Annotated in this window: 85 protein-coding genes and 1 other RNA gene; 36 read left to right on the top strand and 50 right to left on the bottom strand. The window is 69.0% G+C overall.

The window, feature by feature from the left end:
* The first annotated feature begins 265 nt into the window (after window positions 1-265).
* The gene (locus tag ABD154_RS09980) at window positions 266-1,390 is read left to right on the top strand and encodes an FUSC family protein (protein WP_198499305.1); all 1,125 of its coding nucleotides are present in this window, start codon (window positions 266-268) and stop codon (window positions 1,388-1,390) included.
* A 39-nt stretch (window positions 1,391-1,429) separates the two neighbouring features.
* On the opposite strand, the gene ABD154_RS09975 is transcribed toward ABD154_RS09980, so the two are convergent.
* The 7 genes from ABD154_RS09975 to nrdH all read right to left on the bottom strand — a co-directional run bounded on the left by ABD154_RS09975 (window position 1,430) and on the right by nrdH (window position 8,300).
* The gene (locus tag ABD154_RS09975; protein ID WP_198499306.1) at window positions 1,430-1,633 is read right to left on the bottom strand and encodes a hypothetical protein; all 204 of its coding nucleotides are present in this window, start codon (window positions 1,631-1,633) and stop codon (window positions 1,430-1,432) included.
* Window positions 1,634-1,750: 117 nt separating this feature from the next.
* The gene (locus tag ABD154_RS09970) at window positions 1,751-3,448 is read right to left on the bottom strand and encodes a multicopper oxidase family protein (RefSeq protein ID WP_332839530.1); all 1,698 of its coding nucleotides are present in this window, start codon (window positions 3,446-3,448) and stop codon (window positions 1,751-1,753) included.
* 236 nt (window positions 3,449-3,684) lie between these two features.
* Entirely contained in the window at window positions 3,685-4,236 is a 552-nt protein-coding gene (locus ABD154_RS09965; protein ID WP_198499307.1) for a hypothetical protein, read from the bottom strand.
* A 206-nt stretch (window positions 4,237-4,442) separates the two neighbouring features.
* Window positions 4,443-5,414: a class 1b ribonucleoside-diphosphate reductase subunit beta gene (gene nrdF / locus ABD154_RS09960; RefSeq protein WP_137826161.1), complete on the bottom strand. Its 972-nt coding sequence runs from the start codon at window positions 5,412-5,414 to the stop codon at window positions 4,443-4,445.
* Between the two features lie 90 nt (window positions 5,415-5,504).
* Window positions 5,505-7,631, bottom strand: a complete 2,127-nt coding sequence (nrdE, locus tag ABD154_RS09955) for a class 1b ribonucleoside-diphosphate reductase subunit alpha (protein ID WP_198501017.1) — start codon at window positions 7,629-7,631, stop codon at window positions 5,505-5,507.
* 5 nt (window positions 7,632-7,636) lie between these two features.
* Window positions 7,637-8,050, bottom strand: coding sequence for a class Ib ribonucleoside-diphosphate reductase assembly flavoprotein NrdI (gene nrdI, locus ABD154_RS09950; RefSeq protein WP_137826159.1), 414 nt, complete (start codon window positions 8,048-8,050; stop codon window positions 7,637-7,639).
* Between the two features lies 1 nt (window position 8,051).
* The gene (gene nrdH, locus ABD154_RS09945; protein WP_284710982.1) at window positions 8,052-8,300 is read right to left on the bottom strand and encodes a glutaredoxin-like protein NrdH; all 249 of its coding nucleotides are present in this window, start codon (window positions 8,298-8,300) and stop codon (window positions 8,052-8,054) included.
* A gap of 618 nt (window positions 8,301-8,918) precedes the next feature.
* Between nrdH and ABD154_RS09940 the strand changes: the two genes are divergently transcribed.
* From ABD154_RS09940 to ABD154_RS09910, 7 genes are read left to right on the top strand one after another with little or no spacing between them, the layout of a single operon-like run.
* Window positions 8,919-9,914 carry an AAA family ATPase gene (locus ABD154_RS09940; RefSeq protein ID WP_211978929.1) on the top strand — a complete coding sequence of 332 codons (996 nt, stop codon included), beginning with the start codon at window positions 8,919-8,921 and terminating at the stop codon, window positions 9,912-9,914.
* Window positions 9,915-9,926: 12 nt separating this feature from the next.
* Window positions 9,927-10,811 carry a DUF58 domain-containing protein gene (locus ABD154_RS09935; RefSeq protein ID WP_137826157.1) on the top strand — a complete coding sequence of 295 codons (885 nt, stop codon included), beginning with the start codon at window positions 9,927-9,929 and terminating at the stop codon, window positions 10,809-10,811.
* Window positions 10,798-11,250, top strand: coding sequence for a hypothetical protein (locus ABD154_RS09930; protein WP_249121033.1), 453 nt, complete (start codon window positions 10,798-10,800; stop codon window positions 11,248-11,250). Before ABD154_RS09935 ends, ABD154_RS09930 begins: the two co-directional genes overlap by 14 nt.
* Window positions 11,241-12,215, top strand: coding sequence for a vWA domain-containing protein (locus ABD154_RS09925; RefSeq protein ID WP_198499310.1), 975 nt, complete (start codon window positions 11,241-11,243; stop codon window positions 12,213-12,215). Before ABD154_RS09930 ends, ABD154_RS09925 begins: the two co-directional genes overlap by 10 nt.
* Window positions 12,212-13,423, top strand: a complete 1,212-nt coding sequence (locus ABD154_RS09920) for a vWA domain-containing protein (RefSeq protein ID WP_211978928.1) — start codon at window positions 12,212-12,214, stop codon at window positions 13,421-13,423. The genes ABD154_RS09925 and ABD154_RS09920 overlap by 4 nt, the downstream gene beginning before the upstream one ends.
* Window positions 13,420-14,226, top strand: a complete 807-nt coding sequence (locus tag ABD154_RS09915) for a tetratricopeptide repeat protein (protein ID WP_211978927.1) — start codon at window positions 13,420-13,422, stop codon at window positions 14,224-14,226. Before ABD154_RS09920 ends, ABD154_RS09915 begins: the two co-directional genes overlap by 4 nt.
* Window positions 14,227-14,246: 20 nt before the next feature.
* Window positions 14,247-15,356: a histidinol-phosphate transaminase gene (locus tag ABD154_RS09910; RefSeq protein WP_211978926.1), complete on the top strand. Its 1,110-nt coding sequence runs from the start codon at window positions 14,247-14,249 to the stop codon at window positions 15,354-15,356.
* A gap of 89 nt (window positions 15,357-15,445) precedes the next feature.
* Here ABD154_RS09910 and ABD154_RS09905 read toward each other — a convergent pair whose 3' ends face one another.
* Entirely contained in the window at window positions 15,446-16,855 is a 1,410-nt protein-coding gene (locus ABD154_RS09905) for a PucR family transcriptional regulator (protein WP_211978925.1), read from the bottom strand.
* A 150-nt stretch (window positions 16,856-17,005) separates the two neighbouring features.
* Between ABD154_RS09905 and speB the strand changes: the two genes are divergently transcribed.
* From speB to ABD154_RS09890, 3 genes are read left to right on the top strand one after another with little or no spacing between them, the layout of a single operon-like run.
* Window positions 17,006-18,016: an agmatinase gene (gene speB / locus ABD154_RS09900; RefSeq protein ID WP_211978924.1), complete on the top strand. Its 1,011-nt coding sequence runs from the start codon at window positions 17,006-17,008 to the stop codon at window positions 18,014-18,016.
* On the top strand, window positions 18,009-19,670 hold the full coding sequence (locus ABD154_RS09895) for a thiamine pyrophosphate-binding protein (RefSeq protein ID WP_344251179.1): 1,662 nt from the start codon (window positions 18,009-18,011) through the stop codon (window positions 19,668-19,670). Before speB ends, ABD154_RS09895 begins: the two co-directional genes overlap by 8 nt.
* A 42-nt stretch (window positions 19,671-19,712) precedes the next feature.
* A complete protein-coding gene (locus ABD154_RS09890) occupies window positions 19,713-21,212 on the top strand; it encodes a sodium:solute symporter family protein (RefSeq protein ID WP_249121032.1) in 1,500 nt (499 codons plus the stop codon).
* A gap of 16 nt (window positions 21,213-21,228) precedes the next feature.
* On the opposite strand, the gene ABD154_RS09885 is transcribed toward ABD154_RS09890, so the two are convergent.
* The 5 genes from ABD154_RS09885 to ABD154_RS09865 form a co-directional block, all read right to left on the bottom strand.
* The gene (locus ABD154_RS09885) at window positions 21,229-21,864 is read right to left on the bottom strand and encodes a signal peptidase I (RefSeq protein ID WP_211978922.1); all 636 of its coding nucleotides are present in this window, start codon (window positions 21,862-21,864) and stop codon (window positions 21,229-21,231) included.
* Window positions 21,861-22,808: a hypothetical protein gene (locus tag ABD154_RS09880; protein ID WP_211978921.1), complete on the bottom strand. Its 948-nt coding sequence runs from the start codon at window positions 22,806-22,808 to the stop codon at window positions 21,861-21,863. The genes ABD154_RS09885 and ABD154_RS09880 overlap by 4 nt, the downstream gene beginning before the upstream one ends.
* Window positions 22,805-23,947 (bottom strand): hypothetical protein, encoded by a 1,143-nt coding sequence (locus tag ABD154_RS09875; protein ID WP_211978920.1) that lies wholly within the window; start codon window positions 23,945-23,947, stop codon window positions 22,805-22,807. The genes ABD154_RS09880 and ABD154_RS09875 overlap by 4 nt, the downstream gene beginning before the upstream one ends.
* Window positions 23,948-23,955: 8 nt before the next feature.
* Window positions 23,956-24,471, bottom strand: coding sequence for a hypothetical protein (locus tag ABD154_RS09870; RefSeq protein ID WP_344251178.1), 516 nt, complete (start codon window positions 24,469-24,471; stop codon window positions 23,956-23,958).
* Between the two features lie 81 nt (window positions 24,472-24,552).
* Complete coding sequence (locus ABD154_RS09865) at window positions 24,553-25,140, bottom strand: alternate-type signal peptide domain-containing protein (RefSeq protein WP_211978918.1); 588 nt, start codon at window positions 25,138-25,140, stop codon at window positions 24,553-24,555.
* Window positions 25,141-25,878: 738 nt separating this feature from the next.
* Here ABD154_RS09865 and ABD154_RS09860 point away from each other — a divergent pair.
* Window positions 25,879-27,531, top strand: a complete 1,653-nt coding sequence (locus tag ABD154_RS09860; RefSeq protein ID WP_344251177.1) for a thiamine pyrophosphate-binding protein — start codon at window positions 25,879-25,881, stop codon at window positions 27,529-27,531.
* Between the two features lie 121 nt (window positions 27,532-27,652).
* On the opposite strand, the gene ssrA is transcribed toward ABD154_RS09860, so the two are convergent.
* From ssrA to prfB, 6 genes are all read right to left on the bottom strand, one after another.
* Window positions 27,653-28,030, bottom strand: a transfer-messenger RNA (tmRNA) gene (ssrA, locus tag ABD154_RS09855).
* Between the two features lie 130 nt (window positions 28,031-28,160).
* Entirely contained in the window at window positions 28,161-28,631 is a 471-nt protein-coding gene (gene smpB / locus ABD154_RS09850) for an SsrA-binding protein SmpB (RefSeq protein WP_211978916.1), read from the bottom strand.
* A gap of 163 nt (window positions 28,632-28,794) precedes the next feature.
* Window positions 28,795-30,024, bottom strand: coding sequence for a M23 family metallopeptidase (locus tag ABD154_RS09845; RefSeq protein ID WP_198499323.1), 1,230 nt, complete (start codon window positions 30,022-30,024; stop codon window positions 28,795-28,797).
* Window position 30,025: 1 nt separating this feature from the next.
* On the bottom strand, window positions 30,026-30,940 hold the full coding sequence (gene ftsX / locus ABD154_RS09840; RefSeq protein WP_198499324.1) for a permease-like cell division protein FtsX: 915 nt from the start codon (window positions 30,938-30,940) through the stop codon (window positions 30,026-30,028).
* Window positions 30,937-31,626 carry a cell division ATP-binding protein FtsE gene (ftsE, locus tag ABD154_RS09835; RefSeq protein WP_137826750.1) on the bottom strand — a complete coding sequence of 230 codons (690 nt, stop codon included), beginning with the start codon at window positions 31,624-31,626 and terminating at the stop codon, window positions 30,937-30,939. Before ftsE ends, ftsX begins: the two co-directional genes overlap by 4 nt.
* A gap of 189 nt (window positions 31,627-31,815) precedes the next feature.
* The gene (gene prfB / locus ABD154_RS09830) at window positions 31,816-32,934 is read right to left on the bottom strand and encodes a peptide chain release factor 2 (protein ID WP_137826753.1); all 1,119 of its coding nucleotides are present in this window, start codon (window positions 32,932-32,934) and stop codon (window positions 31,816-31,818) included.
* Between the two features lie 259 nt (window positions 32,935-33,193).
* On the opposite strand from prfB, the gene ABD154_RS09825 reads away from it, so the two are divergent.
* The 8 genes from ABD154_RS09825 (at window position 33,194) to ABD154_RS09790 (ending at window position 41,868) form a co-directional block, all read left to right on the top strand.
* Entirely contained in the window at window positions 33,194-34,417 is a 1,224-nt protein-coding gene (locus tag ABD154_RS09825) for a TadA family conjugal transfer-associated ATPase (RefSeq protein ID WP_211978915.1), read from the top strand.
* Complete coding sequence (locus tag ABD154_RS09820) at window positions 34,414-35,340, top strand: type II secretion system F family protein (RefSeq protein WP_211978914.1); 927 nt, start codon at window positions 34,414-34,416, stop codon at window positions 35,338-35,340. The genes ABD154_RS09825 and ABD154_RS09820 overlap by 4 nt, the downstream gene beginning before the upstream one ends.
* Window positions 35,340-36,269, top strand: a complete 930-nt coding sequence (locus ABD154_RS09815) for a type II secretion system F family protein (protein WP_211978913.1) — start codon at window positions 35,340-35,342, stop codon at window positions 36,267-36,269. Before ABD154_RS09820 ends, ABD154_RS09815 begins: the two co-directional genes overlap by 1 nt.
* A 109-nt stretch (window positions 36,270-36,378) precedes the next feature.
* Window positions 36,379-36,636 carry a hypothetical protein gene (locus tag ABD154_RS09810; protein ID WP_211979258.1) on the top strand — a complete coding sequence of 86 codons (258 nt, stop codon included), beginning with the start codon at window positions 36,379-36,381 and terminating at the stop codon, window positions 36,634-36,636.
* A complete protein-coding gene (locus tag ABD154_RS09805) occupies window positions 36,633-37,157 on the top strand; it encodes a TadE/TadG family type IV pilus assembly protein (protein WP_211978912.1) in 525 nt (174 codons plus the stop codon). The genes ABD154_RS09810 and ABD154_RS09805 overlap by 4 nt, the downstream gene beginning before the upstream one ends.
* Window positions 37,150-37,668, top strand: a complete 519-nt coding sequence (locus ABD154_RS09800; RefSeq protein WP_249121031.1) for a hypothetical protein — start codon at window positions 37,150-37,152, stop codon at window positions 37,666-37,668. The genes ABD154_RS09805 and ABD154_RS09800 overlap by 8 nt, the downstream gene beginning before the upstream one ends.
* Before the next feature lie 7 nt (window positions 37,669-37,675).
* Complete coding sequence (locus tag ABD154_RS09795) at window positions 37,676-38,131, top strand: pilus assembly protein TadG-related protein (RefSeq protein ID WP_211978911.1); 456 nt, start codon at window positions 37,676-37,678, stop codon at window positions 38,129-38,131.
* A gap of 143 nt (window positions 38,132-38,274) precedes the next feature.
* Window positions 38,275-41,868, top strand: coding sequence for an FtsK/SpoIIIE domain-containing protein (locus ABD154_RS09790; protein WP_211978910.1), 3,594 nt, complete (start codon window positions 38,275-38,277; stop codon window positions 41,866-41,868).
* Here ABD154_RS09790 and ABD154_RS09785 read toward each other — a convergent pair.
* The gene (locus tag ABD154_RS09785; protein WP_211978909.1) at window positions 41,829-42,857 is read right to left on the bottom strand and encodes a GNAT family N-acetyltransferase; all 1,029 of its coding nucleotides are present in this window, start codon (window positions 42,855-42,857) and stop codon (window positions 41,829-41,831) included. The genes ABD154_RS09790 and ABD154_RS09785 overlap by 40 nt on opposite strands.
* Window positions 42,858-42,903: 46 nt before the next feature.
* On the opposite strand from ABD154_RS09785, the gene ABD154_RS09780 reads away from it, so the two are divergent.
* Both ABD154_RS09780 and ABD154_RS09775 read left to right on the top strand, forming a co-directional pair.
* On the top strand, window positions 42,904-43,713 hold the full coding sequence (locus ABD154_RS09780) for a purine-nucleoside phosphorylase (RefSeq protein ID WP_211978908.1): 810 nt from the start codon (window positions 42,904-42,906) through the stop codon (window positions 43,711-43,713).
* Between the two features lie 17 nt (window positions 43,714-43,730).
* Entirely contained in the window at window positions 43,731-45,551 is a 1,821-nt protein-coding gene (locus tag ABD154_RS09775) for a phospho-sugar mutase (protein WP_211978907.1), read from the top strand.
* 244 nt (window positions 45,552-45,795) lie between these two features.
* Here the strand turns inward: ABD154_RS09775 and ABD154_RS09770 are convergent, their stop codons facing one another.
* The 9 genes from ABD154_RS09770 to ABD154_RS09730 form a co-directional block, all read right to left on the bottom strand.
* Complete coding sequence (locus ABD154_RS09770; protein WP_211978906.1) at window positions 45,796-46,197, bottom strand: type II toxin-antitoxin system VapC family toxin; 402 nt, start codon at window positions 46,195-46,197, stop codon at window positions 45,796-45,798.
* Between the two features lie 5 nt (window positions 46,198-46,202).
* Entirely contained in the window at window positions 46,203-46,433 is a 231-nt protein-coding gene (locus ABD154_RS09765) for a FitA-like ribbon-helix-helix domain-containing protein (RefSeq protein WP_211978905.1), read from the bottom strand.
* Between the two features lie 246 nt (window positions 46,434-46,679).
* The gene (gene deoC / locus ABD154_RS09760) at window positions 46,680-47,333 is read right to left on the bottom strand and encodes a deoxyribose-phosphate aldolase (protein ID WP_211978904.1); all 654 of its coding nucleotides are present in this window, start codon (window positions 47,331-47,333) and stop codon (window positions 46,680-46,682) included.
* A gap of 93 nt (window positions 47,334-47,426) precedes the next feature.
* On the bottom strand, window positions 47,427-48,716 hold the full coding sequence (locus ABD154_RS09755; protein ID WP_344251176.1) for a thymidine phosphorylase: 1,290 nt from the start codon (window positions 48,714-48,716) through the stop codon (window positions 47,427-47,429).
* Window positions 48,717-48,750: 34 nt separating this feature from the next.
* A complete protein-coding gene (locus ABD154_RS09750; protein ID WP_211978902.1) occupies window positions 48,751-49,251 on the bottom strand; it encodes a cytidine deaminase in 501 nt (166 codons plus the stop codon).
* Window positions 49,252-49,277: 26 nt separating this feature from the next.
* A complete protein-coding gene (locus ABD154_RS09745) occupies window positions 49,278-50,564 on the bottom strand; it encodes an ABC transporter permease (RefSeq protein ID WP_211978901.1) in 1,287 nt (428 codons plus the stop codon).
* A 1-nt stretch (window position 50,565) separates the two neighbouring features.
* Window positions 50,566-51,798 (bottom strand): ABC transporter permease, encoded by a 1,233-nt coding sequence (locus ABD154_RS09740; RefSeq protein ID WP_137826503.1) that lies wholly within the window; start codon window positions 51,796-51,798, stop codon window positions 50,566-50,568.
* Window positions 51,795-53,408 carry an ABC transporter ATP-binding protein gene (locus tag ABD154_RS09735; protein WP_211978900.1) on the bottom strand — a complete coding sequence of 538 codons (1,614 nt, stop codon included), beginning with the start codon at window positions 53,406-53,408 and terminating at the stop codon, window positions 51,795-51,797. Before ABD154_RS09735 ends, ABD154_RS09740 begins: the two co-directional genes overlap by 4 nt.
* A gap of 74 nt (window positions 53,409-53,482) precedes the next feature.
* Window positions 53,483-54,559 carry a BMP family lipoprotein gene (locus ABD154_RS09730; RefSeq protein WP_249121030.1) on the bottom strand — a complete coding sequence of 359 codons (1,077 nt, stop codon included), beginning with the start codon at window positions 54,557-54,559 and terminating at the stop codon, window positions 53,483-53,485.
* Between the two features lie 287 nt (window positions 54,560-54,846).
* On the opposite strand from ABD154_RS09730, the gene ABD154_RS09725 reads away from it, so the two are divergent.
* The 4 genes from ABD154_RS09725 to ABD154_RS09710 all read left to right on the top strand — a co-directional run bounded on the left by ABD154_RS09725 (window position 54,847) and on the right by ABD154_RS09710 (window position 58,577).
* A complete protein-coding gene (locus ABD154_RS09725; RefSeq protein WP_344251175.1) occupies window positions 54,847-56,661 on the top strand; it encodes an ABC-F family ATP-binding cassette domain-containing protein in 1,815 nt (604 codons plus the stop codon).
* On the top strand, window positions 56,661-57,008 hold the full coding sequence (locus ABD154_RS09720) for a TraR/DksA family transcriptional regulator (RefSeq protein ID WP_211978899.1): 348 nt from the start codon (window positions 56,661-56,663) through the stop codon (window positions 57,006-57,008). The genes ABD154_RS09725 and ABD154_RS09720 overlap by 1 nt, the downstream gene beginning before the upstream one ends.
* Window positions 57,009-57,011: 3 nt before the next feature.
* Window positions 57,012-57,323, top strand: coding sequence for a hypothetical protein (locus ABD154_RS09715; RefSeq protein WP_211978898.1), 312 nt, complete (start codon window positions 57,012-57,014; stop codon window positions 57,321-57,323).
* A 204-nt stretch (window positions 57,324-57,527) separates the two neighbouring features.
* The gene (locus ABD154_RS09710; RefSeq protein ID WP_211978897.1) at window positions 57,528-58,577 is read left to right on the top strand and encodes a homocysteine S-methyltransferase family protein; all 1,050 of its coding nucleotides are present in this window, start codon (window positions 57,528-57,530) and stop codon (window positions 58,575-58,577) included.
* 215 nt (window positions 58,578-58,792) lie between these two features.
* Here the strand turns inward: ABD154_RS09710 and ABD154_RS09705 are convergent, their stop codons facing one another.
* Both ABD154_RS09705 and gndA read right to left on the bottom strand, forming a co-directional pair.
* Window positions 58,793-59,968: a pyridoxal-phosphate-dependent aminotransferase family protein gene (locus ABD154_RS09705; protein WP_211978896.1), complete on the bottom strand. Its 1,176-nt coding sequence runs from the start codon at window positions 59,966-59,968 to the stop codon at window positions 58,793-58,795.
* Window positions 59,969-60,012: 44 nt separating this feature from the next.
* Window positions 60,013-61,464: an NADP-dependent phosphogluconate dehydrogenase gene (gndA, locus tag ABD154_RS09700; RefSeq protein ID WP_211978895.1), complete on the bottom strand. Its 1,452-nt coding sequence runs from the start codon at window positions 61,462-61,464 to the stop codon at window positions 60,013-60,015.
* A 123-nt stretch (window positions 61,465-61,587) separates the two neighbouring features.
* Here gndA and ABD154_RS09695 point away from each other — a divergent pair, with 123 nt between their 5' ends.
* Window positions 61,588-62,145: a gluconokinase gene (locus tag ABD154_RS09695; RefSeq protein WP_211978894.1), complete on the top strand. Its 558-nt coding sequence runs from the start codon at window positions 61,588-61,590 to the stop codon at window positions 62,143-62,145.
* Window positions 62,142-63,545: a GntP family permease gene (locus ABD154_RS09690; RefSeq protein ID WP_211978893.1), complete on the top strand. Its 1,404-nt coding sequence runs from the start codon at window positions 62,142-62,144 to the stop codon at window positions 63,543-63,545. Before ABD154_RS09695 ends, ABD154_RS09690 begins: the two co-directional genes overlap by 4 nt.
* 67 nt (window positions 63,546-63,612) lie before the next feature.
* Here the strand turns inward: ABD154_RS09690 and ABD154_RS09685 are convergent, their stop codons facing one another.
* The 3 genes from ABD154_RS09685 to rsmA are packed head-to-tail and all read right to left on the bottom strand — an operon-like array spanning window position 63,613 to window position 66,202.
* Entirely contained in the window at window positions 63,613-64,344 is a 732-nt protein-coding gene (locus ABD154_RS09685; protein ID WP_211978892.1) for a FadR/GntR family transcriptional regulator, read from the bottom strand.
* Entirely contained in the window at window positions 64,344-65,294 is a 951-nt protein-coding gene (locus ABD154_RS09680) for a 4-(cytidine 5'-diphospho)-2-C-methyl-D-erythritol kinase (protein WP_211978891.1), read from the bottom strand. The genes ABD154_RS09685 and ABD154_RS09680 overlap by 1 nt, the downstream gene beginning before the upstream one ends.
* The gene (gene rsmA / locus ABD154_RS09675; RefSeq protein WP_211978890.1) at window positions 65,291-66,202 is read right to left on the bottom strand and encodes a 16S rRNA (adenine(1518)-N(6)/adenine(1519)-N(6))-dimethyltransferase RsmA; all 912 of its coding nucleotides are present in this window, start codon (window positions 66,200-66,202) and stop codon (window positions 65,291-65,293) included. The genes ABD154_RS09680 and rsmA overlap by 4 nt, the downstream gene beginning before the upstream one ends.
* A 99-nt stretch (window positions 66,203-66,301) precedes the next feature.
* Between rsmA and ABD154_RS09670 the strand changes: the two genes are divergently transcribed.
* Complete coding sequence (locus ABD154_RS09670) at window positions 66,302-67,555, top strand: class I SAM-dependent methyltransferase (protein ID WP_211978889.1); 1,254 nt, start codon at window positions 66,302-66,304, stop codon at window positions 67,553-67,555.
* 61 nt (window positions 67,556-67,616) lie between these two features.
* On the top strand, window positions 67,617-68,450 hold the full coding sequence (locus ABD154_RS09665; RefSeq protein WP_211978888.1) for a sulfurtransferase: 834 nt from the start codon (window positions 67,617-67,619) through the stop codon (window positions 68,448-68,450).
* Here the strand turns inward: ABD154_RS09665 and ABD154_RS09660 are convergent.
* Together ABD154_RS09660 and ABD154_RS09655 are read right to left on the bottom strand one after the other, a co-directional pair.
* Window positions 68,387-69,598, bottom strand: a complete 1,212-nt coding sequence (locus tag ABD154_RS09660) for a sensor histidine kinase (protein WP_249121028.1) — start codon at window positions 69,596-69,598, stop codon at window positions 68,387-68,389. The genes ABD154_RS09665 and ABD154_RS09660 overlap by 64 nt on opposite strands.
* A complete protein-coding gene (locus tag ABD154_RS09655) occupies window positions 69,591-70,277 on the bottom strand; it encodes a response regulator transcription factor (protein ID WP_198499381.1) in 687 nt (228 codons plus the stop codon). The genes ABD154_RS09660 and ABD154_RS09655 overlap by 8 nt, the downstream gene beginning before the upstream one ends.
* A gap of 87 nt (window positions 70,278-70,364) precedes the next feature.
* Between ABD154_RS09655 and ABD154_RS09650 the strand changes: the two genes are divergently transcribed.
* The gene (locus ABD154_RS09650; protein ID WP_211978887.1) at window positions 70,365-70,988 is read left to right on the top strand and encodes a M15 family metallopeptidase; all 624 of its coding nucleotides are present in this window, start codon (window positions 70,365-70,367) and stop codon (window positions 70,986-70,988) included.
* Between the two features lie 129 nt (window positions 70,989-71,117).
* Window positions 71,118-72,164, top strand: coding sequence for an ABC transporter substrate-binding protein (locus tag ABD154_RS09645; protein WP_211978886.1), 1,047 nt, complete (start codon window positions 71,118-71,120; stop codon window positions 72,162-72,164).
* 1 nt (window position 72,165) lies between these two features.
* Here ABD154_RS09645 and ABD154_RS09640 read toward each other — a convergent pair whose 3' ends face one another.
* Window positions 72,166-73,791 (bottom strand): glycoside hydrolase family 3 N-terminal domain-containing protein, encoded by a 1,626-nt coding sequence (locus ABD154_RS09640; protein ID WP_211978885.1) that lies wholly within the window; start codon window positions 73,789-73,791, stop codon window positions 72,166-72,168.
* Between the two features lie 127 nt (window positions 73,792-73,918).
* On the opposite strand from ABD154_RS09640, the gene ABD154_RS09635 reads away from it, so the two are divergent.
* Window positions 73,919-75,046, top strand: coding sequence for a glutamate--cysteine ligase (locus ABD154_RS09635; protein WP_198499385.1), 1,128 nt, complete (start codon window positions 73,919-73,921; stop codon window positions 75,044-75,046).
* 48 nt (window positions 75,047-75,094) lie between these two features.
* Here the strand turns inward: ABD154_RS09635 and ABD154_RS09630 are convergent, their stop codons facing one another.
* From ABD154_RS09630 to ABD154_RS09615, 4 genes are read right to left on the bottom strand one after another with little or no spacing between them, the layout of a single operon-like run.
* The gene (locus ABD154_RS09630) at window positions 75,095-75,679 is read right to left on the bottom strand and encodes an NUDIX domain-containing protein (protein ID WP_198501026.1); all 585 of its coding nucleotides are present in this window, start codon (window positions 75,677-75,679) and stop codon (window positions 75,095-75,097) included.
* Window positions 75,666-76,745 (bottom strand): tRNA (adenosine(37)-N6)-threonylcarbamoyltransferase complex transferase subunit TsaD, encoded by a 1,080-nt coding sequence (gene tsaD, locus ABD154_RS09625; RefSeq protein ID WP_198499386.1) that lies wholly within the window; start codon window positions 76,743-76,745, stop codon window positions 75,666-75,668. Before tsaD ends, ABD154_RS09630 begins: the two co-directional genes overlap by 14 nt.
* The gene (locus ABD154_RS09620) at window positions 76,742-77,410 is read right to left on the bottom strand and encodes an SRPBCC family protein (protein WP_198499387.1); all 669 of its coding nucleotides are present in this window, start codon (window positions 77,408-77,410) and stop codon (window positions 76,742-76,744) included. The genes tsaD and ABD154_RS09620 overlap by 4 nt, the downstream gene beginning before the upstream one ends.
* Complete coding sequence (locus tag ABD154_RS09615) at window positions 77,407-78,354, bottom strand: aldo/keto reductase (RefSeq protein ID WP_232623662.1); 948 nt, start codon at window positions 78,352-78,354, stop codon at window positions 77,407-77,409. The genes ABD154_RS09620 and ABD154_RS09615 overlap by 4 nt, the downstream gene beginning before the upstream one ends.
* 130 nt (window positions 78,355-78,484) lie before the next feature.
* On the opposite strand from ABD154_RS09615, the gene ABD154_RS09610 reads away from it, so the two are divergent.
* Window positions 78,485-79,129: a biliverdin-producing heme oxygenase gene (locus tag ABD154_RS09610; protein ID WP_198499388.1), complete on the top strand. Its 645-nt coding sequence runs from the start codon at window positions 78,485-78,487 to the stop codon at window positions 79,127-79,129.
* 43 nt (window positions 79,130-79,172) lie between these two features.
* Here the strand turns inward: ABD154_RS09610 and ABD154_RS09605 are convergent, their stop codons facing one another.
* The 9 genes from ABD154_RS09605 to ABD154_RS09565 form a co-directional block, all read right to left on the bottom strand.
* Window positions 79,173-79,670, bottom strand: a complete 498-nt coding sequence (locus ABD154_RS09605; RefSeq protein ID WP_198499389.1) for a GNAT family N-acetyltransferase — start codon at window positions 79,668-79,670, stop codon at window positions 79,173-79,175.
* A gap of 6 nt (window positions 79,671-79,676) precedes the next feature.
* Window positions 79,677-80,405 carry a tRNA (adenosine(37)-N6)-threonylcarbamoyltransferase complex dimerization subunit type 1 TsaB gene (tsaB, locus tag ABD154_RS09600; RefSeq protein ID WP_198499390.1) on the bottom strand — a complete coding sequence of 243 codons (729 nt, stop codon included), beginning with the start codon at window positions 80,403-80,405 and terminating at the stop codon, window positions 79,677-79,679.
* Window positions 80,406-80,417: 12 nt separating this feature from the next.
* Window positions 80,418-81,050 (bottom strand): tRNA (adenosine(37)-N6)-threonylcarbamoyltransferase complex ATPase subunit type 1 TsaE, encoded by a 633-nt coding sequence (tsaE, locus tag ABD154_RS09595; RefSeq protein WP_198499391.1) that lies wholly within the window; start codon window positions 81,048-81,050, stop codon window positions 80,418-80,420.
* A complete protein-coding gene (alr, locus tag ABD154_RS09590) occupies window positions 81,047-82,285 on the bottom strand; it encodes an alanine racemase (RefSeq protein WP_198499392.1) in 1,239 nt (412 codons plus the stop codon). The genes tsaE and alr overlap by 4 nt, the downstream gene beginning before the upstream one ends.
* Complete coding sequence (locus ABD154_RS09585; RefSeq protein ID WP_198499393.1) at window positions 82,282-83,802, bottom strand: bifunctional ADP-dependent NAD(P)H-hydrate dehydratase/NAD(P)H-hydrate epimerase; 1,521 nt, start codon at window positions 83,800-83,802, stop codon at window positions 82,282-82,284. Before ABD154_RS09585 ends, alr begins: the two co-directional genes overlap by 4 nt.
* Before the next feature lie 7 nt (window positions 83,803-83,809).
* Entirely contained in the window at window positions 83,810-85,210 is a 1,401-nt protein-coding gene (locus ABD154_RS09580; RefSeq protein WP_232623663.1) for a M20 metallopeptidase family protein, read from the bottom strand.
* A gap of 177 nt (window positions 85,211-85,387) precedes the next feature.
* Window positions 85,388-85,810, bottom strand: a complete 423-nt coding sequence (locus ABD154_RS09575) for a holo-ACP synthase (RefSeq protein WP_198499394.1) — start codon at window positions 85,808-85,810, stop codon at window positions 85,388-85,390.
* A gap of 201 nt (window positions 85,811-86,011) precedes the next feature.
* Window positions 86,012-87,886: a glutamine--fructose-6-phosphate transaminase (isomerizing) gene (glmS, locus tag ABD154_RS09570; protein ID WP_198499395.1), complete on the bottom strand. Its 1,875-nt coding sequence runs from the start codon at window positions 87,884-87,886 to the stop codon at window positions 86,012-86,014.
* A gap of 36 nt (window positions 87,887-87,922) precedes the next feature.
* Window positions 87,923-88,138 carry a hypothetical protein gene (locus tag ABD154_RS09565; protein WP_198499396.1) on the bottom strand — a complete coding sequence of 72 codons (216 nt, stop codon included), beginning with the start codon at window positions 88,136-88,138 and terminating at the stop codon, window positions 87,923-87,925.
* 15 nt (window positions 88,139-88,153) lie between these two features.
* Here ABD154_RS09565 and coaA point away from each other — a divergent pair, with 15 nt between their 5' ends.
* Entirely contained in the window at window positions 88,154-89,191 is a 1,038-nt protein-coding gene (gene coaA / locus ABD154_RS09560; protein ID WP_137827057.1) for a type I pantothenate kinase, read from the top strand.
* A 169-nt stretch (window positions 89,192-89,360) separates the two neighbouring features.
* Window positions 89,361-91,223, top strand: coding sequence for an ABC transporter ATP-binding protein (locus ABD154_RS09555; RefSeq protein ID WP_198499397.1), 1,863 nt, complete (start codon window positions 89,361-89,363; stop codon window positions 91,221-91,223).
* Window positions 91,224-91,470 lie beyond the last annotated feature (247 nt).

Here is a 91,470-nt window from a genome sequence, read left to right as displayed (position 1 = left end):
CAAGCCGGGCGCTTCTGTCTGCTTGCGTTCCCGATTATAAGTAAGTTACCTTGTTTTCGGCGCATCCTCACGGCGGGCTTTCGCACGGTGCCGGAAGCCCGCCGAGGTGGACCGCAGCCGGCCCCGGCCCGTACCGCTGACCGCGGTGCTGACCGTGCAGCAGACCGCGGTGCTGACCGTGCAGCAGACCGCGGTGCTGACCAGCAGTGCTGGCCTGCGCTGCGCCGACCCCGAACACTGCGCGAAAGCGAGGCGGCCTCCGTTTATGACCTCACCTCCCAGCGGCATCATCGAGTTCTTCCGTCGGCCCGAGGTCGTCACCGATATGCTCCAGATCGCCAAGACGGTGATCGCTGCGACCCTCGGCTGGTGGCTGTCGGTGTGGGTGCTCGACTCGCAGATGCCGTTCCTCGCCCCGTGGGCGGCTCTGCTCACCGTCCATGCCACGATCCATCGGACACTCGCCCGTGGGGCGCAGACCATGGTCGCCTCCGTCGCCGGTGTCGCCCTGTCCTTCGTCGTCGGCCACTTCCTCGGCGTGAGCCTCTGGACCTTCGGCTTCGCAATGCTCGCCGGGGTCGTCCTCGCCCGCGTCCCGTGGATCAGGGATGAGGGCATCGCGATTGCGACGACGGCGATCTTCGTCCTCGGCAGCGGGTTCGGCAGTCAGCAGCCGTTCCTCGACGAACGCCTCATCGAGCTTGCACTGGGCGTCGGGGTGGGCGTGGCCGTCAATCTACTCATCGTCCCACCGCTGCGCGATGAGCAGGCGGCTATCCACATCGACGGCATCAACCGCCGGATCGGCGAGGTGCTGACGAACATGAGCGACGAGTTCTCGACCTCGTGGGACACCGACCGCGCGCACGTCTGGTTCGTCGAGACCGAAGCGATGAGCAGAGATCTCGACGCAGCGTGGCAGACGGTCAACCTGGCCAACGAGAGTCGCCAGGCCAACCCGCGTCCGCGGCTGCGATCCCTGCGCCGTGCGGTGCTCCGCAGTCGCGACGCAGACGCCGTCGAGGAGGAGCTCAGTCCCGAGAACATCCTCCGGCGCCTCGACGAAGGCGTCTCCCACCTGCGCCACCTCACCCGCACCTTGGAGGCGGCCACCTATGACGACAGCAGATGGGATGATCGGTTCCGCACCGAATGGGCGGACATCGTCCGTGCGGCCGGCACCGCGATCGCCGACCCGGACATCGGCGTGGACTCGATCCATGATCGCCTCGACGCGCTGTCGGTCGGGATCGCCGATGGCGACGACCTGCCGAAGACAGCGTGGCCGCTCTACGGCGCACTCATCACGAGCGTGCGCCACATCGCCGTCATCGTCGACGATGTCGCCACTGCGCGCGAGGTCCGCAGCACAGCCCGCCGAGGCGGGTGACCGCAGGCAGATGCGCGCCACCTGCCTGCGGTCAGCAGCTCAGGACTGCGGGTGGTCCTCGTCGTCGAAGCCGACGTCGATCGACTGCTCGGCCACATCGGCGATATCGGCCTCGACGACAGCAGGTGCCGACCCCGTCGGTTCGGCATCCTCACCGGTGAGGACCTCGGTGGACTCGATGTCCTCGGACTGCTCCTCCCGATCGGCTTCGGGCACTTCGCTCAGCGACGGATCCGTACTCACGATCTCCTCCTCGGTGCGGGGCCACGGCCGCGCCGCCGCAGAACGCAGCGACGGCGGGTACTCGTGATGGTAATCGTGTGGGTGCGCATGTCAAGGACGACCGCCCCCACTCAGCACTCACTCCTCGTAGGCGATGACGCTCATCATCCCGGCCTCACCGTGGTAGATGTTGTGGCAGTGCGTGAGCCACCGGCCCGGATTGTTCGCATCGAACTCCACGGTCAGCGTCTTTCCCGGCAGGACGATCGCCGTGTCCTTGCGCGGTCCCCCGCCGGTGAGCTGGAACGTGTGCCCGTGGAGGTGGAGGGGATGCCACATGTCCGTCTCGTTGACGAAGGAGAGGCGCACCCGCTCCCCCTCGGCGACCGCCTGCGCAGTGTCCATCGGCTTCTCGTGGTCATACGGCGTCTCGTCGAACGCCCAGTCGTAGGCGGCCATCGACCCGGTCAGCCGTAGGGTGAGCTCCCGGTCGGCGGACTTGGCCGGCAGGGCGACATCGCTGCGGGCTTTCAGCGCCTCGGCGGACAGAGGTGCGGCCGCAAGTTCCGCGACGTTCCCGTCGGTCGGCGGCGCCTCGCCGGACCCCGTGCGGACGACGGCGTGGACGCGCTCCTGCTTGCCCTCCGCCTCGGCGACAAGAGCGAACACGCCGTCGCCCAGCGTCACGACTGCGTCATAGCGCTCCCCCATGCCGAGGAGGAGCGACTGCGTCTCGGCGGCCTTCCCGTCGACGGGGAAGCCGTCGGTGTGGGTGACCGTGAGCGAGTGCCCGGTCAGGGCGAGGCGGAACGCGGTGTCGCCACCGGCGTTGATGATCCGCAGCCTCACCTTCGCGCCCGGCTTGGCCTCGAAGGTCGCTGGGTCGTCGGCGGGCCGACCGTTGATGAGGTACGTGGGGTAGTAGACGTCGCCGGCGTCGCCGCCGAGGACGTCCGAGGCGGCGCCCATGAGCATGTTGCCCATCCGCATCGGCCCGCCCATGCCGCTGTGGTCCATCCCGCCCATGCCGCTCATGTCGCCTGAGTCTGAGCCGCCCATGTTCCCGTGGTCCATGCCGCCCATGTCGCCCGAACTGGAGCTCGAACCGCCCATGCCCTGCCGGAGTTCGGTGAGCACCTCGGCGGGAGTCGCGGTCACTCCGTCGAGCCAGTCGTCGAGGATGATCACCCACTCGTCGTCGTACTCGAGCTGTTCGTCGGGGTCGTCGACGATGAGCGCGCCATAGAGGCCGCGGTCGATCTGCGCGCCGACGTGCGGGTGGAACCAGTACGTGCCCGGGTCGGGGGCGATGAAGTCGTAGGTGAACGACTGACCGGGGGCGACGGGGTCCTGGGTGAGCATCGGCACGCCGTCCATGTCGTTGCGCAGCGCGAGACCGTGCCAGTGGATCGTCGTGTCCTCGGTGAGGTCGTTGGTGAGTGTGGCTTTGAGCCGGTCTCCCCGGCTCATCCGGATGACCGGGGCGGGGATCTCCCCGTAGCTCCACGTCTGTGCGGTGGTCGTGCCGAGCTTGAGCGCCGAGGCGGCCGCCGTGAGGGCGACCTCCACTGTCTTTCCCGTCGTCTCACGGTCGTCCTCGACGTCGGCGACGCGTTGGGAGTCGGGCATGAGGAAGGCTCCTTCTCCCCGCGGGGTGCATGCGGCCAGGGCGAGCACGCTCAGCGATCCGACGAGGAAGCTGCGGCGGCCGGGACGGCGTGACGGGCGTGCGGGGTGGACGTGCTCGGGGGTTGTCGGGGTCGCTTCCGTGAGCGATGGACTGGTCGGCAGTCCGTCGAAGCGGCGTTCGGTGGTGTTCTCTGATGAGTGGTTCACGGTGTGTGCTCTGCTTTCGTTCGCAAGCCCATTCCGCGCATGCCTTCGTTCCAGGAAAGAGCGTCTGAGGGCGCTCAGGTCCGTGGTGCCCAGCGGGGCGCAGGTTGCGCGCGCTCAGGTCAGCCGTGGTCGCAGTCGTGTGCGATCACGGTTTCGGCTGGTCGGGGACTGGCGCGAATGGGCCGAGTTCATCGGTCGGCTGATGCATCGAGAAGCCTCGATGCGGGGACGCCGGCCTACGTGCGACTGATGCAGAGGTCGGTGATACTCGGCGCGCGGGCGTGCCCAGGTGCCGGGTTCGGTACGAAGGGGGTGGCGCAGTGCCACAGGCCGGCGCGGGGAAGCAGAATCGCGGTGCGCCGCAGCATCCGCAGGGCGATGATGAGCAGGACGACGCCGACGATGCACATCGTCGCGAGTGCGCAGACCATCACACTGTCACCGCATCCCGAACCGGTGCACTGGCCGGAGGCGGCGTCGTCATCGGCCGCCACGCCGGGGTCACTGTCGGGGGCCTCGCCCGCGGGCGGTTCACCGTGGGCAGGCATGGCGTCCATCGCCATCGAGTCCGCGCTGTGGCCCATCGCCGCAGGTGACTCAGTGCCATCCCCGTTCGTCGACGAAGCGCCCATCGGGGATGCATGCGACATGCCCATCGAGGCACTGGGTTCCATGCTCATCCCCATGCTGATGGGGAGCACGACGATGCCGATGACAGCGGCGACCGCGGCGACGAGGTTGAGGATCGCTCCGGCGAGCTGAGGTCGGGTGCGTCGACGATCCTGCATCGCGCCCTCCTCCCGCCGATTGCCTGAATACCCTCTGAGGGTATCGTCTCGGATTCCGCCGGGCAACGTCGGCACGCCGTAGCCGGGACGCCCTGTCGACGGTGCCCGGCGCGGTCCGCGCAGCGACGCACTCCCTCGTGTGAATGCGGCAGCGGCCCGCCGCGAGCAGAGTCGCTCGCCACGGGCCGCCGGTGATGATCAGAGACTCAGAAGTCCCAGTCCTCGTCCTGGGTGTTCTCGGCCTTGCCGATGACGTAGGACGAACCCGAGCCGGAGAAGAAGTCGTGGTTCTCGTCGCTGTTAGGCGAGAGCGCCGCGAGGATCGCCGGGTTGACGTCCGTGACCTCCTTGGGGAACATCGCCTCGTAGCCGAGGTTCATCAGCGCCTTGTTGGCGTTGTAGTGGAGGAACTTCTTGCAGTCCTCGGCCAGCCCCACCGAGTCGTAGAGCTCGTGGGTGTAGGAGACCTCGTTCTCGTAGAGCTCGAAGAGGAGGTTCATCGTGTAGTCCTTGAGCTCCTGACGGCGCTCAGCGGACTCCTGCTCGAGACCCTTCTGGTACTTGTAGCCGATGTAGTAGCCGTGCACGGCCTCGTCGCGGATGATGAGGCGGATGAGGTCGGCGGTGTTCGTCAGCTTCGCGTGCGAGGACCAGTACATCGGCAGGTAGAAGCCGGAGTAGAAGAGGAACGACTCGAGCAGCGTCGAGGCGACCTTCCGCTTGAGCGGATCATCCCCGCGGTAGTAGCTGAGGATGATGTCGGCCTTCTGCTGCAGGTACGTGTTCTCCCGCGACCAGCGGAACGCCTCGTCGATCTGCTTCGTCGAGGTCAGGGTCGAGAAGATCGACGAGTACGACTTCGCATGCACGCTCTCCATGAACGCGATGTTCGTCAGCACCGCCTCCTCGTGCGGGGTGACCGCATCGGGGATGAGCGAGATCGCACCGACGGTGCCCTGGATGGTGTCGAGCAGGGTGAGACCGGTGAAGACGCGCATCGTCAGCGTCTTCTCCTCCTCGGTCAGCGTCGCCCACGAGGGGACGTCATTGCTCAGCGGCACCTTCTCGGGCAGCCAGAAATTGCCGGTGAGGCGATCCCAGACATCGTCATCGACCGGGTCGACGACGCGGTTCCAGTTGATGGCATCGACGTGCGAGGCCAGGGTCAGGTTTTCCAACGCGATCTTCTCTCTGTCTTCGAAAGGTGGTGCGAGGTGCCGCGGAGTCGGCGTCAGCCGACCCGCGGCACACCAGCGGATGTCACACGGTCACAGCATGCAGGAGACGCAGCCGTCGACCTCGGTGCCCTGCAGCGCGAGCTGGCGGAGGCGGATGTAGTAGATCGTCTTGATCCCCTTGCGCCACGCGTAGATCTGCGCCTTGTTGATGTCGCGCGTCGTCGCCGTGTCCATGAAGAACAGCGTCAGCGACAGGCCCTGATCGACGTGCTTCGTCGCCTCGGCATACGTGTCGATGATCTTCTCGTAGCCGATCTCGTACGCGTCCTGGTAGTACTCGAGGTTGTCGTTGTCCATGAAGGGCGCCGGGTAGTACACCCGCCCGATCTTGCCCTCCTTGCGGATCTCGATCTTCGAGGCCACCGGGTGGATCGACGAGGTCGAGTTGTTGATGTAGGAGATCGATCCCGTCGGGGGCACGGCCTGGAGGTTCTGGTTGTAGATCCCGTGCTCGGCGACCGCGGCCTTGAGCTCGCGCCAGTCGTCCTGCGTGGGAATGTGGACGCCCGCCTCGGCGAAGAGCTCGGCGACCCGCGCGGTGCGCGGCTGCCAGACCTCCTCGGTGTACTTGTCGAAGTACTCGCCCGTCGCGTACTTCGAGCGCTCGAAGCCGGCGAACGTGCGTCCGCGCTCCTTCGCGATCTCCATCGACGCCCGCACGCAGTGGTAGGCGACGGTGTAGAAGTACATGTTCGTGAAGTCGAGCCCCTCGTCCGATCCGTAGTAGACGTGCTCACGGGCGAGGTAGCCGTGGAGGTTCATCTGCCCCAGCCCGATTGCATGCGACATGTCGTTGCCGCGGGCGATCGACGGCACCGACTGGATATCGGAGGTCTCGGCGACGGCGGTGAGGCCGCGGATCGCGGTCTCGACGGTCCGGCCGAAGTCGTCGGAGTCCATCGTCAGGGCGATGTTGAGCGAGCCGAGGTTGCACGAGATGTCCTTGCCGACGACGTCGTAGCCCAGGTCCTCGTCGTACTGGCTCGGTTCGGAGACCTGGAGGATCTCCGAGCAGAGGTTGGACATGATGATCTTGCCGTCGATCGGGTTCGCCCGGTTCACCGTGTCCTCGAACATGATGTACGGGTAGCCGGACTCGAACTGGATCTCCGCGAGCGTCTGGAAGAACTCACGCGCGTTGATCTTCTTCTTCCGGATCGACGCGTTGTCGACCATCTCCTCGTACTTGTCGGTGACGTCGATGTCGGAGAACGGCACCCCATAGACGCGTTCGACGTCGTAGGGGCTGAAGAGGTACATGTCCTCGTTGCGCTTCGCGAGTTCGAACGTGATGTCGGGGATGACGACGCCGAGCGAGAGGGTCTTGATGCGGATCTTCTCGTCCGCGTTCTCCCGCTTCGTGTCGAGGAAGCTGTAGATGTCGGGGTGGTGCGCGTGGATGTAGACGGCACCGGCGCCCTGACGCGCACCGAGCTGGTTGGCGTAGGAGAAGGAGTCCTCGAGGAGCTTCATCACGGGGATGACGCCCGAGGACTGGTTCTCGATCTTCTTGATCGGCGCACCGGACTCGCGGATGTTCGTCAGGCTGAAGGCCACGCCGCCGCCGCGCTTGGACAGCTGCAGGGCGGAGTTGATCGAGCGGCCGATCGACTCCATGTTGTCCTCGATGCGCAGGAGGAAGCACGAGACGAGTTCGCCGCGCTGCTTCTTCCCGGCGTTGAGGAACGTCGGGGTCGCCGGCTGGAAGCGGCCGGTGATGATCTCGTCGACGAGCTGTTCGGCGAGCGTCTCGTCCCCGCGGGCGAGGAAGAGCGCGACCATGACGACGCGGTCCTCGAAGCGCTCGAGGTAGCGCTTGCCGTCGAAGGTCTTGAGCGTGTACGAGGTGTAGAACTTGAACGCGCCGAGGAACGTCTGGAAGCGGAACTTCTGCGCATACGCGCGCTTCGACAGGGCTTCGATGAACTCGAACGAGTACTGCTCGAGGACCTCGGGCTCGTAGTAGTCCTTCTCGACGAGGTAGTCGAGCTTCTCCTTGAGGTCGTGGAAGAAGACGGTGTTGTTGTTGACGTGCTGGAGGAAGTACTGGCGAGCGGCCTGCTTGTCGCGCTCGAACTGGATCCGCCCATCCACGTCATAGAGGTTCAGCATGGCGTTGAGCGCATGGTAGTCGAGATCCGTCTCTTCGCGGATGATGTCCTCTACATTGCGGTCTTCAGCGAGCTCACGCACAGTTTGTCCAATCCTTGATTCACAGCTGCGACGTCCTCGGGGGTCCCGAGGAGTTCGACCCGATAGAGCACGGGCACTTGGCATTTCACGGCGATCTTGTGCGCCGCGCGGCAGTATTCTGCGCCGAAGTTCGTGTTTCCGGCGCCGATCACGCCGACGAGGTGCCGGCGATTCGATTCGATATTGAGGAACTTGACCACCTGCTTGGGGACGGCCCCGCGGTTGGGACCGGCCCCGTAGGTGGGGGTGACGAGCACGAACGGCTCATCGACCAGCAGCGTCTCGTCCTTCGTCAGCAGGGGCAGACGGCGGGCGGGATGATCGAGTTTTCCGACGAAGCGGTGGGTGTACTCGGAGCTGCTGGAGTAGTAGACCAGGAGCATCTCAGGCCACGACGGTCGCCGTCGTCTGCTGGCCGGCCAGGGCGGCGATCTTGTCCGGACGGAATCCCGACCAGTGGTCGTTGTCGGTGACGACGACCGGAGCCTGCATGTAGCCCATGGCCTTGACGACGTCGAGGGCGTTCTCATCGACGCTGAGATCGACCGAGGTGTACTTCAGGCCCTTGGCATCGAGCGCGCGGTAGGTGGCGTTGCACTGGACACAAGCGGGCTTGGTGTACACGGTGATCATGATGACTCCTCGATTCTGTGCTGCGGCTTGGGTTTCCCACGGTCGGCCACGCCGTTTCCGCGGCCTCCCGACGTGGGAGGGATCACGGTGAAGGGGACCGGCTGTGACCACTAGATGTTGTGTTCGGGTAAAACCCTACCCCTATATCCAGTGTTACACCAGTGTCATTTACACCATCCACAAGGTGTGTTCTCAGCCCTCCACAGTCGTCCACAGGGTGTGAACGACACCTGTGTAGTTCGGTCACCTGCGCGGACACGGGCGACACCGCGGATTCCGCCGAGATCCCGACCGCGCCGGCCCGAGGTTATCCACCGTCGTCCACAGGAAAAATTCCTCCCTGTGGGCATGTCGTTCGGCGTGTCGGATTCGACCGCGACGTGATCGGTTCCACCCCTCTGACCACCCCTTTCCGTGGTAGCCGACCACCGAGCCGACGGACCCTGCCAACCGGGCGACCGCCTCGGCGATTCCTCTGTTCCCACGTGTCCACACTATGTGTCGGTACTGACACGGATTCACCCAGTCACATGTCAGGGTCGGCCCATATCCTTGTGGAGACGGCCATCACAGCACCGGCCGCCGCACCACGACGACACCGAGAGGGCCTGAAGACGCATGACGGCAACGGCAACGGCCAACACGCAGGAGATCGCGCACGCCAAATCCCTCCTCAGCGGACTCGAGTCCTATCTTGACCACTTCGTCGTCGGCCAGCAGCGACTGCGCGAATCCCTCCTCATCGGTCTCCTCTCCGGCGGGCACCTCCTCCTCGAGAGCGTCCCCGGTCTCGCGAAGACGACCGCGGCGGCGGCTCTGGCCAACGCCGTGGACGGGAAGTTCTCCCGCATCCAGTGCACCCCCGACCTGCTGCCGGCCGACATCATCGGCTCGCAGATCTACAACGCCCGCGAAGGCTCGTTCAACACGGTGCTCGGACCGGTGCACGCCAACATCGTCCTCCTCGATGAGATCAACCGGTCCTCGGCGAAGACACAGTCGGCGATGCTCGAGGCGATGCAGGAGCGGCAGACGACGATCGGCGGGCAGCGCTTCGACCTGCCCAAGCCCTTCCTCGTCATGGCCACGCAGAACCCCATCGAGCAGGAGGGCACGTACCAGCTGCCCGAAGCGCAGCTCGACCGGTTCATGATCAAGGACCTCCTCACCCATCCCAGCCCCAACGAGGAGGTCGAGATCCTCTCCCGGCTCGACTCCGGAGTCTTCGACAAGGACTCGGTGCCCGCAGCGAGCTGCACGCTCGAGGACGTGATGACGATGCAGCGCTACGCCCGCACCATCTACATCGACCCGTCGATCACCCGTTACCTCGTCGAACTCGTCCACGCGACGCGGAACACGCAGAAGTACCTCGGCCGGCTCGCCCCCTACATCGAGTACGGTGCGAGCCCCCGCGCCTCGATCGCGTTCACCAACGCCGGCCGGGCGCTCGCGATGATCCGGGGCCGCAACTACGTCATCCCCGAGGACATCAAGGACCTCGCCCACCGCGTCCTCGCCCATCGCATCCAGCTCAACTTCGAAGCCGCGGCGGAGAACATCACGAGCGCCCAGGTCGTCGATGCCCTCCTCATGGCCGTGCCGACCCCGTGACCCGGTGACGACATGACGGCTCTGCTCAATCGGATCAAGGCGCGGATGACCATCCACGCCCACCGGCGCACGCGCAGACTCCTCGACGGCGACTACTCGTCGGTCTTCCACGGCCACAGCCTCGACTTCGACGACCTGCGCGACTACATCCCCGGCGATGAGATCCGCGACATCGACTGGAAGGCCACCGCCCGCCACGCCGATCCGCTCGTCAAGCGCTACGTCGCCCACCGCCGCCACATCCTCGCCCTCGTCGTCGACTCCTCGCGCGGTTTCGACGCGATCACCTCGGCGGGCGCGGACAAACGGCACCTCGCGATCCTCATGGCGGGGATGACCGGCTACCTCGCGGTGCGCCACGGCGACGACGTCATGCTCATCCACGGCAACGCCGAGCAGACCATCGCCTCGCCTCGCAAGGGCAGCGAGGCCCACCTCGAGAATCTCCTCCAGCAGATCCTCGCCGAGTCCGGCACCGCGGTCGACGGGTCGATCAACACCCAGCTCAAGTGGATCGCCGACCACATCACCCATCGCATGCTCGTCGTCGTCATCTCCGACCAGGCCCCGCTCGGACCTGAGGAGGAGGCGACGATCAAGCGCCTGCGCGCCCAGCACGAGATGCTGTGGATCACGATCACCGACGCCGATCTCGCGGAGCTCGCGACCGCCTCGGCGCCCTATGACGTCGCCCGCGCCGAGGTGGGGCTGCCGATCTCGGTGATGTCCGATCCGAAGGTGCGCGGGGAGTTCGTCGCCGCCGAGGCGGCCCGCCGGCGCCAGCGTCTCGACCTGCTCACGAAGCTCGGCATCTCCCACACCGAGGTCGCCGACCCCGAGCAGGCCCTCGGCAATCTGCACGCACTGCTCTGGAGGCATCGTCGTGGGTCCCGCTGAACTCATCGGTCCGCTGCAGATCTCGGTGTGGTGGTACGTCGCCGCCGCCGTCGTGCTGCTCGCGGCGCTCATCAACTTCTCCGCCCCGCTGCTGCGCGCGGCCTCCGGTGCCGGAGTCCAGAAGCCGTCGCGGATCCCCATCCCCGTGCGCAGCACGTACATGTCGCGGATCTCCGCCGTCGAATCCGACCTCGCCGCGGGCAGGACGGATGTGCGGGAGGGCGCGAAGGAGCTGGCGAAGATCGTCCGCGAGTTCGCCCGCGACGCGTGGGGCGTCAAAGCCGAGCACCTCACCTACCGTGACGCCGCGGTCGCCGGGCTCGACGACCTCGCCGATTCCCTCTGGGGCCTCTACGAAGCCGAGTTCGCCGAGGACGAGGCGACGGACCTCAGCCCGCAGATCGCCGAGGCGAGGAAGCTGGTGGCGCGATGGTCCTGATGCTCTGGTGGCTGGCGCTGGGCCTCCTCGTCCTCGCCGGCATCGCCGTCTTCGTCTTCCGCCGTCCACGGCGCACCGAGTCCTCCCTCGCCGTCGCCCACAGCGGCCGGATGACGCAGCTGCCCGGCTTCCGCCGGGCGATGCGCCGGAAGTTCCTCACCACGGCCGCGTTCCTCGGGGTCATCGCCATCACCGGACTCGGCGCGCTGGCCGGGGTGGCGCGTCCGGCGTGGGTCGAGACGGTCAACCCCGAGAAGAAGCTGCGCGACGTCATGCTCTGCCTCGACGTGTCCGGGTCGATGCTCGGCTATGACGCGGATCTGCTCGCCGCCTACCAGCAGCTCGTCGACCGCTTCGATGGCGAGCGCATCGGGATGACGGTGTTCAACGCGACCGCGGTCTCGGCGTTCCCGCTCACCGACGACTACGACATGGTGCAGAACTACCTCGAGGAGGCCGAAGAGGGCTTCCGGACCTGGGGATCGGAGGGCACCGACTACTCGTGGTCGACCTCGCCGCCGAACATCGGCGGATCCTCGCTCATCGGCGACGGCCTCGTGTCCTGCATCGACAACTTCGACCGCAAGGACGAGGACCGCTCCCGCTCGATCGTCTTCGCCACCGACAACATGCTCGCCGGCGAACCCCTCTTCGAACTCGACGAGGCGACGACGATCGCCATCGACGCCGGCGTTCGCGTCTACAGCCTCTCCCCGCCCTCGATCCTCGCGACGACCCAGACCCAGGAGCTGCGCTCGGTCTCCGACCGGACCGGCGGCGAGCAGTTCGAGATGGGCTCGGCGACGACGATCGACAGGATCGTCTCGGAGATCCAGAGCCAGGAGGCGGAGAACACGCCGGGACGCTCGTACACGATCGTCCACGACATGCCCGCCGTGCCGCTGGCGATCGCCGTGTTCGGGCTCATCGGCGTCTTCGTCCTCGCATGGAGGGTGCGCTCATGATCTTCGACCCGCTCTTCGGCTGGATCGGCGTCGGCGTCGTCGTCGCGATCCTCCTGGCCCTGTGCATCATCCCGCTCGTGCGCGGGGACGGTCCGCGGTGGAAGTGGGGCGCGCGCATCGGCGTCGTCGCCCTCCTCGGACTCGCCCTCGCCCGGCCCGGCTTCCCCGTCGAGTCGACGACCGAGGAGTACGAGGCCGCCGCCGACGCCTACTTCCTCGTCGACACGACGACGTCGATGGCAGCGGAGGACTACGACGGCGACGGCACCCGCCTCGACGGCGTCAAAGAGGACATGCTCGAACTCGCCGAGCAGCTGCCCGGTGCGCGCCTGAGCATCATCACCTTCGCCTCGACGGCCTCGACGGCGATGCCGCTGACCACCGACCATGCCGCGTTCGCCTCCGCCGTCGACGTCCTCTCCCCCGAGATGTCGCAGAACTCGAACGGGTCGTCGATCACGGAGGCCGGCGACGAGCTCGAGGAGCGGATGAGCGCGAACGCCGAGGACCGTCCCGACAACCAGACGCTCGTCTTCTACTTCGGCGACGGCGAGCAGACGGCGCAGGGCAGCCCCGATTCGTGGTCGTCCTTCGCCTCCCGCATCGACAGCGGCGCCGTGTTCGGCTACGGCACGAGCCAGGGCGGACGGATGAAGGAGACCCAGCCCTTCGGCTACGGGCCCGGCGGCAGCGGTCACGACGGCACGGGTCAGGGCGGCGACCAGGGCGGCACCGAGGAGTACATCCGCGACGCCCAGGGCAATCCGGGGATCTCGCGGATCGACGAGGGCAACCTCCAGCAGATCGCCTCCGACCTCGGCCTGCCCTACCACCTGCGCGACGCCTCGACACCGCTGGCCTCGGCCTACACCGCTCCGACCTACGATCAGCGGCTCGTGCAGAAGGACGGCCGCCTCACCGTCGACGAATACTTCTGGGTGCCGCTCATCCTCGTCTTCGCGTGGATCGCCGTCGAGATGGTCTTCGGTGTCCGCGAGCTCATCCGCGTCCGCTCGGTCATGCCCCCGCGCCGAGGCGGTCGCCGGGCGCACGCAGCACCGCCGCACCCGGGTGGTCCGGGACCCGGCGGCACCGGCTGGGGCGGTCCCGGTGGCGCGGGTCCTGGCGGCGCGGGTCCCGGCAATCCCGGTGCCGGAGGCGCACCTGCCCGCACTCAGCCTGAGCCGGCGAACGGAGGACGGTCATGAACAGGATCACGGGTCTGTGGACGCGACGGCGCCTGGTGACGAAGGTCAATCTCCTCATCGGCACCGTGCTCACCCTCGTCTTCGCCTATATCGCGACCATCGTCTACTTCGGGGCCTCCTCCCAGGTCCGGTACGACTCGAACGACTTTCCCGGGGCGGAGCGGGCCGCGACGACGTTCCTCGCCCTCAGTCCGCTCGAGCGTCACATCGGCTACTTCAACCGCGGCACCGCGAAGGCCGCGGTCGGCAGCTTCGAACCGGCGCAGGAGGATCTCGAGACCGCGCTCGACCTCACGCCGCCGCGCGACGAGTGCGCGGTGCGCATCAACCTGTCCTACGTCTACGAGAAGCTCGCCGACCAGGTCGTCGACCAGGACGAGAAGAAGTCCGGCGAACTCTACGACCAGGCCCTGCAGACGCTCGCCGACGCGCCCGCCGAATGCCGCCCCGACAACAGCGAATCGCAGCAGAAGAGCGACGAGGCCACCGAACGCGTCCAGGACAAGAAGGACGGCGGCCAGTCGCAGGATCAGAGCTCCGGCGGCGACGATTCGCAGGACTCGCAGGGCGATGACCAGCAGAACGAGGGTGACAGCTCGGACGGTCAGACCGACCAGGGCGATCAGGGTCAGAACGACCAGGACAGCGAGGACCAGTCGGAGAACAGCGACTCGGGCCAGCAGACCGAGGAGGAGCAGAAGCGCGACGAACTGCGGCAGCGCGGTGAGGATTCGAACCGCGAACAGCAGCAGCAGGGACCGTTCGGCAGCGGAGGACGGACGACGCCCGACAAGCCGTGGTGAGCGTGTGCCATCATGAGTCCATGACGACTCCCGAGCCCTCCGTCGAGCCTGCCCGCCTCCCGCATCTGCGAGCAGCCCTCGAGACCTTCCCGCCCTACATTCCCGGCCGCCAGCCGCAGGAGGTCCCGGGGCTCGCACCGCTCAAGCTCTCCTCGAACGAGAATCACCTCCCGCCGCTGCCGGCCGTCAGTCAGACCATCGCCGAGCACGTGTCCTCCCCCGCCTCCTACCCCGACGACGCGGCCACCGCACTGCGCACGGGCCTGGCCGACCGCCTCGGCGTGGGCGTCGACAACCTCATCGTCACCACCGGTGCCAGCGAACTCCTCGTGGCCCTCACGCAGATCACCTCCGATGCGACGACCGAGGCGATCTACCCGTGGCCGTCGTTCGAGATGTACCCGCAGACGACGGGGCTCGCCGGAGCCACCCGCGTCGAGGTGCCGCTGCGACCCGACGGCACCCACGACCTCGCGGCGATGGCGGAGGCGATCACCGAGGCGACGACGCTCATCATCCTCTGCTCCCCGAACAATCCGACCGGGCCCGCCCTGCGCGAGACCGAGGTCCGGGAGTTCCTCGCCCAGGTTCCCGATCGCGTGCTCGTCGCCCTCGACGAGGCGTACTGGGAGTTCGCGACCGCCGAGGGCGTCGTCGACGGGCTCGGCCTCGTCGCCGACTTCCCCAACGTCGTCCTGCTGCGCACCTTCTCCAAGGCCCACGGCCTCGCCGGGCTGCGGGTCGGATACGCTGTCGCCGCACCCGGCATCATCGCCGGTCTGCTCAAGGCCGTCATCCCGTTCGGCGTCACCGACCTCAGCCAGGCGGCGGCCCTCACCTCGCTGCAGCACTGGGACGAGGTGATGGCCCGCGCAGCCGAGATCGCCGAGCTCAGGGACTGGTTCGCCGCCGAGCTGCGGGGCCAGGGCTGGGACGTGCCGGAGGCGCAGGGCAACTTCGTCTGGCTGCCGCTCGGCGAGCTCTCCGACGCCTTCGAAGAGGCCAGCGTCGCCCGTGCGGTGGCCGTGCGCAACCTCGGCGACGGGGTGCGCATCAGCATCGGCGACCGCGCCGGTCTCGACCGGGTCCTCGAGATCACCGCGGACTTCCGCGCCGCGCACTTCGCCTGAGCGCTGCAGGTCCAGCGTCACGGGATCGCGGCGCGGCGACCTACCGGTATAGCGGGATCGCGGCGCCGCGAGCTACCGACGCTATGGGCTCACAGTTCCGCGAGTTCGAGGGCGATCGCGACGGCATGGACCGTGTCGGGACGGGAGAGGTCGCGGCCGAGGAGCCGTTCGATCCGCTGCAGCCGCGCCCGCACCGTGTGCCGGTGGATCCCGAGTTCGGCGGCCACGGCATCACGGACCCCGCCGGAGGCGATGAACGACCGCAGGGTGACCAGCAGGTCCTGACCGTCCTGCGAGGCCAGCAGAGCACCGAGGACCTCATCGACGAAGCGCACCGCCGCCGCCTCGTCGATCACCGACAGCAGGGCCCTGACATCGGAGTTCACCGTGTCGTTCTGGGTCCGCCACACCGTCCACGTGTGATGGACCTGCGTCAGCGGCAGCGACTTGACGAACAGCCGGTCGACCCCGGTCACCTCGGCGACCCGGGCGACGAGGGGATCGCCGGAGTGGAGGACGCCGATCATGGACCCGGCCCGGGCGGTGAGCGTGCCGCCCCCGAGATCGCCGAAGAGCTGCTCGGCGACGTCCCCGCGGACCCCGCCGACGATCGTGAACTCGGCACGCGAGAGCGCCGGGGTGCCGGTGCGCAGCACCCATTCGGCGCGCGCCTCGGATGCCGACAGGGTCGTCGAGAACAGCGTCGACTCCCCGCGGCGCAGCGGCTGGTCGATCACCGAGAGGCCGAGGAGCGCGGCGGCGGTCGCGAGCAGCAGTCCCCGGGTGCGCGAAGCCACCGCCGCGTCCCGCCCTGCGAGGATCCACCCGCTGACCCGGTCGTCGCCGATCGGCACCGCCTCGTAGCGACCGCCGGCGGCACGGAGCAACCGCGGGGCCAGTGACGTCCCGACCGCCTCGGCGATGAGTTCGGCACGGACATCGGCCGGCGCGTTCTGCCCGGTCAGCCCCCTGCCGGTGGGGGAGACGAAATGGACCTCGGAGCCCAGGGCGGCGGAGAGCTCGGCGACGAGCGCGGCCGGACCCTGCCGCGCGAGCGCCGTGGCGAACCGCCGGCCCGCGCTCCCGGCCCGGCTGACTTCACGGTTCGACTCCTCCTCCCGCATCCGCGTGAACGCGTCGACGACGGCGACGAACGGCACGGGTTCGGGCACGCCGAAGAGCGCGAGGTCGTGAGCGCGGGCGTGGTCGACGAGCGAGGGCGGCAGCTCCACCGACGGCAGGTCGCGCCCCAGGCCGATGCCGAGGGCATGGACGCCCACTCGCTTGAGTCTCGCGATGTAGTCGCCGGCGGAGTCCGCGGTGAGATCCTGGCCGACGCCGATCGTCAGGAGCACCTCTCCCCCGGCCAGCCATTCGTCGACCTCCGGCAGCTCGGAGGAGTGGACGATCGTGACCTCCCGGGACCGGGCTCCGACCGGGTCGACGGCGATCTCGAGGGCGAGTTCGCGCCGCGCCCACAGCTGTCCCAAGGTGACCATGACGCCCAGTCTATCCACTGTGGACATCCGAGGTGTCGCTTCTGTCCAAGCTGGATATCTGTGACCGGGATGACACGTCCTAGGCTGATGGCACATCAGTCCCGAACCGCGCCGGTCTCCCCGGCGTCGTGCCCGCTGCAAGGAGAGTCAATGCCGTCTCAGCCCCTCGGCCCCGCCGACTACAGCCAGACCCCGCGCTTCGCCGGACCCCCGACCTTCGGACTCCTGCCGCGCCTCGACGAGGTCGAAGCCCAGCGGCCGGGCGAGAAGATCGACGTCAAGGTCGTCGGCATCCCCTTCGACGCCGGAGTCAGCTACCGGCCCGGCGCCCGGTTCGGACCGGCCCATATCCGCCAGTCCTCGAAGCTGCTGCGCCCCTACAACCAGGCCACCGGCGTCCACCCGTTCACGTGGCAGCAGGTCGCCGACTGCGGTGACCTCGGCGTCAACCCCTTCGACATCGAAGAGGCGATCGCCACGGTCGAGGAGAACGCCGACGCCCTGCGCGCCGACGGCGCGAAGGTCCTCACCCTCGGCGGCGACCACACCCTGGCCCTGCCCAATCTGCGCTCGCTGCACAAGACCCACGGCAGGATCGCCGTCCTCCACTTCGATGCCCACCTCGACACGTGGGACACGTACTTCGGCGCCCCCTACACGCACGGCACCCCGTTCCGCCGCGCCAGCGAAGAGGGACTCATCGACCTCACCGCCTCGATGCACGTCGGCATCCGCGGGCCCCTCTACGGCAAGAAGGACCTCGAGGACGACGACGTGCTCGGCTTCCAGATCATCCGCAGCGACGACTACCAGTTCACCTCGGTCCAGGACGTCGTCGCCCGCATCCGACGCCGCCTCGGCGACGCCCCCGTCTACCTCTCGATCGACATCGACGTCCTCGACCCGGCGGCCGCCCCCGGCACCGGCACCCCCGAGGCCGGCGGCATGACGAGCCGTGAGCTGCTCAACACGATCCGCGGCCTGCAGGGGCTCAACGTCGTCGGGGCGGAGATCGTCGAGGTCGCTCCCGCCTACGACCATGCGGAGATCACCGGCATCGCCGCCGCCCATGCCGGCTACGAGATCCTCTCCCTGTGGGCGGCCGACGCCAACGGGATGACCGAGCCCTCGGGTCCGAGCGGAGGAGTCCACAGTGCCTGAGGCCGATCGCTTCCGCAACGGCGGCAGAGCCGTCGTCGCCGCACTCGCCGCCCACGATGTCGACACGATCTTCGGGATCCCCGGCACCCACAACCTCGAGTTCTACCGGCACTTGCCGGAGTTCGGGATCCGCGCGGTCACGCCCCGCCACGAGCAGGGCGCCGGCTACGGGGCCGACGGCTACTTCCTGCTCTCGGGCAAGCCCGGGGTCGTCATCACGACCTCGGGACCGGGGCTGACGAACGTCGTCACCGCGGCGGCGACGGCGTATGCGGAGTCCCGCCCGATGCTCATCCTCTCCCCCGGTGTGCCCACCGGGCTCGAACGCGCCGACATCGGAATGCTCCACGAGACGAAGGACTCCTCCGGGGCGCTGTCGCACCTGCTCGTGTCCTCCCAGCGCACCCGCACCGCCGAAGGTGCGGCCCAGGCCGTCGCCGAGGCGTTCGCGCTGTTCGCGTCATCCCGTCCCGGTCCCGTCCACATCGAGGTCCCCCTCGACGTGCTCGAGGGCGACTGGCACGGCAGTGTGCCCGCGCCGATCCCGGCGAGGCGACCCGAACTCGACCGCCAGGCCGTCACCCGTGCCGTCGACGCGATCCGCACCGCCGCCCGTCCCCTCATCGTCGCCGGCGGGGGTGCGCGCTCGGCTGCCGCTGAGGTCCAGGACCTCGCCGAGGCGATCGACGCTCCCGTCGTCACGACCGCCAACGGGAAGGGCATCGTCGCCGAGGACCATCCGCTCTCGCTCGGATCGAATGTCCGCTTCCCGAGCGTCCAGGCCGAGTCGGCTGCCGCCGATGTGCTCATCGTCGTCGGCTCCGAACTCGCCGACTCCGACCTGTGGGGCGGGGTGATCGGCGCGCAGACGGCTCCCGGGGTCCGCGACGACCGGGCTGAGCAGGTCGTCATCCGCTGTGACATCGACCCCGACCAGTTGGGGAAGAACCTCCGCGGGGACATCCTCGTGTGCGCCGACGCCGGGGAGTTCCTCTCGGCTCTCATCACCACGCTCGACGACGCTCCCGAGACCGAGTCGGGGACCGCCTCGGCGGGGGAATCCGGGGCCGAGCGCACGGCTGCGCTCAGAGAATCCGGGGCCGATGATTTCGATGCCGAGTCGATCGGGGCACGGGTGACCCGCCTCGTCGCCGACGGCGCAGGATCCGATGTCGTCATCGCCGGGGACTCGTCCCAGGTCACCTACGACGGGACGGTCCACGCGCTCGAAGCGCACACCCCCGACCAGCTCCTCTACATGCCGGGCTTCGCCACCCTCGGGTACGGGATTCCCGCCGCGATCGGGGCGAAGCTCGCCGCTCCGGACCGACCGGTCGTCTGCCTCCTCGGCGACGGGGCGGCGATGTTCTCCATCCAGGAGATCATGACGGCGACCGAACTCGGCCTCGGGATCCCCTTCGTCATCGTCGACAACGGCGGGTACGCCGAGATCGAGGCCCAGATGGTCGACCGGGACATGATGCCCTTCGCCGTCGAACTCGCCCGCCCCGACTTCGCGAAGCTCGGGGAGTCGATGGGCGGGGTCGGGGTGACGATGGCCGAGTCGCGGATGCCGGCCGAGCTGCCCGACGCCGTCGCCGCGGCACTGTCCCGCACCGTTCCCACGATCATCCACATCACCGTCGGCACCTGAGCCTGCGGCACCGAAGAACCCACACGGAAAGAAGGAGTCACCGTGGACTCACTCGTAGTCATCGTCTACCTGGCCGCAATGGTCGGCTTCGGCATCTGGGGCCGATTCAAGGCGAAGAACCAGGACGATTTCCTCGTCGCCGGCCGCCGGCTGGGCGGACTGCTCTACACGGGCACGATGTCCGCCGTCGTCCTCGGCGGGGCCTCGACGATCGGCGGGGTGGGCCTCGGCTACACCGCGGGCCTGTCGGGGATGTGGCTCGTCTTCAGCATCGGCCTCGGTATCATCCTGCTCTCGCTGCTCTTCGCCCCGAAGATCCAGAAGCTCGAGATCTACACGGTCTCGCAGATGCTCGAACTGCGCTACGGCAAGGGCTCACGGCTCGTGTCGGGGGCGATCATGACCGCGTACGGGCTGATGATCTCGACGACGTCGACGGTGGCGTACGCGACGATCTTCCACGCGCTCTTCGACCTCGACAGGTTCTGGTCGGTCATCATCGGCGGCGGCATCGTCATCACGTACTCGATGCTCGGCGGCATGTGGTCGATCACGCTCACCGACTTCGTCCAGTTCCTCATCCAGACCGTCGGCATCTTCCTCATCATGCTTCCGCTCGTCCTGCAGCGGGCCGGCGGCCTCGGCGAGCTGTTCTCCGTGCTCCCGCCCGAGCAGACGTCCCCGGTGGGCATCGGCTGGCAGGCGATCCTCGGCTACATCCTCATCTACACGCTCGGTCTCCTCATCGGCCAGGACATCTGGCAGCGCGTGTTCACCGCCCGCACACCGGCCGTCGCCCGCTGGGGCGGGCTGTCGGCAGGCGTGTACTGCCTGCTCTACGCCGTCGCCGGTGCGCTCATCGGCATGGCCGCACTGCGCATCGTGCCCGGCATCGCGGTGCCCGACGATGTCTTCGTCGCCGTCGTCGATGCCTCGATGTCCCCGGTCGTCGCCGGCTTCGTCCTCGCCGCGGCCCTCGCGGCGATGATGTCGACGGCATCGGGGTCGCTGCTGGCCGCGTCGACCGTGTGCCGACAGGACATCGTCGAGCCGCTGCTCGCGAAGCGGCAGATCGTGCCGGTCGCGCAGACCGCGGAGGGGACGGGCGGTGCCGATGCGGCGGCCTCTGCCGGAACGACGCGCACGATCGCCCAGTCGCTCGTCCGCGAGACCGGTGACGAGGTGCGCGATTCGCGCATCTACCTCATCGGACTCGGCATCGTCACCCTGGCGCTCGCGCTCATCATGCCGAGCGTCGTCGAAGCCCTCACCGTCGCCTACAACCTGCTCGTGGCCGGACTCTTCGTGCCGATCCTCGGCGGACTCGTCTTCCGCCGCGGCACCATCGTCGGCGTCATGGCCGGAATGATCCTCGGCTCCGTGACGACGATCGTCATCATGATCACCGTCGACATCTACGCCAACGAGGCGATCTACTTCGGCCTGCTCGCCTCTCTGCTCGGCTACCTCGTCGGCTCACTCGTCTCGAAGCCGACGTCGCCGGAGATCATGGCCGCATGGCGGGAGCGTCTGAGCCGGTAAGGGGCTGAGCCGGTGCTCAGTGCCGGCCGGAGCCCTTCCGCTTCGGCCGGCAGACCTCCCACACCGCGTAGGCGATGAGGAGACCGGCGACGATCCAGATACCCGTGCGCTTCTGGTCGGGAGTCGTCAGCTGCGCGACATAGCCGACGAGCGGGACGTGGTAGCGGACGACGCCGCGCACCTGCACACTGCGCACCGGGTCGGGGTCGGGAGCATTGTTCGCATCTCCCTGCGTGCGGTAGACGGTCTCACCGTCCACCTCGGCGACGTCGATGATCCGGTGGGTGATCATGTCGTCCGTGCCCGGTTTGCGCAGGTACGTGATGATCTGCCCCTTCGTGAGCCCCTGGGTCTGCTCCGGCCGCAGGGGTTTGACGACGACCTGCGACCCCGGCGGGATCGTCGGCTCCATCGACCCGGTGAGCACCGTGAGCGGCACCCAACCCATGGCGAGCGGCACGACGACGGAGGCAAGGAGCACCCCGATGATCGCGGTCAGCAGCACCCCGCACAGCCAGGAGATGACGGTCCGCAGGCGGCGCTTGGGTCGGGGCCGCCTCTCCACCGGGTCGGCGTCCGGGTTGACGGGGGCGGCGCCGAGGCGGTCGGCACTTCCGTCCGCGTGAGCGACCTCGGTCGGTTTCACGGTCATGTCGTCGTCTCTCCCTTCTCCGCGCGGCGTCGGCGGGCGCCGGCGATGAGGACTGCACCGAGTCCGATCGCGATGCCCGCGAGCGCGACGAGTCCTGCGCTCTCGAGACCGGTTCGCGGCAGCGCCCCTCCCCCGTCGCCCGTGCTCGTCGCCGAGGCGTCACTGGCCGTAGCCGCCTGCGACGAGGTGGTTCCCCCGGCGGCCGCGGAAGCGTCGGTTCCGTCGGCGTCGGCTGCGGCACCGGCGGTGTCGTCGGCATCGGCCGTATCGTCATCGCCTGCCGTGTCATCGGCACCGGCATCGGAATCCGCCGACGACGCTGCATCCGCGCGGACGTCGGCCTGCGCGTCTTCGTCGGCCGTGGCTACGCATTCGCCACCGGCGCCGACCCCGAGGGTGAAACGCAGCGGCCACGTGCGCTTCTGCGTGTCGTTGTCCCGCTCCTCGACAGCCGGCAGTGCGACGTCGACGGCAAGGGTCTCGCGGGCGCCGGGCGCGAGGGAGCCGAGCTCAATGCTCGTTCCGACGATGTCGCGGTAGGTTCCCTCGGCGACGGTGCGACCAGCCCACGTGATCGTCACCTGGAGGTCGCGGTCGGGGTTCTCCACCGGCGTCGTCTCCGGTGCGACCCGGAGCGTCGCGGTCACCGGCACCTCGGCGATCGAGCGGATCGCCAGCGCATCGTCGGCACCCGCACCGGGGGCGAGCAGCTCGGGCACATCGGGGAAGGCCCGAGCGAGATCGCCGGGCGCGGTCTCCTCGCCCCCGTCGGTCTCGGACACCCGGATCGCGTCATCGATCGAAGACGGACAGGCAACCGCCGAGGCGGGGGCGGGGACCAGGGCGAGCGCCCCGGCGACGGCCAGCGAGATGAGCACGGTCACCGTCCTGCGCAGCGCCCTCGCGGCGGAAAGGACATCGCTGATGTGCTGAACTCCTCTCATAGCGACGCCAGACTGACGCTGCAGGTGGGGAAGAGGCTAAAGGGCTCACGCTTCATCGACAGGATGTACACCGGCGACTGGGTGGCTCGTTCGCCGTTCGGGCCGGGCACATGGCTCCCGGCTCCCCCGGTTCCGCGGATGACGAAGGTGAACTTCAGGTCGTAGCCCGCTCCGAGTTCGAAAGGCTGGCGGACGACCTCGACGCTGGTGCCGGTGAATCCGGACCCCACATCGGGAATCGGCGCGTAGGACCCGTAGTTGCCCGGGTTCGAGCCCTGCAGCTCCCGGGCCGTCTTCGCCAGTCCGCTGTAGGCCGCCAGCGTCGACGTGTTCACCGAAAACGTGTGGGAGAGATCGAAGTTGTCGGTCACACTGCAGGCACCTGTGGTGTTCGATCCGGTCGCCACCGTGACCACGGGTCGCTTCACCGTCGCGGCGACGCCACGGCACTCCTGCGCTGCGGTGGCTCCGGCCGGGCATGCCGCCCGGTCGCCGGGATTCGGGCCGAGGGCACCGTGGGGATAGAGCTCGGCGGTCTCTGCGCTCGAGAGTCCGTCGACGCGCCAGTTCACAGCGAAGCGGAAGTCGAACTTCGCCCCTGCGGCTCCGACGAGACGCTGATAGAGGAGCTGAGTCGAGTTCGATTCGACGCCGACGACGATCTTCTGGCTGGCTCCCGGCGCGAGCGTCCAGCTGAGGTTCGCCTCGGGGAACTGGGTCGTCGACCGTGTCGTCGTCACGCTCGAGGCGATCTGCTGCTTCGCGCCGTTTCGGTCGATGACGTACGCCCGCGCTTTCCCCGACGCCTGACCGGTGTTCGCTCCCGTGAGCGCCACGGATCCGATGGCGACGGTGGCGACCATCGACGTCGGTGACGAGTTCGTCACCGTCAGCGAGGTCTCGTTGGTCTGTCGGTCGAACCAGTTCCAGTCGCCGTAGTCAGGCGTGATGATACCCGCGGTCGTCGCCGCAATCTGCTGGGAGGACAGGGTCGATCCCGAGGAGTCACCGGCCTCGTCGAAGAACCGCGCGAACGTGGCACCGCTGGGCACGAGCGCGACGGCGACGACCGCGGCGACGAGAGCGAGCACGCACACGGCGGCGAGCACGCGGGCCCTCGGGCGCTGTCTGTCCGACATCTGCGATCTCAACGGTCCTCCTGAATGGCTTGCACAGCGATGTCGGGAACCGTGACGTCGCCGAAGGCCCCAGCCCAGTCTCCGGCGCCGACGGGTCCGGAGAACTCGAGTGTGCGCTCGACTGTCACGGTCTGCGCACCGGTGAGCACACCGCCCGGTGTGACCGTGTCCTCACTCGTCCACCCTGGTGAAGGGGTCTGCGGCAGCGGCGTCACCGTGATCGCATACCGCAGATTCGTCCCGGTCGCCGTGACGTCGAATCGGGATTCCACGGTCAGCCGGTCCCCCCGCATGAAGCGGAAGTCCCGGACCTGGGCAGCACTCGCCTCGGCGCAGTGCGCGAAGCCCTGCGGAGCGGTGCACGCGGTCAGTCCCTCGAAGCGGGTGTCGGTCGGGTACCTGCCGAGTTCGCCGGAGTTCACCGTGATCGGATCGTCGGCGAAGCGCAGCTCCTCATACCACCTGGCACTCGTGCCGAGCCCGCTCGAGAGCAGCACCAAGGCGGCCGCAAGGGCCACGATCACGCGCACTCTCATCCGACAGCTCTCATCCGGTCACCGACGACAACGTCGTCCTCCGGCCGCTGCGAGCCGGAGGACTGTCCGTCAGCGGTCGTTCTGCACCAGCTGCAGCTTGATGTCGCCGGTGTTGAAGGAGTAGTCCGTGTTCTGGTTCTCCTCGCCCCACCACTGTGCGGTGTCGGTGCCGGGGTTGTCCCGGTTGAGGGAGTTGTCCACGGAGTCCTTGAACTCCTTGAAGTAGATGGAGAAGCCGACGTCGAAGGTGTCGCCGTCGTTGGCGGCGGTGAGCACGATCGGGTCGCTGCTGCCGTTGACGGTCGCCTTGAGCACGGCGAAGTCGTCGTCGACGAGCTGCGCGAGGGCTCCGGTGGGCACTGCGGTGAGGGTGGCCCGCAGGTTCTTGCCCTTGATGTTCGTCACGACCTGCGAGCTGCCGGTGCACTCCATGGTGTCGCCGGGCACGACGAGGTCACCGGGGACGACGTTGTCGCCGCCGTTGGCCCACTGGCAGGAGAGGTTGTCGATGGAGAAGTTGAGCTCACCGGACTGGACGTTGGCCGCCTCGTTGCCCAGGGATGCTTCGTCGTACCAGCGTGCGAAGGTGAGGCCGCCTCCGATGAGGAGGACCGCGGCGGCTCCGCCGGCGAGGACGGCTTTCTTGTTGACATTCATCGATGTGTCGCTTTCCGGCAGAGGATATTGCCAATAAAGGGTGTTGGAATGAGAGGGTGGGTGCGGGCACTGCGTTCTCGATAACGCATACCTGTCACAATGAGATTAACATTCATTTCAGTTAGCGAGAAACTCTCGTTATCGTTTCGTAACAATCAATGACTGTTTCATTGCGTGAATCACACCTGCAATGGCAATGTTGTCAAACAATTCATTTGTCAGAACAGCTGAACGGATACCATGCCTGATCACAAGGCCACTGACCATCCGACACAGGCTCGTCGGCGCACCGTCCGCACGGCCTCGACACGCCTGAAGATCGCCGCGCGAATGACAGTCGAGGATATTTCGACAAGGCACCTGGAGGTGCGGCGGCGCACAGCCGATTCCCGCTGAGCGCACCGCCTTGTCGACGATCAAAGCGCCTTTCAGGTGGATTGATCAGGAGTTCTATACGGTAATTGAAATATCTATCACAGACTTTATCAGTGCGATTTCATGATGCCGTTCAACGAGAATTCACTTGTTAATTGCGCACCTGATCGGTGCACATTCATTCACCTCGGTTCGCCTCCCCGGACTTGGCGCAGACGACTGCTTCGCCCTATATTCGTACCTGTCAGGTTCCCGGCGCTGCGCCTCAATCAGCGTCCCGGGGGCCGGTGCTCGAAAAAGGAGCGCGAAGCCTCACGCGAGACATATATGGACCACTCTCCATATCTCTCGAAAGGCCCTCTCTTGGCGCACACCTCGGCGCACGTCGCGCACACGCTCTCCCGGCACATCGACGACGTCTTCGGACTCATGGGCAACGGCAACGCCCACTTCCTCGATGCCCTCCTCACCTCCACCTCGGCGACCTACACCGCGGTCCGGCACGAAGCCGGCGCCGTCGTCGCCGCCGATGCCCACTTCCGCACCTCGGGTCGCCTCGCTGCGGCGACGACGACGTACGGTGCCGGGTTCACCAACACGCTGACCGCGCTGGCCGAAGCCGCGCAGGCCCGCGTTCCGCTCGTCCTCGTCGTCGGCGACGAGCCGACCTCGGGTCCCCGCCCATGGGATGTCGATCAGATCGCGATGGCGTCAGCGGTCGGGGTGCGCACGTACACGGTCGGGCGGGTCGATGCCGCTGCCGCGACGGTGACGGCCATCGAGCATGCTCTGACCTACCGGGTGCCCGTCGTCCTCGCGATCCCCTATGACGTCGCGACGCTCGAGATCGGTGAGATCCCCGAGGTGCCGGGTCCGGGAAGGCCGAGTCCGCTCGCGCCCGGCGGTGAGTCCGCCGGTGCCGCCCTCGACCGTCTCGCAGCGGCCCTGGCCTCAGCGCAGCGCCCGCTCCTGCTCGCCGGTCGGGGCGCGTGGCTCTCCGGCGCCGGTGCCGCCCTCGGGGACCTCGCCGAGGCAGCCGGTGCGCTGACCGTGACGACGGCGCTGGGACGCAACATCTTTCCCGCCGCCGAGCACGACCTCGGCGTCGCCGGGGGCTTCGGGGCGCCTGCGGCGATGGCCCGCGTCCGCGAGGCCGACGTCGCCGTCGTCATCGGCGCCTCGCTCAATCAGTTCACGATGCGGTTCGGGGAGCTCTTCGGCCCGACCACCTCGGTGTGGCAGGTCGACGTCGACGACCGGGCGACGCACGCCCGCGTCGGCGGATTCATCCGCGGTGACGCGCGGCTGACGGCGGAGGCGCTGACGGAGCGGGTGCGGGGACTGACCGGCCCGACGGAAACGTGGCGGGGCCGGGTCGACACCGCCGCTGATCGGGTCTATGACCGGGGTGGGGAGTTCGGCTCCGACGGCCGCCTCGATCCTCGGGCCGCTGCCGCCCGCCTCGGCGAGCTCATGCCTGCCGATCGGGTCGTCGTCTCCGACGGCGGGCACTTCATCGCGTGGGCGAACATGTTCTGGGAGCCTTCGGCACCGGAGCGGATCGCCATGGTCGGCACGGCCTTCCAGTCGATCGGGCTCGGCTGGCACAGTGTTGCCGGCGCCGCCCGGGCGAACCCGGAGGCGACGATCGTGCTCACCACCGGCGACGGCGGTGGGGTGATGGCGCTGTCGGACCTCGACACGGCGATCCGCTCAGCCGGCGGCCGGGGCATGGCCGTCGTCTTCAACGAAGCCGCCTACAGCGCCGAGGTGCACCTCTACGGGCGCAAGGGCCTCGCCACTCCCCCGATGCTCATCGACGAGATCGACTTCGCGGCGCTGGCGACCGCGGCCGGCGCCCAGGGTGTCGTCGTGCGCTCGCTCGCCGACCTCGACGTCGTCGCCGAGTGGGCGGCCGCACCGGTCGAGCAGCGACAGTTCCTCGTCCTCGACCTCCGCGTCTCGGGCACCGTCGTCGCGCCGTACCAGGAGGAGATCATCCGCGTGAACTCGTGACGGACCGGGGTCGGCCGACCTCCGTTGCCCGGCTCGGCGAACACATCCTGTCCGCGGCGCCTGATGGGACGACAACGGCCCCGGCAGCTCGGATTCAACCGAGCTGCCGGGGCCGTGACATGAGTGGAGATGGCGGGAATCGAACCCGCGTCCGTCGGCAGATTGTCAGGACTTCTCCGGGCGCAGTTCGTGAGGCAGTTTCTTAGGTTCTGGTCATCGCACGAACACGTAGACCAACGAACGGAGTTGGGTAAGAGTCCCTCAGATGCCCCCAACGTGCATCTGAAGCAGTGGCCTCTTAAGCGACGCCAGGATCTAGAGCAGAGGCAACTCTAGGCTGACGGATTCGCAGCTCGCGCTCTATCAGGCAGCGAGGGCGAAATCGGTGCGGTTTTCAGATTTAGCACCTATTGTTTTGCAGAGGACATTAACGAGATGACTCTGCATTCTCGGCCCGCTTCTCCCGACGCAGTGTCCAACGTCGAAACCGATCATCCCCATATTCTGTTGCCAATCCTGCTCACCGACATCACCTGGACGAACAGGCTCTGCCGCCGGGCAGGAACACCAGCATACTCTCTCAACACCGACCGGGCCAATTGCATTCCCGGGTGGGTCCGGTGAAGGACTCAGAGGTACTGCTTGGACTTCATCGCCCGCTCGGCCTCGCGCTTGTCCTGGGCTTCGCGCAGCGACTGCCGCTTGTCCCAGTCGCGCTTGCCGCGGGCCAGAGCGATCTTGACCTTGACCCGCGACCCTTCGAAGTAGAGTTCGAGCGGGATGAGGGTGCGCCCCGATTCCTTGACCTTCTGCGAGATCTTGAGGATCTCCTCGCGGTGGAGCAGCAGCTTGCGCCGACGCCTGGCGGCATGGTTCGTCCACGTGCCCTGGAGGTACTCGGGGATGTAGACGTTCTCCAGCCACGCTTCGTTCTGGAAGATGAGCGCGAACCCGTCCGTCAGCGACGCCCTGCCCTCACGCAGCGACTTCACCTCGGTGCCGGTGAGGACGAGGCCAGCCTCCCACGTGTCCTCGATGTGGTAGTCGTGGCGTGCCTTGCGGTTCCTCGCGATGACCTTCTTCCCGGTGTCCTTCGGCATGACCGGCCTCCTCTCTCCTCTTGTCCGATGCTCTCGTGCAATGCTCGTGTCCGACGTGCTCCACCGGCGGTCCGACGACCGCCGCCGACCTGCACACGCAGACCCACCAGTCTATCCCATCTGCAGTTCCGGCGCACTCGCCCTGACTGCCCGAAGGTGCGGATTACGAGATGAACGGCATCGCGTTGACGTAGCCGCCGTTCTCCATGATCTCGAAGTGGAGGTGGCAGCCGGTCGAGGCGCCGGTCGTGCCCGACTGGGAGATGACGTCGCCCTTCTTCACCTTCTGCCCGGCCTTCACGCTCAGGCTCGTGTTGTGGTTGTACGTCGAGGCGATCGACTTGCCGCCGATCTTGCCGTGGGAGATGACGACGCGGTTGCCGTAGCCGCCGGCCCAGCCGGCGCTGACGACGACTCCGTCACCGGCCGCCCGGATCGACGTTCCGCAGGGCACACCGAAGTCGGTGCCGGTGTGCAGCTTCCGGTTGCCCGTGATCGGGTGGATGCGGTAGCCGAACTGCGAGGTGATCGGGAAGCCCTCGGCGGGATTGGCGAGGACACCGTCGCCGTAGACGAAGTTGCCCTTCGCCTCCTGCTCCTTCTCCCACTCGCGGACCTCCTTCGCGAGCCGATCCTGCTCCGCCTTCTCATCGGCGAGCTGCTGCTCGGTCTTGTCCTTGTTGTCCGAGATCGTCTGCTCGGCGTCGTCCTTGGCGGAGATGAGGTTGTTGAGGTCGTCGGCCTTCTTCTTCGCGTCGGCCTGGGCGGCCTCCTTCGCGATGACCGCCTCGGCGGCCTCATCCTTGAGATCGGAGATCTCATCGGTGACCCCGGAGAGGCGCTCCTCGTTGTTCTCGTTGAGCGCACGCTGCTCCGAGAGGTCATCGATCGTGCGCTGCTGGGAGCGCACCGCGGAGTCGACGCGGCCGATGCCGCCGTCGGCGCTCGTGCCCTCGGCCATCTGCAGCAGCATCGCGAGGTCGGAGGTGATGCCGGAGTTCTGGTACGCCTGCCGGCCGATCCGCGCCGCGGCCGTGCGGTTCTGCTCGATCTCGTCCGTGCCCTGCTGGATCTCGTCCTTGAGGTCGGACTGCGCGTTCTCCGCCGAGGTCAGACGGGCGGCGAGGTCCTCATCCTTCTGCACCGCCTCGGCGAGGGCGTCGTCGGCTTTCTGGGACGCCTCCTCCGCGGCGGGCAGGGCCTCCTGGGCTTCGTCGCGTTCGGCGATGACCCGGGCGAGGTCCTCGTCGAGGCCCTCGAACTCCTGCTGGAGCTCCTTGACGCGTTCGTCGACCTTGTTCTTGTCGTCGCGCGGGTTGGCCGTCGCCGAGGTGACCGGCATGACGACGGCGAGCACAGCAGCCGTGACGAGAAGGGGAAGCCTGCGTTTCATCTCAGACCTTCGTGTACTTGTTGAGTGTGATGAGCGACGAGGCACCGGCCATGACGATGCCGATGACGAGGAGGATCGGGGCGACGATGAGGACGTCGACGCCGGAGATCAGACTGAAGCCGGTCGCCTGGTCCTGCAGCCAGCCGCTCACCCCGAAGTGGACGAGCAGGCCCAGGGAGCCGGCAGCGAGTCCCGCGCCGATCGCTGCGGCGATGACCCCTTCGAGGAGGAACGGGAGCTGGATGAAGGAGTTCGAGGCGCCGACGAGGCGCATGATCCCCGTCTCCCGGCGTCTGGCGAACGCGGAGAGGCGGATCGTCGTGGCGATGAGCAGCATCGCGCACAGCAGCATGATGCCGGCGATCGCGATCGCAACGACGGTGGCGACGTTGAGGACCCCGAAGAGGCGGTCGAGGAGCTGATTCTGGTCGACGACCTCTTCGACGCCCTGGGTCGAGGAGAAGTACTCGTTGATGATCTGGTACTGCTCGGCGTCCTTGAGCTTGACCCGGAAGGACTCGTTCATGTCCTCCTCGGGCACGGTGCCCTCGAGGCTCGTGCCGGCGAACTGGTCCTGGAAGCGCTGGTAGGCCTCGGCCTTGTCCTCGAAGTAGACGGTGTCGACGTACGGGGAGAGATCGGAGCTGGCGAGCGCGTCCTCGATGTTCTTCTTCTGCGTGTCGGTGACCTCGCCGTCGACGCAGTTCGTCGCCTCGGAGTCCGGCGGGCAGAGGAAGATCGAGACCTGGACGCGGTCGTACCAGTAGTCCTTCATCTGCCCGACCTGCATCTGCAGGAGGATCGCGGCGCCGACGAAGAGGAGGGAGACGAAGGTGACGAGGACGACGGAGAGGACCATCGAGAAGTTCTTCTTCAGGCCCGATCCGACCTCGGAGAGGATGAAGCCGGCCCTCATGAGGCGACTCCGTACGTGCCGTGCTCGACGTCGCGGACGATGCGGCCCTCTTTGAGTTCGATGACCCGCTTGGCCATCCGGTTGACGATCTCCCCGTCGTGGGTGGCCATGAGCACGGTCGTGCCGTTGCGGTTGATCTTCTCGAGCACCGACATGATGTCAGCGCTGGTCACGGGGTCGAGGTTGCCCGTCGGCTCGTCGGCGAGGAGGATCCCGGGCTTGTTGACGACGGCGCGGGCGATCGCGACGCGCTGCTGCTCACCGCCGGAGAGCTCGTACGGGTAGCGCTTCTCCTTGCCGGCCAGGCCCACGGTCTCGAGGACGTCGGGCACGAGCGTCGACATCGACGCCCGTGACTTGCCGATGACCTGGAGGGCGAAGGCGACGTTGGCGAAGACCGTCTTGTTCGGCAGCAGCCGGAAGTCCTGGAACACCGTGCCGATGCCGCGGCGCAGGTAGGGGACCCGCCAGGAGGGCATCTTCACCACGGACTTCCCCGCCACGGAGATCCGCCCCTTCGTCGGCACCTCTTCGCGGAGGATGAGGCGGATGACCGTCGACTTGCCCGATCCCGAGGCTCCGACGAGGAACACGAATTCCCCGCGGTCAGCCTCGAACGAGATGGAGTCGAGGGCCGCCCGGGTGCGGGTGTCGTAGGACTTCGAAACGGAGTCGAATGTGATCAAGAGGGTCTTCAATCGTGTCGCGGATGGCTCGGCCGCTTCCACTGTACGTAACAGTTCCGTGATGTGCGCGGAGGCGGCGGGGCGTGTGTTGCGCATCTGATGAAGTTCACAGTCCCACCACGATGCGTTCACCCGCGCCGAGGCGGTGGTGCCGTGGGGTCGGTGCGCCGAGGGGGTGGGTCGGAGAGGTCACTCCTCCTCGGCGTTCTCCTGCTGCTTGCGCCAGCGGATGCCCGCTTCGATGAGTCCGTCGAGGTCGCCGTCGAACACGGCTTGGGGATTGTTGACCTCGTACCCGGTGCGCAGATCCTTGACCATCTGGTAGGGGTGCGTGACGTACGAGCGCATCTGATCGCCCCAGCTCGCCTTGATGTCGCCGGCGAGCTCCTTCTTCTGCGCGGCCTCCTCCTGGCGCTTGCGCTCGAGGAGCCGCGACTGGAGGACGCGCATCGCGGCCTCCTTGTTCTGGATCTGCGACTTCTCGTTCTGCATGCTCACGACGACGCCGGTCGGAAGGTGCGTGATGCGCACAGCGGAGTCGGTCGTGTTGACGGACTGGCCGCCGGGCCCCGAGGACCGGTAGACGTCGATGCGCAGGTCGTTCTCGTCGACCTCGATGTGGTCGGTCGACTCGATGAGCGGGACGACCTCGACGGCGGCGAAGGAAGTCTGGCGGCGGCCCTGGTTGTCGAAGGGGCTGATGCGCACGAGGCGATGCGTGCCGGCCTCGACCGACAGCGTGCCGTAGGCGTAGGGGGCGTTGACCTGGATCGTCGCGGACTTGATGCCGGCGCCTTCGGCGTAGGAGGTGTCGAGTTCCTGAACGTTGTAGCCGCGGCCCTCGGCCCAGCGGATGTACATGCGGATGAGCATCTGCGCCCAGTCCGTCGCGTCGTCGCCGCCGGCACCGGAGCGGACGGTGACGACCGCCGAGCGCTCATCGTATTCGCCGGAGAGCAGGGTCGAGATCTCGAGCTCGCCGAGCTGATCCTTGAGCTTGGCGATGTCGCGTTCGGCTTCGACGAGCGAATCCGAGTCGCCTTCGGCCTCGGACATCTCGATGAGGAGTTCGGCGTCGTCGATGCGCTCCCCGAACTTCTCGAGCTTCTCGAGCGTGCCCTGCTTGTGCGAAAGCTTCGCCGAGGTCTTCTGCGCCGAATCGGGGTCGTCCCAGAACGTCGGGGCCGATGCTTCCTCGGTGAGCTCGGCGACCTCGTCACGCAGAGTCGGCAGGTCGGAGACGTCGAGGATCGCCTGATAGGTGCTGCGGAGGTTGGCGATTTCGGAAGCGTGATCAGTCGTGGCCATAATGCCTCGATTCTAGTCCATGGGGCACAGCCCCTCGGAACCGCCGAGCGGACGGACGCGGACGGCGGACGGATCAGGCCGGATAAAACCTCACCGAATCGCCTCCTTAACTACATCTATGACATTTATCCGATGTCACCAGAAGTTATCCACAGATTGTGAGAAAGTCTGGATAAATGGGAATTTCGCGGATACATTGACAACCTATTGCCCGCCGCTCACACCGACGGACTCGCCGATCGCCACCGAGGGATTCACCGTGGAAGCCACCGAGGTCATCACGAGCGAGGTCCACAAGAGGATCCGAGACCTCGACGTGGATCCCCGCACCGATGTCCAGCGCTCCCGCGAAGTCATCCGCTCGGTGATCTCCGAATACGACGAGCGCAGTCTCACCGCGGACCTTCCGCCGCTGACGGACAAAGAGGCGACGTTCCGATTCATCGACAATCAGCTCTCCGGCTACGGCGCCCTTCAGGACTACTTCGAGGACCCCCGCGTCGAGGAGATCTGGATCAACTCGCCGAGCGAGGTGTTCATCGCCGTCGACGGTGTCCACCAGCTCACGACGACGAAGCTGACCAGCGGCGAACTCGACGACCTCATCGAGCGGATGCTGCGCACCTCGGGTCGCCGGGTCGACCTCTCACAGCCCTTCGTCGACGCCATGCTTCCCGACGGCTCCCGGCTCCACGTCGTCCTCCCCGACATCACGCGCTCCTCCCCGGCAGTGAACATCCGCAAGTTCATCCAGCGGCCCCGCAACCTCGCCGCCCTCGTCGCCCAGGGCTCGCTCACTCCCCCGGCGGCCCGCTTCCTCGACGCCGCCGTGAGCTGCGGTGCGAACATCCTCGTCTCCGGCGCCACCCAGGCGGGAAAGACGACGATGCTCAACGCTCTGGCCGGGTCGATCCCCGCCCGCGAACGCATCGTCAGCTGCGAGGAGGTCTTCGAACTCAACCTCCCCAGCCGCGACTGGGTTCCGATGCAGTGCCGCCAGCCCTCGCTCGAAGGCACCGGCGCTGTGACCCTCCGCGCACTCGTCAAAGAGGCCCTGCGGATGCGTCCGACGAGGATCATCGTCGGGGAGGTCCGGGAAGCCGAGAGCCTCGACCTCCTCGTCGCCCTGAATTCGGGGCTGCCCGGCATGGGCACGATCCATGCGAACTCCGCGCGTGCGGCGATCACGAAGATCTCGACCCTTCCGCTGCTCGCCGGGGCGAACATCTCGTCGTCGTTCGTCGTCCCGACGGTGGCGGTGAGCATCGACGTCGTCGTCCACCTGCGACGCGACAACAGCGGGGTCCGCCACGTCAATGAGATCTGCGCGGTGCCCGGCGGAGTCGAAGGCGACGTCATCGAACTCGACACCCTCTTCCATTCCCCGCACGGGACGCTGGTGCGCGGACAGGGGTTCGGCCACCTCGGCGAGCGCTTCTCCGCGATCGGCAAGGACCTCCACCAGATCTTGGAAGCGGCATGAGCTACTCGCAGCTGAGCCTGCTCGTGGGAGCCTGCCTCGGCGCGGGACTGCTGCTCATCTGGATGTCCCTGTGGGAGCAGACGGCGAGGCGCCGGCAGCAGCGGCGGTGGATCCGCGAACTCGACGACATGCTCACGGGTGCGGGATTCCCGCGCCTGCGCCCCCTCCACCTGCTCCTGCTGACGATCGCCGTCTTCCTCACCGTCACCGTCGTCGCCACCGTGCTCACCCGCTCGTGGGCGATCGCCCTGTGCTTCGGTCTCTTCGCCTCGTGGCTGCCCTACCGGTACCTCCAGCACCGTGCGCGCTCGAAGCAGGTGCTGCGTCGCGAACTCTGGCCCGAGACCCTCGACCATCTCAATTCCGGTGTGCGGGCGGGACTCTCACTGCCCGAAGCGCTGAGCTCGCTCGCCCACCGCGGACCCGAGCCGCTGCGGCCGCTCTTCGAGGTCTTCGCCGAGGAGTATCGCGCAAGCGGCTCCTTCGCGATCGCCCTCGAACGCTTCCGCCAGGTCAGCGCCGATCCTGTCGCCGACCGCATCGTCGCGGCCCTGAGCGTGACCCGGCAGGTCGGCGGCAGCGACCTGGGCACGATGCTGCGGGCTCTGGCCCAGTTCGTCCGCGACGACGCCCGCACCCGCAACGAACTCTCCGCCCGCCAGCAGTGGACCGTCAACGGTGCCCGCTTGGCCGTCGCCGCCCCCTGGGTCGTCCTCGCGTTCCTCTCGACCCGCCCCGAGACCGCTGCGGCCTACAACTCACAGGCCGGGCTCATCCTCCTGGCCGCGGGCTTCGTCGTCTCCCTCCTCGCCTACCAGGCGATGAAGCGGATCGGCCGACTTCCGCAGGAACCGCGCGTCATCGAGGGCTCCTCCCTGGCCCGGTCCCCGTTCCACCGCAGCGCCGAGGCGGGTGAGGCCTGATGACCGACCCGCTCACTCTCCTGCTCCTCGGCGCATTCAACGGCGTCGCCCTCACCGTCTTCGTCCTCGCCCTGCCTCCGCTGCGGCGCCCGACCCTGTCGTCGCGCATCGCACCGTACCTGCGCGATCAGGAGGCGCTCGTCGACGTCTACGCCCCGCCGACACCCCGGAAGGAGGGCCTCCTCGGGGCACTCCGGCAGGCTGCCCTGACGGCGACGACATGGGTGACCTCGCGCATCACCACCGATGCGACCCTCAGCCTGCGCATCGGCCGCCTCGGCGGGAGAGCGACGATCGAGCGGTTCCGGACGAATCAGATCCTCAGCATCCTCGTCGGCATGATCGCCGGCGGCGGCCTCGCCGGTCTCATCAGCGCGCAGCGCGGGTTCTCCCCCATCGTCGTCATCGTCCTCGTCGTCAGCGGCGGGGTCGCCGGCCACATCGTCAACGACTGGCGTCTCAGCCAGGCGATCGCCCGCCACGAATCCCGCATCCTCGCCGAGTTCCCCACCGTCGCAGAACTCCTCGCCCTCTCGATCACCGCAGGTGAGGGGATCGTCGAAGCACTCGAACGGGTGTGCCGGACCTGTTCGGGCGACCTCGTCGACGAACTGCGCACCGCGCTGTCGGCGACCCGGACCGGCACTCCCCTCGTCGAGGCCCTCGACCAGATGGCCACGCGCATCGCGATCCCGGAGATCGTCCAGTTCGTCGACGGACTCGCCGTTTCGATGACCCGCGGCACCCCACTCGCCGAGGTGCTGCGCTCCCAGGCCGCCGACGTCCGCGAGCAGTCGCGGCGGCGCCTCCTCGAGCTCTCCGGACGCAAGGAGATCGGCATGCTCGTGCCCGTTGTCGTCTTCGTCCTGCCCGTCACCGTGATCTTCGCCGTCTTCCCCTCCCTCGCCGTCCTCGACCTCAGCCCCTGACCGAGACGCCCAGCCGCTTTCCGCTCCCCTGTCCTCATCCGCCCCGACGCCATTGCTCCCCCACCCGACCTCCCCAGCCATCGACCGTCGCAACGAAGAAGGAGACATGATGTTCCACCGGTTCATGACACACCTCACCCTGCTCACCCTCGGGTGGATCGGCGACGACACCTCCCCACCGGCTGCCCGGCACGGCGCCGGTGACGACGGGCACCGCGGCGACCGTCCCGATCGCGGCGATGTGCCCGGCTGGGTGCTCATCACACTGATGACCGCGGGACTCGTCGTCGCCCTCTGGGCGCTCGCCGGCGAAGCCTTCACCTCGATGTTCGAGGACGCGATGAACAAGGTCCGAGGTGCCGGGTGAGCCGAGCACAGCGCGGCGATGCCCCTGCTGCTGCCTCCCCGCCGACAGGAGGCGCGGCCGGTGGCGGCGCGGCCGGCAGCGGTGCGGTCGACGGTGACACGGCCGATGCGGGCGCGCGCTCTGAGAACGGTGCGGTCGGCGGCACGGACACCGGTTCCGCGATCGCCGAGTTCGCCCTCGTCGCGTCTCTGCTCGCCCTCGTTCTCGCCGGCGCCCTGCAGATCGGTCTGGTCATCCACGTCCGCAACACCGTCATCGACTCGGCCATCGCCGGTGCCCGGCAGGCGGGACTCGCCGATCAGACGGCCGGCGACGGCAGGCGGCTGACCGCGCAGCTCATCACGGCCTCACTCGGCGAACGGTACGCCGAGGCGATCTCCGTCGACACCGAGAGCAACGGGAACGTCGAGATCGTCGAAGTCCGGGTCCGCACTCCGCTGCCCGTGCTCGGACTCTGGGGACCCGCCGAGGTGTGGGACCTGCGGGGACGCTCGATCGTCGAGGACATCGACCGTGACTGAACCCGCTGTCCTCCCCTCCGTCGGGCCTGCCGACCCATCCGTCGGCCCTGCCCACCCATCCGTCGCCCAGGACACCGAGGCGGAGGTCCGGTTCGCTCTCCCCGATGCCGGGACTGCGGTCATCGAGTTCATCTTCGCCGCGGTCATCCTCCTCATCCCCGTCGTCTACCTCATGCTCGCGCTCTCCCAGCTGCAGGCGGCCGGCTACGCGACGACCTCGGCGGCGGTGTCGGCCTCCCGGATCGCCGCCCGCGACGCTAACCCCTCGCAGCAGCGCGCCGAGGATGTCGCCGCCATGCATTTCACCGACTTCGGGCTCCGGGATGTTCCCATCACCATCACCTACTCATGTTCAGGACCCTGTGGACGCGCTGGCTCTCTCGTCACCGCTGACGTCGAAACGCGGATTCCGCTGCCGGGGATCCCCCTGATCTTCGGTTCGGAGAACTCCCCGCACATCACCATGCGGGCCTCGCATTCCGATGTCGTCGCGACCACCGGGAACGGATGAGTCGACGATGTCCCTGACGACGAGGTCCACCGCTCCCGGTCACCGCCCGGCCGACGAGGGGTCGATCACTCCCCTGGCGATCGGCTTCGTCATCATCGCGCTCCTCCTCGCGTTCCTCATCGCCGCCCTCACGGACCTGCACATGGCCCGTCGCGAACTCCAGGCGATGGCCGATTCGGCAGCCCTCGCGGCCTCCGACTCGTTCGAACCCGCCCCGGACGGAGAACCCGGACTCGTGTTCTCGCCGCCGGCGGCGCAGCGGGCGGCGGCGCGCTACGTCTCGGCCGTCCCCTCGCCCGAGGGCCTCGACAACGTCGGCATCCGCGCCGACGTCGACGGCGAGGCCTCGGTCGTCATCCGTCTGCGCGCCGACTACACCCCGGCGCTGCTCTCCCCCTTCGTTCCCGGACTCATCGAACTCAGTGCCACCGCCTTGGCGCGAGGGTCACTGCGGATCTCATGACAACCGTGCCTGCGGACTCGTGTGCCGGAACCTGTGGACAGCGGATGGACTCGCGTGCTGTGAGCCTGTGAACGCTCAGCGCTCGTCCACAGGGGGCGGATGACGGCTTGCCGACCGGCACCGGTTCACCAGACTCTGATGCGATGAAGGTCAGCGGAGTCGTCCAGCGGGTCGAAGTCAGCGGTGCCGTGCGCACGGACGTCCTCGACGCCGACGGCGAGCAGCCCGTCCTCGATGTGCTCCGCTCGGTCATCGATGAGCCTGTCACCGTCGACGATCTCCTCGCCTCCAACCCGGGCTCCGCTCCACCGCCCGATGATCCATCGGCCTGGGTTGAGTCGATAACGTGGGGCCAATGGCGCGGACTCCACCCGGTCACCCTCCTCGGCGCCGGTGCCTTCGATCGCGGCTGCGGCAGCACGACGGTGTCGGTGCTCGCCGGCCCCGATTCGGGATTCACCCTCGCCATCGACCCACGCCAGACCCTCATCGCTCGTGTACCGTCTTCCGACGGCCTCCTCATCGCCGACCCCTGCCTCTCGCGCGCTCCGGTCAGACTCCGCCTCGCTCCTGCGGGACTGCGCACGCAGAGCCTCGTCGGATCCACCGTGTTCCTCCCCGAGCTCGACCGCGATCAGCTGCCTGAGGCACCGACCGGTGGGACACTGAACACCGCCGGCAGCGAGACGATCCATGTCGCGCCGCACGCGGTCGACGAACCGCGCGCGGCCCGTCCGCCGCAGTGGTGGGCGTTCCTCATTCCCATCGGCATCGGCATCGCCCTCGCGCTGCTCACCGGCATGTGGTGGTTTCTCCTCTTCAGCCTCTCGGCGCCCCTGTCGGGCTACATCGCCCACCTCGTCGAGAAGCGCCGTTATGCCCGGGACGTGGAGACGCACCGGATCGAGCGCGCACACGCGATCGACGACGCCTCGACGAGAGCCCTCCGGCTCATCGCGCAGCGACAGCGCACGGCACGCGCCTCCCCGGGCCTGTGTCTGGGGTTCGGCGCGATCCTCAGTCGCATCTCACTGGCACCCGAGATCGACGACCGCGTCGATCGCTGCGACGACCATGCCGTCGTCAGCGACGTCCCCATCTGCATCGACCCGCGATCGACCGCGGTGGTCGTCACCGGTGAACGCGCTCACCTGCTGCCGATGATGCTCGCCTGGCTGGCCGACCGCCGGTGGGCGTGGGCACCGTCGGCCGAAGTGCGCGAGCTGCCGGACCTCGTCGGCGCGCTCGATCGGGACGAGCCCGCCACCGCGGCGACCCACCCCTCGGAGCGCATCAGCGTCGACCTGCGGACCGAGGGCACTGTGACCACCCTCCGCCTCGGGGCACCCAAGCCGAAGAGCACTGTCTCCCTCGTCCTCGGCGATCTCGCGCAAGCGCGGACGACGACGTCGACGGCGCTCGAGGGCCCGGTGCCCGGCCGAGCGTTCACGGCGACCCTGATGCCACCGGCCCGGTTTCTCACGCTCGTGCGCACCGGGATGCCGGCGACCGGTGCCGACTCGTTCCCCTGCCACGGCCTCGGCGAGCACTGCGATGATGACCCCGAACGCACCGCGAACCGCTGGCGGCAGCCGCATTCGGGGGCCGTCCCCGTCGGCCGCGGACCTCTCGGGGCGGTCGGCATCGATCTCTTCGGCGACGGCCCGCACGCTCTCGTGGCCGGCACCACCGGCAGCGGCAAGTCGATGCTCCTCCAGTCGTGGCTGCTGTCCCTGGCCCTGCATCACCCACCCGAGCGGTTGACCTTCGTCCTCATCGACTTCAAGGGCGGAGCGACGTTCGCACCCCTGTCACGGCTGCCGCACACCGACTGCGTCCTCGACGACTTCGACTCGGCTGCGGCCTTCCGGGCGCTCGTCGCCGTCCGTGCGGAGATCACGCGGCGCGAACGGCTGCTCGCCGACCGCGGGTGCGCCGACATCCTCGACCTCGATGTCCCTCCCCCACGGCTCGTCGTCGTCATCGACGAGTTCCACGCCCTCATGACCGCGCATCCCCGGGCCGCGGACCTGCTCGAGCATCTTGCCGCCCTCGGCCGGTCTCTGGGCGTCCATCTCATCCTCGCGACCCAACGGCCGCTGGGCATCGTCACCGGGCACATGAAGGCGAACATCAGCATTCGGATCTGCCTGCGCGTGCGCGACGACGCCGACTCCTCCGATGTCATCAGCGTCGCCGATGCCGCGCGTCTTCCGCCGGACCGGCCCGGGGCCGCTCTCCTCGATGCGGGGTCCGCGCTCGTTCGCTTCCGCGTCGCCGTTCCCCTCACCGACGAGCCGCCTGAACCGACCGCTCAGCGTCCCCGACTGCGACCGTGGCAACCCGGTCGTGCCGTGCAGACGAGCTCCGCCCTCACCGGAATCCGCATCGACAATCTCCTCACCGCGGCGCACGCGCACACCGTCGATGCGCCGCGGTCCGTCGTGCCCCCGCCGCTGCCGACGGTTGATGACGTCCCGGGTACTGCGGCGAGCGCGTCGTCGCAGCAGCCTGTCACCGGGATCATCGACCTCCCCGCCGCACAGCGGCAGATCGACTGGTCCTATGATCCGGCGCAGGACGGGTCGACCATCGTCGTCACCGACGACGATCCCACCGCCGTGCTCGTGACGCTGGCGGCGTCGGCAGCCGTCACCCACCGCATCGTCGCGCTCGGTCGGATCGCCGAGGTCATCGACCAGGCGGCGATCTCCTGCGGGATGCATGCCGGGTGGCGCCTGCATGCGATCCTCGACCATCTGGGTCGCCCACCGAGTTCGGGTTCCGCCGGCAGTGCGCGGGCGCGACCGTCGACGCTCGTCGTGTGCGGGAACTGGGGTGAGCTCGTCGATTCCCTCGACCATCACACGGCGGCGGCGTTGGAGGGCCTCCTCTCCCATTCCCGCGATCTCGGACTCACGCTCCTCCTTGCCGGGTGCCGGTCGGGGCTGCGCATCTCCTCCCAGTTCCGCTCTCACCTCATCTTCCCGCCGAGCGCCGGCGGGGACGGTCTCAGCGTCGGTCTCTCCCGCCACCGGTTCCTCGGAACGTGGCCGCGTCTGCGTGCCGTGCTCGTCGGCCCGCGCACCGCTGAGTGCGGCGGCGACGGCGCCGACGTCCAGCTCTTTCCCCCTCGTGGTGGTGCAGGCTCGTCGGCCTTCTCACCGGGGTGGCGGGGACTCGACGAACCGGGTGACGTGAGGGAAGCGTCGCCGAGACGGAGGGAGGACGGAACGATTCCGCTCGGCATCGACGCCTTCGGGGAACCCGTGTCCTGGGACCCGGCACGTGACGGTTCCGTGCTCACTGTGCGCGGGTCGGCGCAGAGCGGGAAATCGTCTCTGGCCCGGGCGTTCAGCAGGTGCGAGCAGGCGGACCTGACGATCCACGACGACGCGCATCGCGAGGAGCCTGCGACGCTCGACGTCACGGCCGGTGGGCTCCACGTGGTGACGATGCCGCTGCGTTTCACTCCTGGCTACGGCTCGCCGCTGGCGAGCGCCCAGACGCTCGGACCCACGCTCATCCTCGGCAGTCACACTGCTCAGGACCTCGCGACTCTCGGGTTCACCCGCCTGCCGCCACTCGACGGCACCGCCGGGACGGGCTGGTTCGTCACCGACTCCCGAGCACGAGCGATCAGGGTCGTCGGGTCACCGACGCGGGGCGAATCAACCGACTCCGGGGTCGACTCGACTCACTGCGTGTCCGCGGGAGGTCCCGAAAGTGTCTCGTAGCGGTAGAGTTCGCTCGCCTGGCCCGCGGCGAGGAGCCGGTCGGCGAGCGCTGAGACCACGGGCATGCCGCTGGTGACCTCGATGACGACATCGGCGTCGACTGACAGCCTGGCCAGCAGCAGCTCGGCATCGGCGATGGCCGCCTCGAACTGCTCAGGGGAGGCGTCGGCGACGTCCTCACGGGTCTCGAACATCGAGCCGAGGATGAGTTCGGTCGCCGGCTCGTCCTCCGCAGTCCCGTGCAGGTTCGCCGCGGCATCCTGGGCCCCGCCGACCGCAGCCGGGTCGGCCTCCCTGGCGTAGGAGACAGCGAAGGCGCTCAGCCCGCTGCCCGACCCTGCGTCACCGGAACCAGTCGCCGCGGAGTCGCTCATGAGCATCGCCGCACCATGGGCACCGGCCGCCTCGGAGAGGAACGCACTGCTCACCTGCCCGATCGTCAGCGGCGCGACCGCATCGTCGCGGTTGACCGCGGTGTACCACTCGAGGAACGCCTTCGTCAGCTTGACCGACCCGGTCGAGACGATCTCGAGGTCCTCGGCGCGACCGCCGCCGCTGGGCGGCAGGGCCCCGGCGGAAACCTTGATGACCCGCGTCGTCGTCAGCGGGGTGAAGCCGAGCGCCTCGGCGAACTTCTCCCCCACGCTGCCGGCCTCGACCCGAGCCCGCAGGTCAAGGCCCTCCAGCGGGGTTCCTGCGGTCTCCGCCGACACCGCCTCGAAGAGCTCACGACCGAGACCGTGGCCGCGCTCCTCGGCGGCGACCTCGACGTTGACCCACGCCCGGTACGGGTGGAGCGGGGACTCCGCGATCGCCGCCGCGCCGACGGGAACCTCGGGGACCACCTCGGCGATGACCGACCGCAGCAGCGGGGACTCCGCGGCCGGACGGAACAGGGACCGGGCCATGTGACCGGCCGGAGTCGCCGCGTCGGAGAACACCTCGTTCAGTCGCAGATCGTCGCCGTCGGCAAGTGGTCTGATCGGCATGGTGAGCGCTCCTTGCGGCATGTCAGATGTTGATAATCTTGGCGTCATGACTGACTTAAGCGATCCTACCGCCGCCGCGCAGGCAGCGGCCACGACCATCAACTCCGCCGCTGGGATCGAGTCCCACGACATCGCCCTCGTCCTCGGATCGGGATGGGGCGGAGCGGCCGAGCTGCTGGGCGAGACGATCAGCGAAGTCCCCGCCGCCGAGGTCCCCGGATTCCACGCCCCGGCCGTCGCCGGCCACGTCCCCACGCTGCGCACCGTGCGCATCGCCTCGAGCGGGAAGCACGCCCTCGTCCTCGGATCGCGCACCCACTACTACGAAGGCAAGGGCGTGCGCGCCGTCGCCCACGGGGTGCGCACCGCCGCCGCCGCCGGCTGCACCAGCCTCGTGCTCACCAACGGCTGCGGTGGGCTCAACCGCAATTGGGCCCCGGGCACCCCGGTCCTCATCTCCGACCACATCAACCTCACCGGCACCTCCCCCATCGAAGGTGCGAACTTCGTCGACCTCACCGACCTCTACTCGCCGCGGATGCGGGCCATCGCCAAGGAGATCGACCCGACACTCGACGAAGGCGTCTACGCCCAGTTCCGCGGCCCCCACTACGAGACCCCGGCCGAGGTGCGGATGGCAGGCATCCTCGGCGCCGATCTCGTCGGCATGTCGACGACGCTCGAGGCCATCGCCGCCCGGCAGGCCGGGCTCGAGCTCATGGGCATCTCGCTCGTGACGAACCTCGCCGCCGGCATCCAGGAGACCCCGCTCTCCCACGCCGAGGTCATCGAGGCCGGAGCCGCCGCAGCCCCGCGGATCTCCCAGCTGCTCGCCGACATCGTCGGAAAGCTCTGAGGCCGGTGAGCGAATCGATGAGCGAATCGAACACCAGCCCGGTCCGGGTCGCCGACCGCTTCACGACGGGCTTCGACGCCGACATCGTCCGCGCGTGGATCGCCGATGACCCCGATGCGCAGACGGCGACGTCGCTGACGGCCATCCTCGCCGAGGCGGAGGCCGGTGACGCAGCCGCGCGCGCCGACCTTGCAGATCGGTTCTCCGGACCCTTGGTCTTCGGCACCGCAGGCCTGCGCGGGGAGATCGCGGCCGGGCCCAACCGGATGAACCGCTCCGTCGTCATCCGCGCCGCAGCCGGACTCTCGGCGTTCCTCAACGACACCGTCGGCCCGGGCTTCCGCGTCGTCATCGGCTGCGATGCCCGGTACAAGTCCTCCGACTTCGCCCGCGACACCGCGGCCGTCGTCACCGCCGCCGGCGGGGTCGCCATCCAGCTGCCCGAACAGCTGCCGACTCCGCTCACGGCGTTCGCGCTCACCCACCTCGGCGCCGATGCCGCCGTCATGGTCACCGCCAGCCACAACCCGCCCGCCGACAACGGCTACAAGGTCTACCTCGGGGAGCGGCCGCTGCTCGCGATCGAACCGGACCCGGCCACCGCTCGTGCAGGTGCGGGCGCGCAGATCGTTCCCCCCGCCGATGCGCTCATCGCCGAGAGGATCGCCGCCGTCCCGTCCGTCGCATCGGTGCCGCGTGCCGAATCGGGTTGGGAGCACCTCGATGACTCGATCATCGAGGCCTACCTCGAGAGCATCGAGGCCCTGGGCGTGCGCGCGAGCGCGGACCTGTCGATCGTGCTCACTTCGCTCCACGGCGTCGGGGCGACCGTCGCCGAGGCGGCACTGGCGCTCACCGGGTTCGAGAATCTCCACCCGGTGGCCGTTCAGCAGAAGCCGGACCCGGACTTCCCGACCGTCGCATTCCCCAATCCCGAGGAAGCCGGCGCGCTCGACGAGGCGTATGCCTTGGCCAGAGAGGTCGGCGCCGATCTCATCATCGCCAACGACCCCGACGCGGACCGGTTCTCCGCGGCGATCCCCGATCCTGCCGCCCCCACCGGGTACCGCCAGCTCACCGGCGACGAGGTGGGGCTCCTCCTCGGCGAGGACATCGCCTCCCGGCTCGCGGCCTCCGCCTCGGCCTCGGCGTCAGGGACCGCCGATGGCGCGACCGCCGGTGGAGCGACCGCCTCGGCGAACGATTCCGACACCGCCGGGCCCGTCTTCGCGAACTCGATCGTCTCCTCGCGCGGTCTTGCCGCCGCTGTGCGCGCCCACGGCTTCCCCGCCGTGCAGACGCTCACGGGCTTCAAGTGGATCTCCCGGGTGCCCGGCCTCGTCTTCGGCTACGAGGAGGCGCTCGGCTACTGCGTCGACCCGACCGTCGTCCGCGACAAGGACGGAATCTCCGCGGCCGTGACCTTCGCCGCGCTGGCGTCACGCCTCAAAAGAGACGGGTCAACGATCGATGCCGAACTCGACCGCATCCGCACCCGCGACGGCGTCTTCGCGACGGCACCGCTGAGCTTCCGCCTCGACGACGTCTCCCTCATCGCCTCGGCGATGGACAAGCTGCGGCAGGCTCCGCCGACCGCGCTGGCCGGGTCACCCGTCACCGAGGTTCACGATCTCTCGACCGGGTACGACGGCCTGCCGCCGACCGACGGCATCCTCCTGCTCTCGGAGGCGAACTCGCGGGTCATCGTCCGACCTTCGGGCACCGAGCCCAAGCTCAAGTGCTACCTCGAGGTCGTCGGCGCCCCCGCCCTGGGGCCGTCGCTGCAGGAGAGGCTGGCGACGATCACGACCGAGCTCAAGGCCTACTTCGGACTCTGAGGTCGGCACGGGGGCTTCGGCTCGGGGGCTATGAGAGCGCTGGCGCACCTCGATCAAGCGCTGGTGCGGATCGAGGGCCGTGCACGCGCCCGCATCCGCACTGCCGCTTGATCGAGCGTCACTGGTCTCGGTGTATTGCACCGTGACATTCATGGTCGAGCAATGGCGAGGTGGCATGCCAGCGAGGCGTCCTAATCACCCAATGGAGTCGACGGAGCAACCCTTGCGCAGCTCGGCATCCATCTCAGGCGATAGTCTGGACTGGACAACGGGCGACTCCCGAGCGTGCGATGCGAACATCTGCGGTCACGAGCGTCAGGTCGTGCGATTCAGCGACGGCGACGTACCCGGCATCGTAGGTGCTCAAGTTGGATCTGAGTTCCCACATCCTCGCGATGTGCGGGCCGGTGGGAGCGGTCATCACGACCAGCCGAGCCACCCAGTCAACCGCGCGTTCAGCGTCAGCGGCGTCGAGTTTTCCTCCCAACGTCAGTCCTCTCATCACCGAGAGCACCTCGGTGCGCCAATGCTCGGGAACCATCCACGCGGGATCGCCGCGGAGAATCTCGATGGCCGAGGTCCGTCGGGGTTCGGTCTCCGGATCTGCGAACATCAGCGCCACCGCCGAGGCGTCTGGAACGATCATGATCGTCAGGCCGACCGACCGGTATCGATGACATCGAGAACATCGTCGACGCTGAAGCTCCGCTGCCCCTTCCACGTCGAGATCTCGTCGATGACACGCGCATTGTCGGCGAACCGTGCTTCCCGGATGATGACGTCGCGGAGGTACGAGCTCAGACTCTGGCCCTTCTCGCGCGCACGAGCGGCCAGCTGATCGCGAATCTCGGGCGGTACGTCGCGGATCTGGATGGCAGTCATGACAGGATCATACGCGTCTTGCATGCAGATTGCATGCACAGTGCGCCAGAACCGGCAGAACATCGGATATACCCGAATCCGCCAGCGCTCGATCAAGCGCGGGTGCGGATCTAGGGGCGTGCACGCGCCCGCATCCGCACTAACGCCTGAACGAGCGGCCGACGATCCACTGGCGCGCCTCACGCGCTGCGGCGCGTCAGTCGGAGCGCTGGGTCGTGCCGGTCCGCGAGCGCCTGGGCGTGCCGATCAGTCGGAGAGTCCCGCGAGGATCGCGGCGGACCCGGACAGGCCGAGGCGCGAGGCACCGGCAGCGATCATCTCCTCGGCCGCCTCGACGGTGCGGATTCCGCCGGAGGCCTTGACGCCGAGGCGGTCGCCGACGGTCTTGCGCATCAGCGCCACCGCGTGCGCACTGGCCCCACCGGCCGGGTGGAAACCCGTCGAGGTCTTGACGAAGTCGGCTCCGGCCGCCTCGGCGCGCCGGCTGACCTCGACGATCTGCTCATCGGTCAGTGCCGCGGATTCGATGATCACCTTGACGAGCGCGTCGCCGCTCGCCTCGACGACACCGCGGATGTCGGCCTCGACGGCGTCGAAGTCCCCGGCGATCGCCTGCCCGATGTTGATGACCATGTCGACCTCAGCGGCGCCGTCGGCGACGGCCCGCTCGGTCTCGGCGGCCTTGATCTCCGGCTTCACCTGACCGCTGGGGAACCCCACGACGGTCGCGACGACGAGGTCACCGGTGTCGGTGAGCGGCAGCATCGACGGTGAGACGCACACGGCGAGGACGCCGAGGTCTCTCGCCTCGGCGACGAGCGCGTCGACGTCGGCCCGCGTCGCCTCCGGCTTGAGCAGGGTGTGGTCGATCATGGCGGCGACGTCGGAGCGGCTGGTCATGGTGTCCTCCAAAGAATGTGTACGGGAATGCTGTGTGCGGTGGTGCAAGGGCTGGGCCGGTGGCAGGTCAAGCCAGCGGCGACGGGCGCAAGCCTACGTGATCGTCTCGAGGACGATCGAGTCCGGCACGGCGGGGGGNNNGCCGCCGATCTCGTAGGCCCCGACGAGGGACTCGAGGGCGCGCTCGAAGCGCTCAGGCGTGTCGGTGTGCAGGGTGAGCAGCGGGTCGCCGGCGGCGACGGTGTCACCGGGCTTGGCATGGAGTTCGATGCCGGCGACCGCCTGCACCGGGTCCTCCTTGCGTGCGCGTCCAGCACCGAGCCGCCACGAGGCGACCCCGACGGAGAGCGCATCGAGCTTCGTCAGCACCCCGGATTCGGGGGCGAAGACGACCTCGGTGTCGGACGCAACGGGCAGCGGGGCGTCCGGATCCCCGTTCTGGGCGCGGATCATCGCCTTCCACTTGTCCATCGCCCGACCGTCGGTGAGCGCGGCCCGGACGTCGACGTCGGTTCGTCCCGCGAGCCGCAGCATCTCCTCGGCGAGAGCCACGGTGAGGTCGACGACATCGGCGGGCCCGCCTCCGGCGAGGACCTCGACGGACTCGCGCACCTCGAGGGCATTGCCGACGGTGAGCCCGAGCGGCGTCGACATGTCCGTGAGCAGCGCCGAGGTCTTCACTCCGGCGGCCTTCCCGAGCCCGACCATGGTCTCGGCGAGCCGGCGTGCCTTCCCGATGTCCTTCATGAACGCCCCGGACCCGACCTTGACGTCGAGGACGAGGCCCGCGGTGCCCTCGGCGATCTTCTTCGACATGATCGACGAGGCGATGAGCGGAACGCAGTCGACGGTGGCGGTCGTGTCCCGCAGGGCGTAGAGCTTCTTGTCCGCCGGGGCGAGCCCGGAACCGGCGGCGCAGATGACGGCCCCGATGTCCTCGAGCTGCGTGAGGATCTCCTCGTTCGACAGGTTCGCCTGCCAGCCGGGGATCGCTTCGAGCTTGTCGAGCGTGCCGCCCGTGTGTCCGAGGCCGCGCCCGGACAGCTGCGGGACGGCGACGTCGAAGACCGCAACGAGAGGCGCGAGCGGCAGGGTGATCTTGTCCCCGACACCGCCCGTCGAGTGCTTGTCCGAGGTGGTGTGCGTCAGCGACGAGAAGTCCATCCGCTCCCCCGAGGCGATCATCGCCTGCGTCCAGTCGGCGATCTCGTCGGACCCCATGTCGTTGAGGAAGATCGCCATCGCGAGCGCCGCCATCTGCTCGTCGGCGACGACCCCGCGGGTGTAGGCGTCGATGACCCAGTCGATCTGGTCCTTGGACAGCGCCCGGCCATCGCGCTTGGCGGCGATGACGTCGACGGCGTCGAATGACTCTACGGTCACAGTTGGTGAACCTCCGGTGGTCGGTGGGAAGTGGTCAGTGCTTCGGGTGCCCAGTGCCCTCGCCGAGGCTGCCTGCCCCGAGGTCGTCGGGACCGAAGGCGTCGGGCAGGACCTCGGCCATCGTCTTCCGTCCCGAGGGCATGTTGAGGACGAGGTCGGCTCCCCCGTGTTCGAAGAGCAGCTGGCGGCAGCGCCCGCACGGGGCGAGCGTGGTGCCGTGGCCGTCGACGCAGTCGAAGGCGACGAGCCGGCCGCCGCCGCTCATGAACAGATCGGAGACGAGTGAGCACTCGGCGCACAGGGTCACCCCGTACGAACTGTTCTCGACATTGCAGCCGGCCACGATCCGACCGTCGTCGACGAGGGCCGCGGCCCCGACGGGGTACCGCGAATACGGGGCGTAGGCCCTTCCCATGGCGGCGACCGCGGAGGCGCGCAGCAGCTCCCAGGACTCCTCGGTCACCTCGGCGGGGATCACCTTCGCCACCGGCTCACACCAGGTGGGATCGTCCCCGAACGCGTGTGCTGTCGTCATCGCATCCTCCGATCTCCGTCACACTGTCATGACTTCACGTAGGGCACGCCCTCGGCGGCCGGCGGGCGGACCCGTCCGACGAATCCGGCGACGGCGAGGATCGTGACGATGTAGGGCAGCATGAGCAGCAGTTCGTTGGGCACGGGCGTGCCGATCGACTGCAGCGTGTTGCCGAGGCTCTTCGAGAAGCCGAAGAGCAGGGCGGCGAAGAGCGCGCCCTTCGGGTTCCACTTGCCGAGGATCATCGCGGCCAGCGCGATGTAGCCCTGTCCGGCCGACATCTCCTTGCCGAAGGCGAGTCCGGAGCCGACGGTGAAGAACGCGCCGCCGAGGCCGGCGATCGCCCCGGCCATGATCGTGTTGCGCACCCGCGTGAAGTTGACCTTGATGCCGACGGTGTCGGCGGCCTTCGGGTGCTCGCCGACCGCCCGCATCCGCAGTCCCCACTTCGAGCGGAAGACGAAGATCTGCAGGGCGATGACGACGACGTACATGATGTAGACGAGGATGTTCTGATCGAAGAGCACCCGCCCGAGGATCGGAATGTCCGAGAGCAGCGGGATCGGCAGGTTGGGCAGCTTCTGCCGGGAGTTCCACAGCTCGGGGTTCTCAGTGAGCACCGTCGAGTAGAGGAAGTTCGTCAGGCCGACGACAAGGACGTTGAGGACGACGCCGATGATGATCTGGTTGACCCAGTACTTCACGGCGAAGAAGGTCAGCACCACGGCGACGAGGGCACCGGCGATCGGGGCGGCAAGCAGCCCGGCGTAGGGGTTCTTCACCACCGAGGCGACGACCGCGGCGAGGAACGCACCGGCAAGCAGCTGACCCTCGATCGCGATGTTGATGATGCCCGAGCGCTCTCCGATGAGACCGCACATCGCACCGAAGATCAGCGGCACCGACAGCGCCAGGGCGCCGGCGAGCAGGGTGGTCAGCGGGATGACGCCGCCGCTGCCGCCGCCGGCCCACGCGAGGAACGAGAGCACGAAGACGATGCCGAAGGTGACGGGGAACCACGAGCCGAGGTCGTCCCTGCGGGTCGCGAACCAGATGCTCACAGCCGCCATGACGACGAGGATGAGCGCGAGCACGAGGCCCGTGGCCTTCGCCGACACGACGAGGTCGGGGATGGCGAAGAAGTCACCGCCGGTGGCGATCCGGAAGGTCGTATCCCCTGCCCGGCCGATGAGGCCGAAGAAGATCAGCGCGATGAGTGCGAGCACCGAGTAGACGATCGGGTACTTCCACGCGATCGGCGCGACCACCTTGGTGTGCGCACCGGTCGGGGTGTCAAGAGTCTGTGCGCTCATATCAGGACTCCTTCCGCTTGAGCACCGGTGCGGGCAGGTGGAAGATCGTCCTCACGAGCGGCGGGGCGGCGATGAGGAGGACGATGACCGACTGGACGACGAGGACGATGTCGATCGGTGTGCCGGTCTGCGACTGCATGAGGTAGCCGCCGGCCTTGAACGCGCCGAAGAGGAGCCCGGCGAAGAACGTCCCCAGCGGCTTCGACCGTCCCAGCAGCGCCACGGTGATCGCGTCGAAGCCGATGGACCCGGCGATCCCGCCGGTGAGCTTGTCCTCCGTGCCGAGCACCTGTGTGGCCCCGGCGAGTCCCGCGAGGCCACCGGCGATGACCATGACGAGGACGGTCACCTTGGCCACCGAGATGCCGGCGGTGCGCGCGGCATGCGGGTTCGCGCCGACGGCCTTGAACTCGAAGCCGATCGTCGAGCGCTCGAGCAGCCACCACACGAAGATCGTCGCGAGGATCGCGAGGATGAACCCGAAGTTGAGGCGGAAGGGCAGCGGCAGGAGGAGGAACATCTGCGCCGATTCGTCGATCGTGCGCGACTGCGGGTTCGCCGACTGCGTGTGCGTGAACCACGACTGCTTGAGCAGGTAGCCGAGGAGGTAGCCGGCGATCGAGTTGAGCATGATCGTCACGATCACCTCGTTCGCCCCGGTCCGCGCCTTGAGCACACCGGCGATGCCCGCCCAGATCGCCCCGCCGATGATGCCGCCGACCGCGGCGATGAGCATGTGGACGATGGGCGGCAGGCTGAGCGCGTAGCCGAGGAAGCCTGCGACGGTGGCGCCGAGGATGACCTGGCCCTGACCGCCGATGTTGAACAGTCCCGAGCGGAAGGCCAGGGCGATGCCGAGGCCGGTGAGGATGAGCGGGGTGCCGTTGACGAGCGATTCGGTCAGCGGGCGGATCGCGCGCTCGGGGGTGCGGGCGTTCCAGTCGAAGATCGCCCCGCGGAAGAGCGCGGAGTAGGCGTCTCCGACGGTCGAGAAGACCGTGGAGAAGAACGCGCCGGGAGCGGAGAAGAAGTTCCTCGCCGCAGCGATGACCTCGGCGTTGGCGAAGGCGATGAGGACTCCGCCGACGAGGAGGGCGAGCACGATGGCGAGCACCGTGACCAGCCATGATCCTGAGAGGATCTCCTGGATGAGGGTCTGCTGCCGCCCGGGCTTCGCCTCGGCGGTCGGCGGCGGGGCCGGGGACGGCGCGGCCGGTGAGATGTCAGTCGTCATTCGCTCTCCTCCGCCGAGGTGGTCGCTGAGTCTGGGGTCGCGTCGGCCGCGGTGCCGGCGTCGGACGGGGCACCCGCCTCGGGTGCGGTGCCTGCGGAGGCCAGCGCCTCCTCGGCGGGGACACCGGCCATCATGAGGCCGAGCGCCTCACGCGAGGTCTCGGGTCCGACGATCCCGACGATCCGACCGGAGTACATCACGGCGATGCGGTCGGCGAGTCCGTAGACCTCGTCGAGTTCGGTCGAGACGATGATGCACGGGGTGCCGGTGTCGCGTTCGGCGATGACGCGCTTGTGGACGAATTCGATCGATCCGACGTCGAGGCCGCGGGTCGGCTGGCTGGCGATGAAGAGGCGCAGCTCCCGGCCGAGCTCGCGGGAGAGCACGACCTTCTGCTGGTTGCCGCCGGACAGGGTGGAGATCGGGTCGGCGATGCTGCCGAGGCGGATGTCGAACTCGTCGACCTTCTTCTTCGCCTCGGCGGTGATGACCGAGGAGCGGAGGTTGGGGCCCTTCGCGTACGGCGGGCGGTCGTAGACGTCGAGGATCATGTTCTCGCGGATCGAGAACTCGGCGATGATGCCGTCGGTCGACCGGTCCTCGGGCACGAAGCCGATGCCGTCGCCCAACCGGTCCTTGACGGACGTGCCGACGAGGTTCTTCCCGTCGAGGGTGATCGTGCCCAGGCGCGGTTCGCTCAGCCCGATGATCGTCTCGGCGAGCTCGGTCTGCCCGTTGCCCTGGACACCGGCGATCGCGAGGATCTCGCCGCGACGGACGTCGAAGCTGACATCGTCGACGACGACGTTCTCGGCCCGGTCGACGACGGTGAGGCCGCGCACCTGGAACGTCGCCTCACCCGGGTCGGCGGGGCTCTTGTCCGTCGTCAGGGACACGTTGCGTCCGACCATCTGGCTGGCGAGCTCCGCCTCGGTGGAGTCCGGGGAGGCCTCCCCGACGATCCTGCCGCGGCGGATGACGGTGATCGAATCCGCGATCGCGCGGACCTCGCGGAGCTTGTGGGTGATGAAGACGATCGACGTGCCCTGCTCCTTGAGCTGGCGCATGATCGAGATGAGCTCGTCGGTCTCCTGCGGGGTGAGCACGGCGGTGGGCTCGTCGAGGATGAGGATCTCCGCGTCGCGGGACAGGGCCTTGATGATCTCGACCCGCTGCTGCGCGCCGACGGGCAGATCCTCGATGAGGGCGTCGGGGTCGATGTTGAACCCGAACCGCGCGGAGATCTCCGTGACCTTCCTCCGCGCCTCGGCGACGTCGATGAGGCCGAGCCCCTTCGTCGGTTCGTAGCCGAGCGCCACGGATTCGGCGACGGTGAAGACCGGCACGAGCATGAAGTGCTGGTGGACCATGCCGATTCCCGCGGCCACGGCATCGCCGGGTCCGGCGAAGCTCACCGGCTTGTCGTCGATGAGGATCTCTCCCCCATCGGGGTCGTAGAGGCCGTAGAGGACGTTCATCATCGTCGACTTGCCGGCGCCGTTCTCACCGAGAAGGGCGTGGATCTCACCCGGTTCCACGGTGAGATCGATGTGGTCGTTGGCGACGAATGATCCGAACACCTTCGTCAACCCGCGAAGCTCGAGTTTCACTGCTCGCAGCACTCCTCACAAACTTGAAAACTGCAGGGCCGAAAGATTTCGACCCTGCAGTTTAACCCAGGTGATTATTTGGGCGAGTTCTCCGACTCGACCGTGATGGTGCCGTCGATGATCTGCTTCTTCAGCTCCTCGACCTTCGTCTTGACGTCCTCGGGGACCTCGCCGTCGAAGTCGTGGTAGGGAGCCAGTCCCACACCTTCGTTCTCGAGCGTGCCGACGTAGGGTTCGGAGGTGAAGTTGCCGTCGACGCCCTGCTTGACGGTGTCCTCGACGGCGTTGGCGATCTCCTTGACCACCGAGGTGAGGATGATGTCACCGTATTCCGTCGAGTTGTAGCCGTCGGTGTCGACCCAGACGAGCTTGACGTCGCCGGCTTCCTTCGCTGCGGCCGCGGCACCGAGGCCGACGGGACCGGCGACGGGCATGACGACGTCGGCGCCCTGGGAGATCAGCTGCTTCGTCAGCTCCTGGCCCTGACCCTGGTTCTCGAAGTCACCGGAGAACGATCCCTGCTGGCTGTCCTTGTTCCAGCCGAGGAGTTCGACGTTCTTGCCGTTGTCGTCGTTGAACTTCTGCACGCCGTCGGCGAAGCCGTCCATGAAGACGGTGACCGACGGGATCTGGATGCCGCCGAACGTGCCGACCTTGCCGGACTTCGACATCGCTGCCGAGACGTAGCCGGCGAGGTACGCGGCCTCGGCGGTGTTGAAGACGAGCGGCTTGGCATTGTCGATCTCGACCGGGTTGCCGTCGGGGTCGGAGAACGTCGAGTCGATGAGGGCGAAGTTGAGGTCGGGGTTCGCCTCGGCGGCGGTCTGGATCGCATCCTCGAGGAGGAAGCCGACGCCGAAGGTGAGGTTGCAGCCCTGCTGGACCATGTTGTCGACGTTCGGGGTGAAGTCCGCGTCGCCCTGGGATTCGGCGAGGCTCTCCTGAATGCCGAGGCTGTCCTTGGCCTTCGTCAGTCCCTCACGGCCCGACTGGTTGAACGACTGGTCGTCCCAGCCGCCGGAGTCGGAGACCATGCAGGCGAGGTAGTCCCCGCCGGCACTGGAGTCGCTGCCGCTGCCGCCGGAGCCGCAGGCGGAGAGCACGAGGGCGGATGCGGCGATCATCGACACCGCTGATGCGAGCTTTTTCAAGGTCTACTCTTTTCTCGAAGGACCAACACTGGCGTCGGCGGTGGACCGCCGGCCGACTCATCGCGAATCTGTGAGACGACTGGGCGATCGGTCACATTTCGATGAGTTTTCGGCCAGTCTAATGCACGTGAGCCACGTCTCCCGCGCGCGTAGCACGCGAATCCGCGACACCGATATGAAAACGCAATCAACAGTCACAGTTGCAGTGCGTCCGACAGGGGCCGCTGTGCCGCCTCACGGGCCGATCACGGTAGGGCATGCCCCGGTGCTCTAGGCTGGTGGGCGTTATGGCACATCTTCTCGGGGCCGAAGCCCTGCACCTCGAATTTCCCACGCGCATCGTCTTCGATTCGGTCACCCTCGGCGTCGACACCGGGGACATGATCGGCATCGTCGGGCGCAACGGCGACGGCAAATCCTCGCTGCTCGGGATGCTCGCCGGCACGATCACCCCCGACTCCGGGCGCGTCACCTACCGCGGGGGCCTGCGGCTGGGAATGCTCACCCAGCGCGACGAGCTCGACGACGAGGCGACCGTGGGATTCTCCGTCGTCGGCGACAAGGCCGACTACGAGTGGGCCGGGGACGCGAAGATCCGCGACATCATCTCAGGCCTCATCGCCGACCTGCCCTGGGAGGCGCGGATCGGCAGCCTCTCCGGCGGTCAACGGCGGCGCGTGGCCCTCGCGGCCCTCCTCGTCGAGGACTGGGACCTCATCATCCTCGACGAGCCGACGAACCACCTCGACGTCGACGGCATCGCCTGGCTGGCACGGCATCTGAGGAACCGGTGGCCGAAGAACTCCGGTGCCCTCCTCCTCGTCACCCACGATCGGTGGTTCCTCGACGAGGTGTGCACGAAGACGTGGGAGGTCCACGACCGGATCGTCGAGCCCTTCGAAGGCGGGTACGCCGCCTACGTGCTCCAACGCGTCGAACGCGACCGGATCGCCGCGGCCACCGAGGCGAAGCGGCAGAACCTCATGCGCAAGGAGCTCGCGTGGCTGCGCCGCGGGGCTCCCGCCCGGACGTCGAAGCCGAAGTTCCGCATCGAGGCGGCCAATCAGCTCATCGCCGACGTGCCCGAGGTCCGCAATCCCATCGAGCTGAAGAAGATGGCGACGGCCAGGCTCGGCAAGGACGTCGTCGACCTCGAAGGTGTGTCCGTCCACTTCGGTGACCGGGACGTCCTCGACGACGTCACGTGGCGCATCGGTCCCGGCGAGCGCACGGGCATCCTCGGTCCCAACGGCGCCGGGAAGTCGACGCTGCTCGGGCTCGTCGCCGGCACGCTCGAACCGACCGCGGGGCGAGTCAAACGCGGCAAGACCGTCAAAGTCGGCGTGCTCGATCAGCAGTTCGCCGATCTCGCCCGGATCGGCGGCAGGCGAGTGCGCGAGGTCCTCGCCGAGGCGAAGACGACGTTCACGATCGAGGGCAGGGACTTCACCCCGGCCCAGCTGCTCGAGCGCTTGGGGTTCGCCACGGAGCACCTCTCGGCCCGGGTCGACGACCTCTCCGGGGGCCAGAAGCGCCGCTTGCAGCTCCTCATGCTCCTGATGTCCGAACCCAATGTCATCATCCTCGACGAGCCGACCAACGACGTCGACTCCGATATGCTCGCCGCGATGGAGGACCTCCTCGACTCGTGGCCGGGCACCCTCATCGTCGTCTCCCACGACCGCTACCTGCTCGAGCGGGTCACCGATCAGCAGTACGCGATCCTCGGCCACCGCCTGCGGCACGTGCCCGGCGGGGTCGACGAGTACCTGCGCCTGCGCGCGGAGGAAGCCTCGGGGTCGAGCCCGGCAACGGGGTCGAACAGTGCAGATCCCGCCGGGACCGCCTCGGCGGAGGAGTCGTCGGCACCGAAGCTCAGCGGTGCCGAAAGGCGGGCCGCGACGAAGGAGGTCTCGGCGATCGAGCGGCGCATGGACAAGCTGAGCACGCAGGTGGCCGCCCTCCACGAGGAGATGGCCGTCCACGATCAGGCCGATTTCGAGGGCCTCGCCGCGCTCACCGCGCAGGTCCGCGAACTCGAGGACGAGACGGCAGCCCTCGAGGAGCGGTGGCTCGAGGCCACCGAGGCGCTGGAGGCGTAGTGGACTGGCGGCAGCGACTGGCCGACGAGGAGGCGGAGACCCGTGCGCTCCTGGCGTCGCTGAGCGCCTCGATCGACGGTCTCTCCGCTGCCCGGCAGGGCGACAACAGCGACGACGAACACGACCCCGAGGGCTCGACGATCGCGTTCGAACGCAGCCAGGCCGACGCGCTGCGGCAGCAGGCCGGTGAGCGTCTCGCCGCGATCGCCGCGGCGGTGACCCGGCTCGATGACGGGACGTTCGGGATCTGCGCCGCCTGCTCACAGCCGATCGCCCAGGCGCGACTCGACGCTCGCCCCTACGCGGCGCTGTGCGTGACGTGCGCGAGCAGGGACACCGGGAGGTAGACGATGGCCGCCGGAGTCGTTCTCATCGTTCTCCCTCCGCTGCTCCTGCTCCTCGCCGGCGTACTCGTCCTCGTCCAGGCCGCCCGAGGCCGGCGCACCGCGTCGACGCCCGGTTTCGTCCTCCGCCTCGTCGCCGGCATCGGCGTTCTCCTCTGCGCACTCCTCGCACTGTCGGGGCTGTGGCTCGAGATCAACTACGCGGTGGTGTTCTTCCCCGTCATCGCTCTCATCCTCGGCGGGGTGTGGCTCATCGCCTTCCTCGGCGCCGCGCTGCTCTCCGACTGGCTGAGCGCCCGCCGCGGCGGCGGGAACTGACGAACCCGATACGGAAGTCAAGGCGCCTGGGGAGGGCGGGCCGCCTCGGCGACATGACCTTCTGTGACGGAATGCGGCGCGAATCTGACCTTCTGTGACGGTCGACGGCGGACAGCGACGCTGCCTGTGATGAGCTGGCTGAGTCCTCAATGCGACGGAGCTCGGTCATCGGGCCCGACGATCTCAGCTCTACCGGGAGAACTCATGTCACAGTCCAACGCCCTCACCGAGCGCCTCGACGCCGGTCCCGTGATCTGCGCGGAAGGCTTCCTCTTCGAACTCGAGAAGCGCGGTTACCTCTCCGCGGGAGAATTCGTGCCCGAGGTCGCGCTCGAGTTCCCCGAGGCGCTGCGCAGCCTCCACATCGACTTCCAGCGGGCCGGCTCCGACATCGTCGAGGCCTTCACGTACAACGGACACCGCGAGAAGATGCGGGTCATCGGCAAGGAGGACCTCCTCGAGCCGCTCAACCGCTCGGCCCTGCAGATCGCGCGCTCCGTCGCCGACGCCAAGCCCGGCAACTTCATGGCCGGCAACATCTCGAACTCGAACATCTGGGATCCCGCCGACCCTGCGAAGCAGGACGAGGTCCGCGCGATGTTCTCCGAGATGGTCGGCTGGGCCGTCGAGGAAGGCGCCGACCTCATCATCGGTGAGACCTTCTACTTCGCCGGTGAGGCCATCGCCGCCGCCGAGATCGCGAAGGCCAGCGGCCTGCCCGTCGTCCTCACCCTCGCGCCCATGGCGTTCCAGGAGATGGCCGACGGGGCCGGGATCGTCGAGACCGCCCAGCGCCTCGAGCAGCTCGGCGTCGACGTCGTCGGCCTCAACTGCTTCCGCGGACCGGCGACGATGCTGCCGTGGCTCAAAGAGATCCGCGCGGCCGTCTCGTGTCACGTCGGCGCCCTGCCGATCCCCTACCGGACGACCGAGGAGGAGCCGACCTTCTTCAACCTCTCCGACCCCCACGCCGCGGTGCCGTCCCCGCACGGCCGGACCTTCCCCACCGCGCTCGATCCGCTGCAGACCAACCGCTACGAGATCGGCGCCTTCGCGAAGGAAGCGCACGAGCTCGGCGTCAACTACCTCGGCGTGTGCTGCGGTGCGACTCCGATGCACATCCGTGAGGTCGCCGAGGCCGTCGGCCTGACGACGGAGGCGAGCCGGTTCTCGGAGAACATGAGCAACCACTTCATGTACGGCACGAACGAGCGCCTCGCCGACAACGTCGTCGCCCTCGGCGACCGGGCGTAAGAGCGCCTCGGGCGGACCAGCGCCTCGGGCGCAGCAGCGTGTGAAGCGGTCGGCGGCCGATGCCGCCGGCCGCTCCTGCGCGTCACTGCGGGTTTGCGCCAATTGGGACTGAGATGGCCAGTGCGTGTACTGGCCATCTCAGTCCCACCTGGCCAAAACTCATCTGAGCGCTCCTCGGGTCGATGCGCAGGCCGGCCCGAGGGCCGGCCGCCGCCCTACTTCGCGGTGACGTCGATCCGGTCGAGGGCGGATTCAAGGCGGGCGACGGTGCCGTCGATGTCACCGAGCTTGTCGAGGCCGAAGAGCCCGATGCGGAACGACGTGAAGCCCTCCGGCTCCCCGGTGTGCAGCGGCACCCCGGCCGCGACCTGGAGCCCGACCTCCTTGAACGCCGCACCGTTGGCCAGCTGCGGGTTGGTCGTGTGGACGACGACCACGCTCGGCGCCTGGAACCCCGGGGCCGCCACCGAGGGCAGACCGCGGGCAGCGAAGACCGCGCGCACCCGCTCGCCGAGTTCGAACTGCGCCGTCTCGAGCTTGTCGAAGCCGCGCTCCTCGGTCTCGCGCATGAGCGCGGCGTTGTGGGCGAGCGCATCCGTCGGCATCGTCGCGTGGTACGGCGCGCGACCGGCCTCGTACTCGTCGGCGATGAACAGCCACTTCTTCAGATCCATCGCGAAGCTCGTCGAGGTGCCGGCCTCGACCGCGGCCCGACCGGCCTCCCCGAGCATGACGTAGCCCGCGCACGGCGAACCGCTCCACCCCTTCTGCGGGGCGCTGATGAGGACGTCGACGCCGAGATCGGCCATCGACACCCACACCGCACCCGAGGCGATGCAGTCGAGGACGAAGGCTCCACCGACGGAGTGGACGGCATCGGCGACGGCCCGGATGTACTCGTCGGGCAGGAGCATCCCCGAGGCCGTCTCGACGTGGGGAGCGAACACGACGGCCGGACGTTCGCGCTCGATGGCGGCGACCACCTCGGCGATGGGGGCAGGCGACCACGCGGCCTGGACATCGTCGGAGTCCGGCTGAGCCGGGAGGACGACGGTCTCGCTCGCGATCGATCCGGCGTCGAGGATCTGCGACCACCGGAACGAGAAGAGCCCGTTGCGGATGATCAGGCACTTCTTTCCCGTCGCGATCTGCCGGGCCACCGATTCCATCGCATAGGATCCGCCACCGGGGACGATGGCCGCACTCTGCGCATCGTAGGCGGTCCGCAGGATGCGGTTGATGTCCTGCATGACGGAGACGAAGCGCGCCGACATGTGGTTGAGCGAACGGTCGGTGAAGACGACCGAGTACTCGAGCAGACCGCCGGGATCGACGTCGTCGTGGGGCAGGGTCGGATCGTGGGGCTGCGTCGCATCATGTGGCTGAGTCATAGATCCCACAGTGCCACGTTCCCCGCGCCGGGGCCACCGGCGGCTCAGACCTCGACTTCGCTGCGGTCGCCCGACCACAGCGTGTGGAAGACCCCGGGACGGTCGACCCGCCCGTACGTGTGCGAGCCGAAGAAGTCCCGCTGAGCCTGGATGATCGCCGCCGAGGACCGGGGCGCGCGGAGGCCGTCGACGTAGGCCAGCGCCGAGGCGAGCGCCGGGACCGCGATCCCCGCCGCGACCGCGTCGCCGACGGTCGAGCGCAGAGCGGCCTGGTCGGCCTCAAGCGACTGCCGGACATCAGCGGCGGCGAGCAGGGAGCTGAGATCCGGCTGCGCCTCGTAGGCGGCGACGATCCTGTTGAGCACGCGGGCGCGGATGATGCACCCGGCCCGCCAGATCGACGCGAGCTCGCCGAGGCGGATGTCCCAGCCGTGCACGCGGGCGCCCGCGGCGATCTCGTCGAAGCCCTGGACGTACGCGAGGATCTTGCCCATGAACAGCGCCCGGCGGACCGTCTCGATCGCCTCGCCGAGGCGGTCGGCAGGGGCCGTGTCCGCCGGGACCGGTCCGCCGAGGGCCTCCCCCTGGGCGCGCAGATCCGCCGCCTGGGACAGCGACCGCGCGAAGACCGCCTCGGCGATCGTCGGCACGGGAACCCCGAGGTCGAGACCCGACTGCGCCGTCCACGCCCCGGTCCCCTTGGCACCGGCGGCATCGGCGACGATGTCGACGAAGGGACGCCCCGTCGCGGCATCGGTGTGGGCGAAGACCTCGGCGGTGACCTCGATGAGGTAGGACTCGAGTTCGCCCGCGTTCCATTCGGTGAGCACCGCGGAGATCTGGGCGGGGGTGAGTCCGAGCCCGTCGCGGAGGATCGTGCACGCCTCGCCGATGAGCTGCATGTCGGCGTACTCGATGCCGTTGTGGACCATCTTGACGAAATGACCGGCGCCGTCGGTGCCGATGTGGGCCACACACGGGACCGGCTCGACCGAACCCGGCACCTCGGCGCGGGCGGCGATCGGGGTGAGGAGGGGGCGCAGGCGCTCCCAGGCGGCGTCGGAGCCGCCGACCATGAGCGAGGGCCCCTCGAGCGCGCCGACCTCACCGCCGGAGATCCCGACGCCGACGAACTCGATGCCCGTCTCGGCCAGCCGCCGCCCGCGGGCGATCGTGTCGGTGAAGTGGGAGTTGCCGCCGTCGACGATGATGTCGCCGGGGGCGAACACCTCGGCGATGCTGCCGATCGCGGCGTCGGTCGCGGCCCCGGCGTTGACCATGAGGATCGCGACGCGGGGCGTCCGCAGCATCCCGGCGAGCTCGGCGGGAGAGGTCGCGACGAGGAACTCGGCCTCGGGGTGGTTCGCGGCCACCGCTCGCGCGCGGTCGACGTCGAGGTCGTAGAGCGCGACGCGCAGACCCTCCTGCCCGGCGAGGTTGCGCGCGAGGTTCGACCCCATCACTCCGGTCCCGATCACAGCGACATCGGCGTTCATCAGCAGTCCTCTTCGTTGCAGGGTCACGTTGTTGACAGTCTTCCGCAGAAGAAATACGGTTCAATAACTCTGATTTATTCTGCAGAGCATATCAATATCATCATATGTTTTCGAGAGATTCTTATGGACCTGGGACAGACCCTTCCACCACTCGTCATCATGGGGGTGTCGGGGACGGGCAAGACCGTCGTCGGCCAGCAGGTCGCCGAGGCTCTCGGGGTGACGTTCATCGACGGCGATGACCTGCACACCCCGGCGAACAAGGCGAAGATGGCCGCCGGCATCCCGCTCACCGACACCGACCGGATGCCGTGGCTCGCCGCGATCGCCACCGAGCTCAGCCGCCTCCCCGCCCCGCTCATCGCCTGCTCGGCGCTCAAGCGCCGCTACCGTGACCGCCTGCGCATCGATGCCCCGGCAACGTTCTTCATCCACCTCGACGGTCCCCGCGCCGTCATCGCCGACCACCTGGCCAGACGCGCCCACGAGTTCATGTCGCCGACGCTGCTCGACTCGCAGCTGTCCACTCTCGAGGCCCTCGAACCCGACGAGGCGCACATGGTCGTCTCGATCGAGCAGAGCCTGCCCGAGGTGCGGCAGACGATCCTCGATCTCCTGCCCGTCGAACTCGCCCGCATCGCCCTCCACCGCCGCACCCGCCTCGAGGAAGAGGATCAATGACCGATATCGAACTCGCGTGGACGCTGCCGGCGCCCGCGCTGCTCGGCCTTGCCGCCGCGGCGATCGCCCTCCTGCTGCTGCTCATCATCAAGCTCCGGCTCCACGCGTTCGTCGCCCTCGTCGTCGTCAGCGTCCTCACGGCGCTCGCGGCCGGCATCACCCCCGGTGACCTCGTCACCGTGCTCTACGACGGGTTCGGCTCGACCCTGGCCAGCGTCGCCCTCCTCGTCGGACTCGGGGCGATGCTCGGGCGCCTCCTCGAGCTCTCCGGCGGAGCCGAGGTGCTCACCGACCGTCTCATCAGGGCCTTCGGCGAGAAGCGCGCCCCACTCGCCCTCGGGGTGACGTCCCTGCTCTTCGGGTTCCCGATCTTCTTCGACGCCGGCCTCGTCGTCATGCTCCCGATCATCTTCACCGTCGCGCGCCGCCTCGGCGGGTCGCTGCTCCTCTACGCGATGCCCGCGGCGATGGCGTTCTCCGCGATGCACATCTTCGTGCCCCCGCACCCGGGTCCCGTCGCCGCCTCCGGTCTCCTCGGCGCCAATGTCGGTCTCGTCCTCATCTGCGGCATCCTCATCGCGATCCCCGCGTGGTACCTGTGCGGGTACCTCTTCGGTCTCTTCATCGGCCGGCGCTTCGACGTTCCCGTGCCGACGATCCTCTCCGCCGGCGGCGACGACGAGTATGCGAGCTTCAAGTCGACACCGAGCCTGACCACCGTCATCACCCTCCTCGTCCTCCCCCTCATCCTCATCTTCTTCAACACCGGACTCGGCTTCGCCGCCGAGGCAGGCTGGGTCGACGGCGAATCCACGCTGGTGACGAGCCTGCGGATGCTCGGCGAGACGCCGATCGCGCTGCTCATCACCGTGCTCGCGGCGATGTGGCTGCTCGGGTGGCGGAAGAACAAGAGCCGCTCGCTCGTCGACTCGATCGTCGACTCCGCACTCGGACCGGTGTGCTCGATCGTCCTCATCACCGGGGCCGGCGGCATGTTCGGCGGGGTGCTGCGGGCCAGCGGCATCGGCGACTCGATCGCCGACTCCCTCGCCGCGCTCGGCCTGCCGGTCATCGTCGCCGGATTCCTCATCGCCGCCATCGTCCGCGTCGCCCAGGGGTCGGCGACCGTGGCGCTGACCACGGCCGCCGCGCTCGTCCAGCCGATCGTCGTCGGCAACCCGGACTTCTCGAGCCTCCAGGTCGTCGCGATCGTCCTCGCCCTCGCCGCCGGCTCCGTCTTCGCCAGCCACGTCAACGACTCGGGCTTCTGGCTCGTCTCCCGGTTCTTCGGCATGGACACGAAGACGACGCTGAAGACGTGGACGGTCGGGCAGGCGCTCCTCGGCGTCGTCGGCTTCGCCTTCAGCCTCATCCTCTACGCCGTCGTCAGCGCGTTCTGAGGCGCGGCGAGCCTTCCCGCGTGCTGAGAGGCGCGCGGGCCTCAGCGCGTTCTGCGGCGCTGGCCTCTCACGTCCGCCGGGGCTCGCCGTCCCAGACCGAGGACATCTCGTCGTAGGCCTTCGCGACGATCTTCGCCATCGCCTGCCGGGCCCGGTCCGGCTCCTCACCGCCGATCGCATCGGCGACGTCGAAGTGCCACTGGAGCGCATCGGGATGGGGGAACTGCGGCTGCAGCCCCTCCGCGGTGCGACCGGCGAGGATCTCGGCGACGACGGTGTCGAACGACGCGAAGAGCTCATTGCCGCCGGCGCGCAGGACAGCGCGGTGGAACGCGGCATCGGCATCGAGGAAGGCGCTCACGTCACCGGTCCGCCCTGCCGCCCGCATCCGCGCGGCTAAGCGCATGATCTCTTCGGCCGCCTCGGCGTCGGCATAGGTCGCCGCGAGACCCGCGGCCTCGGGCTCGATCGCCACCCGCAACTCGGTCAGCGACCGCAGCTGACGGGCGGGACGGACCGCCATCCGCCAGCGGACGACGAGCGGATCGAGGATCGTCCACTCCGACATCGCGAGGATGACGAGACCGAGCCGGCGCACCGGTCGAACCATGCCGAGGGATTCGAGGACGCGCACGGCCTCCCGGATGACCGAGAGCGAGACGTCGTAGCGGGCGCGCAGCTCCTCGGTCTTGACGACGACGCCCGGGGGCAGCGCCTCGGAGACGATGTCGCGTCCGATCGCCTCGAGGACCTGACCGTGGAGGTTCTCCCGCGACGGCGGGTTTGAGTCGGCGGCCATCAGCCGCTCGGCACCACGTGGGCGCCCGCCGCGGGACCCGTCGTCCGCAGCGCTTCCTTGACTCCCCGCGTGGCCTGGAGGAGGACGGCGAGGTCGAGGGCGTGGTGGGCGTCGCGGGCGAGGAACCCGATCGTCGGACCCGAACCGCTGAGCAGGGGCAGGACCGCACCGGCCTCCCGCCCGGCCTCGAGCACCTCGGCGAGTTCCGGCCGGAAGGACACCGCCGCCTCGGTGAGGTCGTTGCCGGCGGCGGCCGCGAGCGCGTCGACGTCACCGGCGGCGAGCGCCTTGAGCACCTCCGGCGGGACCTCGGCCGGGCCCGGGTCGGGGGTGAGTTCGTCAAAGCGGCCGTAGACCGCAGGCGTCGAGAGCTGTCCCGCCGAGGTGGCCATCACCCAGTGGAAGGTCCCGCGGGTGAGGACGGGGCTGAGCTTCTCCCCGCGGCCGTGGCCGATCGCCGTGCCCCCGCGCAGGAGGAACGGGACGTCGGCGCCGATGTCGACGGCGAGGTCGGCGAGCACCTCGGTCTCGACTCCCCCGATGAGGTGCGCGGCACCGGTGAGGGCCGCTGCAGCATCGGCGGAGCCCCCGCCCATCCCCCCGGAGACGGGCACCTGCTTGTCGATGACGATGTCGAGCCCGCGCAGCGCATCGACGTCGCGCTCGGCTTCGAAGGTGCTGATGAGGAGGTCGACGGCACGGCGGGCGAGGTTCGTCTCCCCGCGCGGCACAGTGTCATCGGCGTAGCGCCCCCGGACGATGATCGCCCCCGTCCCGCCGGGGATGAGGGTGAGCGTCTCGGTGAGGTCGAGGGCCTGGAAGACCGTCGCGAGCTCGTGGTAGCCGTCCGCGCCGACTCCGCCGACGCCGAGGTGGACGTTGATCTTCCCCGGTGCGCGCACTCTCACCGGGGTCGGGGCGCCGGGACGCGGGGACAGCTGCTCGGTCATGCGGAGCGACCGCCCTCCGGGCTGGCGTCCGGGCTCTGTTCCGCTGCCGGACGGCTGTCATCGGCGGCGAGTCGGGCCTCGGCGGCGGCGAGGCGTGCGAAGTCGGCGACGCCGAGCGCCTCACCCCGGGTGCGCGGGTCGATGTCGGCGGCGCGGAGGACCTCCTCGGCGCGTGCCGGGCTGCCGGCCCACGTCGCCAGGGCCGCACGCAGGGTCTTGCGGCGCTGCGCGAACGCGGCGTCGACGAGGGAGAAGAGGCGCGTGCGCTCGGCGGGATCCCGGTCGCTGCGGGTGACGTCGATGCGGACGAGTCCCGAGTCGATGTTCGGGGCCGGCCAGAAGACGTTCTTGCCGATCCGCCCGGCCAGTCCGACCTCGCCGTACCACTGGGCCTTGACGCTCGGCACGCCGTAGGTCCGCGAGCCGGGCCCGGCGGCGAGGCGCTCGGCGACCTCGAGCTGGACCATGACGAGGACGGTCCTCAGGCTCGGGAAGATCTCGAGGAAGTGGAGGAGGACGGGCACGGCGACGTTGTAGGGCAGATTCGCCACGAGCGCGTCCGGGGCCTGCGGCAGCTCGGTGACCTTGAGTGCGTCGGCGCCGACGAGATCGAACCGGTCGACGGCCTCCGGCGCGAACTCCGCGATCGTCGCGGGCAGGCGGGCGGCGAGCACCTCGTCGATCTCGACAGCGGTGACGGCATGGCCGGCCTCGAGCAGGCCGAGGGTGAGCGACCCGAGTCCGGGGCCGATCTCGACGACGTTCTGCGCCCCGGCGAGGTCGGCGGCCGCGACGATCGAGCGCACGGTGTTGGGGTCGATGACGAAGTTCTGGCCCTTCTGCTTCGTCGGGCGCAGACCGATGTCAGCGGCGATGTCGCGGATGTCGCGTGCGGTCAGTAACGTCACACCCAACAACCTACCTCACGGTCTCGGGAACGCTCGCCGTGACGGTGCCCGTGATCCCCCGTGACCTGCGGGTGACCCGGAAACGTTAGGCTGGCCCCCATGGATCGCACGACTCTGGCCGAACTCCTCGACGTCTCCGTCCTCGACCGTCTCGACCGGATCGATGATCTGCCCACAGGCGATCTCGCCCGCTCAGCGGCGCTGCGCAAGGAGGGGTTCTCCGCCGAGGTGACCGCGGCCCTGCTCACGCAGGCGCAGCTGCGCACGGAGGCCGTCGGCAAGCTCGGTCCTTACGCCGCGGAGATGCTCTTCACCCGTGACGGCCTCGCCCAGGCCACCCGCCTGCCCGTCGCCGCCCACCACGCGCAGCGGCTGCTCGCCGCCGGGCGGGCCGACGGCTCCGACTCCCCCGTCCGCATCGCCGACCTCGGCTGCGGGATCGGCTTCGATGCGTTCGCGTTCGCCGGCCTCGGCGCCGAGGTCCGCGCCGTCGACGCCGACGAGGTCACCGCCGCGATCGCCGCCTTCAACCTCCGTCACCTGCCCGGCGCCGAGGTCGCGCACGGGCTGGCCGAGCACGCGGAGATCGTCGGCGCCGACGCCCTGTGGTTCGATCCGGCTCGCCGCCGCGTCGGTCGCGCGAATGCCCGCGGGGCGACCGCGCGCATCGCCGACCCCGACGAATTCTCCCCGTCCCTGACCTGGGTCGTCGACCGCGCGGCGAAGGCCCATGCGGCCGGGGTCAAGCTGGGCCCCGCCCTCGACCATGACCTCATTCCCGCAGGCGCGGAGGCCCAGTGGGTCTCCCACGACGGCGACGTCGTCGAGGTCTGCCTCTACTTCGGAGCGGCCCGGCAGCGGCCCGGGCGCAGCGCGCTCGTCATGGGCGAGCGCACCCTCCTCGTCCACGAGGACGATGTGCCGGCGGCCGACGAGGACGGCATCGGCCGCCTCGGCGAGTATCTCCTCGAACCCGACGGCGCGATCGTCCGCGCGGGGCTCGTCACGGCGCTCACCGGTCCCCTGCAGGCGCGCCGGCTCAACCCGTCGATCGCCTACCTCACGACCGATGTCGCCCCGACCGGACCGGCCGCGGCAGGGGTCACCGCGTACGAGATCGTCGATGTCCTCCCGGCGAAGATCCCGAGCCTGCGCAAGGAGCTCATCGCCCGCGGCATCGGCTCGGTCGTCATCAAGAAGCGCGGCGCCGACATCGTCCCCGACCAGGTGCGACGCCAGCTCAAGCTGCCGAAGGGCGAGCGCGCCACCCTCGTCTTCACCCGCCTCGGCGACAAGCACGTCGTCCTCCTCACCCAGCCGTTCACGGCACCCGGGACTGCCCCGGAGTCCTGAGGGGACGTAGAGTCAGCAGCGGAGGCGATCGCAGGAGATCGACCCGAGCCAAGGAGATCCGATGACCCGAACCGATGTCCTCATCACCGCGCAAGAGCTCCTCACCCAGACGATGGGCCGGACCCCGCCGAGGCTGCTCGACGTCCGCTGGACCCAGCTCAAACCCGATGGCCGGGACGACTTCGCACGCGGTCACCTGCCGCACGCGCTCTACGTCGACCTCGACACCGACCTCGCCGATCACGGTCAGACCGATCCGCGCGCCGGGCGCCACCCCCTGCCGAGTCCCGAGCAGTTCCAGACCACGGTCCGGACCTGGGGCATCACCCCGGAGACGGAGGTCGTCGTCTATGACGACAACTCCGGACTCGGCGCGGCGCGAGCCTGGTGGCTGCTGCGTTGGGCGGGACTGCACGCCCGTGTCCTCGACGGCGGGATCGACGCCTGGGTCTCCGCCGGCGGCGACCTCGAATTCGGTGAGGCCGCAGCCGTCGCCCCCTCCACCGTCGTCATCACTCCCGGGTCGATGCCCGTCATCGACGCCGACACCGCCGAGTCCTGGGACGGCGTGCTCCTCGACGCCCGCGCCCCCGAGCGGTTCCGCGGGGAGACCGAACCCCTCGACGCGGTCGCCGGCCACATTCCCGGAGCGCGGAACGCCCCGGCGACGGAGAACACCGCCGACGGCTACATCCTCTCCGAGGTCGACCTCCGCGAGCGCTTCGGCGACCTCGGCGCCCTCGAGGAGTCGGTCGCCGTCTACTGCGGATCCGGGGTCACCGCGTGCCACAACGCGATGGTGCTCGCGACCCTCGGGGTCGGCTCGAGCCTCTACTCGGCGAGCTGGTCCGGCTGGTCCTCCGACCCGGGCCGCGGGATCGCCACCGGCAGCTGAGCATCCGTGCCGCGGTCCGCTATGCTCCGCCCCTGAACCGGCTGGTGGGCTGCGGGCAGGCCGACGTCGACGCGGAGTCCCCCGCCGGCCAGCGGGGTGAGGGTGAGACGGCCGCGATGGGTGGCGACGATGCGCGCGACGATCGCGAGGCCGAGGCCGACCCCTGCGTGGCTGCTGTCGCGGGTGCGCCTGCCGCCGCGCTGGAACGGTTCGGTGAGGGTCGCAACCGCTTCGGGGCTGATGACCGCTCCGGTGTTCTCGACGCTCACCCACGCCCACGGACCGGTGCCGTCCGGTGCCGGCTGCCGGCCTGTGCGCACGCGCAGCGAGCCGCCGGCCGGGAGGTTGTGGACGATGGCGTTGTGGACGAGGTTCGTCACCACCTGGGACAGCAGCACCGGCGACCCCAGCGCTGTGGCCGGCTGGGTGTCGAATTCGACGTCGATCCCCCGCGATTCGGCGAACGGCAGCAGGGTCTCCACGGCATCCTCGGCGAGGAGGGAGAGGTCGACCGGCTCGACGTCGCGGATCTCATTGCCGGCGCGGCTGAGCAGGAGGAGCGCCTCGGTGAGCGCGATCGCACGGTCGTTGACCGCGCGCAGCTGAGCGAGATCGGCGCTGTGCTCGCGGTCGGGCTCGCGCTGCGCGACATCGAGGACCGCCTGCGTGATGGCCAGCGGGGTCCGCAGCTCATGGGAGGCGTTCGCGGCGAAGCGCTGCTGTTCGGCGACGTGGGCCTCGACCCGGGTGAGCATCGCATCGAAGACGTCGGCGAGCTCCCGGATCTCATCCTGGCGCCCGCTCATCCGGATGCGGTGGGAGAACTCGCCGGCGGACACCGCCCGGGCCGCCCGGGTGATCCTCGCCAGCGGGGTGAGCATGCGGCCGGCGAGGAACCATCCTCCGGCCAGCCCGACGACGAGGAGGAACCCCAAGGTCGCCGCCGCGGCGGGGAAGAACGCCCGCTGCAGATCGGAGCGATTGGGGACGAAGCCGTCGGGGGCGCTGATCGGCACGTTGGGGACATAGCGCAGGAGGAAGATCCAGACGACGGCGAGCAGGAGGATGCCGGCGACGATGAGGAACCCGGCGTAGCTGAGCGTCAGCTGCCACCGGACGCTCAGTCCGCGGGGTCGCGGCTCAGCCACGGTCGGCCGCCTCGGCGCTCGGGTCCGCGATGCGATAGCCGACGCCGGGCACCGTCGCGATGAGCCAGGGCTCGCCGAGGCGCTTGCGCAGGGCCGAGACCGTGATCCGCACGGCATTGGTGAACGGGTCGGCGTTCTCGTCCCAGGCCTTCTCGAGCAGCTCCTCGGCGCTGACGACTCCGCCGTCGGCGCGCATGAGCACCTCGAGCACCGCGAACTGCTTGCGGGTGAGAGCGACATACCGGCCGTCACGGTAGATCTCCCGGCGGAACGGGTCGAGGCGAAGACCCGCGACCTCGAGCACCGGCGCCCGGTGCTGGGACCGGCGCCGGTCGAGGGAGCGCAGACGCAGCACGAGCTCGGCGAGTTCGAAGGGCTTCGTCAGGTAGTCGTCCGCGCCGAGGGCGAACCCCGTCGTCTTGTCGTCGAGGCGATCGGCGGCGGTGAGCATGAGGATCGGCATGCCGGTGCCGGCGGCGACGATCTGGCGGGCCACCTCGTCGCCGGAGGGTCCGGGGATGTCACGGTCGAGCACGGCGATGTCGTAGTCGTTGACCGCGAGCATCTCGAGCGCCTGGTCACCGTCGCCGGCGATGTCGGCGGCGATGGCCTCCAGGCGGAGACCGCTGCGGACGGCCTCGGCCATCTCGGGTTCGTCCTCGACGATCAGTACGCGCATAGGGATCAGCGTAATGGCCCGGATGTATCGCGAACATATCGATTTCCGCATACGCTCCGGCAACAGTCGACTGCGTTGACTGAAGGCATGACCACGAGAACCGCAGCATCCGTCCCAACCGCCACCGACCGCCTCGGCGTCTTCGCCGTGGCCGTCGGACTCGCCGTCCTGCTCGTCGCCGCCCTCGCCGGCTGCGCGGTGCAGGCGGAGTCCCAGACCGGCGAGGCGGGAGTCGGGGCGTCGATCGACGCGAACGTCCGCGACACCGACAACGGCGCCCTGCCCGACGACGCCCGCATCACCGACACCGAACTGCCGGGCATCTCCGGGCTCGACGCCGATCTGCGCACAGCGGTGACCGCGGCCGCCGAGTCCGCGCGCCTCGACGGCGTGACGTTCACCGTCAACAGCGGGCGGCGATCGGCGGCCTACCAGGCCGGTCTGCTCGACGACGCCGTCTCCACCTACGGGTCGAAGGCCGAAGCCGCACGGTGGGTCGCCACCCCCGAGACCTCGCCGCACGTGTCCGGAGATGCCGTCGACATCGGCCCGATGGACGCCTCGAGCTGGCTCTCCCAGCACGGCGCCGACTTCGGGCTGTGCCAGATCTACGGCAACGAGGCGTGGCACTACGAGCTCCGGCCGGAGGCGCAGACCGACGGCTGCCCGCAGCAGTACGCCGACCCCACCGAGGACCCCCGGATGCGGTGATTCCGCGGTGCGGTGAGGGGCAGGGTGTGCGGCTCGTCTCATTCATCGATGCGCAGGGCCATCCGTCCCGCAGCTGAGGCTAGGCTAATCTTGCACGCCGATTCCCTGAGGACGAAAGAGGACTGCTCCGTGCCCGAGACCCTGCCATCCGGCTCCCTGCCCACCGGCTCCCGTCCCGACAGCGCCCGCCGTTGCCCGACGCGATCGGGTCGGCTCTCAGCCGTGCGCGGCAGCCTCGCGCTGTCGGCCGCCGTGCTCACGGTCAGTGTCCTCAGCGGGTGCGGCACCGACGCGGAGACAGCGGGGGCCGCCTCGGCGGACACCTACTCCGTGAAGACCGAGCTCGGCACCTTCGAGGCCCCGACCGACTACGAACGGGTCGTCGTCACGTCGACGGCGCTCCTCGACTCGAGCGTCGCAGCCGGAGTCACGCCCGTCGGCTCGCCGATGTCGTTCGCGGGACTGCCCGACTACGTCGGCCTCGACGACGACTCGGTCACGCGCATCGGAGACTCCGACGAGGAGATCGACCTCGAGTTCGTGGCCGCGCTCGAACCCGACCTCATCCTCATGAACGCCTCGGGCGGTGCCGGCCTCGACGACACGATGTTCGACGAGTACTCCGACATCGCACCGACGGTGCCCGTCGTCGTCGGCGAGCAGGACCCCAAGGGCCTTGCCGCCCAGGTCGGGGCCGCACTCGACCGCACCGCGGAGATGGATGAGGCCGCCCGGGCCTACGAGTCCCGCGCCGCCGACCTCAAGGCGCAGCTCGCCGACGATCCCGAAGCGGCCAAGCCGGTCTCGCAGGTGCGCCTGCGACCCGACGAGGTGCGCGTGATGATGGAGGAGACGAACGCCGGGGTTGCGATGACCGACGCCGGACTGACGTTCGCTCCGCCGGCCGAGGGCACGAGCGTCGGCGAGGGCGGCTACGTCGAGACGAGCCTCGAGCTGCTGCCGGGCAGCCTCGGCGACCACATCTTCGTCTACAGCACCGAGGAGGGCGTCGTCGATGAGGTCGCGGCCTCACCGATCTGGCAGGCCATCCCCGCAGTCGAGGCCGGCAATGTCCACCCCGTCGACTTCGAGGCGTGGATGCGCGGGCAGGGCTACCTCGCGCTGGGCACCGTCCTCGACGACATCGCCGCCGCGTACGGCAAGCAGCTCGACTGACTCACCCACTGCACGACGGCGCTGCGTCGCTGCCGTCGTAGTTGACCGGCAGCGATCCTGTGGCGGTGAGGTCGCCCTTGAGCCACTTCGCGACCGCCTCGAGCGCGTAGGGATTGGAATCGTAGGCGGTCACCGCGGTCTTCGCCGTGGTGCTGCGCATCGTCCACGGGGCAGCGGTGCCGACGGCCACCTCGGCGGAGGTCTTCGGACTCAGACTCACCGTCGTCCCACCGGAGCCGACGGTCAGCCCCGCGGACTCGGCCGCCTTGCCCAGGGCGGCCTTCTCCTTCTCGCTGCCGCCGACGATCGAGATCGACTCGGTGCCCGCGAACTCGCAGTCGCCCTTGAGCACGGTCAGCGACTTCTCGGCGACCTCGGTGAGCACGGCCTCGGGATCCTCAGCGCCGGCGTCAGACCCCGCAACGCCCTTCTGCGTCTCCGCGGTGGCCAGCTGCATCGCAACGACCCGGCGGGACTTCTCGACGAGGTCGTCCTTCGTCAGCGTCCCATCCCCCAGCGCCGCGACGATCGCCTTCTGTGCGGCTGCGGCGTCCGGGGGCATGAGCGCGAGGTCGGCGCCGGCCTTGAGCGCGGTCACGGTCTCCCCGCCGTTCTCGTTCTGGGGCACGGCCTCCATGTTGAGCGCATCGGTGATCGCGACCCCGTCGAAGCCGAGCTTGTCGCGCATCGCCGCGTAGGCGTCCGGGTTGAGGCTCGCCGGGGTCGTCTTCGCGTCCGGCAGCCCGATGTGGCCCATCATCACGAGCGGCACCCCGGCCTCGACCGCGGACTTGAAGGGCAGCAGGTCCGTGCTCTCGAGCTCGTCGATCGACTTCTCCGACACCGGCAGGCTCTCATGCGAGTCGACGGTGAGGCGACCGTGGCCGGGGAAGTGCTTCGCGGAGCTCGCGACCCCACCCGCTTCGTAGCCGTCGACGGCCTGGGCGACCACCTCGGCGACGGCCTTGGGGTCGCTGCCGGCCGAGCGCACGTTGATCGCGACGTCCTCGGGTCCGACCGTGACATCGGAGTCGGGGGCGAAGTCGATCGTGAAGCCGAGGTCGGTGAGGTTGCGCGCCTGCACCGTCGTCGCCGTCGTCGTCAGCTGCCCGTCCCCGGTGGCGGCAAGCGCCATGAGCGGCGGGAACGGCAGCGCCGCGGTGCTCAGGCGCGAGACCGGGCCGCCTTCCTGATCGACGCCGATCGACACCGGCTGGCCCGTGGTCCGCGCGCCGGCGATGTCCTTGGTCAGGGCGCTCACCTCGTCGGCCGTGGGGGTCTCCGTGAGGTTGTCGGCCATGACGATGACCCCGCCGAGGCTGTTCTGCCTGACCATGTCGACCGCGCCCTGGGAGCCCGCTCCGGCCCAGGTGCCGATGATGAGGGACCCGGCGAGCTGCTCGTCGGAGAAGGAGTCGACGATCTCGGCGGCCTCGTCGGCGAAGTCCTCAGGCTGGGCCGGGGGCGCGCTCGTCGGCGCGCTCGTGGGGGCGGCCGAGCTCGCCCCCGCCTCGGCGCTCGAGGGATCCGTCGTGGCATCCGTTTCCCCCGCGCTGCCGCCGGAACAGCCGGCGAGGACAAGGGTGAGTGCCGCGGTCAGTGCCGTGAGGGTGAGACGTGTTGGCATGCTCCCATGCTAGTGGGCGCACCTGAACCCGGTCCGCGCGCTCGGCCGGCGGGTGGGAGACCGATCTCATGCCCGTGTGGGCAAGACGGCGTCTCGAGTCGGGGACGCGCGCCACTATGATCGATCCATGGTCGATTTCGCACGTTCACCCCGTTCCACCCTCGGTGTCGAATGGGAACTGGCTCTCCTCGACGGGGAGAGTCTCGATCTCACCCCCGCAGCGGAGAGCCTGCTGGCCGATGTCGCCGACCGCGCACCCGCATTCGAGAAGCGGATCGTCGGCGAGATGCTGACGAACACGATCGAGCTCGTCACCGATGTGCAGACGACGGTGTCCGGTGTCGCCGAGGACCTCGCGACCTCGATGGGCGCGCTGCGGACGCTGACGGAGGATCGCGGCATCGAGCTGATGTCGGCGGGCACCCACCCGTTCGCCCAGTGGCAGACGCAGGAGGTGCGGGCGAAGGACCGGTACCTCGAACTCGTCGACCGCACGCAGTGGTGGGGTCGGAACATGCTGATCTTCGGCGTCCACGTCCACGTCGGCGTCGATTCGCGCGACAAGGTCCTGCCGATCATCAACGCGCTCCTCGCCTACGTCCCCCACCTGCAGGCGCTCAGCGCCTCCTCCCCGTTCTGGGGCGGGACGGACACCGGGTACGCGTCGAATCGGGCGATGATGTTCCAGCAGCTGCCGACGGCCGGTCTGCCGTTCCAGTTCGATTCGTGGGCGGCGTATGAGAAGTACGTCGACGACATGCTCACGACCGGCATCATCGACCATCTCAACGAGATCCGCTGGGACATCCGGCCCGCGCCGAACTGGGGCACCGTCGAGGTGCGGGTGTGCGACGGGCTGCCGACGCTCGAGGAGATCACCGCGATGACCGCGTTCATCCAGTGCCTCATCGACGACTTCTCCGCCCGCCTCGACGCCGGAGAGACCCTGCCGACGATGCCCGACTGGTTCCACGACGAGAACAAGTGGCGGGCGGCGCGGTACGGGATGGACGCGATCATCATCGAGAACGCGCAAGCCGATGAGCGGCTCGTCACCGAGTGCATCGCCGACGAGCTCGTCCGTCTGGCGCCGGTGGCCGAGAGGCTCGGATGCGCGCGCGAGCTCGCCTCGATCAGCGATCTCATGGCGCGCGGGGTGCCCTACCAGCGCCTGCAGGACGTGTTCCACACGACCGGATCGCTCACCGAAGTGACGCGCTCGCTCATCCGGGATCTGCGCACCTCGTACGTGTGAGGCGCGGGGCCTGCTCGCGGGCCGGGGCTGCCTAGAGGTGCGGGCTGCCTAGAGGTGCGGGGCGAGGAGCTCTTCGAGTTCCGGCAGGCTCGCCTCCACCCCCGGGTGGAGATCGAGGTCGCGGAGTTCGTCGAGCGGCACCCAGCGCAGCTCGATGCTCTCAGGATCGTTGATCACCGGCTCGAGGTGCCGCAGGGTCTTCGCGATGACCGTCGTGTACGACCATGTGCCGAGGTTGAGGACATGGCAGTCGACGATCGTGAAGTCGTTGCCCTCGGGATCGGGCACACCCGCCTCCTCGTGGGATTCGCGGATCGCGGCATCGATCGCCGACTCCCCCATGTCGCGGGCCCCGCCGGGGAATCCCCACGTGCCGCCGGCCACCGACCACAGCGCCCGGTGCTGCATGAGCACTCCGCGATCGGGGTCGATGAGCATGAGTCCGGCCGCGCCGTTGAGACCCCAGTGCTTCTCTCCGTCGGAGCCGACGGTCCACCCGTCACCCGAGCGCCGAGGCGGCAGGGAGTCGGGCAGGCGCTCTGACCGGGCGGGCGAGGAGGCCTCACCGGAGTGGTTCGCGGTCGCGTCTTCCGGGGCCTCGTCAGAGCGTCGGGCTCCGTCAGACGAGGACATCATCGACATCCAACGACGAGACCGCGGCCAAGCCGAGATCGCTCGGGGCGGCACCGCGGGAGACGAGTTCCGCACCGAGTGCGGCGACCATCGCCCCGTTGTCGGTGCAGAGGCTGAGCGGAGGCACCCTCAGTGTCACACCCGCCTCGGCGCAGCGGGCGGCCAGCACCTCGCGCAGGTGCGCGTTCGCCGCCACCCCGCCCCCGAGGACGACGTGGTCGATGCCCGTGTCAGAGGCGGCGAGTAGGGTCTTCGTCACGAGGACGTCGACGACGGCGTCTTCGAACCCGGCGGCGATGTCGGCCACCCTCAGGTCGCTGCCGAGTGCCTCAGCCTTCGTCACCTCACGCAGGGCCGCAGTCTTGAGCCCGGAGAAGGAGAAGTTGAACCGACGCTCGGGATCGCGCAGATCGTCCTTCTTCGCAAGCCCGCGCGGGAACCGCACCGCCGTGCGGTCACCGGGCACACCCGTGCCGTCGAGGAGGCCGAGCGCGGCCTTCGAGATGTTCGGGCCCCCGGGGTAGCTCAGCCCGAGCAGCCGAGCAGTCTTGTCGAACGCCTCACCGGCGGCATCGTCGATCGTCGCCCCGAGGAGCTCGATGTCGTCGACGATGTCGCCGATGCGGAGGATCTCCGTGTGCCCGCCCGAGACGAGCAGGGCGATCGTCGGCGTCCGCAGACCGTCGATGTCGTCGGCGACGAGGTCGACGGCGACGTGGGCGGCGAGATGGTTGACGCCGTAGAGCGGCAGCCCAAGCGCCGTGGCCAGTCCCTTCGCGGCGCCCACGCCGACCATGAGCGCCCCGGACAGTCCGGGTCCTGCGGTCACCGCGATCGCGTCGAGATCGCCGAGGGCGACCCCGGCCTCATCGCACGCGGCGACGATCGCGGGACCGATCGCCTGGACGTGGGCGCGGGAGGCGACCTCGGGGACGACTCCGCCGAACCGGATATGGTCGTCCATCGACGACGACACCGTGTTCGTCAGCAGCGTGCGCCCGCGCACGATGCCGACCCCGGTCTCGTCGCACGAGGATTCGATGCCGAGGACGAGGGGGTCGCTCATCGGCTCTCCGTACCGCGGTGCGGCTCGCCGACGCGGGCGTCCTCCGGTTCAGCGGTCCCGAGATCGTCGAGATCCGGATCGCCGAGGTCGTCCTCAGCGGCGTCATCGACCTCGAGTTCGAGGTCGGCGTACGTGCGCAGCAGGTCGTCGTCGTCGGCCTCAGGCGCCTCGACGCCGAGGCTGCGGGCGAACATCCGCAGGTGCGTGTCCCACATCGGACCGAAGTCGGCGGCCTTCTGGCGGGCCGCCTCGGCGTCGGTGGCCGACTGGGTGAACACGAGGACGGTGCCGTCGGTCTCATCCGCGGCAGCCACGGTCGCCGCCTCCGGACCCAGCGACGGGTCAGCAGACGCGGCGGCGGCATCGACCGCGACGGGCAGCAGCTGGATGCCGAGGACGCCGAATTCGACGAACTCGACGAGGACGTGCTCCTCGTCCTCGCAGCTGAGGATCTCCCCGACGAGTTCGGTCTGCCCGAGTTCGGAGACGCCGAGGTCGAAGGACACGGAGTCGCCGTCGACGGTGAAGGGAGCGAACCAGTCACCGGCGCGCTCCCCGTCGGTCAGGCGTGCCCACGCCGCCGCCGGCGTCACCGTCAGCGGCAGCTCGATGACGAGGTCGGTGCCGTTCTCCCAGGTCACAAGGCGCGGATCGGGCGCGATCATGCGTCGGCCCACGCGTCGTCGAGCTGCGCGATCTCGGCATCGGTGAGGGTGAGCTCGGTGCCGGCGAGGAGCTCGGTGAGCTGCTCGGGCACCCGCGCCGAGGCGATCGTCGAGGGAATGAAGTCATGGCTGAGCTGCCAGGCGATCGCGGTCGCGGTCATCGACGCATCGTGGGAGGCGGCGACATCGTGGAGGACTTCGAGGGCGCGGAGGGCGTTCTGGTCATCGAGGAGGTCTCCGACCCGTTCACCGCGGACGCTGCCGGTGGCGTCTCCGCCGGTGTGCTTGCCGGTGAGGAAGCCCGAGGCCAGCGAGTGGTAGGGCAGTTCGGCGATGCCGCGGCTGCGGAGGTACTCCTGCTTGTCGGCATCGACGGCGGCCCGGGAGACGAGGTTGAACTTGTCCTGGACGACCCGGTAGTGCGCGAGCGAGTACTTCTCGCTGATCTTCATCGCCGACTTCAGCCGGTCGAGGGAGAAGTTCGAGGCGCCGAGGTAGCTGACCTTGCCCGAGCGGACGAGCGCGTCGAACGTCTCCGCGACGGCGACCTGGTCGACCTTCTCGTCATCGATGTGCGCGTAGTAGAGGTCGACGCGGTCCGTGCCGAGCCGACGCAGTGAGGCATCGAGGGCCTCACGGATGTTGACCGGGTCGAGCCCCTTCTGCTTCGGGAGCATGCCGACCTTCGTCGCGATGACCATCTCGTCGCGGTTGCCGCGGGCGGCCATCCATTCGCCGATGATCGTCTCCGACTCCCCACCCGAGTTGCCCTCGACCCAGACCGAGTAGGCATCGGCGGTGTCGATGAAATTGCCTCCCGCCTCGGCGTAGGCATCGAGGACGGCGAAGCTCTCGTCCCGATCAGCGCCCCACCCGAACGGATTGCCGCCCAGCTGCAGGGGGTGAACCATGAGATTCGTGTCTGCCAGTTGCACTCGTGTCATGCCTCCACCCTACTCGCCGAGGCGGTCCTCCGTCCTCAGGTCGGGTTGAGGATGGAGGCGGTGCGAACCCAGCGCTCACGGAGCCTGCCGCGATAGACTCTGTCCACCCGGCGACATCAGAGGAGCAGCCATGACCGACCCGTTCTCCGCTCGTCTCAAGGGCAGCACGGCGACGATCCACGACGAGGTCGAGCACACGGACTTCATGGTCGAGCTCATGGAGGGCCGGCTCGATGCGGTCGCATACGCGACGCTGCTCACGCAGTACGAGGTCATCTACGCAGCCCTCGAGGCACGGGCCCGTGACTTCGCCGCCGATCCGGTGTTCGCCCCGTTCCACGACCCCCGGCTCGAGCGCTCCGCGCGGATCAGCGCCGACCTCGCCGCCCTCGATCGCGTCGACGGCATCGACGTCTCCGGGATCGCGGTGACGACGAGTGCCCGGGCCTATGCCGATCATCTCGCCGCCCTCGGCACCCCCGAGCAGATGATCGCGCACCATTACACCCGCTACCTCGGCGATCTCTCCGGCGGACAGGCGATCGGCACCCTCATGGGCAGGCATTACGGCCTTCCCGAGGAGGCGCTGACGATGTGGGACTTCACCGCACTGGGCAAGGGAAAACCGTACAAGGACGCCTATCGCGGTCGTCTCGACGAGGTCGCGGCGACCGACGGCGACGAAGAGGCCGTCATCGCCGAGACGCTGCGGGCCTTCGACCTCAACGGGGCGCTGCTCTCCGAGCTCACCGACCGGTCCGCGCCGGTCGCGTAAGACCCGCGTCAGGCCGCGGGCTCATTCGCTCGAGGCGACGTCGCTAGCGCAGGCTACGGCGCATGAGGATCGCGTCGGCGCCCGGATAGTAGTCGGGGCGCCTGCCCCATTCCTCGAAGCCGAGCGACCGATAGAGACCGAGCGCCGCGTCATTGCCGTCGGCGACCTCGAGGTGGACGACCTCGGCACCCTGACGGGCCGCCCAGTCGAGCCCAGCGGCGAGGAGACTGCGACCGACCCCGCGTCCGCGGGCCGCCTCGGTAGTCGCGATCGTCATGACATCGGCTTCCGCGCCGATCGCCGACATGACCACCCAGCCCGCGAGCTCTCCAGAAGACGCATGATCGGGAGGCCCACCGGTCACCGTCTCGTCCTCCCCGACCTCCGGGAGACGCGCGGCGAACATCGCCGTGCCCTGTTGGGCCCGCACCGCCCAGTAGTACTGGACGGTCCAGGCGGTGGGGCCGAAGATGCGCGCATCGGCCTCGGCCACCTCGGCGAGGTCCCACCAGGGAAGGTCGGCGATCTGCACGGGGAGCATCGACGGCTACTTGAGCGTGCTCTGGCGCACGGGCGTCGCAGCGGCATCGGGCTCGCGGAGGTATTCGGGGACCGGTTCGCCGAGCTCCCGGCCCGCCGCGAGCTCACGGGCGGCGGCGAAGGCGAGGAACTCGGCCCGCGGGTCGACGATGTCGGATCGGGTCGAGGCGCCGAGGAGGTCGGAGTAGAGGGCGAAGCCGCGCCCGAGACGCTCGCCGACCGCCGCGTCGTCGACGCCGAGGGCGGTCAACTCCGCGGCGAGGTCGGCGGGTTTCGCGACGAGGGGACCGGCGACGAGTTCGGCGGCGGGCGAGTACACGCTCGCGTAGACCTCCTTGCGGCGCGCGTCCCCGGCGATGAGGACGAGTCCCGAGTCACCGCCGATGAAGCCCGACGTGCCGGTGTCACCAGCATCGGGAGGCACGAGCAGCCGGCGGAACTCCTCGGCGATCGCCGCCTGCGAATGGAGGCCGTGAACGGGGATGCCGCGCGCGAGACCGACGGCGATGCCCGCGGCGATGCCGACCCGCAGACCGGTGAACGGCCCCGGCCCGGTGCCGGTGACGACGAGGTCGGGCACCGCGGGATGGGCGAGCACGCGCTCGAGCGCCGGTCCGATGAACTCGACGTGTCGGCGCTGGTCATCGGCCTGTTCCGCCGCGAGCACCTCCCCCGAGTCGGTGTCGACGAGCGCCACCGAGGCGGCCTGTGAGGTGTCGATTCCGAGAATGATCATGCGTGGTCCTCCTTACGACCCGTCGTCCCCGGGAGCATCGGCGACGTCGAATCCGGCGGTGCGGATCGCCGTGGCGAGGCCACCGAGGCGGCGCTCCCATCCGGGCCCGTGGCCGACGACGTCGACGGTGCGGTTCTCATCGACGAGGTAGTCGTCATCGGCGGGATCGTCGAGGTCGAAGTCGCCGGTCGCCTCGGCGCTGCCTGAGTCAGCGCTGCCCGCCCCGGCGTCCAACGAATCAGGGTCGTCCGCATCGGCGGTGCCGGGATGGGTGATCGTGAGATCGAGATAGTCGGCGCTCAGCTGCTCGGCCAGTCCCTCGCCCCACTCGACGACGGTCACCGACTCCTCGAGCTCCGAGTCGAGGTCGAGGTCGGAGAGCTCCTCGGCGGCACCGAGGCGGTAGGCATCGACGTGGACGAGCGCGGGCCCGCCGTGGGTCGACGGGTGCTCGCGCGCGATGACGAACGTCGGCGAGGTGATCCGCCCCGCGACTCCGAGGCCGGCGCCGAGGGACTGCGTGAACGTCGTCTTCCCCGCCCCGAGATCGCCGGTGAGGATGAGCAGGTCACCGGCGCGCAGCTGCCCGGCGACCGCCTCGGCGAGGGCGCGCATCCGCTCCAGGGAGGTGACGCGGATCCTCATGCCGCCCCCTCACGCCCGCCGGCGACGATGTCGACGCCGCTGCCGTCGACGTCGACATCGGCTCGGGTGACGTCGACGCCGAGGCGGTCGACGCGGGCGCTGATGCGCGTGACGATCTCGTAGTTGATCGTGTCCGCCCACGCACCCCACTCGTCGGCGCTCGGGCCGTCGGGGCCGAAGATGACGACCTCGTCGCCGACAGCCACCTCGGCGTCGCCGACGTCGACGATGAACTGGTCCATGGCGATGCGCCCGATGACGGGGAAGCGCTGCCCGCGGATCGTCACCGCGGCGCGGTTCGACGCCGACCGCGGCAGACCGTCGCCGTACCCGCCGGGGACGAGAGCGAACCGCGTGTCGGTCTCCGCGGTGTAGGTCAGCCCGTAGGAGGCCCCGTGACCTGCGGGGATGTCTTTGACGTTGACGACCTCCGAGACGAGGCGCATGACCGGGGTGAGCCCGAGATCCCGAGCCGACCGGTCCTCGAGCGGGGAGAGCCCGTAGAGGGCGAGCCCGACCCGGGCCGCGGTGCCGGGCACGGGCCGGAGGGTGAGCGCGGCCGGAGAGTTCGCGATGTGGATGTCGAGATCGTCGACTTCGCCGAGGCGACCGCCGGCGGCGTCGAGGACGGCGACGAGGTCGTCGCGCACGGCGTCGAAGACCTGCTGCTGCTGCGCGGTTTCGGGGCGGTCGGGTTCGTCGGCGACGGCGAAGTGGCTCATGACCCCGGCGACGACGAGGCGGGGGCGGTCCGCGGCGGCGCAGTCCCTGAGCTTCGCGAGCACGGCGGCGACATCGTCGGGCGTCAGCCCGTTGCGTCCGAGCCCGCTGTCGATCTTGAGGTGGATCCGCGCGGTCGTGCCCGTCCGCTCGGTCGCCTCGAGGATCCGGTCGAGGGCCCCGAGCGTGGACACACCGAGGGCGATGTCGGCGTGCAGCGGGGCGTCGAGGTCGGACTCGGGACCGTAGAGCCAGGCCATGATGTCCGCATCGGGACCGAGGAGGTCGCGCAGATGCAGCGCCTCGTCGAGGGTGGCGACGCAGAACTCCCGGTGTCCGGCGGCGTGGAGGGCGGTCGCGACGATGTCGACGCCGTGCCCATACGCATTGGCCTTGACGACGCATTTGAGTCTGGCCGGCGCGATTCCCGCAGCGAGGACGGCGGCATTGGCGCGCAGGGCGGCCGCATCGATCTCAGCTCTGACGACAGAGCCCTGGGATTCGCGAGAAGTCACTGGACAAGGATACCGTCCCCGTGGACGAGGGCGGTCGTCACCGTGCCGGTCGCGGTGACGAGCTGTTCGGCGTTGATCGACAGCTCCCCGGCCGCATTGTGGAGCAGCACGCCGAGGCCGGCCGTGTGCGCGGCGGCGCGCGCAGGCATCGGTCCGTCCTCGCCACGGGTACGCCGCTCGGCCTGCGCCGCGGCGAGCAGGGTGCCGATGATGCCGGTGAGGACGTCGCCGGACCCGGCCGTCGCGAGGCTCGCCGGCCCCGGCGACGGGAGCACCGCGAAGCCGTCGGGACACGCGATGACCGTCTGCGCGCCTTTGAGGAGGACGACGTGCCCGGTCACCGCTGCGGCCTTCCGCGCCCAGTGCAGGGGGTCCGCCGCGACCCGTCGGGAGGTGATGATCTCGCCGAGGAGGCGGCTGAGGAGGCGGGAGAGCTCACCGGCGTGCGGCGTGAGGACGACCGGTCGGTTCGCATCGGGCTCGTCGTGTCCGACGAGGTCGAGGGCTCCGGCGTCGAGGACGAGCGGCACCGTCGTCTCGGCGATCGCGCCGAGCGCGGCCTCGACGAACCCCTGCTCGGGATCCCCCGACCCGACGACGAGGGCATCGATGCGACCGGCGGCGAGGACCACCTCGGCGTGCCGGTCGAGGATCCGATCCCCGACCTCGCCGTCGCCGAGGTAGCGGACCATACCGGCCGCCGTGTTCACCGCCGCACCCGAGGTGAGCACGCCCGCGCCCGGGTACATCGCGGACCCCGCGACGACGCCGAGGACCCCACGGGAGTACTTGTGATCGGCGGCGACGGGGCGGGGGAACTCGGCGATGAGGTCGCCGATGTCGAGGACCTCGGCGACCGCCTCGGCGGGGTCGAGATCGAGCCCGATGTCGACGACATCGACGGCCCCGGTGAAGGCGGCGGCCCGGGGGTCGACGAGATCGGCCTTGAGACCGCCGAACGTCAGCGTGGCATCGGCGTGGATGCGGGAATCGGGCGCGGAGTCGGCAGAGGTGTCGAGGTCGGAGGGGACGTCGACGGCGATGACCGAGCCGGTCGGGTCGCCGGCCCGCCAGTTGCGGATGAGCGCGGTGACGGAGTCCGGCAGTCCGCGGCGGCCGCCCGTGCCGAGGATGCCGTCGAGGACGAGGTCGGCGCGATCGAGTGCCGTGAGCGCCTCCGCGTGGGCGGTCTCACCGGCGGCGAGGACAGCTGCTCCCGCACGCTGTGCGGCGGTCAGTCCCTCGGCATGGGTGCGGTCGAAGAGGGTGATGACATCGACGAGGGCACCGCGGCGGGCCAGGGAGGCGGCGGCGAAGAGCGCGTCGCCGGCGTTGTTGCCGGGGCCGGCGAGCACGCACACCCGCGATCCGGCGATCTGTCCGCGCGTCGAGCGCAGGGTCTGCGCGGCATACCGAGCGAGAGCACCGGCGGCCCGCGCCATGAGCGGGACGCCTGCCTCGAGGAGGGGCACCTCGGCGTCCCTGATCACCTGACTCGGATACGCGAACGTGCTCATCGTCGACTCACTCCCCCGCCAGCTGCTTGAGCTTCCGCCCGGCGAGGTGGGCGAGGAAGAGCGCCTGGTCGGCCAGGCCCTCGTCGCTGTGCCGGGCACGCGGTGAGTGGTTGGCTTCGCGCTCGGCGACGGGCAGGGTGGGCAGGGCGACGCCGAAGTGCCCGTAGGCGCCGGGCACCTCGGCGAGCACACGGGAGAAGTCCTCGGACCCCGGCAGCGGGTTCGCCCTGGTGACGGTACGGTCGGCGCCGAAGAGGTCGGCGAAGGTCGCGAGGAAGAAGTCCGCCTCGGCGTCGTCGTTGATCGTCGGCGGGAGGATCCGCTCGTAGTCGACGTCGGCTTCGAGCCCGTGCGCAGCGACGAGCGTGGTGACGAGGTGGGGCAGCTCCGCCTCGGCGCGGGTCGTCACCTCGTCGGAGAACGTGCGCACGCTGACGACGAGGGTGGCGTAGTCGGGGATGACGTTGGGGGCGGTGCCGCCGTTGAACTGGCCGACGGTGACGACTATGGGGTCGAAGATGTCGAAGCGGCGGGTGACGTACTCCTGGAGCTGGCCGACGAGCATCGCCCCGACTTCGATGGGATCGCGGCCGCTGGCCGGGCGGGAGGCGTGCGTGCCCAATCCGCGGACGGTGATCGTCATCTTCGCGAACGCGGCCATGTACGACCCTCGCCGGGAGGAGCCGACGCCGAGGTCCTGATCAGCGGAGACGTGGATGCCGTAGGCGGCTCTGACCCGCGGTCCGGCCGCGTCGAGGACGCCTTCGTCGAGCATCCGCCCGGCACCGTCGTAGCCCTCTTCGCCGGGTTGGAACATGACGACGACGTCGCCGGGCAGCTCGGCGCGCGTGTCGTGGAGGAGGCGCAGCGCCCCGACGAGTCCGGCGGTGTGGAGGTCGTGGCCGCACGCGTGCATGTTCCCGTTCGTCGCGGCGAAGTCGAAGCCGGTCGCCTCGGTGATGGGGAGGGCGTCCATGTCACCGCGGAGGAGGACCGCGGGCACGACGCCGGTCGAGTCCGCGGTGCGCTTGCCGCCGCGGAGGACGGCGACGAAGGAGGACAGCGCGTGGCCCGCGGTGAGCTCGACGTCGAGATCGGCGATGGCGTCCCTGACGAGGGCCTGCGTCGCGGGCAGGTCGAGGCCGACCTCCGGATTCGCGTGGAGGGCCCGGCGCAGGGCGACGAGGTCGCCGGCGATGGCCGCGGCGTCGGCGGGGGTGGGGAGGCCGGCTGCGGCTGTGTCCGAGAGGGGCTCCGCCGAGGTGTTCGGGAAGGCCGCCGAGGTGGTGGACGCGGGGGTGTCCGGGAAGGCCGCCGCGGGGGTGGACGCGGCGGAGGAGTCGGCGGACGCGGCTTCGGTGGCGGACGCAGGGGATTCGGGGTCGCGGGAGTCGGCGGCGGAGGTCATGGGATGAGTCTATTCCTCCCCGCGGCGAGCTCCGGGACCGATTTCAAGGACGCAGAGTGTCGATGTGCGAGTCGGAGATCGACACTTTGCGACCTCGATTCGGTGGCACCGGCCGGACGCCGGGGCGCAGGGTCCCGGGGCGCGGGCGCCGGCGACTGCGGGCGCCGGGCCGAGCGTCTAGCCGAAGTGCTTCGCGTCCCACTCGACGCCGGGGCTAAGCGACGGCCCCTCACCCTCGGCGATGACGAAGGTCATCGTCACGTTCGCGTCGTGGGTGATCGAGAGGTGGAGGTTCGTGCCGCCGATGAGGCGGAAGTGCTCGAGGACGAGCCCGCGCAGGCGGAACGAGGGGGCACCGGAGCGGGCGGGAACCACCTCGGCGGACTGCCATGGCAGCCAGCCGGGGAACCCGATCGCCTTCTTCAGCGCCTCCTTCGCGGAGAACCGCGCCGCCAGGGATGCGTCCGTGCGGCGCTTCCCGTTGCGCTTGAGCTGTTCGGCAGGGGTGAGGAGGCGGTCGAGGAGTTCCGGCACGCGTTCGATGTGCTCGGCGAAGCGCGGCACATCGGCGATGTCGGTGCCGATTCCCAGAATGGCCATGGCCTCCCCTGTTCTCCAGAGTGACAGTTCTTCGATCCGACGTTCTCCGGTCCGACGTTCTCCAGTGCGGATGTTCTCCAGTGCGGCCCGGATGCGGGCCGTCCTGCACGAATGCGTGCCGTGCGACTGATCAGCGTGCGCCCGGTCAGTGTGCGACTCGAGCCCGGGCCGCATCATGCGCGGCCCGGGCTCGAGGATGCGTCATTCGACGGTGACGGACTTCGCGAGGTTGCGGGGCTGGTCGACGTCGAGTCCCTTCGCCGTCGCGAGCTCCATCGCGAAGATCTGCAGCGGCACGGTGGTCAGCAGCGGCGCCATGAGCGTCGTCGTCTCGGGGACGTAGATGACCTCGGACGCGAACTCGCGCACCTCCTCGTCACCCTCCTCGGCGATGACCACGGTGTTCGCACCGCGGGCGCGGACCTCCTGGATGTTCGAGATCACCTTCGCGTGGAGCGAGTCGCGGCCGCGCTTCGACGGCACGACGATGATGACGAGCTGGCCGTCGTCGATGAGCGCGATCGGGCCGTGCTTGAGCTCACCGGCGGCGAAGCCCTCGGCGTGGATGTAGGCGAGCTCCTTGAGCTTGAGCGCGCCCTCCATCGCGACCGGGTAGCCGACGTGGCGGCCGAGGAAGAGCACCGAGCCGACGTCCTCGTTGCGCCGCGCGAGCTCGAGGACCTGGTCCTTGCCCTCGTCGAGGATCCGCTGGATCTTCTCCGGGATCGTCTGCAGCTCCTTGAGGATGAGCGAGATCTCGTCGCGGAACTTGTTCCCGCGCAGCTGCGCGAGGTAGAGGCCGAGCAGGTAGCAGGCGACGACCTGCGAGAGGAACGCCTTCGTCGAGGCCACGGCGATCTCCGGTCCGGCGTGCGTGTAGAGCACGGCGTCGGATTCGCGCGGGATCGTCGAGCCGAAGGTGTTGCAGATCGCGATGACCTTCGCGCCCTGCTGGCGGGCGTGGCGGACGGCCATGATCGTGTCCATCGTCTCGCCCGACTGGGAGATCGCGACGATGAGCGTCTTCTCGTTGACGACGGGATCCCGGTAGCGGAACTCGTGGGCGAGTTCGACCTCGACGGGGATCCGGCACCAGTGCTCGATCGCGTACTTCGCGACCTGACCGGCGTAGGCGGCGGTGCCGCACGCGACGACGACGATTTTGTCGATCGTCTTGAGCACGGCCTCGTCGATGTTCATCTCGTCGAGGGAGAGCTTGCCGTCGGTGTCGAAGCGCCCGAGCAGGGTGTCGCCGACGGCCTGCGGCTGATCGTGGATCTCCTTGTCCATGAAGGAGGAGAATCCGCCCTTCTCCGCCGAGGCGGTGTCCCAGTCGACCTCGAACTGCTCACCGGGCACGACCTTGCCGGCGAGGTCGGTGATGACGACCGAGTCGGGCGTGATCGTCACGACCTCGTCCTGGCCGATCTCCACGGCTGTGCGCGTGTAGTCGATGAATGCGGCGACGTCGGAGCCGAGGAAGTTCTCCCCCTCGCCGAGGCCGATGACCAGCGGCGAGTTGCGGCGCGCGGCGACGACGGTGCCGGGCAGGTCGGCGTGGACGGCGAGCAGGGTGAACGCGCCCTCGAGCTGCTGCGCGGTCTCGCGCATCGCGGCGGTGAGGTCGCCGGTGGCGCGGTAGTTCTTCGCGAGTTGCGCGGCGGCCACCTCGGTGTCGGTCTCCGAGGTGAACTCGAAGCCCTCGGCGACGAGCGGAGCCTTGAGCTGCGCGAAGTTCTCGATGATGCCGTTGTGGATGAGCGCGAGGCGCCCTCCGTCGGCGACATGGGGGTGGGCATTGACGTCGGTCGGTCCGCCGTGGGTCGCCCACCGGGTGTGTCCGATGCCCGTCTGCGCGAGCGGCAGCTCGTTCGCCTCGAGGTCATCGGTCAGGTTGGAGAGCTTGCCTGCCTTCTTCGCCGTGGCGAGTTCGCCATCGGGGGTGACGAGGGCGACTCCAGCGGAGTCATATCCTCGGTATTCGAGCCGTTTGAGACCGGCGAGCACAACGTCGAGCGCAGTATGGTCGACATCGGCGACCGGCGCACTGGAGACATAACCTACGATTCCACACATGAGCAGAATTTTACTGGGCCGCGTCAAGCCCACCGCTCACCGGGTCCCCCGCTCTCCCGCCGAGGTGACCGGCCCCACTGCGCGGCCGTGACCGGGGGCACTGCGGGGGCGTGACCAGGGGCACGACGCGGGTGTGAACGGGGGCATCCCACCGAGGCGACCGCCCGACCGCACGGCCGTGACGACCGCCTCCCCCGCCTCGGCGAGGACGCTGCCGATGACCGGGTGCGCACGGCACCTCACATGACGCATGACACAATTGTCCCCATGCCTCATGTCGACCCCCAGCTGGACCGTGCGCGCCGCCTCGCCGGACTCAACACCGCGAAGAAGATCGAGGACCAGCCGAGCTCGCCGTTCTGGGAGTTCGACCGCGAGGTGTGGGGGAAGCTCGCGCAGTCGACGCCGCTGCCGCTGACCCAGCGCGACATCGAGCGGCTGCGCGGCCTCGGCGACCGCATCGACCTCGACGAGGTGGCTCAGGTCTACCTGCCGCTCTCCCGCCTGCTCAACCTCTACGTCTCCGCCCGGCAGGGCAAGCACCAGATGACGCGGGAGTTCTTCTCCCCCCTCCACGAGCTCGGGCTCGAACCGCAGGACGCCAAGCGCACCCCGTTCGTCATCGGCGTCGCCGGGTCGGTCGCGGTCGGCAAGTCGACGACGGCGCGCGTGCTCCGCGAGCTCCTCGCCCGGTGGCCCGACACCCCGCGCGTCGAGCTCATCACCACCGACGGCTTCCTCTACCCCAACGCCGAGCTCGAACGCCGTCACCTGGGCGGACGCAAGGGCTTCCCCGAGTCGTACGATCGCCGCAGGCTCCTCCGGTTCCTCTCGGCCGTGAAGTCCGGTGCCCCCGAGGTCCGCGCGCCCGTGTACTCCCATCACACGTACGACATCGTTCCCGGCGCCGAGGTGGTCGTCCGCTCCCCCGATGTCCTCATCGTCGAGGGCCTCAACGTCCTCCAGCCGGCCCGGCCCCGCCCCGATGGCACCGTGGGCCTGTCGACGAGCGACTACTTCGACTTCACCGTCTACGTCGATGCTCGTTCCCGCGACATCCGCGAGTGGTACGTCTCCCGCTTCCTCAAGCTCAAGCACGGCGCGTTCCAGGACCCCGACTCCTACTTCCACCGGTACTCGAAGCTCAGCGACGACGAGGCGGTGACGCTGGCGACGGAGATCTGGGACTCGATCAACTTCCCCAACCTCCGGGAGAACGTCCTGCCCAGCCGCGGCCGCGCCGACCTCGTCCTCCACAAGTCCGCCGACCACACGATCCGCAAGGTGCAGCTGCGCAAGCTCTGACCGCCTCGGCGGGGCATCTCCTGCGATTCTCGGAAATAGAATCGCCGCGCAAATAGTTGCACAGGGTGCACAGTTTGAGATCTCCGAGGAGGCGATGCGCCTTCGCCCGGGCCGCTGCGCGATCACGAGCACGCGACGCCGAGGGGCGAGAAGAGGAAATGAGGCCACGATGAGCATGCAGTCAGCCCACCGACTGATGTACACCTCGGTGAAGAACAAGCGCACCCCGGACACGAAGATCCAGCCGGGCACCTACCGGCGGATCGTCGGCTTCGCCAAGCGGCACAAGAAGAAGCTCGCCGTCTTCCTCACCCTCTCCGTCGGATCGGCGATCATCGGCGTGCTCAACCCCGTCCTCGCCGGTGACGTCGTCAATGCGATCACCGGGGGCGGCCCCGTCGCCACGGTCGTGTGGATCGCCGTGGCCATCGGGGCCCTGGCGATCGCCGATGCCGCGATCAGCATCTCCAACCGCTACCTGTCCTCGCAGATCGGCGAGGGCCTCATCTTCGACCTGCGCACGGCCGTCTACGAACACGTGCAGTCGATGCCGATCGCGTTCTTCAACCGCACCCGCACCGGCGCACTCGTCTCCCGCCTCAACACCGATGTCATCGGTGCGCAGCGGGCGTTCTCGAACACCCTGTCGGGGATCGTGTCGAACATCGTCTCGCTCATCCTCACCGTCGGCGTGATGGTGACGATCTCCTGGCAGGTCACCGCCCTGTCGATCCTCCTGCTCCCGCTCTTCATCATTCCCACCAGGCTGCTCAGCGGGAAGCTCGCGTCCCTGCAGTTCCAGGCCGCGGAGAACAGCGCGGACATGTCGACGCGGATGACCGAGCGGTTCTCCGCGGGCGGCGCCACCCTCATCAAGCTCTTCGGCAATCCGGCCACGGAGAACCGAGAGTTCGCCGATCGCGCCGGTCAGGTCCGCGACATCGGCGTCAAGGTCGCGATGCTCCAGTCGACGTTCGTCTCCTCGCTCACCCTCGTCTCCGCCCTCGCCCTCGCTCTCGTCTACGGCATCGGCGGCGCCCAGGCCGTCCTCGGCAATCTCAACGCCGGTCAGGTCGTCACCCTCGCGCTCCTGCTCACCCGGCTCTACACGCCGCTGACGATGCTCGCGAACGCCCGACTCGACATCATGAGCGCGGTCGTCAGCTTCCAGCGGGTCTTCGAGATCCTCGACCTCGTGCCCTTCATCAAGCAGCCGACCCAGCCCAAGGAGCTGCCGGCGACCGGCCTCGACATCCGCTTCGACGATGTCAGCTTCGCGTACCCGAGCGCGCAGCAGGTCAGCCTCGCGAGCCTCGAGGACGTCTCCGTCCTCGACTCCCGCGGCGGGCAGGAGGTCCTCCACGACCTCGACTTCACGATCCCGGCCGGGCACACCGTCGCCCTCGTCGGGTCCTCGGGGGCCGGCAAGTCGACGATCGCCTCCCTCCTGCCGCGCCTCTACGACGTGACGAAGGGGGCGATCACGATCGGCGGCGTCGATGTCCGCGAGCTCTCCGCCGAGACGCTGCGCCGCACCGTCGGCGTCGTCACCCAGGACGGTCACGTCTTCCACGAGTCGATCCGCTCGAACCTGCTCCTCGCGAAGCCCGATGCCACCGAGGCGGAACTCGCCGACGCCCTCGACCGGGCGCAGCTGCACACCGTCATCGCGAGCCTGCCCGACGGCCTCGACACCGTCGTCGGCGAACGCGGCTACCGCCTCTCCGGCGGCGAGCGCCAGCGCCTGACGATCGCGCGGATGCTGCTCGCAGCCCCGGAGATCGTCGTGCTCGACGAGGCCACCTCGGCGCTCGATTCGACGAACGAGGCGGCCGTCCAGCAGGCGCTGACGCAGGCGATGTCGGGGCGCACCGCGCTCGTCATCGCCCACCGGCTCTCGACGATCCGGCAGGCCGACACGATCCTCGTCGTCGAAGACGGTCGCATCGTCGAATCCGGCTCGCACTCCGAACTGCTCTCCCGCGGCGGCCGCTACGCGGAGCTCTACGCGACGCAGTTCTCCGCCAGCTGAGGCCCGGGAAGGGGCCCGAGCGGTTAGCAGAGCGAGGGGTGCCCGGACGAGTTAAAGAGTGCGGAGTTGCGGAGCGGGGAGCCCGGGCAGGTTGCGCGGCGCGCTGTCGCTCAACATTTCGCGTGAATATCAGTGCTTCCCCGAGCCCGAACTCCCTCGGTCAACAGTTGGCGCGAAAATGTGGCCTTTGGAGACCACATTTTCGCGTTAACTGTTGATTGAGCAGAGCACGGGCAGCGGCACTCAG

Source organism: Brevibacterium sanguinis, assembly GCF_039528855.1.
Taxonomy (GTDB): domain Bacteria; phylum Actinomycetota; class Actinomycetes; order Actinomycetales; family Brevibacteriaceae; genus Brevibacterium; species Brevibacterium sanguinis.
Note: the sequence above shows the minus strand (reverse complement) of the source record. Positions and strands in the feature narration are given on the sequence as shown.

What these genes read in the sequence shown, in the direction of transcription:
- gndA (WP_211978895.1), bottom strand. Translation starts at nt 61,464, where the DNA reads ATGAACGCCGATGTCGCTGTGATCGGGACCGGAGTGATGGGGTCGAAC.
- ABD154_RS09745 (WP_211978901.1), bottom strand. Translation starts at nt 50,564, where the DNA reads ATGAGCGCACAGACTCTTGACACCCCGACCGGTGCGCACACCAAGGTG.
- tsaD (WP_198499386.1), bottom strand. Translation starts at nt 76,745, where the DNA reads ATGAGCGACCCCCTCGTCCTCGGCATCGAATCCTCGTGCGACGAGACC.
- ABD154_RS09770 (WP_211978906.1), bottom strand. Translation starts at nt 46,197, where the DNA reads ATGATCGTTCCAGACGCCTCGGCGGTGGCGCTGATGTTCGCAGATCCG.
- nrdI (WP_137826159.1), bottom strand. Translation starts at nt 8,050, where the DNA reads ATGCTCCTGGTCTACTACTCCAGCAGCTCCGAGTACACCCACCGCTTC.
- ABD154_RS09695 (WP_211978894.1), top strand. Translation starts at nt 61,588, where the DNA reads ATGGACCTGGGACAGACCCTTCCACCACTCGTCATCATGGGGGTGTCG.
- ABD154_RS09880 (WP_211978921.1), bottom strand. Translation starts at nt 22,808, where the DNA reads ATGAGAGGAGTTCAGCACATCAGCGATGTCCTTTCCGCCGCGAGGGCG.
- nrdH (WP_284710982.1), bottom strand. Translation starts at nt 8,300, where the DNA reads ATGATCACCGTGTACACCAAGCCCGCTTGTGTCCAGTGCAACGCCACC.
- ABD154_RS09875 (WP_211978920.1), bottom strand. Translation starts at nt 23,947, where the DNA reads ATGTCGGACAGACAGCGCCCGAGGGCCCGCGTGCTCGCCGCCGTGTGC.
- ABD154_RS09795 (WP_211978911.1), top strand. Translation starts at nt 37,676, where the DNA reads ATGTCCCTGACGACGAGGTCCACCGCTCCCGGTCACCGCCCGGCCGAC.
- ABD154_RS09750 (WP_211978902.1), bottom strand. Translation starts at nt 49,251, where the DNA reads ATGACGACAGCACACGCGTTCGGGGACGATCCCACCTGGTGTGAGCCG.
- ftsX (WP_198499324.1), bottom strand. Translation starts at nt 30,940, where the DNA reads ATGAGGGCCGGCTTCATCCTCTCCGAGGTCGGATCGGGCCTGAAGAAG.
- coaA (WP_137827057.1), top strand. Translation starts at nt 88,154, where the DNA reads ATGCCTCATGTCGACCCCCAGCTGGACCGTGCGCGCCGCCTCGCCGGA.
- ABD154_RS09790 (WP_211978910.1), top strand. Translation starts at nt 38,275, where the DNA reads ATGAAGGTCAGCGGAGTCGTCCAGCGGGTCGAAGTCAGCGGTGCCGTG.
- speB (WP_211978924.1), top strand. Translation starts at nt 17,006, where the DNA reads ATGCCGTCTCAGCCCCTCGGCCCCGCCGACTACAGCCAGACCCCGCGC.
- ABD154_RS09965 (WP_198499307.1), bottom strand. Translation starts at nt 4,236, where the DNA reads ATGCAGGATCGTCGACGCACCCGACCTCAGCTCGCCGGAGCGATCCTC.
- ABD154_RS09920 (WP_211978928.1), top strand. Translation starts at nt 12,212, where the DNA reads ATGATCTTCGACCCGCTCTTCGGCTGGATCGGCGTCGGCGTCGTCGTC.
- ABD154_RS09585 (WP_198499393.1), bottom strand. Translation starts at nt 83,802, where the DNA reads ATGAGCACGTTCGCGTATCCGAGTCAGGTGATCAGGGACGCCGAGGTG.
- ABD154_RS09685 (WP_211978892.1), bottom strand. Translation starts at nt 64,344, where the DNA reads ATGGCCGCCGACTCAAACCCGCCGTCGCGGGAGAACCTCCACGGTCAG.
- ABD154_RS09780 (WP_211978908.1), top strand. Translation starts at nt 42,904, where the DNA reads ATGACTGACTTAAGCGATCCTACCGCCGCCGCGCAGGCAGCGGCCACG.
- ABD154_RS09650 (WP_211978887.1), top strand. Translation starts at nt 70,365, where the DNA reads ATGACCACGAGAACCGCAGCATCCGTCCCAACCGCCACCGACCGCCTC.
- ABD154_RS09980 (WP_198499305.1), top strand. Translation starts at nt 266, where the DNA reads ATGACCTCACCTCCCAGCGGCATCATCGAGTTCTTCCGTCGGCCCGAG.
- ABD154_RS09910 (WP_211978926.1), top strand. Translation starts at nt 14,247, where the DNA reads ATGACGACTCCCGAGCCCTCCGTCGAGCCTGCCCGCCTCCCGCATCTG.
- ABD154_RS09605 (WP_198499389.1), bottom strand. Translation starts at nt 79,670, where the DNA reads ATGCTCCCCGTGCAGATCGCCGACCTTCCCTGGTGGGACCTCGCCGAG.
- ABD154_RS09935 (WP_137826157.1), top strand. Translation starts at nt 9,927, where the DNA reads ATGACGGCTCTGCTCAATCGGATCAAGGCGCGGATGACCATCCACGCC.
- ABD154_RS09785 (WP_211978909.1), bottom strand. Translation starts at nt 42,857, where the DNA reads ATGCCGATCAGACCACTTGCCGACGGCGACGATCTGCGACTGAACGAG.
- ABD154_RS09635 (WP_198499385.1), top strand. Translation starts at nt 73,919, where the DNA reads ATGGTCGATTTCGCACGTTCACCCCGTTCCACCCTCGGTGTCGAATGG.
- ABD154_RS09820 (WP_211978914.1), top strand. Translation starts at nt 34,414, where the DNA reads ATGAGCTACTCGCAGCTGAGCCTGCTCGTGGGAGCCTGCCTCGGCGCG.
- ABD154_RS09845 (WP_198499323.1), bottom strand. Translation starts at nt 30,024, where the DNA reads ATGAAACGCAGGCTTCCCCTTCTCGTCACGGCTGCTGTGCTCGCCGTC.
- ABD154_RS09725 (WP_344251175.1), top strand. Translation starts at nt 54,847, where the DNA reads ATGGCACATCTTCTCGGGGCCGAAGCCCTGCACCTCGAATTTCCCACG.
- ABD154_RS09565 (WP_198499396.1), bottom strand. Translation starts at nt 88,138, where the DNA reads ATGCGTCATGTGAGGTGCCGTGCGCACCCGGTCATCGGCAGCGTCCTC.
- smpB (WP_211978916.1), bottom strand. Translation starts at nt 28,631, where the DNA reads ATGCCGAAGGACACCGGGAAGAAGGTCATCGCGAGGAACCGCAAGGCA.
- ABD154_RS09640 (WP_211978885.1), bottom strand. Translation starts at nt 73,791, where the DNA reads ATGCCAACACGTCTCACCCTCACGGCACTGACCGCGGCACTCACCCTT.
- deoC (WP_211978904.1), bottom strand. Translation starts at nt 47,333, where the DNA reads ATGACCAGCCGCTCCGACGTCGCCGCCATGATCGACCACACCCTGCTC.
- ABD154_RS09940 (WP_211978929.1), top strand. Translation starts at nt 8,919, where the DNA reads ATGACGGCAACGGCAACGGCCAACACGCAGGAGATCGCGCACGCCAAA.
- ABD154_RS09655 (WP_198499381.1), bottom strand. Translation starts at nt 70,277, where the DNA reads ATGCGCGTACTGATCGTCGAGGACGAACCCGAGATGGCCGAGGCCGTC.
- ABD154_RS09815 (WP_211978913.1), top strand. Translation starts at nt 35,340, where the DNA reads ATGACCGACCCGCTCACTCTCCTGCTCCTCGGCGCATTCAACGGCGTC.
- ABD154_RS09710 (WP_211978897.1), top strand. Translation starts at nt 57,528, where the DNA reads ATGTCACAGTCCAACGCCCTCACCGAGCGCCTCGACGCCGGTCCCGTG.
- ABD154_RS09615 (WP_232623662.1), bottom strand. Translation starts at nt 78,354, where the DNA reads ATGACACGAGTGCAACTGGCAGACACGAATCTCATGGTTCACCCCCTG.
- ABD154_RS09610 (WP_198499388.1), top strand. Translation starts at nt 78,485, where the DNA reads ATGACCGACCCGTTCTCCGCTCGTCTCAAGGGCAGCACGGCGACGATC.
- glmS (WP_198499395.1), bottom strand. Translation starts at nt 87,886, where the DNA reads ATGTGTGGAATCGTAGGTTATGTCTCCAGTGCGCCGGTCGCCGATGTC.
- ABD154_RS09810 (WP_211979258.1), top strand. Translation starts at nt 36,379, where the DNA reads ATGTTCCACCGGTTCATGACACACCTCACCCTGCTCACCCTCGGGTGG.
- tsaE (WP_198499391.1), bottom strand. Translation starts at nt 81,050, where the DNA reads ATGAGGATCCGCGTCACCTCCCTGGAGCGGATGCGCGCCCTCGCCGAG.
- ABD154_RS09580 (WP_232623663.1), bottom strand. Translation starts at nt 85,210, where the DNA reads ATGACCTCCGCCGCCGACTCCCGCGACCCCGAATCCCCTGCGTCCGCC.
- ABD154_RS09620 (WP_198499387.1), bottom strand. Translation starts at nt 77,410, where the DNA reads ATGATCGCGCCCGATCCGCGCCTTGTGACCTGGGAGAACGGCACCGAC.
- ABD154_RS09680 (WP_211978891.1), bottom strand. Translation starts at nt 65,294, where the DNA reads ATGACCGAGCAGCTGTCCCCGCGTCCCGGCGCCCCGACCCCGGTGAGA.
- ABD154_RS09705 (WP_211978896.1), bottom strand. Translation starts at nt 59,968, where the DNA reads ATGACTCAGCCACATGATGCGACGCAGCCCCACGATCCGACCCTGCCC.
- ABD154_RS09915 (WP_211978927.1), top strand. Translation starts at nt 13,420, where the DNA reads ATGAACAGGATCACGGGTCTGTGGACGCGACGGCGCCTGGTGACGAAG.
- ABD154_RS09630 (WP_198501026.1), bottom strand. Translation starts at nt 75,679, where the DNA reads ATGTCCTCGTCTGACGGAGCCCGACGCTCTGACGAGGCCCCGGAAGAC.
- ABD154_RS09665 (WP_211978888.1), top strand. Translation starts at nt 67,617, where the DNA reads ATGACCCGAACCGATGTCCTCATCACCGCGCAAGAGCTCCTCACCCAG.
- ABD154_RS09690 (WP_211978893.1), top strand. Translation starts at nt 62,142, where the DNA reads ATGACCGATATCGAACTCGCGTGGACGCTGCCGGCGCCCGCGCTGCTC.
- ABD154_RS09740 (WP_137826503.1), bottom strand. Translation starts at nt 51,798, where the DNA reads ATGACGACTGACATCTCACCGGCCGCGCCGTCCCCGGCCCCGCCGCCG.
- ABD154_RS09865 (WP_211978918.1), bottom strand. Translation starts at nt 25,140, where the DNA reads ATGAATGTCAACAAGAAAGCCGTCCTCGCCGGCGGAGCCGCCGCGGTC.
- ABD154_RS09715 (WP_211978898.1), top strand. Translation starts at nt 57,012, where the DNA reads ATGGCCGCCGGAGTCGTTCTCATCGTTCTCCCTCCGCTGCTCCTGCTC.
- ABD154_RS09765 (WP_211978905.1), bottom strand. Translation starts at nt 46,433, where the DNA reads ATGACTGCCATCCAGATCCGCGACGTACCGCCCGAGATTCGCGATCAG.
- ABD154_RS09670 (WP_211978889.1), top strand. Translation starts at nt 66,302, where the DNA reads ATGGATCGCACGACTCTGGCCGAACTCCTCGACGTCTCCGTCCTCGAC.
- ABD154_RS09905 (WP_211978925.1), bottom strand. Translation starts at nt 16,855, where the DNA reads ATGGTCACCTTGGGACAGCTGTGGGCGCGGCGCGAACTCGCCCTCGAG.
- ABD154_RS09885 (WP_211978922.1), bottom strand. Translation starts at nt 21,864, where the DNA reads ATGACCGTGAAACCGACCGAGGTCGCTCACGCGGACGGAAGTGCCGAC.
- ABD154_RS09775 (WP_211978907.1), top strand. Translation starts at nt 43,731, where the DNA reads ATGAGCGAATCGAACACCAGCCCGGTCCGGGTCGCCGACCGCTTCACG.
- ABD154_RS09555 (WP_198499397.1), top strand. Translation starts at nt 89,361, where the DNA reads ATGAGCATGCAGTCAGCCCACCGACTGATGTACACCTCGGTGAAGAAC.
- ABD154_RS09575 (WP_198499394.1), bottom strand. Translation starts at nt 85,810, where the DNA reads ATGGCCATTCTGGGAATCGGCACCGACATCGCCGATGTGCCGCGCTTC.
- tsaB (WP_198499390.1), bottom strand. Translation starts at nt 80,405, where the DNA reads ATGATCATTCTCGGAATCGACACCTCACAGGCCGCCTCGGTGGCGCTC.
- prfB (WP_137826753.1), bottom strand. Translation starts at nt 32,934, where the DNA reads ATGGCCACGACTGATCACGCTTCCGAAATCGCCAACCTCCGCAGCACC.
- ABD154_RS09925 (WP_198499310.1), top strand. Translation starts at nt 11,241, where the DNA reads ATGGTCCTGATGCTCTGGTGGCTGGCGCTGGGCCTCCTCGTCCTCGCC.